Source organism: Streptomyces sp. T028, assembly GCF_048159505.1.
In the GTDB taxonomy this organism is placed as follows: Bacteria; Actinomycetota; Actinomycetes; order Streptomycetales; family Streptomycetaceae; genus Streptomyces.
In genome coordinates this window covers 288,352-377,311 of the sequence record NZ_JBLRVZ010000026.1, presented here as the reverse complement: position 1 = coordinate 377,311, position 88,960 = coordinate 288,352, and the positions used below count along the sequence as shown (strand labels likewise).

At 72.2% G+C, this 88,960-nt stretch carries 82 protein-coding genes and 2 pseudogenes (1 of these 84 cut by a window edge); 46 read left to right on the top strand and 38 right to left on the bottom strand.

All coding sequences use genetic code 11. The features are described from left to right. From ACLZN2_RS25645 to ACLZN2_RS25625, 5 genes are all read right to left on the bottom strand, one after another. Window positions 1-1,570: Tn3 family transposase (locus ACLZN2_RS25645; protein ID WP_416981364.1), on the bottom strand; the 1,570-nt coding region annotated here is incomplete at its 3' end. Between the two features lie 1,037 nt (window positions 1,571-2,607). Continuing rightward, window positions 2,608-3,312: a hypothetical protein gene (locus ACLZN2_RS25640; RefSeq protein ID WP_416981363.1), complete on the bottom strand. Its 705-nt coding sequence runs from the start codon at window positions 3,310-3,312 to the stop codon at window positions 2,608-2,610. Continuing rightward, the gene (locus tag ACLZN2_RS25635) at window positions 3,300-6,167 is read right to left on the bottom strand and encodes an ATP-binding protein (RefSeq protein WP_416981362.1); all 2,868 of its coding nucleotides are present in this window, start codon (window positions 6,165-6,167) and stop codon (window positions 3,300-3,302) included. The genes ACLZN2_RS25640 and ACLZN2_RS25635 overlap by 13 nt, the downstream gene beginning before the upstream one ends. 402 nt (window positions 6,168-6,569) lie before the next feature. Then, window positions 6,570-7,310 (bottom strand): hypothetical protein, encoded by a 741-nt coding sequence (locus ACLZN2_RS25630; protein WP_416981361.1) that lies wholly within the window; start codon window positions 7,308-7,310, stop codon window positions 6,570-6,572. Between the two features lie 141 nt (window positions 7,311-7,451). Beyond that, window positions 7,452-7,667 carry a hypothetical protein gene (locus ACLZN2_RS25625; protein WP_416981360.1) on the bottom strand — a complete coding sequence of 72 codons (216 nt, stop codon included), beginning with the start codon at window positions 7,665-7,667 and terminating at the stop codon, window positions 7,452-7,454. 147 nt (window positions 7,668-7,814) lie between these two features. Here ACLZN2_RS25625 and ACLZN2_RS25620 point away from each other — a divergent pair, with 147 nt between their 5' ends. Together ACLZN2_RS25620 and ACLZN2_RS25615 are read left to right on the top strand one after the other, a co-directional pair. Further along, entirely contained in the window at window positions 7,815-9,902 is a 2,088-nt protein-coding gene (locus ACLZN2_RS25620) for a sensor histidine kinase (protein WP_416981359.1), read from the top strand. Beyond that, window positions 9,899-10,555, top strand: a complete 657-nt coding sequence (locus ACLZN2_RS25615) for a response regulator (RefSeq protein ID WP_416981358.1) — start codon at window positions 9,899-9,901, stop codon at window positions 10,553-10,555. The genes ACLZN2_RS25620 and ACLZN2_RS25615 overlap by 4 nt, the downstream gene beginning before the upstream one ends. A gap of 199 nt (window positions 10,556-10,754) precedes the next feature. On the opposite strand, the gene ACLZN2_RS25610 is transcribed toward ACLZN2_RS25615, so the two are convergent. Then, complete coding sequence (locus tag ACLZN2_RS25610) at window positions 10,755-12,641, bottom strand: sensor histidine kinase (RefSeq protein WP_416981357.1); 1,887 nt, start codon at window positions 12,639-12,641, stop codon at window positions 10,755-10,757. A gap of 68 nt (window positions 12,642-12,709) precedes the next feature. Continuing rightward, on the bottom strand, window positions 12,710-13,372 hold the full coding sequence (locus ACLZN2_RS25605; RefSeq protein ID WP_416981356.1) for a response regulator: 663 nt from the start codon (window positions 13,370-13,372) through the stop codon (window positions 12,710-12,712). A gap of 175 nt (window positions 13,373-13,547) precedes the next feature. Between ACLZN2_RS25605 and ACLZN2_RS25600 the strand changes: the two genes are divergently transcribed. The 3 genes from ACLZN2_RS25600 (at window position 13,548) to ACLZN2_RS25590 (ending at window position 15,049) form a co-directional block, all read left to right on the top strand. Continuing rightward, window positions 13,548-13,949, top strand: a complete 402-nt coding sequence (locus ACLZN2_RS25600) for a hypothetical protein (protein ID WP_416981355.1) — start codon at window positions 13,548-13,550, stop codon at window positions 13,947-13,949. Between the two features lie 153 nt (window positions 13,950-14,102). Continuing rightward, window positions 14,103-14,498 (top strand): hypothetical protein, encoded by a 396-nt coding sequence (locus tag ACLZN2_RS25595; protein WP_416981354.1) that lies wholly within the window; start codon window positions 14,103-14,105, stop codon window positions 14,496-14,498. A gap of 152 nt (window positions 14,499-14,650) precedes the next feature. Beyond that, the gene (locus ACLZN2_RS25590) at window positions 14,651-15,049 is read left to right on the top strand and encodes a hypothetical protein (RefSeq protein ID WP_416981353.1); all 399 of its coding nucleotides are present in this window, start codon (window positions 14,651-14,653) and stop codon (window positions 15,047-15,049) included. A gap of 479 nt (window positions 15,050-15,528) precedes the next feature. Here ACLZN2_RS25590 and ACLZN2_RS25585 read toward each other — a convergent pair whose 3' ends face one another. Continuing rightward, entirely contained in the window at window positions 15,529-15,657 is a 129-nt protein-coding gene (locus ACLZN2_RS25585; RefSeq protein ID WP_416981352.1) for a hypothetical protein, read from the bottom strand. A 291-nt stretch (window positions 15,658-15,948) separates the two neighbouring features. Next, the gene (locus ACLZN2_RS25580) at window positions 15,949-16,170 is read right to left on the bottom strand and encodes a hypothetical protein (RefSeq protein WP_416981351.1); all 222 of its coding nucleotides are present in this window, start codon (window positions 16,168-16,170) and stop codon (window positions 15,949-15,951) included. 347 nt (window positions 16,171-16,517) lie between these two features. Here ACLZN2_RS25580 and ACLZN2_RS25575 point away from each other — a divergent pair, with 347 nt between their 5' ends. From ACLZN2_RS25575 to ACLZN2_RS25495, 17 genes are all read left to right on the top strand, one after another. Further along, window positions 16,518-16,718 (top strand): hypothetical protein, encoded by a 201-nt coding sequence (locus tag ACLZN2_RS25575; RefSeq protein WP_416981350.1) that lies wholly within the window; start codon window positions 16,518-16,520, stop codon window positions 16,716-16,718. 179 nt (window positions 16,719-16,897) lie between these two features. Further along, the gene (locus tag ACLZN2_RS25570; protein ID WP_416981349.1) at window positions 16,898-17,755 is read left to right on the top strand and encodes a universal stress protein; all 858 of its coding nucleotides are present in this window, start codon (window positions 16,898-16,900) and stop codon (window positions 17,753-17,755) included. Between the two features lie 28 nt (window positions 17,756-17,783). Then, window positions 17,784-18,014, top strand: a complete 231-nt coding sequence (locus tag ACLZN2_RS25565) for a hypothetical protein (RefSeq protein ID WP_416981348.1) — start codon at window positions 17,784-17,786, stop codon at window positions 18,012-18,014. Window positions 18,015-18,137: 123 nt separating this feature from the next. Then, the gene (locus tag ACLZN2_RS25560) at window positions 18,138-19,040 is read left to right on the top strand and encodes a universal stress protein (protein ID WP_416981347.1); all 903 of its coding nucleotides are present in this window, start codon (window positions 18,138-18,140) and stop codon (window positions 19,038-19,040) included. A 77-nt stretch (window positions 19,041-19,117) separates the two neighbouring features. After that, entirely contained in the window at window positions 19,118-20,047 is a 930-nt protein-coding gene (locus tag ACLZN2_RS25555) for a universal stress protein (RefSeq protein ID WP_416981346.1), read from the top strand. Window positions 20,048-20,116: 69 nt separating this feature from the next. Then, a complete protein-coding gene (locus tag ACLZN2_RS25550; RefSeq protein WP_416981345.1) occupies window positions 20,117-21,127 on the top strand; it encodes an Acg family FMN-binding oxidoreductase in 1,011 nt (336 codons plus the stop codon). A 637-nt stretch (window positions 21,128-21,764) separates the two neighbouring features. Continuing rightward, window positions 21,765-22,592, top strand: a complete 828-nt coding sequence (locus tag ACLZN2_RS25545; RefSeq protein WP_416981344.1) for a universal stress protein — start codon at window positions 21,765-21,767, stop codon at window positions 22,590-22,592. After that, window positions 22,589-22,732, top strand: a complete 144-nt coding sequence (locus ACLZN2_RS25540) for a hypothetical protein (RefSeq protein WP_416981343.1) — start codon at window positions 22,589-22,591, stop codon at window positions 22,730-22,732. Before ACLZN2_RS25545 ends, ACLZN2_RS25540 begins: the two co-directional genes overlap by 4 nt. Before the next feature lie 33 nt (window positions 22,733-22,765). After that, complete coding sequence (locus ACLZN2_RS25535; RefSeq protein ID WP_416981342.1) at window positions 22,766-24,025, top strand: GAF domain-containing protein; 1,260 nt, start codon at window positions 22,766-22,768, stop codon at window positions 24,023-24,025. A 52-nt stretch (window positions 24,026-24,077) separates the two neighbouring features. Further along, window positions 24,078-25,601, top strand: a complete 1,524-nt coding sequence (locus ACLZN2_RS25530; RefSeq protein ID WP_416981385.1) for an aldehyde dehydrogenase family protein — start codon at window positions 24,078-24,080, stop codon at window positions 25,599-25,601. A gap of 15 nt (window positions 25,602-25,616) precedes the next feature. Further along, window positions 25,617-25,988: a DUF779 domain-containing protein gene (locus ACLZN2_RS25525; RefSeq protein WP_416981341.1), complete on the top strand. Its 372-nt coding sequence runs from the start codon at window positions 25,617-25,619 to the stop codon at window positions 25,986-25,988. 11 nt (window positions 25,989-25,999) lie between these two features. Beyond that, entirely contained in the window at window positions 26,000-27,013 is a 1,014-nt protein-coding gene (locus ACLZN2_RS25520) for a zinc-dependent alcohol dehydrogenase (protein WP_416981340.1), read from the top strand. A 49-nt stretch (window positions 27,014-27,062) separates the two neighbouring features. After that, the gene (locus tag ACLZN2_RS25515; RefSeq protein ID WP_416981339.1) at window positions 27,063-28,178 is read left to right on the top strand and encodes an NAD(P) transhydrogenase subunit alpha; all 1,116 of its coding nucleotides are present in this window, start codon (window positions 27,063-27,065) and stop codon (window positions 28,176-28,178) included. Continuing rightward, a complete protein-coding gene (locus ACLZN2_RS25510) occupies window positions 28,175-28,486 on the top strand; it encodes an NAD(P) transhydrogenase subunit alpha (RefSeq protein WP_416981338.1) in 312 nt (103 codons plus the stop codon). Before ACLZN2_RS25515 ends, ACLZN2_RS25510 begins: the two co-directional genes overlap by 4 nt. Window positions 28,487-28,491: 5 nt before the next feature. Continuing rightward, complete coding sequence (locus ACLZN2_RS25505) at window positions 28,492-29,910, top strand: NAD(P)(+) transhydrogenase (Re/Si-specific) subunit beta (protein ID WP_416981384.1); 1,419 nt, start codon at window positions 28,492-28,494, stop codon at window positions 29,908-29,910. An 11-nt stretch (window positions 29,911-29,921) separates the two neighbouring features. Beyond that, on the top strand, window positions 29,922-30,266 hold the full coding sequence (locus tag ACLZN2_RS25500; protein ID WP_416981337.1) for an HAD family hydrolase: 345 nt from the start codon (window positions 29,922-29,924) through the stop codon (window positions 30,264-30,266). After that, window positions 30,266-30,886, top strand: a complete 621-nt coding sequence (locus ACLZN2_RS25495) for a hypothetical protein (RefSeq protein WP_416981336.1) — start codon at window positions 30,266-30,268, stop codon at window positions 30,884-30,886. Before ACLZN2_RS25500 ends, ACLZN2_RS25495 begins: the two co-directional genes overlap by 1 nt. Here the strand turns inward: ACLZN2_RS25495 and ACLZN2_RS25490 are convergent. From ACLZN2_RS25490 to ACLZN2_RS25470, 5 genes are all read right to left on the bottom strand, one after another. Beyond that, window positions 30,804-31,517, bottom strand: a complete 714-nt coding sequence (locus ACLZN2_RS25490; protein ID WP_416981335.1) for a CBS domain-containing protein — start codon at window positions 31,515-31,517, stop codon at window positions 30,804-30,806. The two genes, ACLZN2_RS25495 and ACLZN2_RS25490, sit on opposite strands and share 83 nt — an antisense overlap. Before the next feature lie 132 nt (window positions 31,518-31,649). Next, window positions 31,650-32,351, bottom strand: a complete 702-nt coding sequence (locus tag ACLZN2_RS25485; RefSeq protein WP_416981334.1) for a CBS domain-containing protein — start codon at window positions 32,349-32,351, stop codon at window positions 31,650-31,652. Window positions 32,352-32,706: 355 nt separating this feature from the next. Continuing rightward, window positions 32,707-34,047, bottom strand: coding sequence for a PP2C family protein-serine/threonine phosphatase (locus ACLZN2_RS25480; RefSeq protein WP_416981333.1), 1,341 nt, complete (start codon window positions 34,045-34,047; stop codon window positions 32,707-32,709). 48 nt (window positions 34,048-34,095) lie between these two features. Further along, window positions 34,096-36,786, bottom strand: coding sequence for a formate dehydrogenase subunit alpha (fdhF, locus tag ACLZN2_RS25475; RefSeq protein ID WP_416981332.1), 2,691 nt, complete (start codon window positions 36,784-36,786; stop codon window positions 34,096-34,098). After that, window positions 36,783-38,468 carry an NAD(P)H-dependent oxidoreductase subunit E gene (locus ACLZN2_RS25470; protein ID WP_416981331.1) on the bottom strand — a complete coding sequence of 562 codons (1,686 nt, stop codon included), beginning with the start codon at window positions 38,466-38,468 and terminating at the stop codon, window positions 36,783-36,785. The genes fdhF and ACLZN2_RS25470 overlap by 4 nt, the downstream gene beginning before the upstream one ends. Before the next feature lie 398 nt (window positions 38,469-38,866). Between ACLZN2_RS25470 and ACLZN2_RS25465 the strand changes: the two genes are divergently transcribed. Continuing rightward, on the top strand, window positions 38,867-39,289 hold the full coding sequence (locus ACLZN2_RS25465) for an Hsp20/alpha crystallin family protein (protein WP_416981330.1): 423 nt from the start codon (window positions 38,867-38,869) through the stop codon (window positions 39,287-39,289). Between the two features lie 83 nt (window positions 39,290-39,372). Here ACLZN2_RS25465 and ACLZN2_RS25460 read toward each other — a convergent pair whose 3' ends face one another. Continuing rightward, window positions 39,373-39,495: a hypothetical protein gene (locus ACLZN2_RS25460; RefSeq protein WP_416981329.1), complete on the bottom strand. Its 123-nt coding sequence runs from the start codon at window positions 39,493-39,495 to the stop codon at window positions 39,373-39,375. A 214-nt stretch (window positions 39,496-39,709) separates the two neighbouring features. Between ACLZN2_RS25460 and ACLZN2_RS25455 the strand changes: the two genes are divergently transcribed. From ACLZN2_RS25455 to ACLZN2_RS25445, 3 genes are all read left to right on the top strand, one after another. Continuing rightward, entirely contained in the window at window positions 39,710-40,129 is a 420-nt protein-coding gene (locus ACLZN2_RS25455) for a DsrE/DsrF/DrsH-like family protein (protein WP_416981383.1), read from the top strand. A gap of 359 nt (window positions 40,130-40,488) precedes the next feature. Then, window positions 40,489-41,454, top strand: coding sequence for a D-2-hydroxyacid dehydrogenase family protein (locus tag ACLZN2_RS25450; protein WP_416981328.1), 966 nt, complete (start codon window positions 40,489-40,491; stop codon window positions 41,452-41,454). Window positions 41,455-41,500: 46 nt separating this feature from the next. Further along, window positions 41,501-42,334: an MOSC domain-containing protein gene (locus ACLZN2_RS25445; protein WP_416981327.1), complete on the top strand. Its 834-nt coding sequence runs from the start codon at window positions 41,501-41,503 to the stop codon at window positions 42,332-42,334. A gap of 60 nt (window positions 42,335-42,394) precedes the next feature. On the opposite strand, the gene ACLZN2_RS25440 is transcribed toward ACLZN2_RS25445, so the two are convergent. From ACLZN2_RS25440 to ACLZN2_RS25430, 3 genes and pseudogenes are all read right to left on the bottom strand, one after another. After that, a complete protein-coding gene (locus ACLZN2_RS25440; RefSeq protein ID WP_416981326.1) occupies window positions 42,395-42,937 on the bottom strand; it encodes a GNAT family N-acetyltransferase in 543 nt (180 codons plus the stop codon). A 116-nt stretch (window positions 42,938-43,053) separates the two neighbouring features. Beyond that, window positions 43,054-43,386 (bottom strand): annotated as a pseudogene (locus ACLZN2_RS25435) (hypothetical protein); the annotation flags it as partial. Between the two features lie 185 nt (window positions 43,387-43,571). After that, window positions 43,572-44,525 carry a LysR family transcriptional regulator gene (locus tag ACLZN2_RS25430; protein ID WP_416981325.1) on the bottom strand — a complete coding sequence of 318 codons (954 nt, stop codon included), beginning with the start codon at window positions 44,523-44,525 and terminating at the stop codon, window positions 43,572-43,574. Window positions 44,526-44,775: 250 nt separating this feature from the next. Here ACLZN2_RS25430 and ACLZN2_RS25425 point away from each other — a divergent pair, with 250 nt between their 5' ends. Next, window positions 44,776-47,076, top strand: a complete 2,301-nt coding sequence (locus tag ACLZN2_RS25425; protein WP_416981324.1) for an FdhF/YdeP family oxidoreductase — start codon at window positions 44,776-44,778, stop codon at window positions 47,074-47,076. Window positions 47,077-47,175: 99 nt separating this feature from the next. Next, window positions 47,176-48,063 carry a universal stress protein gene (locus tag ACLZN2_RS25420; RefSeq protein WP_416981323.1) on the top strand — a complete coding sequence of 296 codons (888 nt, stop codon included), beginning with the start codon at window positions 47,176-47,178 and terminating at the stop codon, window positions 48,061-48,063. 45 nt (window positions 48,064-48,108) lie between these two features. On the opposite strand, the gene ACLZN2_RS25415 is transcribed toward ACLZN2_RS25420, so the two are convergent. The 3 genes from ACLZN2_RS25415 to ACLZN2_RS25405 form a co-directional block, all read right to left on the bottom strand. After that, window positions 48,109-49,134, bottom strand: a complete 1,026-nt coding sequence (locus ACLZN2_RS25415) for a 6-phosphofructokinase (RefSeq protein WP_416981322.1) — start codon at window positions 49,132-49,134, stop codon at window positions 48,109-48,111. Between the two features lie 122 nt (window positions 49,135-49,256). Beyond that, window positions 49,257-49,958: a CBS domain-containing protein gene (locus tag ACLZN2_RS25410; protein ID WP_416981321.1), complete on the bottom strand. Its 702-nt coding sequence runs from the start codon at window positions 49,956-49,958 to the stop codon at window positions 49,257-49,259. A 116-nt stretch (window positions 49,959-50,074) separates the two neighbouring features. Further along, window positions 50,075-50,935: a universal stress protein gene (locus tag ACLZN2_RS25405; protein WP_416981320.1), complete on the bottom strand. Its 861-nt coding sequence runs from the start codon at window positions 50,933-50,935 to the stop codon at window positions 50,075-50,077. A 238-nt stretch (window positions 50,936-51,173) separates the two neighbouring features. Between ACLZN2_RS25405 and ACLZN2_RS25400 the strand changes: the two genes are divergently transcribed. The 6 genes from ACLZN2_RS25400 (at window position 51,174) to ACLZN2_RS25375 (ending at window position 57,574) form a co-directional block, all read left to right on the top strand. Further along, on the top strand, window positions 51,174-51,779 hold the full coding sequence (locus tag ACLZN2_RS25400; protein WP_416981319.1) for a hypothetical protein: 606 nt from the start codon (window positions 51,174-51,176) through the stop codon (window positions 51,777-51,779). A gap of 38 nt (window positions 51,780-51,817) precedes the next feature. Continuing rightward, a complete protein-coding gene (locus tag ACLZN2_RS25395) occupies window positions 51,818-52,105 on the top strand; it encodes a DUF1876 domain-containing protein (RefSeq protein ID WP_416981318.1) in 288 nt (95 codons plus the stop codon). Between the two features lie 107 nt (window positions 52,106-52,212). Further along, window positions 52,213-53,124 carry a DUF1918 domain-containing protein gene (locus ACLZN2_RS25390; protein ID WP_416981317.1) on the top strand — a complete coding sequence of 304 codons (912 nt, stop codon included), beginning with the start codon at window positions 52,213-52,215 and terminating at the stop codon, window positions 53,122-53,124. Window positions 53,125-53,136: 12 nt separating this feature from the next. Continuing rightward, entirely contained in the window at window positions 53,137-54,138 is a 1,002-nt protein-coding gene (locus tag ACLZN2_RS25385; RefSeq protein WP_416981316.1) for an Acg family FMN-binding oxidoreductase, read from the top strand. A gap of 117 nt (window positions 54,139-54,255) precedes the next feature. Then, a complete protein-coding gene (locus tag ACLZN2_RS25380) occupies window positions 54,256-56,667 on the top strand; it encodes a glycoside hydrolase family 65 protein (protein WP_416981315.1) in 2,412 nt (803 codons plus the stop codon). Window positions 56,668-56,677: 10 nt separating this feature from the next. Beyond that, window positions 56,678-57,574 (top strand): potassium channel family protein, encoded by an 897-nt coding sequence (locus ACLZN2_RS25375; protein WP_416981314.1) that lies wholly within the window; start codon window positions 56,678-56,680, stop codon window positions 57,572-57,574. A gap of 19 nt (window positions 57,575-57,593) precedes the next feature. On the opposite strand, the gene ACLZN2_RS25370 is transcribed toward ACLZN2_RS25375, so the two are convergent. Together ACLZN2_RS25370 and ACLZN2_RS25365 are read right to left on the bottom strand one after the other, a co-directional pair. After that, entirely contained in the window at window positions 57,594-58,481 is an 888-nt protein-coding gene (locus ACLZN2_RS25370; protein WP_416981313.1) for an NAD-dependent protein deacetylase, read from the bottom strand. A gap of 86 nt (window positions 58,482-58,567) precedes the next feature. Continuing rightward, entirely contained in the window at window positions 58,568-59,083 is a 516-nt protein-coding gene (locus ACLZN2_RS25365; protein ID WP_416981312.1) for a hypothetical protein, read from the bottom strand. Between ACLZN2_RS25365 and ACLZN2_RS25360 the strand changes: the two genes are divergently transcribed. Continuing rightward, window positions 59,064-59,249: a hypothetical protein gene (locus tag ACLZN2_RS25360; protein ID WP_416981311.1), complete on the top strand. Its 186-nt coding sequence runs from the start codon at window positions 59,064-59,066 to the stop codon at window positions 59,247-59,249. The genes ACLZN2_RS25365 and ACLZN2_RS25360 overlap by 20 nt on opposite strands. A gap of 149 nt (window positions 59,250-59,398) precedes the next feature. Then, on the top strand, window positions 59,399-60,616 hold the full coding sequence (locus ACLZN2_RS25355) for an MFS transporter (protein ID WP_416981310.1): 1,218 nt from the start codon (window positions 59,399-59,401) through the stop codon (window positions 60,614-60,616). Window positions 60,617-60,710: 94 nt separating this feature from the next. On the opposite strand, the gene ACLZN2_RS25350 is transcribed toward ACLZN2_RS25355, so the two are convergent. Next, window positions 60,711-62,129 (bottom strand): DEAD/DEAH box helicase, encoded by a 1,419-nt coding sequence (locus ACLZN2_RS25350; protein WP_416981309.1) that lies wholly within the window; start codon window positions 62,127-62,129, stop codon window positions 60,711-60,713. 253 nt (window positions 62,130-62,382) lie between these two features. Here ACLZN2_RS25350 and ACLZN2_RS25345 point away from each other — a divergent pair, with 253 nt between their 5' ends. The 3 genes from ACLZN2_RS25345 to ACLZN2_RS25335 all read left to right on the top strand — a co-directional run bounded on the left by ACLZN2_RS25345 (window position 62,383) and on the right by ACLZN2_RS25335 (window position 64,918). Further along, on the top strand, window positions 62,383-62,508 hold the full coding sequence (locus ACLZN2_RS25345) for a hypothetical protein (RefSeq protein ID WP_416981308.1): 126 nt from the start codon (window positions 62,383-62,385) through the stop codon (window positions 62,506-62,508). Between the two features lie 71 nt (window positions 62,509-62,579). Then, the gene (locus tag ACLZN2_RS25340; RefSeq protein ID WP_416981307.1) at window positions 62,580-63,374 is read left to right on the top strand and encodes a serine/threonine protein kinase; all 795 of its coding nucleotides are present in this window, start codon (window positions 62,580-62,582) and stop codon (window positions 63,372-63,374) included. Beyond that, a complete protein-coding gene (locus ACLZN2_RS25335) occupies window positions 63,371-64,918 on the top strand; it encodes a serine/threonine-protein kinase (RefSeq protein WP_416981306.1) in 1,548 nt (515 codons plus the stop codon). Before ACLZN2_RS25340 ends, ACLZN2_RS25335 begins: the two co-directional genes overlap by 4 nt. Before the next feature lie 27 nt (window positions 64,919-64,945). Here the strand turns inward: ACLZN2_RS25335 and ACLZN2_RS25330 are convergent, their stop codons facing one another. The 4 genes from ACLZN2_RS25330 to ACLZN2_RS25315 all read right to left on the bottom strand — a co-directional run bounded on the left by ACLZN2_RS25330 (window position 64,946) and on the right by ACLZN2_RS25315 (window position 68,145). Beyond that, complete coding sequence (locus ACLZN2_RS25330) at window positions 64,946-66,091, bottom strand: hypothetical protein (protein WP_416981305.1); 1,146 nt, start codon at window positions 66,089-66,091, stop codon at window positions 64,946-64,948. Next, a complete protein-coding gene (locus tag ACLZN2_RS25325) occupies window positions 66,088-66,465 on the bottom strand; it encodes a hypothetical protein (RefSeq protein ID WP_416981304.1) in 378 nt (125 codons plus the stop codon). The genes ACLZN2_RS25330 and ACLZN2_RS25325 overlap by 4 nt, the downstream gene beginning before the upstream one ends. A gap of 53 nt (window positions 66,466-66,518) precedes the next feature. Further along, a complete protein-coding gene (locus tag ACLZN2_RS25320; RefSeq protein WP_416981303.1) occupies window positions 66,519-67,004 on the bottom strand; it encodes a hypothetical protein in 486 nt (161 codons plus the stop codon). A gap of 157 nt (window positions 67,005-67,161) precedes the next feature. Beyond that, the gene (locus tag ACLZN2_RS25315) at window positions 67,162-68,145 is read right to left on the bottom strand and encodes an ArsR/SmtB family transcription factor (protein WP_416981302.1); all 984 of its coding nucleotides are present in this window, start codon (window positions 68,143-68,145) and stop codon (window positions 67,162-67,164) included. Between the two features lie 274 nt (window positions 68,146-68,419). Between ACLZN2_RS25315 and ACLZN2_RS25310 the strand changes: the two genes are divergently transcribed. The 3 genes from ACLZN2_RS25310 to ACLZN2_RS25300 all read left to right on the top strand — a co-directional run bounded on the left by ACLZN2_RS25310 (window position 68,420) and on the right by ACLZN2_RS25300 (window position 71,293). Next, entirely contained in the window at window positions 68,420-69,685 is a 1,266-nt protein-coding gene (locus tag ACLZN2_RS25310) for a serine hydrolase domain-containing protein (protein ID WP_416981301.1), read from the top strand. Window positions 69,686-69,708: 23 nt separating this feature from the next. Next, window positions 69,709-70,704, top strand: coding sequence for an ArsR/SmtB family transcription factor (locus ACLZN2_RS25305; RefSeq protein WP_416981300.1), 996 nt, complete (start codon window positions 69,709-69,711; stop codon window positions 70,702-70,704). Between the two features lie 82 nt (window positions 70,705-70,786). Further along, complete coding sequence (locus ACLZN2_RS25300; RefSeq protein ID WP_416981299.1) at window positions 70,787-71,293, top strand: hypothetical protein; 507 nt, start codon at window positions 70,787-70,789, stop codon at window positions 71,291-71,293. A gap of 142 nt (window positions 71,294-71,435) precedes the next feature. Here ACLZN2_RS25300 and ACLZN2_RS25295 read toward each other — a convergent pair whose 3' ends face one another. The 6 genes from ACLZN2_RS25295 to ACLZN2_RS25270 form a co-directional block, all read right to left on the bottom strand. Then, on the bottom strand, window positions 71,436-73,358 hold the full coding sequence (locus tag ACLZN2_RS25295; RefSeq protein WP_416981298.1) for an SMI1/KNR4 family protein: 1,923 nt from the start codon (window positions 73,356-73,358) through the stop codon (window positions 71,436-71,438). A gap of 87 nt (window positions 73,359-73,445) precedes the next feature. Continuing rightward, window positions 73,446-76,298: a type 2 lanthipeptide synthetase LanM family protein gene (locus ACLZN2_RS25290; protein ID WP_416981297.1), complete on the bottom strand. Its 2,853-nt coding sequence runs from the start codon at window positions 76,296-76,298 to the stop codon at window positions 73,446-73,448. Between the two features lie 200 nt (window positions 76,299-76,498). Beyond that, window positions 76,499-76,696 carry a DUF6229 family protein gene (locus ACLZN2_RS25285; protein WP_416981296.1) on the bottom strand — a complete coding sequence of 66 codons (198 nt, stop codon included), beginning with the start codon at window positions 76,694-76,696 and terminating at the stop codon, window positions 76,499-76,501. A gap of 178 nt (window positions 76,697-76,874) precedes the next feature. Next, a complete protein-coding gene (locus tag ACLZN2_RS25280) occupies window positions 76,875-77,840 on the bottom strand; it encodes an endonuclease/exonuclease/phosphatase family protein (protein ID WP_416981295.1) in 966 nt (321 codons plus the stop codon). Between the two features lie 84 nt (window positions 77,841-77,924). Continuing rightward, window positions 77,925-78,605, bottom strand: coding sequence for a hypothetical protein (locus ACLZN2_RS25275; protein WP_416981382.1), 681 nt, complete (start codon window positions 78,603-78,605; stop codon window positions 77,925-77,927). Between the two features lie 5 nt (window positions 78,606-78,610). Continuing rightward, a complete protein-coding gene (locus ACLZN2_RS25270; protein ID WP_416981294.1) occupies window positions 78,611-79,204 on the bottom strand; it encodes an RNA polymerase sigma factor in 594 nt (197 codons plus the stop codon). A 163-nt stretch (window positions 79,205-79,367) separates the two neighbouring features. Between ACLZN2_RS25270 and ACLZN2_RS25265 the strand changes: the two genes are divergently transcribed. Next, the gene (locus tag ACLZN2_RS25265) at window positions 79,368-79,838 is read left to right on the top strand and encodes a plastocyanin/azurin family copper-binding protein (RefSeq protein ID WP_416981293.1); all 471 of its coding nucleotides are present in this window, start codon (window positions 79,368-79,370) and stop codon (window positions 79,836-79,838) included. A gap of 33 nt (window positions 79,839-79,871) precedes the next feature. On the opposite strand, the gene ACLZN2_RS25260 is transcribed toward ACLZN2_RS25265, so the two are convergent. Next, window positions 79,872-80,312: a MarR family winged helix-turn-helix transcriptional regulator gene (locus ACLZN2_RS25260; RefSeq protein ID WP_416981292.1), complete on the bottom strand. Its 441-nt coding sequence runs from the start codon at window positions 80,310-80,312 to the stop codon at window positions 79,872-79,874. 152 nt (window positions 80,313-80,464) lie between these two features. Here ACLZN2_RS25260 and ACLZN2_RS25255 point away from each other — a divergent pair, with 152 nt between their 5' ends. Beyond that, a complete protein-coding gene (locus ACLZN2_RS25255) occupies window positions 80,465-81,871 on the top strand; it encodes a DHA2 family efflux MFS transporter permease subunit (protein WP_416981381.1) in 1,407 nt (468 codons plus the stop codon). Window positions 81,872-81,893: 22 nt separating this feature from the next. On the opposite strand, the gene ACLZN2_RS25250 is transcribed toward ACLZN2_RS25255, so the two are convergent. Beyond that, a complete protein-coding gene (locus ACLZN2_RS25250; protein WP_416981291.1) occupies window positions 81,894-82,394 on the bottom strand; it encodes a GNAT family N-acetyltransferase in 501 nt (166 codons plus the stop codon). 40 nt (window positions 82,395-82,434) lie between these two features. After that, window positions 82,435-82,713: pseudogene (locus ACLZN2_RS25245) on the bottom strand (NUDIX domain-containing protein); the annotation flags it as partial. 187 nt (window positions 82,714-82,900) lie between these two features. Here ACLZN2_RS25245 and ACLZN2_RS25240 point away from each other — a divergent pair. Both ACLZN2_RS25240 and ACLZN2_RS25235 read left to right on the top strand, forming a co-directional pair. Next, a complete protein-coding gene (locus tag ACLZN2_RS25240) occupies window positions 82,901-83,320 on the top strand; it encodes a hypothetical protein (protein ID WP_416981290.1) in 420 nt (139 codons plus the stop codon). Beyond that, window positions 83,317-87,036: an NACHT and WD repeat domain-containing protein gene (locus ACLZN2_RS25235; RefSeq protein WP_416981289.1), complete on the top strand. Its 3,720-nt coding sequence runs from the start codon at window positions 83,317-83,319 to the stop codon at window positions 87,034-87,036. Before ACLZN2_RS25240 ends, ACLZN2_RS25235 begins: the two co-directional genes overlap by 4 nt. A gap of 90 nt (window positions 87,037-87,126) precedes the next feature. On the opposite strand, the gene ACLZN2_RS25230 is transcribed toward ACLZN2_RS25235, so the two are convergent. Then, on the bottom strand, window positions 87,127-88,960 hold the 3' portion of the coding sequence (locus tag ACLZN2_RS25230; protein WP_416981288.1) for an acyltransferase family protein. It continues 278 nt past the right edge of the window; only the last 1,834 of its 2,112 coding nucleotides appear in the window; its start codon lies beyond the right edge, outside the window — the gene reads right to left on this strand; it ends in the stop codon at window positions 87,127-87,129.

Sequence of the window (88,960 nt, the reverse complement as noted above, 5' to 3'; positions counted from 1 at the left end):
AGGCGGAGCGGTCCAGGCGGCCGATCTGCATGACCGCGCGGCCGAGCGGGCTGGGGCGGCCCTGGCCTGCGAGGACGGGCAGGATCTGGGAGGCACGGACGGTGCCCTCGCGCAGGGAGCCCGCCAGACGCAGCAGGTCGTCCCAGTTGTCGGTGATGGTCTGCTGGCGGATGCGGCCGGTGGTGAGCGGGTTGAGGGGGCCGTAGTCGGCCGCAGGGTCGGCGCGGTAGAGCAGGGTGTGCCCGGCGTCCGCGAGGCGTGGGGAGAACTGGTAGCCCAGGAGCCGGAACAGGCCGAAGATCATTTCGGAGGCGCCTGCTGTGTCGGTGGCGATCTCGGTGGGGTTCAGCGACGTCGGCTGGTCCAGGATCCCGTCGAGCAGGTAGAGGCTGTCGCGGCGGGTGCCGGGGATGACGATGTGGTTGAAGCCGCTGTACTGGTCGGAGAGGTAGTTGTAGAGCGTGATGCCGCGGGCGGCGAAGTACTTCGGGTTGGGCCCGGAGTTGAGGACCCGCAGCGGGGTGGCGAAGCGCAGGCCGTCGGCGGAGGCGAGTTCGCCGCCGCCCCAGTGCCCGACGATGGGCAGGGTGGCCTGGTAGTCGACGAGGACGGCGTTGGCGAGGTGGAGGGTTTCGGCGCGCAGGTGGTTCTGCTCGACCCAGAACAGCTGGTCGCGGGAGCGGCCGGGCTCGTCCTCGGAGACCATCGCCTGTATCCCGATGTTGCACGCCTCGGCCACGAGTACCGCTGCCAGCGATACGACGAGGTGTTCGGCGCGGCTGCCGGCCTCGGAGACGTGGTGGAAGTGGTTCAGGAACCCGGTCCAGGCGTGGACTTCGAGGAGGAGTTCGGGAAGGTCGACGGTGGGGATGCGGGCGTCGACGGCCTCGCGCAGGTCTTTGAGGCCGGCGGGTTCGGTGAGCTTGTCCAGGCCGGTGAGGACGAGGTGGTCGCGCAGTTTGCCGTTCTCGGTGCGCTGCTCGATACGCACATGCGGGTTGTCGGCGAGGCCGGCGCGCAGGCGCCGGTAGTCGTCGTCGAGTTCGCGGCACCAGCGGCCCAGGTTGACTCCGGGTTTCTCGGACAGGCCGAGGCTGCGGCACACCCGGGTGCGGGCGTTCTCCCAGGCGGCGTCCTGGAGCAGGGCTTTGCGGGGGTCGCCCCACTTGTCCAGGCCGGGCACGAACACGTCGTGGCGGCGCAGGGCGCCGCGCAGGGCGCCGCGCAGGGCTTCGGCGGTGCCGACGATCCAGGCGTGCTTGTCGACGCCGCCGACGTGCTCGCCCTCGGTGGGGAACACCTTCGTCTGCCAGGTGGGTCCGAGGTGGCCTGTGGGCACGGAGGGGAACAGTTCGCTCTGGCGGCTCTTGGCCAGCGTCCGTTCCAGCTTCGGCAGGAATGCCAGGGCCTCCATCAGGGGGCCTGCCTCTTCGAGGCCCTCCAGGCCGAGGTGCTTCGTCAGGCGCCGCAACGGCTGGTTGATGGTGCGGTAGCGGGCGGTCAGCTCGGCGGCGATGGTCTCGGCCTCGGGGCGGGCCAGTTCGCCGACGGTGCGCGCGGCCTGGTGCATGGCGGTGATGTCGAGCAGGTCGAAGCCGGATCGGACGTCGCCCTCGAGAGGTCGCTTGCCCTATCACTGTCAACTACTGCCACTCTTCGCCAGAGCGAGAACAGCCACCAGAAGGCCGACTATGGCGGCGATTTCGGCGATGACCGTCAGGCACGGGCGTCGCTGACGGCTGTTGGTCGGCCCGGGCCCGCTCCGACGTTGATGCTGGGGGACTCTGGACGGCGAATCAACGCGGTACCGGCGCCGAGCTGAACGGATCCGCAAGCCGCGAGTCAGCGCACGAAGTATCCGAAGTATCAAGAGAACAAGACACAAACCGATCACAGCAAGAGCGAGATCTTCCGGTACCACTATCACGAGCCCCCCTGAAGCGCTCGGCAGTTTACGCCGCGCCCGCGCACCGCGCAGTCAAGCGACAGTGCGCCCGTCCATCATCCTCAGGCACCCCGGTAACGGGGCTCCTTCGGCATTGCCCGTACACCACCCCGGAGGACCTCCGCACCCTGCATGCCCCACACCTACCGCCAGGTGCCTGGCAAGTCCGCCCTTGAGACGCTCACATACCGGATCTGCTCCTGTTTTGGCGTCCCCTGCACCCCTGCCACCTGGCCGAACAGCCAGCCAGTTCCGGCGTGAAGGTCCGCGACAGCAGCCCCATCCGCACCCGCTCCGGGAACCCCTCCCCGGCTATGTGATCACGTGTCACAAGCCGGGGACCCTACCGCACCAAGATCACTCAATGGAAGCGACGTTGGACTACGGACAGTCTCGACTCTCTCCAGCAGTTCCTATCCTCAAGCCGTTTTCCGGAGATCCACGTCCCGCCTTCGAAGATCTGCACCACGTCGGACTTCCCCTCCCGATTTGACTTCTGGGTGATCTATACACGCTTGGAGTTGACCACCCAGTCACCCCCGGGTTGTTTGGCCACCAGTTCGGGGGACGTCGGGTAGTAGTGTTCCCGGGAGCGTGGTTCCAGCATCTCGTTGCGGCTCATGCCAGGCGGTATTGCCGGTGCGGTGGGCCCATGCGCGGCATTAATGCAGGCTTCTGTCCGTGACCGCCTGTGTGCGCGTGACGCCCTCGGAGTTTCTTATGATGATGCTGGTATCCGTGTGATCGTTCTTTCCGTTCCTCGTCGTTGTCGAATCCGTATGCTTGGACTCCTGGGGTTTCATCTCGTCGGTGACTGTATGGGTATGTTCCCCCTGGTCGTCCTTCCAGGTCTCTTTCGATGTGGTTGTATTTTCGTTGCCATGCCGTTCCATTTTTACTTCGTGTTGATGCCCCTGCAGATCTTTGCGCTTTTCCTCCTGTTCGAATTTTGTCTCGCGTCCTTTCTTGTCGTAATAGGCGTCAGTGGTAGTCGTGTGCCCGTCTGGCCGCCTTTCCTCCGTGCGCTTATGGATGCTCCCGTCTTTCGATCTGGAAATATCCTCCTTGGTCCAGAGGGTCTCCTTGCCTGACTGGTCTTTGAAGCTTTGTATGACGTGACTCCCCTCCTTGTCCCTCCAGGATTCGATGTCCTTTTGTCCGGTCTTGTTCCCTTTGTCGTCCTTGATGTCCTCATTCCTGCGCTGGTGACCGTCCCTGGGGCTGCTCGACCGGCCTCTGTCGTCACCGCCTCGCGCCTTGCTGCTGTCTCCCTCGCCGACGCTTCCCCGGTCGCCCGCCCCGGCGCGGGGTGAATCCGACCGGCGTCTCTCATCGGCTTCCGGTGCCTTGTCCCTCAGCTCGCCCATTCGTACTGTGCTCCTTCCGTACCGGATGTCTGATCGTGACCGGATTCGACAAGCAGGTCGTTCAACGCGCGGCGCTCGGTGGCCGCGTGGGCCCAGGTCTCGGCTGCCAGCATGTGTTGCGCGAAGCACAGGCCGACACAGCGGGTGACATCCCTCAGGCGTGCCACCAGTTCGGGATCCTGGCCTTCAGCCGGGTACTCGACGAGTTGGTACGCGGCGTCCTGGCATACGTCCCACACCGCGGGCCGCCTGCCCTCACCCAACGCCCGGTCGCTGTTGCGCGCTTCGGCCCAGACGTCCGCGAAGTCGCCCGACGCCGCGAGCCCGGCGACTGGCACATGGCATAGGCAGGCACCGGGCCGACCGGCCCAGATACGCCGGCAGCCCTGAAAGGGGCCATGGTCCGCGCTGCGCAGATCGAGCAGTCGCCGGCGTAGACCGAGCACCTCGCCGTCCGGCTGCCGCGCGTCAAGATGGGCCAGGACCGCGCGGTGGATCCGTTCCGCGACGGAGGCGCTTTCCGTGAACGTCCAGCCGGCGCGGGCGCCAAGGGTTTCGGCGAGCCGGCGGGCTCCGTGGCGCGCCAGGCACGCGAGGAGCGCGCTGCTCTCCACCCATCGGGGCCGGTGCGGTTCCACCGTGGCGGTGACGTCCGGCCAGCAACGCTCCAGACCACCGACGGTCTGCACGGCCGACAGGACGACGCGGGCGAATGTGCGCATCACCGTGCGGTCCTGAACCAGGGCGCGCGCCACCTCGCAGGCCCCCGGTGCGGTCAGGCAGCGCGAATCACAGTCCGTGGAAGGCGTCATGGCCCTCACATCCAGACCGCGCGCCGCCATATGCTCGCGTACCTCGCCGGGGGTAGGCCAGGTGCCCGACCCTCCCTTGGTGGGCGGCACCTGCAGCAGCAGCGGTGCGTCCTCGCCATCGGTGAACACAGCGGCCCTTCCGACCGGCAGGGTGGCGAGGGCCATGTTCTGAGCCGGTGTCATCACCATGGTGGCGCCGAGCACCTCGCGGTCGTCGTCGGCGACGATTCGGTGGGCCAGTTTGAGGTTGGTGTTCTTCAGTACGTCGGGCGCCAGCTTCGTCGGGATCTGATCGACGACGACGACGCCCTGGCCGTATGCCCGGACCTCCGACAGCAGGTTGGTGAACGTCTCGACCGCCTTGCCCCGGACATCCGCCTCGCCCTCCTGACCTCGCTTCCCCTCTGTGTTGGCCAGCAGCCGGTGCGCTTCCTCCATGACGAGCAGATGGGCGAGCCCCTCGGTGTCACCCTGCGCGCGGCGGTGCTCGGCCAGGCGAATCATGAGCAGCCCCATCATGAATGCCTTGTCGTCATCGTCGCCCATGCCATCGAGTTCGAGCACGGTGGGCCGGCCGAGCAGGTGCTCGATCGGCAAGGAGCGGTGCACGTCAAGCATCCGGCCCTTGCCACCCGTGCGCAGGCTGTTGATGCGGGTACGCAGGGCGGCCCGGATATTGCCAGTGACCTCGGCCTCGTAGCCGAGCCGCGGAACGACCTCCTCCACCTTGCGTACGAGGTCGGAGAGGGTGGGGAAGGCAGCCGAGCGATCGCAGCCGACATCGAGCCGCCGGTTGCCGCCACGGGTGAGCTCCCAGCCGCGGTCGGTGTAGACGTCGTGGAGGCAGACTTCGAGGACTTGCGGCAGCGGGGTCCACATACCGAAGCTCGCGTGGAACACGGAGCGCAGCAGGTCCAGGTGGGCTCCCACGGAGACGCCCTCGGGGACTTCGAAGGGGTTGAGCCGGAAAGGGGACACCGTTTCGTCGCCGAGGGTGAACACCTGGAGATCGCCGGCGAGTCCCTCGTCGCGGAGGAGTACTCGATACTCGGTCTTGGTCGGTTCGACGACCAGGAACGGTGCGCCGGTGCGGGCTACCTGGCGCAGCAGGTGGAACACGGTGTTGGTCTTGCCCGAACCGGTGACACCGGCGACGAACGCATGCCGAGTCAGCGAGGACAGCGGCACGCGATACTCGTTGGATCTCTCTTGTCCCTGATGAACGACCCGCCCCACCAACAGGCCCCTGGCAGGGCGCCCGGAACCAGCCACTGTGTCGAAGCGGGCGACCGTCTCGACGGCGAATCCGGGTGTCTCCAGTTCGGGGAGGTGGACATAAGCGGCCAACTGGGCGGTGGTCAGCAGCGTCTGCAGCTCGAAGGGACGCCGGAAATACCCCGGGCCGGGCGTGCCGGGCTGATCGGGCAGCGCCCACGCATCGGCCAGGGCGGCGGCTCCGGGAAGCTCGAACACGCGAACCGGCTCCGGCAGGGACCTCGGTCCCGAGAACACGCTCCGCCAGGCCGCCGCCAGCCGCGGATAGCTCTCGTCGTGGCCGAGCAGGTACACGCCGGTCCGCCAGGCGCCGGTGGCCATCGCCTCCCCGAGCGAGGACAACGAGACCTTGAGCAGTTCGGCGTACTGCTCGGCCAGCGGGCTGGGGGCACCCTCGGCCCGCGCCTGCGTGGCGATCACGCGCAGCTCGTTCAGCACCTGCTGGCGGACCCGGGCCACGGACGACTCGGCCACCGGGTAGGCCAACACCAGCGCGGCCCACTCGGTACCGGCCACGGACGCAAGGATCCGATCGATCGGCGCCGATCCGTCCCCCTCCTGGATACCCGCCGGATCCGGCACTCCCAACGCCACCCCGCCCACGGGCCAGCGCCAGGGCACCCCGGGCGCGTCCTCGGCCTTCACCGAGGCGTACAGGCCTCCCAGCACCGCCTGCAGCACATCGCGGCGGCGGTCCTGCACCGGGGCGGGCTTGTTCCCCGACGACCACGTGCCCAGCTGCACCCGGACCCCGTCCGCGGCGCCCACCACGTGGAAGGCGATGGGAATGCGGTGACCGTACAGCCCGGTGATGAGCTCGGCGGTACGCGGCCGCCACAACTCGCCCGGCCCCCGCAGCGCCCCGTGCGGCGCCCTGTCGGGTACCTGGACCGGCCCGTTCGGCGCCTTGTCCGGCCGCCCCACACCGCGCACCCGCAGCAGCCGACGGCCTTCGGGGTGGCCGGCGGTGCGGGGACTGCCTGGATCGGGGACCAGTGGCACGCACCGCTGCAGGTAATCAACACTCTCCGTCGTCACACCCGTCGACATGGCCGCCCCCTTCGCCCGCCGGACACCGCCGCAGGACCCCGGTTTTCGCTTTCGCTTGCTGACCCTCCGTCGGAATTCCCGATCAGACGGCCTCCTTCGTGCCGTTGCGCAGCACCCGCGTCAGCACGGGGCAGGTGTCATGCCGTTCTTCGCGGCGTCTTGGCACCACTCCCGGTGCTGCTCCTGCCACTCCCGATCCTGCTGATCCACCTGCTCCTGGTATTCCTTCTGGGAAGCCTTCTCGGCGGGAATAGCGATGAAGACGATCCCGGCGACGATCACGGTGACCACGACGGCGAAAACGGCAAGGGCGATCAAGACCCGTTTCTTGATCGACTTTCCCCTGACGGACGCGCCGGTTGTCAGGTTGTGCACCCGGCTGGTGTGCAGCGTGCCGTGCTTCCACCGGCCGGTGACCCTGACCTCGTCTCCCTCATTGAGGGATCCGTCGAACCCGTACGAGCGCAGTTGCACGGGGACCGGACGCAGCCGGTTGCCGGCGCGGTCGTAGCGCTCGAGTCGGAACGTCAGGACACTCTCGGCCCCGTGCTCTCCGTAGCTCTCGCTCCGCTGCTGGATACCGCGCACCTGACCCACCACGGTGGCGTCCCCGTTCCAGGCACCGCTCTGGCCGGCGGGCTGCTGCCCCGCCGGACGAGGCTGCCGAGCTCCGCGTCCCGCCGGAGCAGGAGAGGAACCCGCGCCCGCCCGCCCTCCAGGCGATGCGGCATCACCGGCCAGAAAATCGAACCCGGTTGATGTTGCGGACATGTCCACACGAGGCTGCTGCTGTGCGCGGAAGCGGCCCCGTCCGCGCGGCGGCGGTCCGCCTGTCGGTGACTGATCGGCGCGGTCGGCCATCTGCCTCCCCCTTCTTCACTCGCAGTGGCGCAGGCGGAGAAACCGCCTCTCCGCCGTTGATGCCCGCTAATTTCTTCGAGAAATGCTTGTTCCCTCTGGAATGTGCTACAAAAGCCGATCAAGATTGCGGATGATCAATTTTCAGGCGGCGCGTGCCGTGGACACCCTGAGGAGCAGGACGAGGACATCGGCGGTGAGCGTCGCGTCGACGCGCGCCAGGTACGCTGCGAAGGCGTCGATCCTGGCGCCGTGGGAATCGCCGCTCGACTGCGTCAGCGCCGTCGATGCGACGGCGGCGAGGCCGGTTGCCCCCAGGCAGGCGGCGGACAGTGCGCGGACGGTCCGTGAAGCGCACACAGAGAAACCCCCCTTGGGCCATCCGGTCGTGAACGACAGGGAAAGCGTGCGGACTTCGGGGTCCTGTGGGCATGAGTACGGTTTCCCGCTTCGGCCGGGAATTTCTCCCGGGGTCTGCGGGAGCGGTCGGCGGGCACAATGAAGGGCGTGTCCCGACCAGACAGCGCCTCTCCCGCAGCGAGGCGGCCACGTCGTCGATGGGCCGCCCACGCCGTAGCACTGGCTGCCCTGGCGCTGACCGTCGGCGCGGGCGTGCTGGCCGTCCTCAACCGGCACGCCGTCACGCCGCTCGGCGACAGGGCCGGTGGTGGCCATACCGCCGCCCAGATGGTGATGGCAGTCGCGTTCACCGCCGGGGGCTGGCTGCTGGCGGCACGGCGACCCGAGGTGTTGTTCGGCTGGCTGGCGCTGGCCGGTGGGATCGGTCACGCGCTCGCGGCGGCCGGTACCGGATGGACGGTGTTCGTCCTGGACGCGGGCGGTGGGCTGCCGGGGGCATCGGTGACGCTGTGGGCGGCCTCCTGGGGAGAGGCCCTGGAGCCTGCCGTGATGGTCCTGATCTGGGCCGCCTTCCCGGGCGGCCGGTTTCCGCGCGGCCTGCTGCGGTGGGCGGCCGCCGCCAGCGTCGCGCTGTGCGCCACAGCGTGGCTCTACGCGGTGCTGGGGCCGCTCCAGCCAGCCGAAGCGGCCGACACGGGACTGCGTAACCCCGTGGGCCTCGGTTTCCTTCCGCGCTGGGAGCCCGTCGCGCTGTTCGCAGGCGGTCTGCTGCTGGGGTCGGCCGTGATCATCGTGCGGTGGCTGCGCGCCGAGGGCGGACAGCGCCAGGTGCTGCGCTGGCTGGCCGTCACCAACGCCGCCGCGATCCTGGTCACCCCCTTCGTCGTGGCCCTCCCTGTCGGTGAGCTGATCTCCACCATGGGGACGCTGATCGAACTGCTCGTCATCGCCGCGGTCGTGCTGGCGAACCAGGTCTACGCGATCGACGTGGTCCTCAACCGCACCCTGGTCTACACCCTGCTGACCGCTTTCGTGGCCGGGGTGTACGCGGCCGGTGTCGCGCTGCTCGCCCTGCTCGGCCAGGCGGTGGGTGGACCCTGGACGGCCGTGGCCGCGCTCGGCGCCGCCTTCAGCCTCGCCCCCGCCCGGCTGCGGGTGCAGCGGATCGTCAACCGCTTCCTGTACGGCGAACGCGACGAGCCGTACACCGTGATGGGCCGCATCGCCTCACGGCTGGAGGCCGCCGGCAGCGCCCAGCAGTTACTGCCGAGCCTGGTGGAAGCCGTCGCGGGCGCGCTGCGGCTGCCCTGGACAGCAGTCGAGATGCGCGGCGAGGACGGCACCAGCCGCCGCATCACCCACGGCGGCCCGCCGGAGCCACAGGCTCCCAGCGTCCGGTTCCCGCTGGTCCACCAGGGCCGCGCCATCGGCGACCTGGTGGCCGGACTGCGCTCCGGCCAGGGTGCACTGGACGTCCGCGAGACCCGGCTACTGGAGGACATCGCTCGCCAGGTCGCCGTGGCCGCCAGCAACGTCATGCTCACCGAGGCGCTGATGCGCTCCCGGGAACGCATCGTCGCCGCGGCCGAGGAGGAGCGGCGGCGCCTGCGCCGCGACCTGCACGACGGCCTGGGGCCGGCGCTCACCGCCGCCGCGACCAAGATCGACGCGGCCCGCAACCTCACCGGACGCGACCTGGACCGGGCCCGGGACCTCCTCGGTGACGTCCGCGCCGATCTGACGGCCGCCCTCGACGACCTGCGCCGCCTGGTCTACGCGCTGCGCCCGCCGATCCTCGACGAGCTCGGGCTGCTCGCCGCGCTGCGCGAGCAGCTGCGGCAGGCGGCCGTCCCGGTGACGCTGTCCGCGCCCGAGGAACTGCCGGAGCTTCCCGCCGCCGTGGAGATCGCCGCCTACCGCATCGTGACCGAGGCCGTCACCAACGTCACCCGCCACGCGGGCGCTTCCCGCTGCCGGGTGTCGATCGCCTGCGACGGCCACCTCGTGATCGACATACGCGACAACGGCACCGCCAGCCGGGCCTGGACGCCCGGCATCGGCCTGACCTCCATGAGGGAGCGGGCCACCGCGCTCGGCGGGACCTGGCTCGCCGGGCCCACCGCCCACGGCGGCCGCGTCGCCGTGGAACTCCCCCTCTCGCTGTCCGGAAGCACCCCCGGACAGGCGCCGACGGATGCCGGACCGGCTGGCACCCTGACCGGAGGCATGGCATGAACGAACCGGCGCGGCCCGTACGCGTCGTCATCGCCGACGACCACCGCATCGTCCTCGACGGCCTGGCCGCCCTCCTCCTCTCGGTGGACGGCATCGACCTGGTCGGCGAGGCCGCCTCCGGCGAGGAGGCCGTGGCACTCACCGGAACACTCCTTCCCGACGTCGTCCTCATGGACATCGAGATGCCCGGTATCGGCGGGGTGGAGGCCACCCGCCGGATCACCACCGCCCACCCGGGCGTGGCCGTGGTGATGCTGACGATGTACGGCGAGGACGAGTTCGTCTTCTCCGCCCTGCGCGCCGGCGCCCACGGCTATCTCCTCAAAGGAGCCCAGCAGGAAGACGTCATACGCACCATCGGCGCCGTCGCCCGCGGTGACGCCGTCTTCGGCCCCGACGTCGCCCCCCGCGTCCTTCGCACGTTCACCGACCCGCGCCCGGCCACCGGGCCCTTCCCCCAGCTCACCGACCGGGAGCGGGAGGTGCTCGCCCTGCTCGCCAACGGCTGGCCCAACACCCGCATCGCCCGCCGGCTGGCCCTCACTCCGAAGACTGTCGCCAACCACGTCTCCAACATCCTCACCAAACTCCAGGCCCCCGACCGCACCACCGCGATCCTCAAGGCCCGCCGCGCGGGCCTGGGCGAACCCTGAGCCCTCAAACCCCGGGTCAGACCGTTCCTGGCCTCCCCTGTGTTCGCGGTGTCCTGGGCAGATCGCGCGCGGCGTGCGGCATTCCGGGGCAGCCTTGCCGCCACGGATTGAGCAGATCCTCGCGGCGGGAGCAACAAGTGGGGCAGTGGAACCGTCCGACAACGGCGGCCCGTTCGGGGCGAGCTCTGGCATGTCGCCGTCAGGCCGGGACGGCAAGAGGCAGGTCGGCGGTGATGGTGGCGCCCTCAGACGTGGTGCGGATCGTGAGGACGCCGCCGATCTGCTCGACGCGTTCATGCATGGACTGGATCCCCACACCGTGCGTCCACGGCTCGGTGCAGCGGCCGGTGTCCGCCGCGACCACCCGCAGGGACTCGGTGCCCGAGAGCTCGACGGTGAGGGTGGCGGTGGCGACGTCGGCATGGCGGGCGATGTTGGTCACCGCCTCGACAGCCACCCGGTACGCGGCGACCTCGACGGCCGCGGGGAGCGGCGGCAGCACTCCCGGGGCGGTGATCGTGACGGCCAGCGGCCGGCCGTCGGCGCAGCGCAGGTGGGCGATGCGCTGGCGGACGGCCTCGACGAGGCCGAGTTCGTCGAGGGCCCTGGGGCGCAGGCCGTAGACGATGCGGCGGACTTCCGCGATCGCGTCGCCGACGTCGGCGCGCAGTGCGCGAAGGGTCTCCACGGCGCGCTCCGGGTCGGTGGCGATGAGGTTGACGGCCGCGTCCGCGTTGTAGACGACGCCGGTCAGGGTCGGGCCCAGTCCGTCGTGCAGGTCGCGGCGCATCCGCCGGCGCTCCTCCTCGAGCGCGGTCACCACCCGGCCGCGGGACACGCGCAGTTGCTCGGTCAGCCGGGCGGCGTGCAGCGCCTGCGCGAGCGGCGCAGCCACCAGCTCGACCACCGCCGCCGCGGCCGGTGGCAGCCGCAGGTGACCGGGCGGCAGACCGACCACGAGGTCGCCCACCTGCTCGCTGCCGGCTCGCAGGGAGGTGAGCGTGGTGTGGTGCGCGTCGACGGTGCCCGCGGTGGCGATGGTCGCCCCGTCCTGGCGCAGGGCGATCCCGGGCACGCCGAGCGTGGCGCGCAGGGTGTGCAGCCACAGCGGCGGCGGGGCACCGGCCGTCAGATCCGTGCCGAGCCGGGTCAGCGTCTCGACCGCGTCGGCCGACCTGCCGAAGAGCATCTCGTCCATGCTCGCCTCGACCCGCAGCCGTACCGGGTGGTATCCGGCGGCGATCACGGCTGCCAGCAGCGCCGGCACGCCCTTGCCGGGCCGTGCGCCCGTCACCATCTCCCAGAGGGACGCGGCCCCTTCGTACACCGCCGCGCTCAGCGCCAGCATGACGACGAGCACCACGGCGCCGCGCATCACGACGCGCACGTCGGCCTTGCGCGGCGCGACCAGCGCGACGGCGATCGTCGCAGGAAGGATCAGCGACAGCGCTCCCATGGCGACGACCTCGCCCAGGGGCCCAAGAGGCAGGGAGTTGGCGGCCGCGAACAGCAGCATCCCGGCCAGGGTCGACGCGGTGGCGCCCAGCACCAGCCACAGGACGCGGCGCCGGTCGTCCCCGGAGGTGAGTTCGAAGAGCACCCACACCCCGGCGCACATCGCGGCTCCGGCGGCGATCCCCGTCGTGATCTGTGCGGCAGCCGCACCGGACACCGCGGTCACCGCGCATCCGGTGCCCGTGACGACGACGAGGACGTCCACCGAGCGCGGCAGCCGTGAGGCCGGGCGCACCTCGACGACCCGGAGAGCGGCCAGGGGCACGGTGACCGTCGAGGCGAGCACTGCCAGGACCACCGCGACGGCCGGTAATCCGGCCGCGAATGCGGGCGGAGCGCCCAGCAGCGCGGCGGCGGACACCGCCAGCAGCCGGGTCGCGGCCGAGGCCGGGCGGCGGGCGGCGACCGCTCCGCAGGCCACCGCCAGACCGGCGCCGACGATCAGCGCCCAGACCACCCACAGGTCCCCGGAGCGCGGCGGCGCGAGCCACAGCGACGCGACCGCCGCACCGGCGAGCAGGACGAGACCCGCCCACAACAGGGCCGGGCGGCGCGCGCGCCCGGCGGTCATGCGTGCGCGAAGAGCCGAGATACGCGGGAGACGCGGACGGAGGGCCACCATCCGCGGGCGGCGGGTGTTCATGCGCGTCCGGAGCCGGACGCGCCGCCCAGGCCGCGCTCCCGGGCCGGGAGGATGGCTTCGGTCCGGCCATTCACCCCCAGCTTGGTGAAGATCGCGGACAGGTGGTCGGCGACGGTCTTGGGAGCCGGCGCCAGGTCCGTCGCGGCGCTGGCGTTGCTGTGCCCCCGGGCGACACGGTCGAGGACCTCGCGTTCCCGCAAGGTCAGGTCGGGCAACGGCACGTCCGGTGCGGGCGGCGTGCCGAGATGCCCAAACAGCAGAGCCGCGACACGGGGCGCGATGACGAACTGCCCGGCCGCGACCGACCGGATGGTGGTGAGGATCTCCTCCTGCTGGGCGCCCTTGAGGAGCTGGCCGCGGGCCCCGGCGCGCATCGCGGACACCACCGTCTCGTCGTCCTCGAACATCGTGACCACCAGCACCGCGACGTCCGGCAGGAGCGTGGCCAGGCGCCGGGTGGCCTCGACGCCGTCCATCGCCGGCATCTGAATGTCCATCACGATGACATGGGGCCGGCTCAACTGGGCCTCGCGCAGCGCCTCTTCGCCGGTGGCCACCTCGACGCCGTCCAACGAGGCCAGCAGGGCGCTCATTCCCCGCCGTACGACGGGATGGTCGTCGGCGATGAGCACCCGGATCGGGCGTACGGCGGAGGTCATGTCCCGATGATGGACGACACCGGCTCCCGGCGGGGAGCCCAGCCTCCCGGGACGTACGGGAAATCCTCCCGGCCGTCCGGGACGAGACACCGATGCGCTCCCCGGGGCGCGTGCACGATGCTTGGTTCAGCGGATCGCCGCCCAGACGCCCCAACTCCCGGACAGGTGAACCGATATGAGTGAGCAGACGACACCCGTACGTTCTCTCACCTGCAAAAACAGGGTGGGCCTCGTCCTCGCCGGCACCCTCGGCCTCCTCGACGTGACCTTCGCCTTCACCATCCCGGAAGGGGACGCGGACACCCCGGGGCCGCCCGTGGGCATCGTCGTCGCCGACGCCGTCCTCGGGCTGATCACGGTGATCGCCGTCGTCTACACCTGGCGCACGGCCGACCGCACCGGCTCCCGCGCCGTGGCCGGCTCGCGGGTCCTCTCCGTGATCACCGCACTCCCGGCGTTCTACGTCAACGGCGTCCCGGCCGGAATCGTGACCGGCACCTCCGCCTTCGTGATCGTCAACGTCGTCGCCGTCGCCTTCGTCCTGTCCCGCCCGGCTCCGGAACCCGCCGCGCCGTGACACGACCGCGGGGCTGCTTCAGCCGGGGATCCGCGATCCGCCCCACCCAGAGAACATCCCGAAGCCGATGCGCTGCCCGGGGCGCGGGCCCGATGGGCGGGTGCACCGGACCGCCGCCTCGGCGACCCTCCACACCCGGACAGGTGAACCGACATGAGTCAAACGGCAGCCGTACTCTCCCTCACCCGCAAGAACAAGGTCGGCCTCGTCCTCGCCGGAATCCTGGGCCTCCTCGACCTGAGCAACGTCTTCATGATTCCGGCGGAGGACTCGGACACCCCGGGACCGCCGACGGCTGTCTTCGTCGCCACCGCCGTCCTCGGGCTGATCACGGTGATCGCCGTCGTCTACACCTGGCGCACGGCCGACCGCTCCGGCTCCCGTGCCGTGGCGGGGTCACGGACCCTCTCGGTGATCATTGCCCTCCCCGCCTTCTTCACCGACGGCATCGAGGCCGGAGCCATGCTCTCGGTCTCCGTCTTCGTGATCGTCAGCGTCGTCGTCATCGCCCTCGTCCTGTCCCGCCCGGCTCCGCCCGCCGCGCAGTGACGCGACCGCCGGGCTGGTTCAGCCAGGGATCCGCGATCCACCCCATCCAGAAAGCACCCCGAAGCCGATGCGCCGCCCGGACGCGGGACCGATGGGCGGGTGCACCGGACCGCCGCCTCGGCGACCCTCAACACCCGGACAGGTGAACCGACATGAGTCAAACGGCAGCCGTACACTCCCTCACCCGCAAGAACAAGGTCGGCCTCGTCCTCGCCGGTGCCCTCGGCCTCCTCGACCTGACCAGCCTCATCGGCCCCCCTGCGGACAACGCCGACACCCCGGGACCGCCTTTGGCCATCCTCATCGCCGGCACCGTCCTCGGGCTGATCACGGTGATAGCCGTCGTCTACACCTGGCGCACGGCCGACCGCACCGGCTCCCGTGCCGTGGCGGGGTCACGGACCCTCTCGGTGATCACAGCTCTCCCCGCCTTCTTCGTCGATGGCGTCCCGGCCTGGCTCGTGCTCGTCGTCTCGGCCGTCGTGATCATCAGCGTCGTTGCCGTCGCCCTCGTTCTGTCCAGTCCCGCTCCGGAACCCAGCGCGCCGTGACGAAGTCGCCGACTGGCCGCAGAAACAACGGATATCGCTGACCTGGGGCGACGCGGATCGTGACGCTGTGGTGCAGCGTAGGCGTTGTACTCGTCGTCCTCGGTGACGCGGGCGGCAGTCTCCTCGCCGAGCTTGACGTAGCGACCCGGCGTTCCCAGGAGCTTGTGCCGGGACTTGGCCTGCAGCTCCGGTGCGGAGCGGCCCTTCTCTGCGAGGTGCTTGAGCCCGAGTGCCGCAGCTGGTGAAGGGTGTAGCCCTTGCCTTGCGGGTCGCGCATTTCGGACGCCTGTCTGAACAGGTACTCCGCGCGTGGGTAGGACAGCCGGCCCCGGCCGCTGGCGGGGTCGATGTCCGCCAGGGCGCGCTTGCCCGAGGTGGGGCCCGGCGGCCGACGAAGAACACCAGGCCGGTGGTGCGGCCTGGAGCAGGAGCGGCAGCAAGCGGGCGGTGGGGGGGTCTCCCAGTGCACGTACGCGGTATCACCGCACTTCTTCCCAACCCCGGCCTCGGCGGAACCACAGGTCGACGTCGGGCACGTCGAGCTCCAGCAGCTCGTCCGCCCGGGCGCAGGTCTCGTAGACCCTGCGCCAGAGGACCCGTTCCCGCAAAGGGAGGCGGTCGTTGGTGAACAGTCGTTCCAGCCGGTTCCAGGGGATGGCCTCCGTGCGTAGGCGGAGAACGAGTTGAGCGCCGACAGGTGCTTGTTCCAGGTGTTCGCGGCCTGCTGGTCACAACAGCGGGCGATCACCGCCTGTGGATCTATCGAACGCAGCGGAGGGCCCCGGCAACCACACCGCCGGGGTCCCGCTATCCCTTTCGGCCGTATCTCGGCTGCCCCTCGACCGGCTCAACTCGGGTGTCAAATTATGTGACACCAAACTGCACTCTCTGCTTGGTTCCTACTCGACCCCCACGTACGGCTGCGTCGGCTCAGGCCGGACGAAGGAGCAGGCCGCCCTCGGCCTGCTCGGCCCGGACGGCAGACGACTGTCGCCGAGAAGCGGGGCGGCGGCCCGTCCGTACGAGGAGTCGCGGGTGCGGGCGCGCCGGCTGCGGGCGAACGCCGAGATCACCCACAGCGTGACGGCGGGCGGTGCTCGCGCCGGGGACCGCGTCCTCATCGCCGAGCGGCCGGCGACATCACGGGATCCCCACCGGCGGCGCGCGGAGGGCGCTGGACAAGGGCGGGAAGGACGCCACCCGCTTCTCGCGGATCCTGATCACGCGGTGCACGGCTCCCTGTGGCCCGTTTCTCCGCGTCTTCGCCGGGTCCTTCCCGCCACGTCCAGCACACCACGGGGGCCGCACCGCCGACAGGGCCGACAGGGCGGCCGCCCCGGGGCCGTTCGGCCCCATGTCCAGGAGCCGTTCCGGACCACTGCCCGGTCCCCTCGGCTCATGCGCAGAGAGGGCGCGCGGGAGTTGGCTGAGAGAGAGGAGAAGGACCCGACCAGGGAGGGCGAGGACAGTGGGTACCAGTCTCACACCGGAGTTCTGGGAACGGTTCGCGGTGCTGTTCGTGCTGGCGGCGGGCCTGACGTGCGTCCTCACGGCCGTGTTCGACGATCTGGCCGTCCGGGTGCTGCGCCGTCGGGCTCACAGGCCGACGCTGCCGCGGACGCCGTACCGGCCGCAGCGCAGCGACCACCGCGTGTCGGTCCGCTCCTGACGCGTCGGCATGCGGCAGAGGCTTCAGCGGGCCGGGGAACTGCTCCCCGGCCCGCTCCTGCGGCGGTGGGCGGCTGAGCCGCACGCACCCCACTCAGGGCCGATCAGCCCCTCGTACGGCCCGCCGACCGGTGCGACCGTGTAAGTGGCCCCAGTCCTGCACGGAAGGCGGTGGGGACGATGACATTGCCCCTGGTTCTGGGCATCGACGGCTCCGACGAGAGCCTCCAGGCGGTCGACTGGGCGGTGGACGAGGCCGCCCGGCACGGCCTTCCGCTGCGCCTGGTCTACGCCTCCCTCTGGGAACGCTACGAGCGGGCCGTACCGTCGAGCAGCCTCGGCCGTCCGGCCGAACGCGTCCTCGCGGACAACCTCGTCGCCGCCGCGGCCGAGCGCGCCGCTCAGCGCAGCGCCGACGTGAAGGTCACCTGCGACATCGTTCCCGAGGAGGCCGTGGACGCTCTCCTGCGCGAGGGGAACCACGCCTTCGCCCTGGTGACGGCGTCGCGCGGCCGCGGCGGACTGAAGGGCCTGCTCCTCGGCTCGGTCGGCCTCGCCGTGGCGGCCCGCGCGCAGTGCCCGGTGATCGTGGTCCGGGGCGACAAGGCGGGCCTGGCCGGCTCGCACGGGCGGATCCTGCTGGGCGCGGGAGAACCCGTCACCGGAGCCGACGCCGTGCGCTTCGCCTTCGCCGAGGCCGAGGCACGGGGCTGCGTCCTCGACGTCGTACGCGCCTGGCGCCTGCCCGGACACGGCAGCGCCCACGAACCGGTGCGCCGGTACGAGGAACGTGCCTCGGCCCTCCTGGACGGCGTGCTGCGGGACGCCGTGGCCGACCACCCGGGTGTCCGGGTACGACGGGTCACGGTCGAAGGGCCTGCCCACACCGTCCTCGTACGCCGTTCGGCCGCCGCCGACCTCGTGGTCGTCGGGGCCCGGCGCAGGCACGGCCACCTCGGGCTCCAGCTGGGCCGGGTGAGCCACACCCTGCTCCACCACGCGGACTGCCCGGTGGCGGTCGTCCCCCAACTGGCGTGAGAGCCGTGCTGGACGCGAGGGTACGCCGGTGACGAGCCGGACCTGGGAGTACGACGGCCACGACCCGGCGGACGAGCGCCTGCGGAGTCGCTGTGCACGCCGGGCAACGGGCAACCGGGGCGTCCGCCTGTACGTGAGGCGCGGTCGGCCGGAGATGACGGTGCCGCCCTCCGACCGCTCGCCGATCGCCACCCGGCCGCCGGGCCGCGCGGTCCGTGTGCGGCCGGGGGAGACCCGCGAACTCCCCCTCCCGGACTGACAGTCGCCGCCCCGGAGAGGGCCGGACGGCCCCGGGCGGGGGACCGGGCAGCCTCTCCCACCGTGCGGGCCACGGCGCGACGCTGGTACCGGAAATGACAGACCGAGCGCTGGAGGTGCCGACATGGTTTCGCCGGTCGTCGTCGGAGTCGACGGATCCGCCGAGAGTCTTGCCGCCGCCGCATGGGCGGCCCGCGAGGCCGCGCGGCGGGACCGACCGCTGCAGCTGGTGCACGCGTGGGACTGGCACCCCCGCCAGGGGGAACAGGAGATCGCGAACGCCGCCCAGCGGCATCTGGCCCGCCGCGCGCTGCGGCAGGCGGAGGATCGCGTCCGTGCCGAGTTCCCCCGGCTCCGTCTCACGGACGAGCAGGTGGAGGGCCCGGCCGTCGCCGCGCTGCTGAAGGCGGCCGACGAGGCGGACGTGATGGTCCTCGGGTCGCGCGGGTTGAGCGGGTTCACCGGGTTCCTCGTGGGGTCCGTCGCGCTCGGGGTGGTCGCGAAGGCCACGCACCCCGTCGTCCTCGTCCGGGCGGGCGAGGAGGCGGCGGACGAACACCTGCCGGCCGGTGACGGGGGCGCGTCGACGGACACCGGGTACCGGGACGTGGTGCTCGCCGTCGACGTCCACGACGCCTGTGACGAGGTCATCGAGTTCGCCTTCGAGTCGGCCCGCCTGCGCGGGGCGCGGCTGCGGGCCGTGCACGCCTGGCACACGGCCGGTCCCGTCGGACTCGGGGCCGGCGACATCGGACTGGTACAGGAAACCTGGCAGGGCGAGGAGTGGCTCGGGTTCCTCCAGGCCGTGCTGCAGACGTGGCGTGACAAGTACCCCGACGTGGAGGTCCTGGCCACCGTGGTGGAGGACAAGCCCACGACCGCGCTGGTGCGGGCCGCGACCGGAGCGGGTCTCCTCGTCGTCGGACACCGCCTCGCCGAACGCCCCGTGGGCCCCCGCACCGGGCCCGTCACCCACGCCGCGATCCATCACGTCGGCTGTCCCGTGGCCGTCGTACCCCACGTGTAGCGGAACGCCGGACCGGGCGGGCGGGCGCATCGCCGAAGGCCCGGCGACGATGGGGACGGACGAAGGAGGTGGAGGAGATGAAGGAGGTGGAGGAGGTGAAGGCGGTGACGGTCATGACGCGCCCGGTGGTGGCCGGTCTGGACGGTTCGCGGGAAAGCCTCGCCGCGGCCGACTGGGCGGCCCGGGAAGCCCTTCGCCGAGGGCTGCCGCTCCGGCTGGTACACGCCTGGGAAGGCATGCCCGACGAGGACACCGACGCCGGCCTGCCGGAGATCCGGGCTCCGCAGCACCACGCGCGACGGGTGCTGCGCGACGCCTTCGGACTGCTGCACGAGCGGTATCCGCGGCTGTACATCGCCGCCGAGCAGGTACGCAGGAAGCCCGGTCCCGCACTCGTCGCCGAGGCGGAGAGCGCGGAGCTGCTGGTCATCGGAAGCAAGGGCTTCAGCGGTGTCTCGGGGCTCATGGCGGGATCGGTGGCGCTGGCCACCGTCGCCCACGCCGACCGGCCCGTCGTCCTGGTCCGGGCGGGTGAGACGGCGGCGGACGAACATCTCGCCGACTCGGGAAGGCCGTCGGCCGGCACTCCGTACCGTGACGTCACGGTCGCCGTCGACATCGGCGGGCCCTGCGACGAGGTCCTCGACCTCGCGTTCCGCGAGGCGGAACTGCGCAGGGCACCGCTGTGCGCCGTGCACGCCTGGCACATGCCGCTCACCGGCGCCGCCGCGGGTGCCGAGGAGCGCACGCGGATCCGGGAGGAGGCGGAGCGCGGGCTCACGCGGCTGCTCGAACCGTGGCGGGTGAAGCATCCCGGCGTGGTCGTCCGCGAGAACCTCCGCGAAGGCCGCGCCGCCCACGTCCTCGTACGCGCCGCGGTCGGGTCCGGACTGCTGGTGGTGGGCCGTCGCCGACGGGCCGCCGCGGTCGGCTCGCACACCGGTCCGGTGGCCCACGCGCTGCTTCACCACGTGCTCCGGCCGGTCGTGGTGGTCCCGCACGACTGACGGTGGCTCAGGCACCGAAGAAGTTCTCCGGGGACCGGTCCGTCGAAGCGAGCCGCAGAAAGGGTGTTCATGATGATCTCCGACGTCCGCGCGGAGCCCTGCCACGCATCCGCCTACCTCGTCCGGGCCGCCGTCACCGCTCCGTCCCCGTACAACACGCAGCCCTGGATCTTCGTCGCCGAGGACGAGGACAGAGGCCTGGAGGTGCACGCGGACGCAGCCCGCAGGCTGTTGCTCTCCGACCCGGCCGGCCGGGAAATGGTCATCAGCTGCGGAGCCGCCCTGTTCAACATCCGGCTCGCCATGCGCCACCTGGGCTTCAACCCGGTCGTCGAGCACTTCCCGCGCCCGTCGGACCCGGCGTTCCTGGCCCGTGTCGCGTGGGGCACCCACCGGCGCCCCTCCCCACAGGACGAGCGCCTGTTCGGTGCGCTGCGGCTCCGGCACACGGCGCGCGGACCGTTCCTCGCGGAGCCCCTCCCGGAGTCGCTGACCGACGACCTGCGCGACCACGCCCACCGGGCCGGCGCCACGCTCGACCTCGTCACCGACCGGGCGGGCACACGGCACCTGGCCGAGCTGGTCCGGATCGCCGAGGAGACGAGCAGGTCCCGGCCGGAGTGCACCGCCGAGCAGCGGCGGTGGACCTGGTGGCCCGGCCGGCCACGGTTCGACGGGATCCCCGTCGAGGCCGACGGGACGCACCCGGACATCACGGACTTCGCCGGACGGGACTACACCGGCCTCACCCAGATCTTCCCCAGGCCTCCGCAACGACGACCCTCGCGCACCGGACCGGTCGCGATCCTCAGTACGGACCGCGACGACCCGGCGGCCTGGCTCCGGGCCGGTGAAGCCCTTCAGCGGATCCTGCTCGAAGCGGCGGACCACGGGGTCATGGCGGCCTTCCACACCCAGCCGCTGGAAGTCCCTGCCCTGAGGGTGGAGATCCGGCGGACACTCAGCGGCGGGGCCCACCCTCAGATGATCTTCCGCCTCGGACATCCGCCCTACGTGCCGCCGCTGCCCCGGCGCCCGGTCGCCGAGGTGCTCAAGGTGGCCGGCGCCTGCCCGGCGTGAGCCGCCGCCCGGGACACCAGGAGCAGCGCATCCGCCGTGTGCACCACCGTCATGCCACGCGGCTCCCTGTCGGCCTGCGCCGCAGCACCTGCGAGCCAGGTGCCGGGAGCGTCGCGACAAAAGCGGTCGGCACGGCGAGGTCGCCCAGGATCGAGCCCGGATCGCCGCCCCGGGACAGCGGGGTCGTCCACGCGTCCACGGCCCAGGTCGGCGAAGTCGCATCTCCCGTGACGCGCGGCCGGCCGGGGACGAGGGCCGACGGCCACGTGCAACCGCCGAGCATGCCCAGCGCGATCCCGAGTGCCGGTCGGGATCACCCCACGCGACGTCGAGGACGAGCGCACCGATGCCCAAGATCAGCGGGGACCCCGCAGGAGCCCCGGCAGGAGTGAGGCAGAACCAGACGAGCGGAGGGTCCGCGACCGCGTGAGGTTCCGGCCCCCGCCTCGCCCCTCGGGGCCGGAGCCATCGGCGGGCAGGGCCGGACGGGGCGCCCGGAGGACCCGACCGGCCCCTGCCGGAGCGCTGTGCGTGAGGAGAACGTGGGGGCGGGAGGCAGGACGCGGCTGTCCGGCATTGCGCCGGAGAGCGGCACTGCCCGGTCCTGATGCCGTGCGGGGGGAGAGGAGGAGCCGTGATGAGCGGCCCTGTGATCGTGGGTGTGGACGGTTCGGCGACGAGTATGGCCGCGGTGGAGGCAGCCGCACACGAGGCCGGCCGACTGGGAGTGGAACTCCGGCTGGCCCACGCCTTCGAGTGGCCGGCCGCCCATGTGCCGCCGGGCGTACCACCCTGGGATCCGGCCGTAGCCGGGACGAGCGGCTCGGCGAACAGGGCACTGGTGGAGGCCGAGCGCCGGGCCCATGGCGCCGCGCCCGGCCTGCGTGTCACGCACACGGTCCTCATGGGTGAACCCACGTCGGTGCTGGAGACCGAGTCCCGTGGAGCGTCGCTCACCGTCGTCGGCAGTCGGCCGGCGGGCCGGTCCGGCGGAGCGCGACGCGGTTCGGTCGCCGCCCGGCTGGCCGCGGGCGGAGGCCCTCCCGTGCTGATGGTCCGCGGCGGGCCGGCTCCGGACGGTCCCGTCGTGCTCGCCTGCGACGACGGGCGCGCGGGCCGACGAGCAGCCGAGTTCGCGTTCGCCGAAGCCGCGGCCCGTGGAACGGACCTGGTGGTGCTGACCGCTGGCGGGACGCGGAACGGGCAGCCCCGGGAAGGGGCCGGTGACACGGTGTCCGAGCTGCGGGGGAAGTATCCGGACGTCAGTGTGCGCCGCCCCCGGATCCGGGGTGGAGCGCGCCGCGCGGTCATCGCGGCGAGCACGTACGCCCAGCTCGTCGTGATCGGCACGCACGGCCGGGGCCGGTTGCTCCCGGCCGCCCTGCCGACCCGTGTCAGCCGAGCGGCTCTGCGGCACGCCGGCTGCTCCGTCGCGGTGATACCGGCGGAGGAGACGAACCCGTGACCGGGCAGCCGACGACCCGAGAGGCGACGGATCGTGCCGCCGCCGGACGGTCCGCGGACGTGGCGGACGCGTACCGCCTCGCCCCGGCACAGCAGGCCGCCGCTCTCGACGTCGATCCGGCGGTGGCGGCCTCGGAGTGAGTCTCCGGCTCCGGGAAGAACGCGGGAGGTGCCATGGACGCCGAGCGAGGGGTACGGGGTCTCGTCGCCGACTCCTGGCGACGTTGCGAGGCATGCGACGTACGTCCCGACGGCAGTCGTCCGCCACCGCTGCGCTGGGCGCCCGGGGAACTGGACGCCTATCGCCGCGTCCATCCGCTTGCCGCCGTAGTGCCCCTGTTCCGCGACCTGTTGGGCTCCGGGGCCGCCGACGACGGGCACGTGTTCGCGGTCGGCGACGCCGACGGCACCCTGCTGTGGGTCGAAGGGGACACCGGGGCCCTGGGACGGGCCGAACGCATGCACTTCGTCGAGGGCGCCGTCTGGTCCGAGCGGCAGGCCGGCACCAACGCCCCCGGCACCGCCCTGGAGTTGGGCCGTCCCGTGCAGATCGTGACCGGCGAGCACTACAGCGCCGCCGTGCACGCCTGGTCCTGCGTCGCCGCCCCGGTACGGGACCCCGCCACCGGGCGCGTGCTGGGGGTGGTCGACCTGTCCGGCGGCGCCAGCATCGCCACGCCGCCGGCCCTGGCCGCGGTACGCGCCGCCGCGCTGACGGCCGAGGCGCAGCTCGCCCGGCTGCCGTCCGTACCTCTCCTCGGCGCGGACGGGCACGTGTGCCCGGTCGGGCGGACGTCCCAGGACGAGGTCCGCCTGCGGGCGTTGGGCCGGGACAGCGCCCGGCTGGAGTACGCCGGCCGGGTACGCCACCTCAGTCCGCGCCACAGCGAGATCGTCCTGGCGCTCGCCCTGGCCGGCCGGGGCGTGACCGGGGACCGGCTCGCCGTGGACCTCTCGGAACACGAGATACCCGCCTCCACGCTGCGCGCCGAACTGACGCGGCTGCGCGCCGTCCTGGGACCCGACCTGCTCGGCTCCCGCCCCTACGCCCTGCTGCGCCCCGTACGGACGGACTTCGAGGACGTGTCCCGGCTGCTCGCCGAAGGCCGGGTGGGCGAGGCGCTCGCCCGCTACCGCGGCCCCCTGCTGCCGCGCTCCGAGGCTCCGGCAGTCGTGGCCCAACGCCGCTGTCTGGAACAGCAGTTGCGCGGAGCCGTCCTCGGCAGCGGTGACGCCGTGCTGCTGCGCCGCTGGGCGGAGGCGGCCTGGGGCGCCGAGGACCCCGGAGCCTGGACGGCTCTGGCACGGGCGCTGCCCGCCGGCTCGCCGCAACACGCCGCGGCCGCCGCGCGGGCCCGCGCGCTGCACCTGGAGACGGCCGTGCTCCCGCAGGTCCGGCGGCATGCAGCGGTGTTGCAGCGTTCCCTCTCCTAGCGTGCTGAGCATCACCCCGATCGCCGTGATCGGAGTCCTCCGAGAGGGGACGATCATGAAGTACGAGCCTCCGGGCGCGCCGGGCAGCCCCGTCGACGTCGCGCCCCGCTACGAGAACTTCATCGGCGGCAAGTGGGAGGCCCCCACCACGGGCCAGTACACCCCCAACCTGTGCCCCGCCACCGCCAAGCCCATCTGCGAGATCCCGAAGTCCGGGGCCGAGGACATCGAACTCGCCCTGGACGCCGCACACGCCGCCAAGGACCAGTGGGGCGAGGCCTCCACGACCCAGCGCGCCGCGGTGCTGAACCGGATGGCCGACGCCATCGACGCCCACCGCGAGGAACTCGCCGTCGCCGAGAGCTGGGAGAACGGCAAGCCGGTCCGTGAGACCCTGGCCGCCGACATCCCGCTCGCCGCCGACCACTTCCGGTACTTCGCGGCCGCGATCCGCGCCGAGGAGAGCCGGATCACCGAGATCGACAAGGAGACGATCGCCTACCACTTCCACGAGCCGCTGGGCGTGGTCGGACAGATCATCCCGTTCAACTTCCCGCTGCTGATGGCCGCGTGGAAGCTCGCCCCGGCGCTTGCCGCCGGCAACGCCACGGTCATCAAGCCGGCCTCGCCGACGCCGTGGTCGATCCTGAAGCTGATGGAGGTCGTCGGCGACATCCTGCCGCCGGGCGTCCTCAACGTCGTCAACGGCCCCGGCGCCGAGATCGGCAAGGCACTCGCCACCAACAAGCGCATCGCCAAGGTCGCCTTCACCGGCGAGACCACCACGGGCCGCCTGATCATGCAGTACGCGTCCCAGAACATCATCCCGGTCACGCTGGAGCTGGGCGGCAAGTCGCCGAACATCTTCTTCGACGACGTGGCCGCGGCCGACGACGACTTCCTCAACAAGGCCGTCGAAGGACTCGTGCTGTACGCGTTCAACAAGGGCGAGGTCTGCACCTGCCCCTCCCGCGCCCTCGTCCAGGAGAACATCTACGAGGAGTTCATGGGCCGCTGCCTGGAGCGGATCCGCGCCATCAAGCAGGGCGACCCCCTCGACACCGAGACCATGATCGGCCCCCAGGTGTCGAAGCAGCAGGTCGAGAAGATCGCCTCGTACGTCGAGATCGGCCTGAAGGAAGGCGCCGAACTCCTCGTCGGCGGCCACCGGCCCACCCTGGACGGCGCGTTCGCGGACGGCTACTTCTACGAGCCGACCGTCCTCAAGGGCCACAACAGGATGCGGGTCTTCCAGGAGGAGATCTTCGGACCCGTCCTCGCGGTCACCACCTTCAAGGACGAGGCCGAGGCCCTGGAGATCGCCAACGACACGCTGTACGGCCTCGGTGCCGGAGTGTGGAGCCGTGACGGCGCCCGCGCCTACCGCATGGGCCGCGCCATCAAGGCCGGCCGGGTCTGGACGAACTGCTACCACCAGTACCCCGCCGGTGCCGCGTTCGGCGGCTACAAGGTCTCCGGCATCGGCCGCGAGACGCACCAGATGATGCTCGAGCACTACAGCCAGACCAAGAACCTCCTGGTCAGCTATGGCACCAAGCCGCTCGGGCTGTTCTAGAAGGAGTACGGCGACATGTGCCCGAAGGTGGAGAACGGCACCGCGGGACGCGTCACCGTCACCCCGGCGGCCCGCAGGGCGATCGACGCCCTGCGCGCCGCCCAGGGGCGGCCGGTGATGTTCGTCCAGTCCGGCGGCTGCTGCGACGGCAGTGATCCGATGTGCTTCCCCGGCGGCGAGTTCGCCCTGGGGGAGGGCGACATGCTCGTCGGCGTGGTGCACGGCTGCACTTTCCACATGAACGCCGACCACTACGAGGCGCTCGGCCGCCCGCTCCTCGTCCTGGACGTCGAACCGGGCACCCCGGGCGGCTTCTCCCTCCCCGCCGGAGACGGACTCCACTTCGTCACCCGGATCAAGGCGCCCCGGCGCCACAGCAGTTGTTGAGGAGCAGACTCATGAAGGCAGCAGTGGTCACCGAATTCGGCAAGGCCCTGGAGATCCAGGACCTGCCGACCCCCGAGCCAGGCCCCGGACAGGTACTCGTCCGCATGGAGGCCTCCGGGCTCTGCCACACCGACATCCACGCGGCCCACGGCGACTGGCCGGTGAAGCCGCGGCCCCCGTTCATCCCCGGCCACGAGGGCATCGGCCCCGTCGAGGCCGTCGGCGCCGGCGTCTGTGAGGACCTCCTCGGCAAGCGGGTCGCCGTTCCCTGGCTCGGCTCGTCCTGCGGCACCTGCCGCTACTGCGTCACCGGCTGGGAGACCCTGTGCGAGTCGCAGGTCAACTCCGGCTACTCCGTGGACGGTTGCTACGCCGAGTACACCGTCGCGAACGCGCGCGCGGTCGTCCGGGTCCCCGACGGCGTGTCGTCCTTCGACGCGGCACCGCTGACCTGCGCCGGCGTCACCACGTACAAGGCCGTGAAGGTCGCCCGTGTGGTCCCGGCCGAACGGGTCGCCGTGTTCGGCGTCGGCGGACTCGGCCACCTCGCGGTGCAGTACGCGCACCTCGTCGGCGGCCTGGTCACCGCGGTCGACCTCGAACCCGACAAGCTCGGCCTCGCCCACCGGCTCGGAGCCGACGAACTCGTCAACGCCCGCACTCACGACCCGGTCGAGGAGCTCCGGAAGGCCGGCGGGGCCGACGTGGCGATCGTGCTGGCCGCCGCGCCGCGCGCCTTCGAGCAGGCGTACCGGTCGCTCAACCGCGGGGGACGGCTGGTCATGGTCGCCCTGCCCGCCGACAACGCCGCCATCAGCGTGCCGATCTTCGAGACCGTGCTCGGCGGCATCTCCGTCATCGGCTCCATCGTCGGCACCCGCCAGGACCTCACCGAGGTGTTCCAGCTGCACGCGGTCGGACGCACCCGGGTGATCGCGGAGTCCCGGCGCCTGGACCAGGTCAACGACTCCTTCGACGAAGTGCTCGGCGGACGGGCCGAGGCACGGCTCGTCTTCGAGTTCTGAGCGTTCCGTGGCCCGGCACCGGCCGGGCCACGGGGAGAGGCAGCACACCATGGCCACCGTCACCGTAGGCGCCGTACGGGAGCGGGCACCCGGCGAACGCCGGGTCGCCCTCGTCCCCGAGGCCGTCACCCTCCTGCACCGGGCCGGGCTCGACGTCCTGGTCGAGACCGGCGCCGGCTCCGGCGCCTGGTTCACCGACGCCGACTACACCGCGGCGGGCGCCACCGTCGTACCCCCGGACGAGCTGTACGCCCGGGCCGACGCCGTCCTGTGCGTGGCACCGCCCGACCCCGACACCGCCGGGGCACTGCGCTCCGGACAGGTCCTGATCGGCCTCCTCGAACCACTGCGCCACCCCGCCCTGCTCGCCGACCTGCGCGAGCGCGCGGTGCGCACGGTGAGCCTCGACCTGCTGCCGCGCACCCTCAGCCGCGCCCAGTCCATGGACGCGCTGACCTCCCAGGCCAACATCGCCGGCTACAAGGCGGCCCTGCTCGCCGCCGACTCCTACGACCGCTTCTTCCCGATGCTGACCACCGCGGCGGGCACCATGCGCCCGGCGCAGGTCCTGGTCCTCGGCGCCGGAGTGGCGGGACTGCAGGCCATCGCCACGGCCCGCCGCCTCGGCGCCGTCGTCACGGCCTACGACGTACGGCCGGCCTCACGAGGGGAGGTGGAGTCCCTCGGCGCCCGGTTCCTCGACCTCCAGAGCCCTCAGGACGAGGAACCAGGCGCCGAACGGGGCGGTTACGCAAGGGAGTTGACCGAGGCGGAGCAGCAGGCCCAGCGCGCCGCCCTCGACGCGCACATCGCCCGCTCCGACGTCGTCGTCACGACCGCCCAGGTCCCCGGACGCAGACCACCGCTCCTGGTGACCTCCGCCGTCCTGGAGCGGATGCGCTCCGGCTCGGTCGTCGTCGACCTCGCCGCGAGCGAACTCGGCGGCAACGTCGAGAGCTCCGAACCCGACAAGACCGCCGTCCTCGACAACGGGGTCACCGTCATCGGCGCCGGACGCCTGCCGTCCGCGATGGCCACCGCCGCGTCCACGGCCTACGCCCGCAACCTCGTCGCCCTGCTGCGCCACCTGGTGCGGGACGGCGAACTCGTCCTCGACCCCGCCGACGAGATCACGGGCGCCCTCATGGGAGGTGAAACATCATGAACGACCTCGACCTCCTCACCGCGATCACCGTGTTCGTGCTGAGCGTGCTGGTCGGCATCGAGGTCATCAGCAAGGTCCCCGCGACCCTGCACACCCCGCTGATGTCCGGCTCCAACTCGGTGCACGGCATCGTCGTCGTCGGCGCCATGCTGATCGCGGCCGAGTCGCACACCTGGCTCGGCTACGTCCTGGCCTTCGTGGCCATGGTGTTCGGCGCGATGAACGTCGTCGGCGGCTACGTCGTCACCGACCGGATGCTGGAAATGTTCAAGGCCAGGCCCCAGGCCCGCGACAAGGCGGAGGTGTGAGCGCCATGGACACCGTCTCCAACGCCGTCCACTACGTCTTCCTCGCCGCGGCCGCCTGCTTCGTGCTCGGACTGCACCTGATGAACCACCCGCGCACCGCCCGCCGCGGCAACACCCTCTCCGCAGGCGCGATGGCCGTCGCGATCGCCGCCACCGTGTGGCTGGTGGCCGACGAGGGCGCCATCAGCCGGACAGGCTGGCTCGTTCTCGGCTCGGGCGGAGTCGTCGGCGCCGCGCTCGGCCTGTGGGCCGCGCGCGAGGTGCGCATGACCGCCATGCCCCAACTGGTCAGCCTCTTCAACGCCGTCGGCGGAGGCGCGGCCGCGCTCATCGCCGTGAACGACCTGCTCCAGGCGGACGACCCGGCCGCCCTCGGCGCGCGGGTCTCCCTGCCGGGCGCGCTCGACATCGTCATCGGCGCGGTCACCTTCACCGGATCGCTGATCGCGGCCGGCAAGCTGCAGGGAACGGTGTCGGGCGCGCCCGTCGTCTTCCCCGGGGCCCGGCTGCTGAACGTGCTGCTGCCGGCGTCCTTCGTCGCCGGCACGGTCTGGCTGGTGCTGGCACCGGACTCCCGTACGGCGCTGTACGGGCTGACCGCCGTGGCGCTGCTGTTCGGCGTGACCATGGTGCTGCCCATCGGCGGCGCCGACATGCCGGTCGTCATCGCCCTGCTGAACGCCTTCACCGGGTCCGCGGTCGCGATGGCCGGCTTCGTCCTCGACGAGACCGCCCTCATCATCGCGGGAATGCTGGTCAGCGCCTCGGGCGGCATCCTCACCAAGCTGATGGCCGACGCCATGAACCGCTCCGTCGCGAACATCGTCGTCGGTGGCTTCGGCACCGGTGACAGCGCACCGGCGGCGGCGGGCACAGGCGGGGCCCCGGCCCAGGTGCGGTCGGTCTCCGCGGACGACGTGGCGATCCAGCTGGCGTACGCGAGCAAGGTCGTCTTCGTGCCCGGATACGGTCTCGCCGCCGCCCAGGCCCAGCACGAACTGGGCGCCCTGGCCAAGCTGCTCACCGACCACGGCATCGACGTCAGCTACGCCGTGCACCCGGTCGCCGGGCGCATGCCGGGACACATGAACGTGCTGCTCGCCGAGGCCAACGTGCCGTACACCCAGCTGAAGGAGATGGACGAGGCCAACCCGGAGTTCCCGCAGGCCGACGTCGCGCTCGTCATCGGCGCCAACGACGTCACCAACCCGATCGCCCGCCGCCCCGGCAACGCGATCTCCGGGATGCCGATCCTGGACGTCGACAGGGCGAAGAGCGTCGTCGTCATCAAACGGTCGATGGGCCACGGCTACGCGGGCATCGACAACGAGCTCTACACCGACCCGAAGACCGGGATGTTCTTCACCGACGCGAAGAAGGGTCTGAGCGAACTCAAGACAGCGGTCGGCGAGTTCGTCGGCTGATACCTCCGGCAGTGGTGGGCCCCGTCGCGCGGCGGGGCCCACCGTCCGCGGTCAGCGGGCGGTGTCGGTCAGCCGTCACGTCCGACGCGCGCCCGCTCTGGGCCGGGGTCGTCGACAACCGCGCGCTCCTCGACGGCGCGGCCGTCGCCTGGCTGACCGTCGACGGACAGCCGGCCGGCGCCGTCCTCCTGCGCGACCCCGTCCGGCCGGACGCCCCCCGGATCCTGCGCCACCTACGGGCGGCGGGCATCGAACGGCTGCTGATGCCGACCGGCGACCGCGCCGAACCCGCCCTGGAAGTCGCCGCGGTCCTCGGCCCGGACGACGTGCGCGCCGAGCGCGCGCGGTCACCGTGATGGTCGGCGACGGGGGCAACGATGCCCCCGCGCTCGCGGCGGCCGACATCGTGCTGACCACCGAGCACGTGGACCGGCTGGCCGACGCCGTCGCCATCGCCGTGCGCGCCCGGCGCATCGCCGTGCAGAGCGCGCTGGGCGGCATGCCGATGTCGCCGGCCGCCATGACCGTGGCCGCGTTCGGGCTGCTGCCACCGGCCGCCGGCGCGCTGCTTCAGGAAGGCATCGACGTCGCGGTCATCCTCGACGCGCTGCGGGCGCTGCGCGTCGACCGGACCGCGCGACCGGCCCTGACCCCCACCGCCGAGGCGCTCGTACAGCGCTTCGCGGCCGAACACGACGACCTCCAGGACGTCCTCGACGCGGTACGGGACGCGGCCGACCATGTCTCCGACAGCCCGGGCCCGCACGCTATCGCAGCCGTTGAGGAGGTGCACCGCCTGCTGACCGAGCGGCTGCTGCCGCACGAGAACGCGGAAGAACACCAGCTCTCCCCGGCCCTGGCCGTCACGCTCGGCAGCTCGACGACCTGGAGATCTACTTCTCGCTGGCGTCGTCGCCCGACGGGGGTCGACCGGGCCCGTGACGCGGTCCGCCGGGATCCGTCGACTCGCCGGTGAGCTGCGGTTCGACGTCCACGACGCCTTCCACGGCGCGTACGAGGCGTACGGCGACCGGGATGAGCGAGGTGTCGCGGATGTGTCCGCGCAGGGTGACGACACCCTCGTGCACGGTCACGTGGATGGCGTGACTGAAGCGCGGGAACAGGTACGACACCACTGTGCGGCGGACCTCCTCCTCTATCTCGTCGTCCGGCCGCAGGAACACCTTCAGCAGATCGGCGCGGCTGACGATGCCCTGGAGCATGCCGATGGCGTCGACCACGGGCAGCCGCTTGACACGGCGGACGGCCATGATCCTGGCGGCCTGCGCGAGAGTGGCGTCCGGGTGGACGGTGACGGCGGGGGTGCTCATGAGCTCCTCCGCCCTGGTCGCACCGGCCTTGGCGACATCGACCAGGCGCTGTCGCTGCTGGGAGAGGCTCTGCTCCTCGTCGCGGAACTCCTCCTTGGGCAGCAGGTCGGCCTCGGAGACGACACCGATGACGCGTCCCTCTCCCTCCAGCACCGGCATGGCGCTGACCTTCCACTGCTCCATGGTCCGCACGATCTCCTTGAAGGGCGCGTCGCGGCCGACGGCCACGACCGTCTGGGTCATCACATCGCTCACGATGTGCGGAGTGCCGGTCATGTCCGACCACCTCGTCTCGGGTTCGTCAGGTCACGGTTCGGTGAGGGGTGCGTCGAGCCGCGCGGTGACCCGGACCGGACGGTCGGGCATGGCTGCTGTCACCGAGTTCATGGCGATCGACTCCAGCCCGGCTCACGTGGCCAGTCCGGCGCGGCGTGACGCCTCGGGCTCCGGCGCCGTGGAGGTGTCGTCCACCCGGTGGCGCAGGTCCGCGGAGACGTCGACCACCCCGTCCACGCCCTGGCACAGGCGTACGACGACCGGGATCAGCGACTTGCGCTCGACGGTGCCCTTCAGCGTCACGCGTCCGTCGACGACGCGCACGGTGATCGCGCCCGGAGTGATACCGACGGTGCGTACGAGTACCTCCCCGGAGATCTCCTCCCGGATGGCGCTGTCACCCCGCAGGAATACACGCAGCAGATCGGCCCTGCTGACCAGGCCGACCAGCCGGTCGGCCTCGTCGACCACCGGCAGCCGTTTGACGTGATGGCGCTCCATGACCTGGGCCGCTTCCACCGCCGTCCACTGGGGCCTGGCCGTCACGGCCGGGCTGTTCATCAGTCCTTCGGCGGTCGTGGCCTCGGCCTTCGCACGGTCGGAGGGCTCGGGGCGCAGAACCGGCAGCAGGCCGACCGGATCCAACCGGCCCGCCTCCTTGCGCAGCAGATCCGCCTCGGAGACCACGCCCACGACGCGTTCGTCGTCGTCCACGACGGGCACGGCGGTGATGTCGTGCTCGGCGAGCAGCTTGGCGATCTCCTTGAAGCCGGTGTCCCGGCGCACGCCGACGACCGATGTGGTCATGAGGTCGCTCACCGTCCGGTGCCACATGGCTTCCGCCTCCTCCCGTGTGCGGTTCCTCCTTCCACTCTCCGCCCGGCACGCGGGAGCCGCATGGGCCGGTCGGCCCCAACCCGGCCGGCGTCGGCCTGGGCCGCCGACGAGGCGGCACGGCACGGGTCGGAGGAGGTACTGCCCGACGACGCCGTGTCCGCCCTGGTCGTGGGAGGGCGTGGCCGGGGCGAGGTGGGCTGCTCCTGGGGTCGGTCAGCCTCGCGGTGGCGGCGCGGGCGGTGTGCCCGGTCGCCGTTGTCCCCCGGCGGGTCTGACCGAATCGCCGTGCGTGGCCGGGGAACCGATGCGCGTATGCCGTGCCGACGGAGCGTGGGGCACCTGGCGTACCGGTTCAGGCGTTCGGGGGAGTGCGCAGTGCGAGGAGGGCCATGTCGTCGTGGCCGTCGCTGGGGTGCCGGTCGGCGAGGGAGCGGACGAACTGGTCCAACGGCTGGCGGCAGTGGGCCGCGGCCAGCTGCGCGAGCGCGGCGAGACGGTCGTCGAGCGGCCGCTGGGGGTGCTCGACGAGGCCGTCGGTGAACAGCAGCACAACATCGCCGCCGGCCAGGGGGTGGGTGTGGTCGGGCCGGTCGACGCCGGTGTCGACACACAACGGGACTCCGGATTCGGCGAGCAGGTACTCGGCGCGGCCGTCGGGTGTGACGATCAGGGGCGGGAGGTGGCCCGCGCTGCTCCACCGCAGCGCCCAACCCTTGGCGGTGGGCTCGATGCGGGCCAGGCACACCGTGGTGACGGGCAGGTCGGTGAGGGCGAGCAGGGTCTCGTCGAGCTGGGCCAGGACGGTGCTGGGCGGCGTCCTGCGGTCGTAGAACAGGACCCGGAGCATGTTCCGCACCTGGGCCATGGCGGCGGCCGCGCGCAGGTCGTGTCCGACGACGTCGCCGATCACCGCTGCGCAGGCGTGGTCCGGGAGGAGGAAGGCGTCGTACCAGTCGCCACCGACCGCCGCGGGTTCGGCGGCCGTCCGATAGACGGCGGCGGCGGTGAACGGGCCGAGATCCGGGAGGGTCGGCAGGAGCAGGCGCTGGAACTGTTCGGCCGTGTCGCGCAGGTGTCCGAAGAGGCGGGCGTTGTCGATGGCGATGGCGGCCGCCCCGGCGAGGGCGCGCACGATCTCCTCGTCGTCCCGGTCGAAAGGCCGCCCGTCGAGCCGCTCTGCCAGATAAAGATCGCCGTAGACCTCACCGCGCACGCTGATCGCCACGCCGAGCAGGGTTCGCATGGGCGGGTGGCCGGCCGGGAAGCCGACCGAGGCCGGGTGGGAGGCTATGTCGTCGACCCGTAGCGGCTCCGGATGCCGGATCAGATATCCGAGCAGGCCCCGGCCGCGGGGCATGCCCACGCCGGCCATGGCCGCGCGTTCCTTCTCCGACAGCCCCGAGGGAACCAGTTGGTCCAGGTGCTCTCCCGACTCATGGAGAATTCCCAGGGCGCCGTAGCGGGCGCCCACCAGGTTCATGGCGGTGACGACGATGCGGTGCAGGACCGCGGGCAGGTCCAGATCGCCGCCGATGGCCAGCACGGCGTCCAGCAGTGCCGCCAGCCGGTCCCTCGTGCCGATCGGTTCGTACGGCTGCTCAGTGCCCCGGCCCAGCCGGTCGTCCGGGCCCGGTCGCAGGTCCGGAGGGCTCGCCGCGCCCACCGGCCTTCGCCGGTCCTGCTCGTCCGTCACGGGATCACCCCGCTCATCCACTGTCCACGGTACGAGAAGGACTCCGTGTCACGCCTGCGCTGTCACCCGTACCGCGGTGACCTTGTACTCGGGGCAGGACGTGAGGGCGTCCGCGTGGTCGGAGGTGAGACGGTTCACCCCGCTGGCGGGGAAGTGGAAGGAGCAGAAGACCTGGCCGGGAGCCGTCTCCTCGCCGACCCGGGCGACGAGCAGGGCCCGGCCGTGCCGGCTTTCCACACGGACCCGTGAGCCGTCCCGGACGCCGTGGCGGACGGCGTCGTCGGGATGGAGGTCGAGGAAGTCGAGGGGATCGAGCGCGAGGTTGCCACCGCGGCGGGTCATGCTGCCGGAGTTGTAGTGCGCCCAGCGCCGCCCGGTGACCAGGATCAGGGGGTAGTCGTCGTCGGGTAGCTCACCGGGTGGGAGATACGGGGCCGCCGCGAGGTGGGCGCGCCCGTCCGGTGTGGCGAACCGGTCCCGGTACAGGGTGGCGTCCCCCGGGCGGTCCGGGTCCGGGCAGGGCCACGGTACGGCGCCCTCCTGGTCCAGCCGTTCGTGGGAGATGCCGGCGAAGACGGGTGCGACACGTCCGCACTCGGCCAGGGCGGCCGCCGCAGTGGGGCAGCCCAGGTCCGCGCCCATCGCCGCGGCGACGGCGTGCACGGCGTCGAAGTCGCTGCGCGCCGCGCCCGGCGGGGACACGGCGGCGCGGACCCGCTGGAACCTGCGGTCGAAGTTGACGAAGGTGCCGTCCTTCTCCAGCCAGGACGCGACCGGCAGGACGACGTCGGCACGGCGGGCGGTCTCGGACAGGAACAGTTCGTCGCACACCACGAGCGGGCACGCTTCCAGGGCCTCGGCGACCCGGTCGCTGTCGGGATCGGTGGCACAGACGTCCTCACCGATGATCCACAGTGCCCGCAGGTCCCCGGCCCGGGCGGCGGCGAACATGCCCGGGATGCGCAGTCCGGGGCGCTCGGGAACCGGTACCCCCCACACCGCCTCGGCCCGCGCCCGTGCGGCGGGGTCGGTCACCTTCCCGTATCCGGGCAGGACATCGGGCAGGGCGCCCATGTCGGAGGCACCCTGGACGTTGTTCTGGCCGCGCAGGGGGCTGACGCCATGGCCGCGATCGGTGCCCACGGCGCCGCGCAGGATCGCCAGGTTGGCCAGCGACCGCACGCCGTCCGTGCCGTGCAGGTGCTCGGTGACGCCCAGCCCGTAGACGATCGCGGGCCGCCGGGCACGGCCGTACAGCCGCGCCGCCGCGACCAGGTCGCCGACGGGTACCCCGGTGATGTCCGCCACCCGGCCGGGTGGGTAGTCGTCCAGCAGCGCGGTGAGCTCCGGCAGGCCGGTGGCCCGCCGGAGCAGGAATTCCTCGTCGGTCAGCCCCTCGGCGATCAGGACATGGGCGAGCCCGTGGAAGAGCGCCACGTTGGTGCCGGGGCGGGGACGCAGGTGTACGTCGGCATGGCGGGCGAGGCCCACGGCGCGGGGATCGGCGACGACCAGATCCGCCCCGTGCAGCACCCGTCGTAGCAGGCGCGCTCCGACCACCGGATGGGCTTCGACGGGATTGGCCCCGACCACCAGCAGACAGTCGGACCGCTCGACGTCGTCGAAGCCGTCGGTGCCACCCGGGAGCCCGAAGGAGGCGGTCAGGCCCGCGGCGGACGGGGAGTGGCACAGCCGGGAGCAGTTGTCGACGTTGTTCGTGCCGATGACGACACGCATGAACTTCTGGACGAGGTAGTTCTCCTCGTTGGTGGCGCGCGCCGACGAGATCGCCGCCACGGCGTCCGGGCCCCCGGAGGAGACGGCCGCACGCAGGCCCCGGGCGACGTGGTCCAGCGCTTCGTGCCAGCCGACGGGCTCGAGCCGGCCGCCCAGCCGCAACAGCGGCTGGGTGAGCCGCTCGGGGGAGACCAGGTAGCCGTGTGCGAAGCGGCCCTTGACGCAGGCGTGTCCCTGGTTGACCGGGCCGTCCCGGGCGGGCAGGACCGCCGTGACCTCACCGTCGGCGGCGACGACGTCCAGGGCGCAGCCGACACCGCAGTATCCGCACGTCGTACGGGTCGCGGTCGGCCGGTGGGCGGAGGTGAGTCCACGTCCCGGGCCGGGCTCGGTGATCGCACCCGTGGGACAGGTGTCGACACAGCCGCCGCAGGCCACGCAGTCCGACTCGGCCCAGGGCCCGCCGGTGCCGGGAGCCACCACGGTGTCGGCGCCCCGGCCGACCAGGGTGAGGGCGAAGGTGCCCTGCACCTCGGCGCACATGCGCACGCACCGCCCGCAGGCGATGCACAGATCCCGGTCCAGGTGGACGTAGGGATGGGAGTCGTCCCCGCCCCGGCCTCTGGCACCCTGAGCCGTGCCGGGGCCGATGCCCAACGTGCGGCAGACCTGGGCCAGTTCGCCGGGGTTGTCGTCGGCGAGGGCACGGGGTGGCAGGACGGAGGCGATGACCTCCACCGCTTCCCGGCGCAGCCGCCGCAGGTCGTCCGTGCCGGCTTCGACGTGGGTGCCGGAGGCGGCCGGGGTCACGCAGGCCGCCGCGACCTGCCCGTCCGTCCGCACGAGACACGTGCGGCAGGAACCGGCCGGGCCGATCCGGTCGTCCGAGCAGAGCGCGGGCAGGTCGATCCCGGCGGCCCGCACCGCCGCGAGCAGTGAGGCCCCCTCGGGCACGGCGACGCGCGTGCCGTCGACGTCGACCTCGATCCCCGCTCCCCTCACGGCCCCCACCCCGCCAGGCGGTCTCCGTAGGCGCGGGCGAGGCTGCGCACCGCGGGCGGGACGCGCCGTCCGAAGGCGCACAGGCTCGCCTCGGTCAGTACACGCGCGAGTCGTTCCCATTCCGGCCCGGGCGGACCCCCGGCGGACGCCAGTTCGAGACCGCGCCGCGAGCCGACGCGGCAGGGCGAGCAGGCACCGCAGCTCTCCGCTGCCGCGAACCGCCAGATGTGCCGCAGCACCTCCTCCGGGGCCGGACGCCGGTCGAACGCGACCAGTCCGGCGTGGCCCAGCGCGGCGCCCCGGGCCGCGAGAGCGACGGTGGTCAGCGGTACGTCCAGCGCGTCGGGGCCGAGGAAGCCGCCCAGCGGCCCGCCGACCTGCAGCGCGGCCAGCTCACCGCCGTCCTTCAGGCCGCCGCCCAACTCGGTGACGATCCGCAGCAGCGGGGTGCCCAGCTCGACCTCGTACGCCCCCGGCCGGGCGAACCGCTCCGACAGACAGACCAGTTTCGTCCCGCTCTCGTCGGGCGTGCCGCGCCGGGCGTAGGTGTCGCCTCCCCGGGAGACGATCCATGGGACGGACGCGAGGGTCTCGACGTTGTTCACCACCGTCGGCGCGTCCCACAGCCCCCGCCGGGTCGGATAGGGCGGCCGTGGTCGGGCGCAGCCCCGGTCACCCTCCAGGCTCGCGATCAGGGCGGTCTCCTCGCCGGCGACATAGGATCCGGCTCCCTGCACGACGTCGACGTCCAAGGCGAGGTCGGTGCCGTGCACGGACCGGCCGAAGTGCCCGTCGGCGTACGCCCGCCCGACCGCCTCCCGTAGCCGGGCGAGGGCTCGCGGGTACTCCGAGCGCACCAGAACCACACCCCGGCGTGCCCCGCACGCGAAGCACGCCAGGGCCAAGCCCTCCAGCACCCGTTCGGGATCGGCCTCCATGAGCAGCCGGTCGGCGTAGGAACCGGGGTCGCCCTCGTCTCCGTTGGCCACCACCACGGTGTCGGGACCACGGCCCGCGGCCTCCCACTTCGCGGCCACCCGGAAGCCCGCGCCACCGCGTCCGCGCAGCCCGGAGGCGGCCACCTCCGTCCGGACCTCGTCCGGGGTGCCGACGGTCACGACCCGCGGCCACATCTGCCACGAGGGCTCTGCGGCCAGCACTCCCGCGAGCAGCACGGGGTCGCCCGTGTCGTCGGCGACAGGGATCGGCGGGTCGGGCGAGGGCTCACCGCCGGCGAGTTGACCGGCCAGCGTCGGGCCGGAGCGGGGCGAGGTGCCGTCGAGCGCCGCGGGGCCCGCATAGCAGTACCCCAGACAGCGGACCTCCTGAAGCGATGTCTCCCCGTCCTTGGACACCGCACCCGCGCGGACCCCCAACGCGTGCTCCACCTCGGAGAGGTGCTGTCCGGCCCGTGCGGCGAAACACGCCGTCGCCGCGCAGACCCGGACATGACGGCGGCCGTGCGGCGCGGCCAGGTCCGCGTAGTAGCCGGCCGGTCCGAGCGCCGCGGCCGCGGGCAGCCCCAGACGCGCGGCGACAGCCGGAGCCCAGTCCTCGGGACCGCTCTTCGTTCCCCTCCTGACCCGGGCCAGCGCGTCGACAAGCCGTTCTCCTGGCCGCCCGCGCCGGTCGTCCAGGGCCCGGAACGCGTCGAAACGGTCCGCGGGAGCTGTGGAGGCCATGCCCTCCATCGTGGGGGCAGCCACCCGGTGCCGCAATCGCGGCACTCCCTGAGCGTGGTCGCCCCCATGGCCACGCCGGACCGGAATCGGCACGGCAGACCGTCGCGCGGGCCGTACGGCCCCGTCGGTGCCCGGTCGGCTCATCTCACGAGCGGGCCGATGCCGCGCGCGGTGTGCTACACGGACACCACGGAGTGGTTCCCCCTGGCGGGGAGTCCGGAACTCCGCCGCTTGAGAACGTGTCCGGCCTCGATGCCGCGCAGCCGGCGATCACCTTGTCGGGACTTCAGGGACCCAAGGGGGCGAGGGCAGGGGCTGTTCGGCCCCAGCGCGCGGCGGCCCCACCTGGTTGACTGGAGATGCCGGCTGTCGAGACCAGACCTCGAGGAGGTACGGCGATGACGACACTGACACGTAGACAGAGGTTCCCCTTCCCGGAGATTCCGGAGTGGTTCGAGAGCTTCCCCGCGCGGTTCGCGATGCCCACGATGAGTGACCTCTTCACGGTCCGCATCGAGGACTATGTGGACAACGGCAGGTACGTGATGCGCGCCGAGCTCCCGGGCATGTCCGCAGAGGACATCGACGTGATGATCGACGACGGAGTGCTCACCGTCACGGCCGAGCGCACCGAAAGGGAGGTGGAGAAGAACCGCAGCGAGATCCACTACGGCTCCATGAGCCGCAGCGTGACCCTTCCGCCCGGCGCTGACGAGAACGACGTCACGGCCGAGTACGCCGACGGCATGCTCACCGTGACCGTGGGAATCGGCACCACCCCGGCCGAGGCCAGGCACATCGAGATCAAGCGCGGCGGCTGAGCCGCGTTGGCGTCCGGCCCCCAGGTCGTCCGCGGCCCGGGGGCCGAGTGTCGTCCGGTCGGCGCCGTCCTGACCCTGGCGCGTCACCGGGTCGAGCCGTTGCCTGTGGTGGACGGCAGCGGGAACAGCGCGCCCCAGGAGGCGTTGACGAAGGGGACGAGGGTGACGACGATCGCGTCCTCGATGTCGCCGAGGCCGCAGCTCACTTCCTGCCAACTGCGCGGACCGGCTCGCGTCGATGAGGGCGGGGCGGATCCGGGAGCACACCGGGCGCCGTTCCACGGCGACCTGGCGAAAGCCCTCCCGGAAGGAGGCCATGGTCCCGTGCAGCAGGTTCTGCTCGGCCTCACGCTTCCGCCCTGCGCACCACCGCGACCGGGCAGTGGGCGTGGTGCGGCAGGGCCTGGCTGACCGGGATCCCTGGAGGGGATCTATCCGGCCCTGATCATGGCCAACGGCGCCCGCGCCGAGGGCATCGAGGCCGACCTGTTCTTCACCTTCTTCGGACTGGACGCCATCACGAAGAAGCACTGGGAGCACATCAAGCTCGCCACGGTCGGCAACCCGGGCCTGCACCTGCCCACCCTGCTGGGCGGGCTGCCCGGTGTCCCGGACCTGGTGACCCGGTACATGGAGCGCAAGATGGACAGGCTCGACATCCCGCCGATCCCCGAGTTCATCGAGATGATCGCCGACACCGGCGCGGGCATCTACGCCTGCAAGGCGTCCGTCGATCTCTTCGAACTCGGCAAGGACGACCTCGTCGAACAGGTCCAGGGCATCATCACGGTCGGCGAGTTCTACGAGCGCGCGGCAGGCAGCCAGATCATCTACACCTGAGACGACCGGCACGGGTGGCGATGACGACGGCGACGACCACGGCGATCAGGGTACGTCCCGCAGGGCGGCGGGATCGAGTCGAGGTTTGTCGGCACGGATGGTCATGGGGGTTCCCTGGTGTCTGTGAGGCGGGCGGCGGCTCGGTGCTCCGGTCGCCGCCCGGGGGCGGGGCGGATCAGGCGTCGGCGTCGGAGGAGCGGTGGCCGCCCGCACAGTGCACGACCAGTTGCCTCTTCGATTACCCCGAGGGGTATCTCTCCCGGTGAGAGTACGGCCACCGGGAGGGGAGCGTCAAATACCCCACGGGGTATTTGCGACCCGCACCCGCGGTGCGGACCGACGACGGGCAGAATGTCCGCATGACCCTCCACTGCGCGGTGCTGGACGACTACCAGGGCGCCGCCCTGACCCTGGCGGACTGGAGCGTCCTCGACGGCAAGGTCGACGTACGCACCCTCCGCGAACACCTCACCGACCGGGACAAGCTCGCCGCCGAACTGGCCGACTGCGAGGTCGTCGTGGCCATGCGCGAGCGCACCCCCTTCGACGCCGACCTGCTGCACCGCCTGCCCCGGCTGCGCCTGCTGGTGACGACGGGCATGCGCAACGCCTCCATCGACCTCGCCGCGGCGGCGGCCCAGGCAGTGACGGTCTGCGGTACGGCGAGCAGCCCCACGCCGCCCGTCGAACTGACCTGGGCTCTCCTCCTCGGCCTGGCCCGGCACATCGCGGCGGAGAACCGGGCGCTGCGCGAGGGCGGTCCCTGGCAGTCCACCGTCGGCCAGGACCTCGCCGGCCGGACCCTGGGCCTGCTCGGACTCGGCAGGATCGGCACCCGGGTCGCCCGCGTCGCCACCGCCTTCGGCATGGAGGTCCTCGCGTGGAGCGAGAACCTCACCCCGGAGCGGGCGGCCGACGCCGGGGCCCGACTCGCTGCGAGCAAGGAGGACCTGCTGAGCCGCAGCGACTTCGTGTCCCTCCACCTCGTCCTGTCCGACCGCACCCGCGGCCTGCTCGGTGAGCCGGAACTACGCGCCATGCGCCCGCACGCCTACCTGGTCAACACATCCCGCGCCGCCCTCGTCGACCGACCGGCACTCCTGCACGCCCTGCGCGAGGGCTGGATCGCCGGGGCGGGGCTGGACGTCTTCGACACCGAGCCGCTGCCCGCGGACGATCCCCTGCGCTCACTGCCGAACGTGCTGGCCACACCACACCTCGGTTACGTCAGCGAGCAGAACTACCGCACCTTCTACGCGCAGGCCGTGGAGGACATCGCCGCTTTCCTGGCCGGTACGCCCACACGACAGCTGACGGCCGACTGAGCGAGAGCCCACTGCCGCCGTACCGAACGAACCGAACGGGGAGGACATGGAGAAAGCGCTGGGCACGGTCGGGGGTTTGTGGCGCTACCCCGTCAAGTCGATGCTCGGCGAGACGGTGAGCGCCGCGGAGGTGACCGAGCGTGGACTCGCCGGTGACCGGCGCCTTGCCGTCGTCGACCGGGAGACGGGCAAGGTCGCCAGCGCGAAGAACCCGCGGCTGTGGAAGGCCCTGCTCACCTGCGGCGCGACCCTGGAGGAGGGGTCGGTACGCATCACCCTGCCCGACGGGAAGCCGGTCCGGCGGACGGACACCGATGTCGACGACGTCCTGTCGGCGGTAGTAGGACGTCCCGTCACGCTGACGGACACTCCGCCGGACCGGGCCACGCTGGACCGTTCCCGGCCGGAGCTGGTCCTCCAAGAGGGGCTCGACGCCGAAGTGCAGGCGGACACCGTCCAGTTCGGGTCGGCTGCCCCCGCCGGTACCTTCTTCGACTACGCCCCCTTGCACCTGCTGAGCGCGGCCACCCTGCGCCAGCTGGCCGCGCTCAGCCCCCGAGGGGTCGCCGAGGCCGAGCGCTATCGCCCCAACATCGTCATCGACACCGAAGGCGTCGGCTTCCTCGACCACGCATGGCTGGACAGCGAGCTGCGGATCGGGGACGAACTCGTCCTGCGGGTCGTCGCTTCGACGCCACGCTGCGCCGTACCGACGCTCCCGCACGGAGAACTGCCCCAGGACAGAGCAGCCCTGCGCACGCTCGCCGAGCACAACCGCGTTCCCGCCGGACCCGGATGGAACCCGGAGCCCTGCGCGGGGGTCTACGCCCAGGTGGTCCGCCCGGGGCGGGTCGGCGTCGGCGACCTCGTCAGGCTCTGAGCCGACGGGCCTCGCCGCCGGGACGACGTACGGCCAACCAGCCGTCCGCCCAGCCGTCCGCTACGAGGAGACCTCAAGAGTGATCCAGTAGCGGCGTTTGACCCCGATGTCGGTGCTGCGCGTGTCTTCGAGGACGCCGCCGTTGCTCTCGATGGTGCGCGCCGAGCCGACGTTGCCGTCGTCACAGGTGAGGAGCACCCGGTCCAGACCGAGCGCCGGCGCCTTGAGCAGAACCGCTCCCAGCGCCCACGTGGCCAGCCCGCGTCTCCTGGCGGAAGGGCGGACGCTGTAGCCGATGTGACCGCCGCCTTCCAGCAGAAAGGCGTTCAGATAGTGCCGTAGGTCGATGGCCCCGAGGTACGTCTCGCCGTCGACGATCCACCAGTGGGTGGCGTGGAAGCACCCTTCCCCGACGGGCAGCGACCGGTCCGACTGCTGCCGCAGTCGCCCGACCCACGAGGCGAACCCTTCCGGGCTGTCGAGATCGTCGTCACCGACCAGACGCAGTCCGGTCCCGTCCTGGTGAGCACCGGGCTGCCACTCGTCACGCGCAGCGAGCCACGAGGAGTGCAGGCGTCCCGTGGGAGCGATCAGTTCGGCCATGCCGGGGACGGTAACACCCACAGCCCCCGAGGTCTCCTTGATTCACTACAGGCACACACCCTGGGCGAATCCGCCGTTGCTCACGAGGAGTTGGCCATTGACCCACTGACCCTGGCGTGCGCGGCGGCCAGGGTGATGCGGTCCAGCGCGCCCTTGTCCGCCCCGTAGGGCAGGTTGCGACGGTGTGGTCGCTGGTAAGTGCGACGATGCGGCCGCTGCCCGGGGCACCGGCGAAGCGCCGGCCGTACTCGCGGATCAGCAGCCAGGTCGCTCGGGCACTGACCGCGAAGTGGCGGTCGAAGCTCTCGACGGTCGTGTCGAGCAGGCCGGAGTCGACCGACTCGCAGTGACACCTCAGGTGAAGGCGATGTCCCAGCCCGAGGCCGCCAGTCGTCGGGCGATGCCCGCACCGATGCCGACCGTGCGCCCCACCCGGTGACCAGGACCAGGGGACGGCCCGGGGGATCGGCCTGTCGGGGAGCGGGGTGTCCTTGGTCGCGTGGTCACGGCCCGAGACGGTCCATGAGCCAGGCCTGCCGGGCCACCGCCTTTCGCCGTCGGAGGGGCGGGCGCGGCGAAGCGCACGCACCTCCATCGCGTCACCTGTGGCACCACTCGACGCGCCGGACAGGCACTATCCCGGTATGCCGAACGGGGTGTTGCCGTCCGGTGTCTGGTGAGGCAGTCGTTCGAGGGTGGCGGCGATCTCGGCCCGTCCCACCGCGTCGATCAGGGCCTGGCCGATCACGGAGACCGGCTCGCGGGCCGGGAGGACCAGGCCCATGCGCTCGGTGCGGACCGGGCTGACCAGGGGAACGGCGTGCATGCCGGTGGGCACGCCGAAGACGTGGAGCCAGGCGTGCGGCACGATGCTCGCCCACTGACCGGCCCTGACCTGCGCGAAGAGGGAGGCGATCGAGTCGGTTTCGACCCGCGGCGCCACGGACACGCCGGCGGCTTCGAACACCGCGTCGAGGACCTGGCGGCCCTGCATCAGGGGGTGCAGCAGACACAGGGGGTACTGGGCCGCCTCCGCCCAGGAGATGCTGGCGGGCCCGGAGTCGGGCGCGGACCACTGGGTGAGCAGAACGTAGCGTTCCTGGTAGAGCGGTACGAACTTGAAGTCGTGGGCGGCGACGGAGCTGTGGTAGGTGACGGCGGCGTCGAGTTCGTACGCCCGCAGCCGGTTCACGATCTCCTCGGCCTGGAGGTCGGCGAAGACCTGGACGGTGGCGAGCGGATTGGCGGCGCAGAACGGCTGGGTCAGCAGCGCGACCGCGGTGGAGGCGGTCGGCACGGTGCCGATGCGCAGCCGGCCGCTCAGCCCCGCGCGCAGTGCCTGGATCTCGCCCTGCATGGCGTCGCGGTCGGCGAGGATGCGCTGTGCCCACAGCACGACCCGCTCGCCCTCGGGGGTGAGGCCGTCGAACCGGCGCCCACGCCGGACCAGCGGGATGCCGAGCTCGTCCTCCAGTTTCCGGATGCCCTCGGACAGGGTCGGCTGGGAGACGTAGCAGGTCTGGGCCGCCTTCGCGAAGTGGCGGGCGCGGGCGAGGGCGACGAGGTATTCGAGTTGGCGCAGCAGCACCCTTCAATGATCCCTCAGCCCGGCCGCGCGGCACGGGGCACGCTGCGGTGATCGGTGCCGCCTGTCAGTCGATCGGAACCACCACTTTGACCTGCGCCGGAGCACAGACGGAGAGTGTGGCGCGAACGGTGGGCGGGGTGTGCCGCGCCCGTGCGGGTCCAAGGACGCGCGGGGCCGCCCCGCCGCGCGGCGGACGCGCCGGACGTCGCCAGGACCCGCGCCGCCCTGGACGGAGAGGGTGTGGTGTGCGATGCGGGACTTCGACGAACCGGACGAGGCCGAACTGTCGGTGACGGCCCCCAAGACGTGGGCGACCGGTGCTCCCGCGGTCGTGCACGCGCTGCGGTACGCGCTCGGGCAGACGTCACCGAAGCGCACCGCCCTCACGCTGCTCAACATCAACCAGGCCAAGGGTTTCGACTGTCCGGGCTGCGCCTGGCCGGAGCCCGCGCCGGGCCAGAGGCACCGCAACGAGTACTGCGAGAACGGCGCCAAGCACATCGCCGACGAGGCCACCTCCCGGCGGGTGACGGCCGACTTCTTCCGGCGGCACTCCGTCGACGAGCTGAGCCGCAGGTCCGACTACTGGCTCAACCAGCAGGGCCGGCTGACCGAACCGATGGTGCTGCGCGAGGGCGCGACCCACTACGAGCCCATCGGCTGGGACGAGGCCCTGGACCTGCTCGCCGGTGAGCTGCGTGCCCTGGACCACCCGGACGAGGCGCTCTTCTACACCTCCGGGCGGCTGGCGAACGAGCCGGCCTTCCTGCTCCAGCTCTTCGCACGGGCCTTCGGCACCAACAACCTGCCGGACTGCTCCAACATGTGCCACGAGTCCAGCGGCTCGGCACTGGGGGAGACCCTGGGCATCGGCAAGGGCAGCGTCAGCCTCGACGACCTCTACGACTCCGACCTGGTCTTCGTGGTAGGACAGAACCCCGGCACCAACCACCCGCGCATGCTGTCCGCGCTGGAGGAGACCAAGCGCCGCGGCGGCCATGTCGTCGCCGTCAACCCGCTGCCCGAGGCCGGACTGCTCCGCTTCAAGCACCCGCAGAAGGCACGCGGGATCATCGGCCGCGGCACGGACATCGCCGACCAGTTCCTGCAGATACGGCCCGGAGGCGACCTCGCCCTGTTCCAGGCGCTGAACCTGCTGCTGCTGGAGGCCGAGGACAAGGAGCCGGGCACCGTCCTGGACCGCGACTTCATCGAGGCGCACACCACGGGCTACGACGCCTTCGCCGAGCACATCCGCACCACGTCCTGGGACGCCGTCCTGGAAGCCACCGGCCTGACCAGGGACGAGATCGAGCAGGTGCACGAACGGGTGCTGGCCAGCCGCAGCGTCATCGTCTGCTGGGCCATGGGCCTGACCCAGCACAAGCACGGCGTGCCCACCATCCGCGAGGTCGTCAACTTCCTGCTCCTGCGCGGCAACATCGGCCGGCCCGGGGCGGGCGTGTGCCCGGTGCGCGGGCACAGCAACGTGCAGGGCGACCGCACCATGGGGATCTGGGAGCGCATGCCGCAGCCGTTCCTGGACCGGCTGGGACAGGAGTTCCGGTTCACCGCGCCGGTGAAACACGGCCTGGACTCCGTCGATTCCATCCGGGCCATGCTCGACGGACGGGCCAAGCTGTTCGTCGGCGTCGCGGGCAACTTCGTACGCGCCTCGCCCGACAGCGACGCCACCGAGCGCGCCCTGCGCAACTGCCGTCTGACCGCCCACATCTCGACGAAACTCAACCGCTCCCACGCGGTGTGCGGACGCACCGCCCTGATCCTGCCCACGCTCGGCCGGAGCGACCGCGACGTCCAGGCGGGCGGCGAGCAGTTCATGACGGTCGAGGACTCCATGAGCGAGGTCCACGCGACCCGCGGCCGCCTCGCCCCCGCGTCGCCGCACCTGCTGAGCGAGGTGTCCATCATCAGCCGCCTCGCCCGCAAGGTGCTGGGCGCCGGACCGGACATCCCCTGGACGGACTTCGAAGCCGACTACGACCTTGTGCGCGACCGCATCGCCCGGGTCGTCGAGGGCTTCGAGGACTTCAACGAGCGGGTACGGCGCCCAGGAGGATTCCGCCTGCCCAACCCGGTCAACGAGAAGGTGTTCCGCACCCCCGCCGGGAAGGCCGTCCTCACCGTCAACGACTTCACGCTGCTCCGGGCCCCCGAGGGCCACCTCGTCCTGCAGACACTGCGCTCGCACGACCAGTGGAACACCATCCCGTACGCGATGGACGACCGCTACCGGGGTGTCAAGGGCGGCCGGCGCGTCGTCCTGGTCAACCGCGCCGATCTCACGGACCTCGGCCTCGACGACGGCAGCCTCGTCGACCTCGTCAGCGTCTGGACCGACGGCTCGGAGCGCCGCGCCGACGGCTTCCGGGTCGTCGCCTACCCGACACCCCGGGGCTCCGCGGCCGCCTACTACCCCGAGACGAACGTCCTGGTACCCCTCGACAGCGTGGCGGACATCAGCAACACGCCCACCTCGAAGAGCGTGATCGTCCGCCTGGAACGGGCCGCCGCCCGGACACCCGCCTAGCACGAGCACGTCGCCGGGCCCCGGGGCGGCGTCCGGCCACCGACCGGCATCGGCGGCGTGGCGTGGAACAGTGGGAGGAGGGCGGCGAAGGAGGTCGCGATGAGTCACCCCGTGCTGGCGGCCGTCGACGGATCCGAACCCAGCCTCAGGGCGGCCGACCGGGCCGCGCGGGAAGCGGCGTCGCGGGGTGTGCCGTTGCGTCTCCTGCACGCCTCCCCACCGCTTCCGGGTGACGCCGTTCCGGCCGTGGCCGAGCGGAGGCTGCACGAGGTGGGCGAGGGCGTGCTCGCGCGGGCGGTCGCCGACCTCGGCGCCCGCCACCCCGGCCTCCGGGTGCGGAGCGAGCAGACCGTCGGCCCGCCCGCCACCGCCATCCTGACCGCCGCGCGAGACGCCGGGCTTGTCGTCGTGGGCGCACGCGGCTCGGGAGGCTTCGAGGGCCTCGCGGTCGGCTCGGTGGCTCTCCGTGTGGCGGCGGCCGCCGCCTGCCCCGTCGTCGTGGTGCCCGACCGGCTCTTCGGCGGCTTCGGGGACAGGACGCCGGCGGTCGTAGCGGGTTTTGACGCGCACCGTCCGGTTGACGAGGTGGCGGACTTCGCCTTCGCCACCGCCCGGACCGGGGGTGCGGTTCTGCGGGTGGTGCAGGCGTGGGCGCTTCCCGCCGAGGCCGTCTCTCCCCGGACGCTGTTCGTGACCGAGGAGGACCGCGCCGGCTGGGAGGACCAGGAGGTCCTGCGGTTGTCCGACGCCCTGCGCGGATGGCGGGAGAAGTATCCCGAGGTGTCCGTCCGCCCCGACGTGGTCCTGCTCCACCCCGCGCCGGCGCTGCTGAACGCGTCCCGGGGAGCGGACCTGCTCGTCGTGGGCCGCCGCAGCACCCCGCGCCGCACCACCCCGCAGGCGGCGGAGGGCCGACTGGGGCCGGTCACGCACGCCGTCCTGCACCACACCGGCTGCCCGGTGGCGGTCGTGCCGTACGCCGGCTGACGGCCGTACCGCCCGGATCAGCCGAACCGGATCAGCCGAACCGGATCAGCCGAAGAACACCTCGAACTCGTCGAACAGCGACAGGTCCACCGTCCTGTTCCCCGCCCCGGCCTCCGGCAGAGCGGTGCGGACGATCCGGGTTCCGCGCAGGGCCACCATCGTGCCGAAGTCCCCCTCCTCGACCGCGTCCACGGCGTGCAGCCCGAAGCGGGTGGCCAGCCACCGGTCGAAGGCGCTCGGCGTGCCGCCGCGCTGGACGTGGCCGAGGACCGTGGTACGGGCATCCGTGCCCGTGCGCTGCGAGATCTCCCGCGCCAGCCACTCCCCGACGCCCGAGAGCCGCACATGGCCGTACTCGTCCAGCGACCGGTCCTTGAGGATCGCCTGCCCCTCCTCGGGCACGGCGCCCTCCGCCGCGACCACGATCGGCGCGTAGTTGATCTTGAATCGGCTCCGCACCCACGCGCAGACCTGCTCGATGTCGAACGGCCGCTCCGGGATGAGGATCACGTTCGCGCCGCCCGCGACCCCCGCGTGCAGGGCGATCCATCCGGAATGCCGCCCCATCACCTCCACCACCAGGGTGCGCATGTGCGACTCGGCGGTGGTGTGGAGGCGGTCGATGGCCTCGGTCGCGATGCCGACGGCCGTGTCGAAGCCGAAGGTGTAGTCGGTGCCGGCCACGTCGTTGTCGATCGTCTTCGGTACGCCGACCAGCCGGATCCCCTGACGGCTGAGTTCGGCGGCGACACCGAGCGTGTCCTCGCCGCCGATCACGACGAGCGCGTCGACCTGGTGTGTGGCAAGGGTGTCCTGGATGCGCCGCACCCCGTCCTCGTGCTTGAACGGGTTGGTGCGGGAGGAACCCAGGATGGTTCCGCCACGGGGGAGGATCCCTCGCACGGCGGCGATGTCCAGCGGCACCACCCTGCCCTGGATCGCACCGAGCCAGCCGTCGCGCAGGCCGACGAAATCGAAGGCGTACTGCTGAACGCCCTTGCGCACGACGCTGCGGATGACGGCGTTGAGACCGGGACAGTCCCCACCGCCGGTCAGCACCCCGACCCTCATGGCTTCCTCCCTTCGCCGCGCGCGGTGACGTCAGGACGGTGGGTCGGCCGAGAGCCGTGCGACCCCCTCTCCATCATGGGTGACCGCGCCCCCGTCTGCGACCCGCCCCGGCCCGCCCCCGCTCACGTCGCCAGTCCGGCGCGGCGCGACGTGCCGGGGTCCGGCGCCGTGGAGGTGTCGTCCACCCGGTGGCGCAGGTCCGCGGAGACGTCGACCACCCCGTCCACGCCCTGGCACAGGCGTACGACGACCGGGATCAGCGACTTGCGCTCGACGGTGCCCTTCAGCGACACCCGTCCGTCGACCACCCGCACGGTGATCGCGCCGGGGGTGATGCCGAGGGTGCGCAGGAGTACGTCGCCCGAGATGTCCTCCCGGATGGCGCTGTCGCCCCGCAGGAAGACGCGCAGCAGATCGGCCCTGCTGATCACGCCGATCGGCCGGTCGGCCTCGTCGACCACCGGCAGCCGTTTGACGTGGTGGCGCTCCATGACCTGGGCCGCCTCCACCGCGCTCCACTGTGGCCGCGCGGTCACCGCCGGGCTGTTCATCAGTCCCTCGGCGGTCGTGGCCTCGGCCTTCGCACGGTCGGCGGGCTTCGGACGCAGGACCGGCAGCAGGTCCGCCGGATCCAGCAGGGCGGCCTCCTTGCGCAGCAGGTCCGCCTCGGAGACCACGCCGATCGTGTGTTCGTCGTCGTCCACGACGGGCACGGCGGTGATGTCGTGCTCGGCGAGCAGCTTGGCGATCTCCTTGAAGCCCGTGTCCCGGTGCACCTTGACCACCGAGGTGGTCATGAGGTCGCTCACCATCCGGTGCCACATGGTTCCGCCTCCTCGTGTCGCACGCCTTCCCCCTTCCACTCTCCGCCCGCCCCGCACGGGGCCGCATGGGCCGGTCGGCCCCCGGCTGCCGGGCGCAGGTGCCCGAGCGGCCGCGCTCAGTCGTGCGGGACGACGGCGACGGGGCAGTGTCCGTGATGGAGGGCGGCGTGGGCGATCGGACCCACGTGGGGTGCCGTACCGTGCCGGTGCGCGCGTCGGCCGACGACGAGCAGCGCGGCGCCGTGGGCGGCCTGGACGACGGCCTTGGCCGGGCTCGCCAGACGGATGCTGTCGGCCACCTCCACCTGCGGGTACTTCTCGTGCCAGGGCCGGAGCACCATGTCCAGCTCCTTGCGGGCGTCGCTCGTGATCTCCTCGGTGACGCCATGGTCCACACCCCACGGCATGCGCGCGTGGAGCGGCACGCTGTGGCCGTGGACGGCCAGGAGGGGAAGCCCGCGGGCCGCGGCGGTGTGGAAGGCGAAGTCGAGCAACTCGTCGCTGTGGCCGTGCAGTTTCAACGCCACGACCACATTGGCCGCTTCCGCCGGGGAGGATCCCCGCTCCGCGCGGACCAGGACGACCGGCCGGTGGGCCCGCGCCACGACCGGCATGCTGACATCACCCATGAAGTAGCTCGCGACGGCCTCCAGTCCCCGGGAGCCGAGCACGAGCATCTCCGAGTCCGAGGCGGCTTTGACGAGGGCCTCCTGGGCGTCCTCGGGGACCAGGTTCCCGACGACGGTCAGCCCCGGATGACGTGCCTGGAGCTCCGCCTGCGCGGTGTGGACCAGGCGCTTCGCCCAGTAGTTCTGGTCGACTTCGGACACGACACGGGGCGGTTCCGGCGCCAGCAGCGGCCACGCGTGCAGCAGCCGCAGGGTGAGCCTGCGCCTCTCGGCCTCGTCCGCGGCCCAGCGGGCGGCGGCGAGGCTCTCCGGTGAGCCGTCGAGGCCCACGGTGACGACGGGTTGCATGGCGGCGGCCTCCGTCTCGTACGAAGCTGGACATGACGGTGGATGACGGTGCGCTCTCTCCCTTCGAGGAGAACCCATTCCCCGCCGCCGCGCATGTGGACGCAGGGGGCGAGGGCGGGGGCAGGGGCCGCCCGCCGGTCCGACAGGGACCTTCGGCCCCGTGACCCGAGCCCTTCGGCGTCCCAAGCTGGAGGAAGGAGCGGGGGGAAGTGACCAGCGACCCGCTGGAGGCCGGCCCATGGACGCACAGGGATCACCGTTCACCTCCGGACCGCCCCCGCCGCGCGACGCGCACGTGCCGAAGGGCGCGAACCCCCTGAGGCGCCCGTCCGACCGGTTCGAGTGCTGGTTCCGTCGCGTCCTGCTGGCCGTCCTCGTCCTGGGGCTGCCGGCGGCAGCGGTCGGCGCGGGGCTGGCGGCGTACGACACGTCGATGCGCACCGTCCGGGCCCAGACGGCGGAACGCCACCAGGTCACCGCGCGCCTGACACAGGACGCCGAGCGCGACGACGGCGTGGCGAAGCAGCCGGCGCAGGTTCGCTGGACCGACGGCAACGGCGTCGTACGGACCGGAACCGCCCTGGTGAAGCCGGGAACGTCCGAGGGAGCAGCCGTACGCGTGTGGGTGGACCGCGGCGGAACCCTCACCGCCCCGCCGGCGAGCACCCTCAACGCGCGGACCACCGGCTGGCTGGCCGGCGGCATGACGGCGTTCGGTGTCGCCTTCGGGATCTACGCGGTCTGGACGGGCACCCGCCTGCTGCTGGACCGCGGAAGGTACGCGCGGTGGGACGCCGAGTGGGAGGTGGCGGAGCCGCTGTGGTCCGCGCGCTTCCGAGGATGACGAGCGGGACGATGACGAGCGGGACGAGGAGGAAAACGATGCCCCACACCATGGAATGGACGGTCCGTCTCCACCTCTTCGAGGACGACGAGGGAACGACGAAGGCCCGTCTGGTACTGGACACCGGCAGCACGGAACTCACCGGCCACGGGGCCGCGCACTGCCATCCGGCGGACGTGAACGTGCCGGAGATCGGCGACGAGCTGGCGGCCGGCCGGGCGCTGAACGACCTCGCCCGACAGCTGCTGCGAGCCGCCGAACTCGACATCGAGGGCATGGGCGCGTCCCTGCCGGACACACCCGGGGCCCTGGCATGGCCCCTGTGACGCCCCGGCAGGCCACACGGAGTCCCGTACGGCCCCGCCGGCGGACCCCGGCCCCGGCCCCGACGCCGAGCGCGTCCGCGCGGAACTGAACGGAGAGGGTGGTCACCATGCACGCTCACCTCGGCGACCAACTCGTCATCGAAAGCACGACGTCCGGCGCCACCCGGCGCGACGGCGAGATCGTCGGACTCCACCACGCGGACGGCACACCGCCGTACGACGTGCGCTGGTCGGACACGGACGAGGTGACGCTCGTGTTCCCCGGGCCCGACGCGCACATCCACCCCGTCGAGCACGGCCGGCCCGGGGCCGCGCAGGGGTTTTCCGCGCGGGAGGCGGGCGGTTCCGAAGAGGCTCCGCGGGCCGGCGCGGCCAACCCCGGCGACATCGGCCGGCGGGTGGCCGCCGAACGCCGCCGACAGGGACTGGGCCGGGAGGAGACGGCCCGCCGCGCCCGGATGTCGCCCGGCTACCTGTCGTACCTGGAGGAACACCCCGCCGATCCGAGCGTGGCGGCCCTCATCCGGCTGGCCGACGCCCTGGGCACCACCACCGCCGCTCTGCTCGGAGGCGGCGGCGACCTGCCGCCCGGCCAGGGGCACGCACTGCTGCACCCCCGCCTGCGGGACCTCGGTGAGGCGGAATGCCGCACCCTGCTGTCCACCCACGGCGTGGGGCGTGTCGCGGTGACCTCGTCCGACGGCCGCCCGGCGGTCGTGCCGGTCAACTACGAGATCGTCGACGACACCATCGCCTTCCGGACCGCTCCCGACTCGCTGCCCGCGGCGGCCGTCGGAACGGAGGTCGCCTTCGAGGTCGACCACCTGGACGACGCCCTGAGCAAGGGCTGGAGCGTGCTCGCCGTCGGCCTTGCGAGCGTCGTCACGGAGCCCGAGGCGGTGCGCAGACTCACCGAGCGCGCCCACACCACGCCCTGGGCGGGCGGTGGACGCGAGATGTGGGTGTCGATCCGCCCCACGAGCCTCACCGGCCGCAGGATCACCGCGGAAAAGCAGTAGGGGAGGACCCCCGTGAGCCGACGAGCACTGTCCGACGAGCGGGTGGCGGCCCTGGTCCATGACGCGGCCGCCGCACCGTCCATGCACAACGCGCAGCCCTGGCGCTTCCGTTATCTCCGGCACAGCCACACCTTCGAGCTGCGCGCGGACTTCGAGCGCGGCATGCCGCACGCCGACCCCGACACCCGCGCCCTGCATCTCGGCTGTGCCGCCGCTCTGCTGAACCTGCGGGTCGCGGTCGCCCACGAGGGCCTGCACCCCGAGACCCTGCTGCTGCCCGACCTCGCCGACCGGGCGCTCCTCGCGAGCGTGCGGCTGACCGAGGGGGCCGACGCGGCCGACGGCGAACGGGATCTCGCCGCGCTGCATCCGGCGATCCATCAGCGGCACACCAGCCGCTACCCGTTCGAGGAGAGGGAGATCCCCGAAGCCGTACGGGAGGCGCTCACCGCCGCCGGCCGGGCCGAGGGCGCGACGCTGACGTTCCCCACCTCATGGCATCTGCGGGAGGTGCTGGAACTCTTCCAGGAGGCCGAGGCCCGCAACCGCACCGACCGCGGCAGGGAGCAGGACCTCGCCCGCTGGACCGGTGGCGACGAGGTGTCCGTGGGCACCGCCGGCGAGGGAGTCCCGCCCTCCGCCTACGGGCCGCGCATGCTCGGCGGAAAGGCCCCCATGCGCGACTTCGCGGGAACCCGGCAGCCGGCGGGACGGGAAGCGGCCGACTTCGAACAGACCCCCCAACTGGCCCTCGTCAGCACGGTTTACGACCGCCCCGAGGACTGGCTCCGCGCCGGACAGGCCATGGAACGCGTCCTGCTGCTGGCCACCCTCCACGGCTTGGCCGCCTCCTTCGCCACCCAGCCCCTCGAATGGACGGACCTGCGCTGGCCCCTGCGCGACCCGTCGACCGGGACGGGCTCCACCCAGGTCGTGCTCCGCCTGGGCTACGGCCCGAAGGGGCCCGGCACACCACGTCGTCCCGTGTCGCAGGTACTCGACATCGAGCCCTGACGGGCACCCCGGCCGCCCCGTCCGTGTCGCGGCGGCCCGCGGGCGGTGCGACGGTAGGCACAGGGGATCACCCGGCGGCGCGAGCCCCGGACCGCGAGCCGGGGAAGGGGGGACAGGATGCAGGAGTGGACCTGGGAGTGGGAGGGCTACGACCCCGCCGGCGAACAGTTGCGTGAATCGCTCTGCACCCTCGGCAACGGCTACTTCGCCACGCGCGGAGCGGTACCCGAGTGCCGGGCGGGGCTGGTGCACTGCCCGGGAACCTACGTGGCCGGGTGCTACAACCGCCTGGAGTCGACGGTCGCGGGACGGCAGGTGGTGAACGAGGACCTGGTCAACCTCCCGAACTGGCTCCTCCTGAGGTTCCGGGTACGCCACGCCGGGGGAGCCTGGGGCGCCTGGTTCACCCCGGACACCCACTCGCTCCTGGACCACCGGCACACCCTGGACCTGCGCCGCGCCACTCTCACCCGTACCCTCCGCCTCCGGGTGGACGGGGCCGGCGTGCTCGCCGTCGAGCAGACCCGGCTGGTGCACATGGGGGACCCCCACCTGGCCGCCCTGCGGACCGTCTTCACGGCGGAGGACTGGGCCGAGGACAGGTCGGGCGAGATCGAGATCGAGTCCGGTCTCGACGGCGATGTGATCAACGGCAACGTGCACCGCTACCGCGCCCTCGAACACCGCCAGCTGACCGGCGTACGCACCGGGACCGCCGAGCCCCGCACGGTCTGGCTGACCTGCCGCACCAGCACCTCCGGCATCCGGATCGCCACGGCCGCCCGTACGGCCGTCTCCGGTCCCTCCCCGGTCACGTCCGAACTCCGCCCGGGCCGCCGCCGAGCCGTCCATCGACTGGTGGTCCCGCTCACCGCCGGCCGGCCCGTCGCGGTGGAGAAGACGGTGGCCCTGCACACCTCGCGCGACTCGGCGATCGGTGACCCGCTCGCCGCGTCGGTCGACCGGACGGCCACGGCGGGGGACTTCGCCGGCCTGCTGGACTCCCACGCCGCCGCGTGGGAGCGACTGTGGCGGCGCGCGGAGATCCAGGTCCCGGGCCGGGCCGGTCGCGTCCTGCGCCTCCACCTCTTCCACCTCCTGCAGACGCTGTCCCCGCACACCGCGGACCTGGACGTGGGCGTCCCGGCCCGGGGACTGCACGGCGAGGCGTACCGCGGCCATGTCTTCTGGGACGAGCTGTTCGTCCTGCCGTACCTCAACCTGCACTTCCCGGAGGTCTCCCGGGCGCTCCTCGACTACCGCTACCGGCGGCTGCCGCGGGCCTGCCGGGCCGCCGCCGAGGCCGGCCGGGCGGGGGCGATGTACCCGTGGCAGAGCGGCAGCGACGGCCGCGAGGAGAGCCAGGAGTGGCATCTGAACCCCGCCTCGGGACGCTGGCTGCCCGACCACTCCCGGCTCCAGCACCACGTGGGCTCGGCGATCGCCTACAACGTCTGGCGGTACTGCGAGGCCACCGGCGACACGGAGTACCTGCACACCAAGGGCGCGGAGATGCTTCTGCAGATCGCCCGGTTCTGGGCCGGCCTCGCGGCCCACGACCCCGGCACGGGCCGCTACCGCATCCGGGGCGTGGTCGGCCCCGACGAGTACCACGACGCCTACCCGGGCGCCGCCCGGCCCGGACTGGACGACAACGCCTATACGAACGTCACCGCCGCCTGGGTCCTCGCCCGCGCCCTGGACCTCCTGCACCGCCTCCCCGCCTGGCGCCGGGAGGAACTGTGCGACCGCGTCCGGCTGGACGCCGAGGAACCCCTCAAGTGGGACGAGGTCTCCCGGCGGCTGTGGGTCCCCTTCCACCGGGGCGTCATCAGCCAGTTCGAGGGGTACGGCGATCTCGCCGAGCTGGACTGGGACGCCTACCGGGCCCGGTACGACAGCATCCGGCGGCTGGACCGGATCCTGGAGGCCGAGGGCGACTCGGTCAACCGCTACCAGGCGTCCAAACAGGCCGACGTCCTCATGCTCGGCCATCTGTTCTCGCCCGCCGAGTTGCGGCAGCTGTTCCGGCGCCTCGGCCACGACGTGGACGACGAGGTCTGGCGCAGGACGGTCGACCACTACCTGCGGCGCACCAGCCACGGCTCCACCCTCAGCGGACTCGTCCACGGCCTGGTGCTCGCCCGAGCCAGACGGGCCGAGGCATGGCAGTACGTCAAGGAGGCACTCGAAGCCGACGTCGCCGACATCCAGGGCGGTACGACCGGAGAAGGCATCCACCTCGGGGCGATGGCCGGAACCCTCGACCTGGTCCAGCGCGGCCTCACCGGACTGGAGACCCGCGAGGACGCCCTCCGGTTCGACCCGGTCCCCCTCCCGGCGCTCTCCGCGTACGGGTTCTCGCTGCGCTACCGCGGCCACTGGGGCGTGAGCGTACGGCGCCGCGACGGCGAGCTGCGGATCGGCGTGCCCGACTCCGAGGAGTCACCCCTGCGCGTGCTGCTGCCCGACCGGGCCGTGACCGTCGCGCCGGGGGAGACCTGCACGCTCGCGGTGCCGACGAGCTGAGGAGAAGCGCATGAAATGGCTGGTCTCCGTCGTCGGCGCCGGGCTCGTCATGGTCACCCTGCGGGACCTGTTCCACACCCTGTGGCACCCCACCCGGCACGGCGGTCTGAGCCGCCTCGTGATGACCGCCCTGTGGCGACTCGCCAAGCGCCTCCGCTCACGCGGGCGGGTGGTCGGACTCGTCGGACCGCTCGCCATGGTCACCGTGGTGGGCATGTGGGCCTTCACCGTCGTCCTCGGCTGGGCGATCGTCTACTGGCCCCACATGCCCGGGGCGTTCACCTTCTCGCCCGGTTCCAAGGCGGCGCGGGAGCCGGCGGTGCTCGACTCCCTGTACCTGTCCCTGGTCACGGTGGCCACCCTCGGACTGGGCGACATCGCCCCCGACGAGGGCTGGCTGCGCCTGGTCTCACCGCTCGAGGCCCTCGTCGGCTTCGCCCTCCTGACGGCCACGGTCTCCTGGGTGCTGGAGATCTACCCGGCACTCACCCGCCGAAGAGTCCTGGCCATCCGCCTGGCCCTCCTGCGCGACGCGCGACCGACGGAGCGACAGCTCGACTGCACCGCGGGCGCGTTGCTCCTGGACAGCCTGGCCACCGACGTCGTACGCGTCCGCATCGACTTCACCCAGTACGCCGAGGCCTACTACTTCCACGACGGCGAGGAGCACTCCTCACTGGCGGCCATGATCGGCCATGCCGCAGTCCTCGCCCGACACGGCCGGTCGGCCCGGCTCCCGGAGGTCCGCCTCGCGGCCGACCTCCTCAGCGGCGCCCTCGACGACCTCGCCACCGTCCTCGACGAACGCTTCCTCCACACCGGCGGCACACCGTCGGAGGTCTTCGCCGCCTACGCCGCCGACCACGGCCGCCCCTTCACCCCTCCACGGCCACCCGGACCACGGTGACCGTGCGGCCCGGACGTCCTCAGCCCTCGAACGGGATGTCCAGCCGGGCCGCGACGGTGGTGAGGGCCGCGCCCAACGGGAGCGCGACCCGGGTGAGGGCGTGCCGGTCACCCCGGGTCGGGTCCCGGTTGACGATCAGCACCGGCTTCCCGGCCCGGGCCGCCTCGCGGACGAACCGGAGCCCGGACATCACCGTCAGCGAGGAACCCAGGACCAGTAGCGAGGCCGCCTCACGGACCAGCCCGCGGCAGTGCTCGACCCGCCGCGGCGGAACGGCCTCGCCGAAGAACACCACGTCCGGCTTGAGGACGCCGCCACAGACCGCGCAGGGCACCACACGGAAATCCCCGACCTGTTCGTCGGTGAGGTCGGCGTCACCGTCCGGGTTGATGCCCGCGGCCACCGGCGCGAAGCCCGCGTTGGCCTCCTCCAGCCGCCGGGCGAGGTCCCGGCGCGGGCTGAGGGCGCCGCAGGAGAGACAGACGACCCGCGCCAGGCTCCCGTGGAGTTCCACGACGTCCTCGCTGCCGGCGGCCTGGTGCAGGCCGTCGACGTTCTGGGTGATCACACCCGCGAGCAGACCGTGCCGCCCGAACGCGGCCACGGCCCGGTGCCCGGCGTTGGGGCGGGCACGGCCGAAGGTGCGCCACCCGAGGTGGCTGCGCGCCCAGTACCGGCGCCGCGCCTGTGCGTCGGCGGTGAAGTCCTGGTAGGTCATCGGGGTGTGCCGGCTCAGACTCCCGCCCACGCCCCGGTAGTCGGGGATGCCCGACTCCGTGGAGATGCCCGCCCCGCTGAGCACCAGCAGCTTGCCGGTGCGCAGGGCCTCGGCGACCGGCTCCGGATCCGTGGTGCCTGGGGGCAGGCCCTCGTCGGGGGTCCAGCTCAGGGTGGGGCGCATGCGCATGGCGCCAGGGTACGAAACCACCGGCCCCGGCCGCCCCACCGCTTGAGATGACCGGCGGGCGGGCAGACAGTGGGATGCATGAACCGTCACCGACGTCCACACCGCAGAGCACCGTGGATCGTGGGTGCGGCAGCCGTCCTCGTGGCGGGTGGCCTGGGAGTCTGGGCGCTGACGGCGTCGGACGACGGCACGCCTGGACCGGCGCCGTCGGCGTCGAACGACCTGTCCCTGCCCACACGAACCCCCTCGCCCACACTGACGGCCACCCCGGAAACCTCCAGTACGGCACGTCCCGAACCCACCCGGACGCGGGAAACCCGACCACCGGCGACGGCGGGGCACCCCAGCCGTCCCAGCGGTCGTACGACAGCCGGACGCACGCCCTCCACTTCGCCGTCCTCCGTCGCGCCACCCACGCCATCGACACCATTGACGCCATCGACGCCGGTGTCGTCCACCACACCCGCCCCACCCCACCAGGCGCTCACCGCGACCGCGGTGCCCCGGCCTTCACCGACCGTGTCCACCACGTCTTCGTCCCCGGTCCCGGCGCGGCCGCCGACGGCCGCGAGCAGCCCGGCCGTGACGACGGTCTGGTTCACGTCTCCCGCGGCCGAGGCCGCTGCCCGGCGCATGGCCGCCTCAGGGACGGTCGGTGACCCGGCGTGCACGCTGTCGGCGAAGGGCGACCCCGACCCCCGGCTCGTGCCGCAGGGCGGCCGTATCGGCGTCGGTACCCACGACGGCTACTGGTGCCTGATCTGGTAGCAGCCGCAGCCCCGCCGCCGAGTGTGACGCAGGCCATAATCCCGATGGCCCGATCTTGGAATGCCCAGGCCCCCCACCGCTGCTGCACCCCTTGTCGCCGCCCGCTCCGCCGCATCCGGATCGTCGCCCCTGAAAGGTGTTCCCGCTCCATGCCCCTGGCCCTGCTGTCCCTCGCCGTCGTCGCGTTCGGCATCGGTACGACCGAATTCGCCACGATGGGACTGCTTCCCCAGATCGCCGACGGCATCGGTGTGTCCGTCCCGCAGGCCGGCAACGTCGTCTCCGCCTACGCGCTCGGCGTCGTCGTCGGCGCCCCCATCCTCACGGGCATCGGCGCGCGCATCCCCCACAAGCGGCTGCTGCTGCTCCTGTCCGGGCTCTTCGTCCTCGGCAACGTCGCATCCGCGCTCGCCCCCGGCTTCGGTCTGCTGTTCGCCGCACGTTTTCTGGCCGGCCTGCCCCACGGCGCGCTGTTCGGCGTCGGTGCGGTCGTCGCCTCCCGGCTGGTCGCCCCCGACCGGGCCGCACGCGCGGTGTCGAAGATGTTCCTCGGCCTGACCATCGCGAACATCGTCGGTGTCCCGGCCGGTACGGCCCTGGGACAGCAGCTGGGCTGGCGGTCCGCGTACGTCGCGGTCGCCGTCATCGGCCTCGCCGCCCTCGCCGCGCTGGCCGTCTTCGTCCCCCACCAGCCCCGGGGGCAGCAGTCGGGCGTCGGCCGCGAGTTGCGGGCGATGGGCAACAAGCAGGTGATGATCGGCCTGGCCACGGCCGTCGTGGGATTCGGCGGCTTCTTCGCCGTCTACAGCTACCTGGTGCCCATGCTGACCAACCTGACGGGCCTCTCCGACTCCTCGACCACGCTGGTCCTCGCGCTCTACGGCGTCGGCATGACCCTCGGCACGCTGGTCGCGGGCCCGCTCACGGACCGTGCCCTGCGCCCGACGCTGTACGCGGGGCTCGCCCTGCTGTCCTGCGCGCTCGTGGCGTTCTACTTCACCGTCCACAGCACGGTGCCCGCCCTGGTGACGATCATGTTCATCGGCGCGATGGGCGCCCTGATCACCACGCCCGTCCAGATGCTGCTGATGGCCAAGGCGAAGGACGCCCCGACCATGGCGGCGGCCTCCAACCACTCCGCCTTCAACCTGGCCAACGCGGGCGGCGCCTGGCTCGGCGGCCTCGCCATCTCGGCGGGCTGGGGCTGGGCCTCACCGGCTCTGGTCGGCGCGGCCCTGGGCGTCGCCGGACTGGGGCTGGCGTTCATGGGCGGCCTCATCGACCGAGGCGGCCGTCACTCCGAGGTGATCACGTCGTCCGGCGCCCAGGCCGAGCCGGTCACCTCGGCTCGGTCCCAGAGCGGCTAGGACACGGCCGGCGAGAACCGCTCCGGCCGGTGGTCCGTGTACACGAGGGTGATCCGGGAGCAGTGCGACACCTGAGGCCGTACCTGTGCCGGTGTCAGCGGCCTTTGCGTACTCGGGCCGCCGCGCGGGCTTCCGCGACCTTGCGGGCCTCGGAGGCTTTGCGGGACTCCTTCGCGGGGCGGCCCGCACGGGAGCCGAGGCCGCGGAAGGGGACGTCGCCGCTGTTGGCCTTCGTCGCGGTCGGCGGACGCTTCGCGCCGGTGATGGCGGTCAGCTTCGCCTCGCCGGAGCGCACCTGGGTGACCGTCGGCCGGATCCCGGCGTCGGACATCATCCGGTTCACGTCGCGTCGCTGATGGGGCGTGACCAGGGTGACCACGGTCCCGGACTCCCCGGCCCGTGCGGTGCGCCCGCCACGGTGCAGGTAGTCCTTGGCGTCGGCCGGCGGATCGACGTTGACGACGAGGTCGAGCGTGTCGATGTGAATGCCCCGCGCGGCGACGTTGGTGGCCACCAGCACGGTGATCTCACCGTCCTTGAACCGGCCGAGCGTGTGCGTGCGCTGGGGTTGCGACTTCCCACTGTGCAGGGCTCCGGCGCGTAGGCCGCCGGCCCGCAGGTGACGGGTGAACCGGTCCACGTCGGCCTTGGTGTCCAGGAACATCAGCACCCGGCCGTCCCGTGCGGCGATCTCGGTCGCGGTCGCGTACTTGTCGGCGGCGTGGATGTTCAGCACATGGTGTTCCATCGTGGTGACCGAGCCGGCCACCGGGTCGACCGATGCGAGATACGGGTCCCGAAGGTAGTCACGCACGAGTTGGTCGACGTTGCGGTCGAGCGTGGCCGAGAACAGCAGCCGCTGCCCGTCGGAGCGCACCTGGTCCAGGATCTCCGTGACCTGCGGCAGGAAACCCAGGTCGCACATCTGATCCGCCTCGTCCAGCACCGTGATCCGCACCTGATCGAGGTGGCAGTCCCGGCGTGACACCAGGTCGGCCAGCCGTCCCGGCGTCGCGACGACCACGTCCGCGCCCGTTCGCAGCAGCGCCTGCTGCCGGTTGATCGACAGCCCGCCGACCACGGTCGCCAGTCGCACCCTCAGTGTCCGGGCGTACGGGGTCAGTGCGTCGCTGACCTGCTGTGCGAGCTCCCGGGTCGGCACCAGGACCAGCGCGAGTGGCCGCTTCGACTCCGCCCGCAGCCCTGCGGTCCGGATGAGGAGCGCCAGCCCGAAGGCCAGCGTCTTGCCGGAGCCGGTCCGCGCGCGGCCGAGGACATCACGGCCGGCCAGCGCGCTGGGCAGGGTGGCCGCCTGGATCGGGAAAGGCTCGGTCACGCCGAGGCCGGTCATCGTCTTCATCAGTTCCGGCGGTAGCCCGAGTGCGTCGAAGGACGCGGCCGGAGGCAGGCCCGGGGACACTGTCTGCGGCGTCTCGGGTTCGCCCCGCGATCCCGCCGCTCGATGGGGCGTACCGACATGGGAGCGCCCAGGCGCCGAAGACTTCGCGTTCATGGGGAACCTTCCTGATCCGGCGCCCCGGCGATGTCGACGCGTGGCCTCATTTTATCAGCGGGTTCAGGATGCCCCCTGGCCCGACATCGGGCAGGGGCGCCACATCCCTCTTCGCGTCCCGTTGTGGTCGAGCCCACGCGCGTCGCCGGAGTGCACGACGAGCGGCGCCGGGAACCGAGATGATCGGCCGATCGTCCTAGTGGACGTGCCTCGTGCTCTCACCCCTGGATGCGGCCCGTATGCGGTGCCGGGCATGGACATCGATGTCACCTGTGCGGCTTTTGACCAGAAGCCGGCGCGCTGTGGCGGACGTTCCATCCTCCACGCCTTCCCGGCGCTCACTGCGTGGGGCGAGCCGGACGAGGCGCCGAAGCGGTGACCGTGACCGGGAGACACGCCTTACCCGGCGCGGAGACGCCGGGCCGGCGACCACAGCGGGGGAAAGTCGGTATGGAAACGATCATCGTGCAGCCGCCCGGCCCGGCACGGCCGGGTGAAGTCGACGCGGCCGGGCCCGAGTTGCTGCACATGGGACCGGGCGACGTCGCCGACTTCGGACGCGGGCTGCCCGGCGGCCGGGACGTCTCCATCGTCCTGCGCGACCCCGCGATCTCCCGGCGGGCGGGGCGGCTGGAGGCGGCCGAGGACTACTGGCGGCTGTCGAACTTCAGCCGTGACACCGCGTATGCGGTCGAGAACCTGGAGGGTGCCGGCGAGTACATCACCGTCGCGCCCGGTCGGCTCGGAGCTCCGGTGCCCTTCGAGTTCTCCCGAGTCGTCCTGCCCGCGTTGTCCGGGACCGTCGACTTCAAGGTGTTCGCCCCGCAGCACGCCTATCTGGACGAGCGGTCCTCGCCCGGCGCAGGGGAGTTGACCGTGCATCCCTACGCGCTCGACGCGACCGCGAAGTACTTCCTGGTGCTGGTGGCCCTGTGCGAGCCGAGGCTGCGTGACCCCTCGGACGGCACACTGCCGGGCGCCGGGGACATCGCGGAGCGGCTGCGCCCGCTGGACAGCTGTCGTCGTCTGACCCGCTCCGCGGTGAACTACCACATCGACTACCTGGCCTTCGCCAAGCTGCGCCTGGACCTCGGCGACGAGTCCGGAGCGGACGGCAACGCCCGCACCGGCGCCAAGCGCGCCCGACTGGCCTCCCTCGCCCTGCGCTTCGGTCTGGTCCGCGAGGAGCATCTCGCCCTGTTGCCGTCCCGCAGACGGCCCGTCCCGCAGGAGAGCGGAGCGTGAACACGTCAGGCGCTGAGGAGGGCGCCCTGCAGACACCGCGGCTGCCCGCGGGTTTCCGTATCGACGGCTGGGAGTTGGACGCCGTCATCGGCTCGGGCGGCTGGGGGACCGTGTACGAGGCCCGCGCGGTCGCCGATGGCGTGATCGCGGCGGTCAAGGTACTGCCGACCGGTGCCCTGGCGCCCGGTCAGCGTGCCGCGCTCGGTGAACTGGTCGAGCGTGAGGTGCGGTTCAGCGCCGAGGCGGACCATCCGCACCTCGTGCGGACGCATGCCGTGTGCACCGTGGACGCGCCGGACCTGCCCGCGCTGGACGGGGCGATCGCGCTCGTCATGGACCGTGCCGAGGCGAGTCTGCGGCAGGTGCTGGACGCCGCCGGGACGGGCGGACCGATCCGGGACGCCCTGCGGGTCCTGCGCGGCGTCGCGGCCGGGCTCGCCCATATGCACGGCGCCGGCTGGGTGCACGGCGACCTCAAACCCGCCAACGTGCTGCTGGGCGCGGGCGGCGCGGTCTGGCTCGCCGACTTCGGCCTGGCCACCGAACTCGACGGCACCCACGCCTATGTGCCGCCGCTCGGCACGCTCGACCATGTGCCGCCCGAGTGGTGGTCCCAGCGCACCGGAGCCGGCGGGACGGTGGTGCGGCCGACCGCCGACATCTGGGCCTTCGGCGTACTGGCCCACCAGGTGCTCACCGGCGGCCTGCACCCGTTCCCCGGCGCCACCGCGCGCGCCCGCTCACTCGCCGCACAGGCCTACGCCCGCGGCACGGCGCCCCTGCGCCTGGACGCCGGACTCGACGACGACTGGCGCCGACTCATCGGGGACTGTCTGACACCCGACCACGCCGGCCGCCAACGCCACACCGCCGCGAGCCTCTCCGCCCGGATCGAGCGACTGGCGAGCCCGCGTGGCCGACGCCGGCTGCTGCCGGTCGCCGCCGCGGCGCTCGCCGCGCTGTCGGCCGCCGCGGTCGCCGGGGCCGCGCTGCTCGGGGGCGGCGCAGGCGCAGCCGACGACGAGGACGACCAGGGGCGCGGCACACCAGCCGTCGTCACCGGCGCGCACAGCCCGGCCGCCGGGGAGATCCCGGAGGACTCCGACGTACCCGAAGCGCTGCGACCGGTCATCGTGAAGGCCGCCCACCGCTGCACCGACGCGGAGGTCACGCCCGCGTTCCTCGCCGCCATGCTCAAGGCCGAGAGCGGCTTCGACGTGAACGCGGCCCGCCCGGCGAGCGAGGAGTACGGCATCGCCATGTGGACGCCGTCGGTGTTCCGGGCCTGGGCGGTCGACGGCGACGGCGACGGGGACAAGGACTACCGGTCGCCACCGGACGCGATCTCCACGATGTCGCTGTACGTGTGCTGGCTCGACCAGCAGTTCAAGAAGGCCGACATGCCCGCCGAGGATCTTCCCGCGCTGATGGCGGCCGGATATCGCACGAGCGACCGCACCGTCATCACGGAGGGCGGCGTCCCCGCACGCGTGCGGCCCCATGTCGACAAAGTGCTCCGCTTCCTCGCCGCCTACGAGCGGTGAGGAAGCGGAGCTGTCGCCCGGGGCTGCTCAGCAGTCCCTGACGTCCGGCATCTTGTTGTCGGGCGAGTTGATGTAGATGTTGGAGATCCAGCCGTCGTACTGGGGGAGATAGGCCCACCAGTCGTTGGTGTAGGGCGGTACGTGGACCTCCTCGCCCCTCGCCTGGCAGCCCACCAACACCTCGACTCCAGCGGGTAGCCGGGTGATCGGTGAGGTGCCCGTGGAGGGGTCGGTGCGGACGTTCACACGCTCGCTCCACGTGCCGTACCACCATCCCGCGGGCCGCGCGGCTCCGGGGACGTTCAGGGAACGGGTCAGCCGGCCGATGTCCGTGTACGCCTTCCCGTACGACGTGCCGACGGGATGCAGCGTGAACACGGCCACGATGGACCGGTCATGGGCGCCCACGGTGCCCGTGCTGTGCAGCGCGGGCCGGGTCAGGTCCACGTCCGCGGCGGCGACCGGGCCTGCCGTGCGCGTCGCGGCAGCGGCGCGCGGCGGGCCGCAGGTGCCCTTCTCGTACGACGATCCCGCCCAGCCCTGCTTCACCGCCCACGGTTTCCCGAACGCCCCGGCGACGCCGAAGTGCTGGTCGAAGCCGTCCGAGGCGCAGCGGGTGGACTGGCGCAGGTTCCCCATCACGAAGTCGCGCACGGGGCCGGGCGCCGAGTCCAGGAGGTAGCGGTAGATCGTCACCGTGTCGCGGGCGGAGAGCGCGGTGTAGCCCCAGTAGTCCTCGTATCCGGCGGGCGGTGGTGCCGTGTCCTGGAGGCCGAGGCGGCTCACCATGCGGGTGATGATCGCCGTACCGCCGTTCTCCGACCAGTAGGTGTCGGCCGCGTCGTCGTCGCTGCTGCGCAGCATCGGCTCCAGCCATGCCCGGTCGGCGGTGGGCACGGTGTGGTCGGGGCCCAGGTTCCACAGGTGGTCCAGCGCCAGCAGCAGCTTGACGACCGAGGCGGAGCGGAAGCGGGTGCCCGAGTTGAGCTGCTCGGTGAACGTACCGTTCTCGCGGTCGAAGACGGCGACCCCGGCGCTGACGCCGGAGGGCACTTCGACGGACGCGGCGGCGGGCCGCACCGGCTGCCCGGCCGGGGCATCGGCGGCGGCGGAGCCCGCCGCGCCGCCGGTCAACAGCAGCGCGACGGCGGCAGCGAGAAGCCGGCGCCTCACAGGTAGTGCTCCCTGAGGTTGAGGGAGTTGATCGGAGTGAGGTCGACGTACCAGCCCTCCTGCGGGGGGATGGACTCGTGGCAGTCCGTGTTGACGGACTTGCACAGCTCGACGAGGGCGCCGTCGTACTGGTTGTTGAAGACCCAGTGGTTGCCGTACTGGTTGTAGAGGGGGTGGAACCCGTAGGAGTAGAAGATGTGGCTCGGGTGCGGGTTGTCGACGGGGGTCACGTTCTCCGGGTAGATGCAGACGGCGCCGTAGGGGCAGCCGTCCCACGTGCCGCCTTCGGCCTGGGCCTGGGCGGCGCCGGTCAGAACGGCGGCGACGGTGAGGGCGAGCGCGGCGACGCCGTGCAGGATTCTGCGCATGGTCATGCCTTTCGTGCCTTTTCGTGGTGAGGGCTGGGAAGCGGGAAGTCCGGCGGGCTCTACCACCAGTCGGAGCAGCGGACCACGCCGTTCGACTTCAGCGAGCCACAGACCCGGAACTGGTACTGCGGGTCGGTGCTGGTGCGGCGGAACGGCGTGGTCAGGCTCTGTCCCGCGGAGCGGACGGTGAAGGGTCCGCACTGGAGCCAGGGGGACACGGCCTGATCGTGGTCCCAGCCGCCCGCACGCCAGTCCATCCAGACGTTGTCGCCGGGCTGGGTCCGGCCGCCGATCTTGCCGAAGGCGATCTGCTGGCCGACGTAGACGCCCTTCTCCAGCGTGATGCGGACGCTGCCGAGGCTGAAGTCGGCGGGCTTGTCGGTGTCGCCCTCGGCGCCGTCGGGGTGGTCGCGGAAGCCGCGTGCGCCGCCTTCGCAGTCGGCGGCCGAGGCGTGTGCGGGCTGCGCGGGCTGAGCGACGAAGACGCCGGTGGTGACCGCGCACAAGGCGGCGGCCGTGGCGAGGGTGGAGCGGAACAGGCGCATGAGAGCCGTCTCTTCCTGTGTGTGGAGGGTGCCCCGCTGTGCGGCCGGGGCCTGGAAGACGACTCGAACCCTAGAAAGGGGAGCGGGGTCCGCGGTCCTGACGGATGTCAGGGTGGCGGTCGCTCCCCGTGGGGGCGGCCGGGTACGGTCCGCGGGCTCACCCCGACAACAGGCTGACCAGCGCCCCGCCCGAGGCCGTGCGCCGGGCCACCACGTGTTGTCCCCGTCGCTCCCGGGTGAGAAGCCCGGCCGCCTCCAGCTGACCGCAGTGGTATGTCACGGTCGCCGGCGTGCAGTTGAGCGTGGAAGCCAGGGAGCCCATGGTGCACGGGCGAGCCAGCTCGCGCAGGATCCCCGCCCGCAGGAGGCCCACCACGAGCTTGAGCGGATCCCGTTCGGCGGTGGCTTCCCGAGTGGTCCACAGCGTGTTCAGGCCGGGCACGGGATAGCCGAACCACACGGCGTCGGAACGATCGAAACTGAAGACCGAGGCACCGTTGCCCGACACGATCGGCACCAGCACCACGCGGCGGGAACCCCGCTCGAACGTCTCGGGGTGCGGATCGGGCACGTACAGCGTCTGCCCGGCGAAGCGGATCTTGGGCCCGAGCCCGGCGAGGACGAGCGGCAGGGCGTCGCTGACGACCGCCACGCCCACGCGCTCGGTCTCCCGGGCGAGCAGGGAGCCGGCCCGCGCCCAGATCGGCCCGAAGGCCTCCCACACGGCGCCGAGAATGGCCGCGTACGCGTGGATGAAGGCTTTCGGCCGGTCGACGACCGACTGCCACTGCCGGGGGAGCGTCCCCCCGAAGTCCGTCTCCAGCTCCCGCAGCAGCAGCTGAGGTGGGACCTCCGCCAGACGATCGAGCTGGACGGAGAGATCGGTCTCCCACAGCGGCGCCGTGGGCGTGAGGCAGTCGGGGACCATAGAGTACTCGCGGGTGAACAGCGGCCGCAGCACCGCCTCCGCCCCCTCGGGCACCGCCGAGCGCAGCGCGTGTCGCCAGGTGGGGTGCAGGCCCTGGGAGCGGCCGCCCAGCGCATCCGCGACGAGCGACATCAGGGTGACGCCGGGCTGCGCCACGACAGACACCGGCACTGTTTCCAGCGGCCCCAGACATAACTCGGAGAACCGCGCCATGAACACCCCCCGTTGACGTACGACCACCCCTTGGGACGCACGGGGTTCGGCAAGGGTTTCGAAGAACTGGGGCAAGGACGCCGACCGGGACACGTTTCGAAGCCTCTCGAAATGCTGGGTCGGGCTCCTGCCTTTGAACAGACTGTGTCCGACCACGGGGGACCGGCGGCGGCTGACCACCGCGCATGTCGCTGTGCTCCGCGCCCTGCCCCCTGCCTGATGCGGCGGACTGCTCCCGCCCTCTGTGCCCTGCTCTTCGACCCGAGGAACCGACATGAGGCCGAACAACCGCCGACGCAAGGCCGCCGGCGCCACCCTGATCGCCGCGCTCGCCGCCGGTGTCGTCCCCGCCGCCAACGCCCACGCAGCGCCTGCCGTTCCCGGTGCCACCCGCGCGGTGTACGGCGCCGGGAAGACCACACCCGCTCCCGACATGGAAGGCGTCGTCGCCGCCCTGAACGCCGCCATGGCCGAGGGCGCACCGGGAGCGATGGCCCGGTTCACCGGCCCCGAGGGCGTCCAGGCCCGGACCGTGGGAGTACGCGACCGGGACTCGGGCGCCGCCATGGACATCCGCGCACGCTTCCGGATCGGAAGCGTCAGCAAGACCTTCTCCAGCGTGGTGCTGCTCCAACTGGTGCAGGAGGGAAGACTGGAGCTCGACGCGCCGGTGAACCGCTACCTTCCCGGGCTGCTGCCCGACGACCGGATCACGGTGCGGCACTTGCTGACCCACCGCAGTGGACTCGCGGACTACACCGACGCGATGTTCGAGCACACCGTGCCCGGCTTCGAGGCCGTACGCAACCGGGTCTTCAGCCATCAAGAACTGGTGGACCTCTCGCTGAGCGAGCCCCGCACCACCGAGCCCGGCGTCTCGTACAAGTACTCCAACACCAACTTCGTGGTCCTCGGCATGCTCATCGAGAAGACCACCGGGAAGCCGGTCGCCCAGGAGTACCAGCGCCGCATCATCGGGCCGCTGGGGCTGCGCGACACCTCGTACGTGCACCCCGACGTCCGCATCGCGGGGCTGCGCGTACGCGGCTATCTGCACCCCGACGAGGCCGGCGCGCCGCTGGTGGACTCGACGGAGCAGACGGTCTCCTGGGCGCAGTCGGCCGGTGCGGTCATCTCCAGCCCTGCGGATCTGAACACCTTCGTGACCGCGCTGATGCGGGGCAGGCTGCTGTCGCCGCGGATGCTGGAGGCGATGACCACCGTCACCCCGACCGACACCACCAACACCCGCTTCTACGGGCTCGGTCTGCGCCGCTACGACCTGTCCTGCGGTACGCGGGTCTACGGCCACACCGGCACCGTGCAGGGGTACTACACCTATGCCTTCGCGACCCGCGACGGCCGGCGCAGCCTCTCCGCGATGGCGAACACCTCGAACAAGGGGTCCGCCAACACGGCGCTCGGCGGCACGCTCGAGGCCGCGTTCTGCGGCAAGAAGCCGGCCGCGACGGCGCCGGCGCCCGCGCGGCCCGGGTCCTTCGCGCCCCCGGCCGAGTCGGACCTGCCCGAACAGCGCTGAGTTCCGACCACCATCGGAGAGCCATGCTGCGGGTGCACTTCACCGCCGACGACCTCGCGCGCGTACGCGTCGCCGCCGCCCCCGATCCCCTCTGGGAGATCGCCAACAGTTTCCAGACCCTGATCAGCGGGGAAGCGCCCCTGCTGTTCGGCCAGTGGCGCAAGATGGTGCTGCCCCGGCTGGGGCGGGCGCACGTGCTGCTCGCCGCCCTGCTGCCGCCCCGCGGCTACTCCCCGGACTTCCTCACGCCCGACCTGCGCGGTTCCTTCGACCTGGCGGGCGCGGTCGACACCGTGCTCGCCACGCCCAGGACCCGGCTGCGCGGCGACCTGACCCGGCTCGCCGCCTCGACGCACCGCCGACATCCGCTGCCGCCCGTCACCCGCGCCCTGGCCGAGGGGGAGCCGGCAGCCCTGCGCCGGTTGGGCACCGCCCTGCACGCCCACCACCACAGCGCACTCGCCCCGTTCTGGCCCCGGCTCCGGGCCCACGTGGACGCCGACCGGGCACTGCGCTCCCGGGACGTGCTGGACGGCGGCACCGACGGCCTGCTGGCGGGGTTCCGTCCCGTGCTGCGCTGGCAGCCGCCCGTGCTGGAGGCCGACTATCCGGTCCATCGCGAAGTACACCTGGGCGGGCGGGGACTGCTGCTCCAGCCGTCCTTCTTCTGCCTGCGAAGACCGGTCACGCTCGCCGACGACACGCTGGTGCCCGTCCTGGTGTACCCGATCCAGCACACGCTCGGCTGGGCCGGGGAGGCCGTCGGCACGGAGGGAGGCGCGCCGCTGGGGGCTCTCATCGGCCGTACCCGCGCCGCCATCCTGGAGGACGTCGTCGTGGGCAGGACGACCGGTGAACTCGCCGTGCGCTTCGGCGTATCCGGCGCGGCGGTCAGCCAGCACACCGCGATACTGCGCGGCGCGGGCCTGCTGGTGAGCGTGCGCCGCGGCAGGAACGTCCTGCACACCATCACCCCCACGGGCCTTGCTCTGCTCGACGGCGCACGGGTCGTCGATTAAGCCACGGCTTCAACGTGTGGCACAGGAAAGCGAGTCGGCAACAGCCTTGAGGACAGGCACGAAGAAACAGGAGGTTCAACGAATGCACACAGCGCGTGCCCAGCGTTCCGTCCTCGGCGTCCTCGGCGCCCTGATCCTCGCTCTGGCGGCCGTGTTCGCCGCCGGACCCGCCCAGGCCTCGGCGCCCTCGGCCGGCGCGGCGTCCGGCCACCGGCAGATCGCACCGCCCGCGCCGCAGGGCGCCCAGGCGGCCGATGCCTCCATCGCGGCCGTCTCCCCGGGGATCTCCCCGGCCGTCCGCACCGAGCACGTCGCCTCGGGCGGCTCCTTCAGCTGCGGCGACGGCAACTTCTGCACCGCCGTATGGGACCCCACCACCGGGGACTGGAAGATCTTCTTCCTGTACGAATGCCTGCGCTACTCCGTGTCGAACTGGCTCGGCGAGGGCGCCTACTACAACCAGCAGACCGGCAACCCCACGGCCACCTTCTACGGCCAGAGCGGCAACGTCCTGCACACCAGCCAGCCCGACGGCGGCATCGGGTGGGACTACAACTGGGACGCGGTCTGGTCCATCCGCAACTGCTGACCGGCCCGCCCACCGACCAGGGGCCCGGGGTGACCACCACCCCGGGCCCCTTCACGCAGGCGTGGGGCACGGTGGGGGCAACACCGGCACCCACCCGAACTGTTCGAGAAGTTCTTCTCCGCCCACGAACTGCCCGTGAGGATCACCCCCTCGGCCCCGGCCGACTCGCCCGCAGGGTGATCACCGCATACGTCTCCCCGTTCCTGGGCGGCCGCGTCCAGGAGCGGGTGGCGAACGTGTGCAGACGTCCGTTCACGATGGCGTGACGCGGCAGACGAACCCCGAACTCCCCGGCGACCGCTTCCAGGAGCGACCGTTCCGCGTCGGTTCCGTCCTCCGGGGAACCGAAGAACCGGCTCGGGTCCAGCGCCCGCGGTATCTCCCCGCTCCGCCGGACCTCTCCGTCCGCGTACGTGAAGGCGTACTGCTCGACCCCGTCCCGCGCCACCGACAGGTGGAAGAAGGGCTGTCCGTGCCAGGTCCTCAGGCCGCTCCACACCACCACCGCGCGGGTACCCGCGCCGACGGCCGCCGCCGCGGCCGGGGAGACGAACCGCTGCCGGTGGAACGGGGCGGGATCACCGTCGAAGGCGAAGCTCCAGCCGGGGCCGGCCCGGCCGACCGCGACGAGAGCACTGTCGTCGTAGGACGAGAACTCCCCCTGTTCGTGCAGCGACTTCTGGCGCGCCTCCCAGAAGGTCATGGGTTCGTTCAGCACGGTGCCGTCCCCGTCCGCGAGACATCCGGGCAGCTCCTCCGGCTCCACCCCCTCCACCAGGACGAACCGGTAGGACGTGCGGTTGTTGCCCGGGTCCGGCTCCGCGAGCCACGCAAGGCCGCCCGGGTCGAGCCCGGCCGTCCGCCCCGGTGCCTCCCCCGCCTGCCCGCCCCTCGGAGTGGACAGCACCTCGCGGCCCCGCTCCGGAGTCAGCAGCGGCCCGAGCACGGGGTCGGCCACCCACCCCAGCGGCGCCAGGTGGTCCGGCCCCAGCGGCTCCCACAGGGGCACGGCGTCCCTCAGCGTCCGCCACGCCCCGTCGGTGTCTCCCCACCGCGCCAGCTCCCGCGCCCGCTCGACCGCCTCCCCGAACGGTCCGGCCGCCGTGTACCGGTACGTGCCGCTCCGCACCTGGTCAAGCGTTGTGTACGCCAATGACACCAGGTCCTCGTCGGCACCCGGCAGATGGAACCTCAACGTGGAGTCGTCCCGGTACGAGTGCGCCGCGTGCTCGGCGACCAGCGGCGGCAGCAGGTCGGGCGCGTACCGCGGGTCCGTCACCACGTCCCCGTAGTACACCGTGGAGGTCTGTCCGAGCAGGCGGCGTATCTGGTCGCCCAGCCCGGCGGCCCGCGGTCTGCCGTACTCCCTGGCCTCGTCGAGCGCCTTCCCGGCCCGCTCCCAGCCGCCGCGCAGCGCCTCCAGCCGGGCCTCTTCCACCTGGGCGTCCAGCCTCCGCGTCGTGTCGTTGGCGAACACCGGCTCGCCGTCGCCGCGGTGCGCCCGCAGGCTGTGGAACTCCCGGTGCATCTCCCGCATGAACTCGAGAAAGCTCGCGTGCCGCTCGGGCGGTTCGGCCCGCCAGCTCGCCCACGTGTACACGGCCCACTCACCGTCCTCGTCCACGTCCTCGGGATCCATCAGGACGTGGGTGATGTCGGACTCCACGTCGAGCTGCAGGCCGCGCCGCCAGATGTCCACCTCCCGCCGCTCCTCGGGCCCGGCGTCGTCGTCCAGGTACTCCTCGAACATGTCCGCGAGCCCCGACTCGTCGTTGTGCCAGCGCGCGTCCTCGGTCCCCGCCAGCAGCCACACGAACCCGCCCGCGTGCCGCCACCCGTCACTGACCTGGAGGAACTCCCGGTATGACGGGGGCATCCGCCGGCCGAGGCGCCCCTCCATGGCTGCGATCCGCTCCTCGGACGCGGGCGGGAACCCCAGCCACCGCGCCTGCCGCGCGACCTCGTCGTCCTCGCCCCGCGTCTCGTCGTCCGGGAGGGAATCCGCCCACTCCCCACTCCACTCGAGCAGGAAGGACCGCCAGTCGAACCCCGTGGTATCCGTCATACGTCCGATGCTGCCACCCACCACTGACAGCGCCCCGCCGCCGGCCACGGCCGACGGGACCCGCTCGTAAAGGCAGGTGGTGCGGTGTCACGTGGGTGCGCCGTGGTCCAGGAGGAGAGGGTTCGGCAGATCGGCGGCGGGGTTCATGCGCAGGAGGGTGTGGACGACTCCGGCGAGGCCGGCCATGAGGCTGGGGGAGAAGGCCTCGCGGGCCAGGCCCCCGGTGGGCCCGCGCTGTTCGAGGCTGGTGAGGATCTCCGCGTCCGGTTGGGCGGTGTGGGCGGGGTCGAGCGCGGTGAGGAGTTCCCAGAGGCCGAGGTCGCCGTGGCAGAGGGTGTGGCTCCAGCCGAAGCCCTCGGCGGTACAGGCGCGGGCGGCGCGCTGTGCCAGGTCGAGGTGGGCGGGATCGCCCGTGCGCCGGTGGAGGTCGAGCATGGCGATGCCGATGCCCGCGCTGCCGTGGCACCAGCTGGTGAAGAAGTCCTCCTCGGCGCCGATGCGGGCGTCGAGCCAGTTGCCCTGGCGCGGGTCCCAGAGGGATTCCTGGAAGGCGAAGGCCTGTTCGGCGAGGAGCCGCCAGCCGCCCCGTTCGGCGGCGGTGCCCGCGTCGCTGAGGGAGAGGCGGGCCAGGGCCCAACCGATGCCGGTGGCCCCGTGGGCGAAGCCGCCGATGCCCTGCGGGTTGAGCCGGGTGGTCCAGCGGGCGCCGGCGTCGTCGAGCACGGCCAGCCGGCTCAGCCGACGGCCGATTCGGGCGGCGGCGGCGAGCCAGCGGTCCTGTCCGGTCGCGGCGGCCAGATCGAGCAGTGGGACGACGGCGCCGGCGGCCCCGTTGAGGAGGTCGACCTCGACGTCGTCGGCGATGAGCCGGCCCTGTGCCAGGGGCAGTGCCCGCCCGGCCGCCCTCCGCAGCAGCCAGGCCTCACCGAGGACGCGGTGCAGCGCCAGCCATGTCCACACCTGGGACGCCGCGCCGCTGAAGGCTCCGGCCGAGGGCGGCACGGGGGTCTGGTCCTCGGTGCCGATCAGGACCCGCAGCGCCCCGTTGAAGGTGTCGCCGACGCCGGGCACCTCGTCCGCCCGTCCGGCCCGCACCTCGGCCAGATACTCCGCGAGGGCCAGCGCGACGCCGCCCTGGCCCGTGTAGAGGTCGGCGGGAAGGACCCTGATGGACCATCCGGCGGGCGTGAACACAGGGCTGATCCAGGTGACCGTGCCGTCCGCGCCGCGTACGGCTCCGTCGCACAGCCGCCGTACCATCCGCGCGGCCAGGTCACGGCGGCGCCGTTCCCGGTCCCGGGCGTGCGGGTGGTGGGCGGCGGTCTGCACCCGGCCGGGAAGCGACCGTTCGTTGAGGTAGGCGCCGACCAGGGCGTCCTGGATCACCGACTCCTCCAGCGGCAGGTCGGCGCTCTGCCAGTCCCGTACGGTGGCCTCGACCGCGGCGCTGTCCACGGCGAAGGTGCACATCGGTACGTCGCCGACGAGAAGGTCCGCGATCTCAGCGTCGACGGCCGCACGGTCGGTGGGCGCTCCGGGGAGCACCTCGGCGTTGCGGCGCAGGATGTCCCGGGCCCGTTCGACGGCTCGGGGCTCGTCGTGCAGCGACGCCGGATGCCACAGCATGCGGCCGATGTCGACGTAGGCCTGCGTGGGCCGCAGGATCCGACGGGCCCGCACGCCTTCGAAACGGCGCAGCAGCCGGTGGGGATCCGTGCCGGGGCGTCGCAGGTGCGCGGTCATCTCGCGGAACCCGGCGAGAATCCGGTCCCAGTACGCGCTGAGCACCGGGGTGGGGCTGGGATGGTTGCCCGCGGTGGGCATGGCGACCAGGCCGACCTCGAAGCGGGCGGCCGCGGTGCCGCCGTGAGCGATCACCGGGTGGGGGATCAACGGCTGCTGGCCGGGCAGCGCGCCGACCCCGGAGATGTCGACCCCGCCGAGCGCGAAACCGGTGCCGCGCACCGGCAGCAGTCCGGTGCGCAGCACCGTGCGGCGGATCGCCGCGGCCGCCACGTCCACCGCGTCGCCGCGCCCGCTGGGCGGGAACGGCGCGGGGGAGTCGAAGAGGGTCTCGGCGTCGACGACGACCGGCACCGGGCCGGCGGCGATCATGTTCTCGGCGTGCATGTCGGTGCCGCCCGCCAGGCGCAGGACGGCCAGCCAGTGTCCGATGCCGCGGTAGAAGGATGCGAGTTCGGCGTCGTCGGCGCAGTAGCGGTGGCGGACGAACTCGGCCCAGCCGTAGCCCTCGCGGGCCAGCGTCCGCGGCACCCGGATGCGCTCGTGCGGCGCCGGGGCGTCGGCGAAGTCCGCGAACAACTCCTCCAGCAGGGCGCCCAGCGCCACGTCGATGCGGGACGACCGGGGCTTGTACATGACGCTCGTGTCGTCGAGGTCGACCCGGCTGACGGTCAGTCCGCCCCGGTGGGTGTCGCCCGCCCCGAAGGTGACGGCCCGCAGCCGTCCCGGCGCCGCCGCGCACAGCGGCCGCAACAACTCCCGGTCCGCGGCGAACCGTTCGGCGAAACCGGCCGTCGCGGCCACCGACAGCCGCGCGACCGACGCGACGCGCCGGCCGACGACCGGGTAGCGGCCGGCCAGTCGGTCGAGATAGCCCTCCTCGGCGGCGTGCTCGACGAACGACTCCCAGGTCGCCGTGTCGGACGCTTCGTCTCCCGTCCCCTGGCCGTTCGCCGCGATACGCAGGGCGTGCAGTTCGATCAGGAACAGCCGGGCCAGCTTCGCGTGCAGGGACCTGAGCAGCGCGTCGTGGCCGGCTTCCAGGACCACGTCCCGTTCCTCCGTGCCGAGGGCGTCCACGTCCCTGAGCCGCCGGGCCAGCTCCTCCCGCCACGGCCGGCCCAGAGTGCGTACGGGGGCGGCGAACCATTCCGTCTCGTCCCTGTCCGCCGGCTTCACCGGAGCCGATCCGTTCACCGTCCACCGTCCCTGTTCCGCCCAGTGTGCGTCTGCCGATGCGCCTGCCGATGCGCTCCGAAGAGGCGAGGAGAACCGCGCGGCCGGCCCCGGACCACCCCCTTCCGGGGGCACGGGTGCCGGTGCGGCGCGGTTCCCCCGCTCCCGTCGTTCGACCTCACGGCCCTTGGCCTGCGGGCCGTGGGAGATGACTCAGGAGATCAGCAGCACCAGCTGCCCTGCGACCCGCTCGGGCTGGAACAGAAGCCGTAGAGGGAGTCGCTCGGGTCGGTGAGCGCGGCCTCGGCGGCGGCGCCGCCGACGTAGAGCGGCCCGGCGGGGTTGATCTGCCCGTACGCGCTTTCGGCACCCGACAGCCAGGCATCGAGCACGGCGGTGTGAACACTGATCTGTGGCATCAGCGGCCTCCGGAGACGGATATTCGGGACGGATTGCCCAGCCCTGAGTATCGCGGGGATCGAACATCTGTCAGACGGCTAATCCGGCCACACTCGGACGGGGGCCGGCGTGGCGCGAAGAACGCCTTGACGTAGGCCCCCGCAGGGGATTCCGGTGCCGTTGGCGAGTCCGGCCGCCTCATGCCCCGTCGGCGCCGGAGGCGAGGCGTACCCGGCCCACCACCGGCAGATGGTCGCTCCCCGTCGCGGCCGGCGTCCACACCTCCGTCACCACGATCCCTCTGCCGAGCACCTGGTCGATTCTCGCCATCGGGAGCGAGGCCGGCCAGCTGAAGGCGAACCCCGCGTCCGGGGCGGCGAGCCGCGACGTCAGCGGATCGAGCCCCCGGTCCTGCACGGTGCCGTTGAGGTCGCCCACGACCAGGAGCCGCCGGGCCGGGTCGGCCGCGATCAGCGCCCCGAGCAGCGCCGCGCTCTCGTCGCGTGCCGCCGAGGCGAAGCCCCGCGCACCGAGTCTGACCGACGGCAGATGGACCACGTACACCGCGACCTCTCCCTCCGGAGCGGCGACGGTGGCCCGCAGACCCCGCTGCCAGCTCTCCGGAAAGCCCAGGGGCCGGATGTCGACGGCGCGTACGTCCGAGAGGGGGTACGCGGACCAGAGCCCGACCGTTCCGCGGACCACCCGGTGAGGATGGGAGGCGGCCAGGACGGCCTCGTACTCCGGCCGGGCCGTGGGCGTCAGTTCCTCCACGGCCACGAGGTCGGCGCGGGTGGCGAGGAGCGCCCGCGCCGTGCCGACGGGGTCGGCGTTGTCGTCGCCCACATTGTGCTGGACGACGCTCAGGTCGTAGGAGCCGGGGGAGGGCGCGAACCACAGCCCGCCGAACAGCACGAGCCAGGCGAGCGTGGGCGCCAGACAGGCGAGCAGGCCCACCACCGAGCGCCGGAGCAGCGCGAGACAGCCGAGGAGCAGCACGGTCAGGCCCAGCCACGGCAGGAACGTCTCCAGGGCGCTCCCGAGGCGCCCGACCCCGTTGGGCACCGCCGAGTGGAGGACGAGCAGACCGGTGACGCCGACGGCGCATCCGACGAGCCCGAACTCCCACCTTCGCTCGCTTCGTGCCTCTCCTCGTGCGACCACACGCCTCCCTCGTCCCGACGGAGGACGCGCGCCACCGCCCACCAGTTCCGCGACGAGCCCCGTCGTACGGCGAACGTCACGGGATCAGCCCTCGCGCGACGACTCCCACGGGGTGAAGTGCGCCGTGGCCAGGACGCTCCCGTCCGGGGCCACCAGACGGGCACCGGTCACCGTCCCCGGATCGACCTCGGCCGGTGCCCCCCAATACCCGTAACCGCCGCTGAGCGGGAACGAACCCGCCGGCACCGTCGACCCGTCGGCGTGTACGAGCAGACACCGCACCGGGCCCCTGCCGGCTCCGTCGAGGTCGACGGACATGTACACCCAGCCCTCGCCACCGGCATGAGCGTAGATACGGCCCACCTCACGGCCGTCGGACACCAGGGCCGCCTCCCGCAGGCCGCCGTCCGTCCGCTGTGTGACGGCCGGTGGCGCGCCCACGACCGCCGTACCAACCGCCCACCCGCCGAAACCGCAGGCCAGGGCGGCGGCCACACCGACCGCCAACCGCCCCAGCCGGCGCCGGAGGGGCTTCGGCGCGGGCGCCGCGCCCAGCGCCCGTACGACCCGGCTCTCGAAACCGACCGGCGGCTCGGCGCCCGGCAGCAGCGTGAGCAGACCGTCACCGACCGCCGTCAGCCGCTCGACGTACTCCCGGCAGTGCGGACAGCGGTCCAGATGGGCGACCGCCTCGGCCCGCTCCCGGGCCGGAAGGACCCCGAGCGCCAGCTCGGCGCCCAGCTCCCGCAGCCGCTCGCACTCCATGCCGCTCACCGCTTCTCCTCCGTCTCGTCCGTCTCGTCCGTCTCGAGGAGCGCTCGTACCTTGAGCGTCCCGGTCCGGATCCGGGTCTTCGCCGTGCCCAGCGGAACGTCCTCGGCGTCGGCGACCTCCCGCGCCGTCATCCCGTAGATCCCGGCCATCACGAGGGCCCGCGCCTGCTCCCGGGGCAGCGCCGCCACCGCCCGCCGGACCCGCTCCGCACTGTCGTCGGCGAGCGCCCGCCGCTCGGGCGTCTCGGTCACGACGCCGAGCAGCGCGTCCAGGTCCTCGGGGGCGACCGGGTTCGCCCGCCGGGCCCGTACCGCGTCGATCGCCAGGTTGTGCGCGATGGCCGTCAGCCATGCCCGTACGGAGCCGCGCCGGGGGTCGTACACCTGTGCGTGCCGCCAGGCGCGCTCGAAGGTCTGCTGGGCGACGTCCTCGGCGAGCTGGGGATCGCCGAGGACGGCGAGGGCCACGCCGAACACCATGCGCTGGAAACGGCGCACGAACGCGACGACGAACTCGGGATCGCCCGTCGTCAGACCGGTGAGCAGTGCCTCGTCGGGCACCCGCCCGAGGGAAAGGCCCATGCGCCACATACCAGGGATACGCTCCGCGGACCGGAAGGGATTGCCCGGTTTGCCCCACTGTCGATTCTCCGTCCGAGCGATCCGTCGGGCGGCGCGATCCGTCGGGCGGAGTGCAATCCCTTGGCCCGCCGAAGCCGTACCCCTTGCGGGGGACGATCCGGAGGACCGACTCATGACCATCCCGCACACCCGCCGTCGCCTGCTCCTCGGCGTGGCCGCCTGCGGCCTGACCGCCCTGCTCGCCGCCTGCGGAGGCGGCGGCGACAGCAACGGCGCCGGTGGCACGACGACCACGAACCCGCCCAGGTCCGCCGCCCCGGGGACCAAGGTCACGGCGGAGCTGTCCGACTTCCACATCAAGTTCTCGACGCAGAAGTTCCAGCCCGGCCGGTACACCTTCACCGCGAAGAACGTCGGCAACCACGAGCACGCCCTGGAGGTCGAGGGCCCCGGCGGCGAGAACCGCAGCAGGACACTGGAGCCGGGGGAGTCCACGACCCTCACGGTGACGCTGAAGTCCGGCTCGTACGAGGTCTACTGCCCGATCGACGGACACAAGGACCTCGGCATGAAGACGAACATCACGGTCGGCGCGGCCCCGGCACCGTCCGACGGCGACACATCTCCGGGCAACGGCTACTAAAGGAACGTTCGTCCGCCTCGGCGTGAAGAAGGATCAGTCCTGGCCGGCCGTCGCCTCGCGGACGACCGCCAGCAGGGCCCGGAACCGCGTGCGGTCCTCGGCGCCGAGGCCGGCCGTCGCCTCCGCCAGAGCGAGGCGGTCCACCTCCTCCGCCTCGCGATGACACCGCATGCCGTCGTCGGTCAGGCGCAGCAGAAAGGCGCGACGGTCGTCGGGGTGGCGGACGCGCTCGACCAGACCGTCGCGTTCGAGGCTGTCGACGATGCTGGTCGTGGTGCGTGCCGCGACACCCGTCATCTCGCTCAGGTCCCGCATCCGAAGAGGCCGCTCGCTGCGCGCGAGCATCCGCATGGCCCGCAGGCGGGCGACGGAGGCGCCGCTGGTCCTCAGGCGGGACTCCACGAACCGGCGCAACTGCTGCGTCGTCTCGTAGAGCTCGTCGACCAGGACGTCGCTGCTGCCCTGCACTGCCATGTGCCGCTCCCCGCCGTTGCGCGTTCCGTCGGAAAACCAATTCTAGTGAGCACCGACATAGTGAGTATGCTCAGCATGTGTCGCTGTTCCCACGCCGCTCCCGCCCGTCCCTCCGCTCCCTCCGACTCGACCAGCGCCTGGTCGTCCCCGTGATGTGCGTCAGCGTGACCTTCATCGCGATCGTCGACGGGGCGATCACCACCGTGGCGCTTCCCTCCATCGCCCGACAGTTCCAGCTGACGACGGCGGCCCTCGACGGGGTGGTCGTCGCATACCCGGTGTGTCTGGCCATGACCATCCCCGCCTCCGCCTGGCTCGTCGAACGCTTCGGGGGCAAGCGCGTCCTGCTCACCGCGCTCACCGCCTTCCTCGCCTCGTCCCTGCTGTGCGGCATGGCCACCGACCTCGCCCAGCTCGTCGCCTTCCGCGCGAGCCAGGGGCTGTCCGCCGGAGTGCTCTTCCCGGCCTCGGCCGCCCTTCTCTTCGCCACCTTCAACGCCTCGGAGCAGGTGCGGATCTCCCGCTACATGATCATCCCGCAGCAGCTGGCCCCGGCCGCCGCTCCCATCCTCGGCGGTGTCCTCGTGGACCATCTGTCCTGGCGCTGGGTCTTCTACGTCAACGTGCCGGTGGGCGTGCCGGTCGTCGTGTTCGGCATGCTGTTCCTGACCGAGCACCGCGGCCGGCTGCCCGGCCGGTTCGACCTGACCGGTCTGCTGCTGAGCGCGGCCGGACTGGGCGCCGCGATGTTCGGGATCTCCGAGGGGCCGGGCCGCGGCTGGTCCTCCGTCCCCGTGATCATCTCCCTGGGCCTCGGCGCGATCCTGCTCACCGCCACCGCCGTCCACCAACTGCGTGCCGACGAACCTCTCCTGAAGCTGCGTCTCTTCGCGGACCGCCTCTTCCGCGACACCAACCTGATCAACCTCGTCGGCCTGATACCGATCCTCGGCGCCATGTACCTCGGCCCGCTCTTCCTCCAGCAGGACCAGGGCCGCAGCGCCCTGGAGTCCGGCACCAGCACCTTCCCCGAGGCGTTCGGTGTCCTGCTGACCGTCCAGGTCGCCGGGATCCTCTACGCGCGGGTGGGGCCGCGGATCATCGTGGGCTGCGGGCTGGCCGGCGTCAGTGTGGTGCTCCTGCTCTTCGCCACCTGCGACCAGGACACCGGTCTGTGGACCTTCCGGGCCTACATGTTCCTGCTCGGCATCGCCATGGGCGGGGTCTTCATGCCGACGACGGTGGCCTCTCTCGCGAACATCGCCCGACCGGACCTCGCCCAGGCGTCCACGCTCAACACCGTGGTGCGCCAGACCGGAGGAGCCCTGGCGCCGGCCGCGGTGACCACGGCCCTCGTCCTGTCCACTCCCGCCGCGGCCGTCGCCGATCCGCCCGTCACCGCGTACCAGTACACCTACCTCGCCCTGGCCGCCGTCGCGGCGGTGACCGCGGCCTTCGCCTTCACCCTCCCGGACGCCCACGCCCGCGCTGCGGCCAGGGGCGCCACTGCGACGTCCCGCCCCGCGGCGGCCGTGTCGCACCACGAGAACGCCTCCTGACCTGCCGCGGCACTGCTGTGCCCTACGGCTGGAGCGCGAGGTCGCGCTGATACCAGGTCCCCGGCTTACCGCCGAGGTGGGCCGGGTCGGCCGGGCCGACAGGGACGAACCCGGCCTTGGCCAACACCCTCCGGGACGCGGCGTTCTGGTGGGTGGCGGCCGCCCGCAGGGTGCGCAGCCCGTGCCGGGCCGCGGCCAGCCGGCACAGTTCCAGCACGGTCGCGGTCGCCACGCCCCGGCCGGCAACCTGCTGCGCGACCCGGTAGCCGAGTTCCGCGGTGCGGTCCTCGATGTCGACCAGATTGAACCTGCCGAGGACCGAGCCGTCCTCGGCGACGAGCACGTGGAAGGCGCAGATGCCGGCCTCCTGCTCGGCCAGCAAGGCGTTGTACCGGTCGGTGAACTGGTCGAAGAAGTCGTCGCCGCGGTCGGACACCGAGGCGGCGAAGTAGGCGCGGTTCGCCAGCTCGAAGGCCAGGACCGCCGGGGCGTGACCGGCATGCAGCCGCTTCAGCTCGGGCATCGCCCGACCTTACCCGGGTAGGGCGCGGAGGCCACCTGGTTTATGTCGGCGGCAGACGAACGCTGCCGCGTGGTGAGAGGCGGCCGTCGCCCTGAGCGAGGGACGCGGGGGGCGATGCTCCGAAGCCGTCGCCGGCCAGGAGCGGGCGGGATCCGGTGCGGCGTTCCGACGACCACGACCATCCGCGGCCGTGGTCGTCGACGAGGGTGGGGACAGGACACAGCGCCGGAACGCCGCCGAGTTCCTCGGCGGACTCCCGCCGTGCCCCGTCCCACGGGCTCTCACCGGCTTTCAGCGCGCCGCCGGGGATGCTCCACGTACGGCCGTGGTGGACCCGCCAGGAGCCGCTTGGAGCAGGAACCGAGGACCTTGCCGCAGCAGAAGGCCGGCGGCGCCGTGCGGGCCCGAGCGCCGGACGAGCCGGCTGTTTCGTGTGCCGGGGTGAAGCCTTTTCGCCGGACCGTCGCTACGTTGGAGGTCCAGGTCCGTGCGTAAGGGGGCACGCGATGGATCCGCTCGTGGTGGCAGCCGGGACAGCGCTGGTGGGGGCGATGGCATCGGATGCCTGGCAGGAGGCCCGCAACGGCGTGACCACGTTGTGGAGGCGCTTTCGGCCCGAACAGGCCGAAGTCATCGACGGAGATCTCGTCGAGACGCGCGAGCAGATGACTGCCGGTGAGGCCGAGGACGACGCCGTGCGCACCGCGCGAGCCCTCGCCGTCACCTGGCAGTTGCGGCTGCAGGCGCTGTTGAGGGAGAACCCCTCCATGGCCGGTGATCTGCAACGCTTGTTGGACACGCGATTCGCCGTGACTCCGGCCGACGACGAGCGTCCCGACACCACGGCGGTGACGATGAACGCGGAGGCATCCGGCCACGGGCGGGTGTACCAGGCAGGCCGGGACCAGCACATCACCGAGCGATGAACCCGAACGGACCACACGAGCCGGAAGAGCGGAAGGAGCCGCACCTCGAGGCTCAGGCGTCCGACGAGGCCCGGATCTACCAGGCCGGCAGAGACCAGTACGTCGCCCGACGCGATCTGCACCTGCACTACGAGGACGGAGTGCGCACCGCCCGTCGGACCTCGTCGCACTCGGCGGTCACGGCCGGGTGCCCTTACCCGGGCCTGGCCACGTTCGGTCCGCATCAGGCCCACTGGTTCTTCGGCCGGGACACACTGATCGCGGAACTGCTGCTCCAGCTGGACGAGCGGCGCCACGTCCCCGGCCCGGTCATGGTGGTCGCGCCGTCCGGGGCCGGGAAGTCGTCGCTGCTGCGGGCCGGGCTCCTGCCCGCACTCTCCCGTGGCGCTCTGCCCGGATCGGCGGACTGGCGCCCCGTACTTCTCACTCCCACCGCCCGTCCGGCGACAGCGCTGACCGCTGCCCTGACCGAGGCCGGAGTCGCCCTGCCGGGCGGGCCCGGCCGCGGAGACGCGACGACGCGGATCGTGGTCGTCGTGGACCAGATGGAAGAGCTGTTCACGCTGTGCACCAGTGCACAGGAACGCCACCGCTTCCTGAGCCTGTTGGCGGACCTGACACTTCAAAGCCAGGGCCAGGGCCAGGGCGGAGACCGGGGCCAGGACCAGGGCGTCGGCGAACCGCCGGTACGGGTGGTGTGCGGCCTCAGATCGGACTTCTACACCCCGTGCGCAGACCACCCGTGGCTGCGGGCCGCACTCCAGAGCAGCCAGCTGATGGTGGGTTCCCTGACGGAAGCCGAGCTGAGAGAGGCGATCCTCTTCCCTGCCCGCGCCGTCGGCCTCCGCGTCGAGAGCGGCCTGGTCGAGCTGCTGCTCAGCGACCTCACGAGTGCGGCCGGAAGCCATGAGGCCGGACGCCTGCCCCTGCTCGCCCACGCGCTGCGGGCAACCTGGCAGCACCGCCACGGCGACACCCTCACCGTGGAGAGCTACCGCACCGCCGGCGGAATCCAACACGCCGTCGCCAATACCGCGGAGCGGCTCTTCACCAGCCTCGACCCCACTCTGCAGCCGAGCGCCCGCAGTGTCTTCCTGCGCCTGGTGAAATTCGGCGACCGCGCCGAGGACACACGCAACCGGCTGCCGTACACGGACCTGATGGCGCCCGGCGACCAGGACCGGACCGGGACGGTGATCGACGTGTTCACCGAGGGCCGCATGCTCACCCGGCACCAGGACACCGTCGAGATCACTCACGAAGCCCTGCTGTACGCCTGGCCGCGACTACGCGAATGGATCAAGATCGATCGAGTGGGGCACCTGGTACGCCAGGAACTCGAGCAGGCGGCCACCGACTGGCATCGCGCCGGCCGTGACCCCGCGATGCTCTATCGGGGACAGCGCCTGGGCACGGCCCGCGCCTGGGCCGAACGATCCCGGCACGACGGCCCGAGCCACACCGCGTCCGCCTTCCTGACCGCCTCGGCCCGCCGAGCGCACCGGGCCGCCCGCATGCGCCGTGCCGTCACCGCCGTTCTCGCCCTCCTGACCCTGCTCGCCTCCACGGCGGCCGGCTACGCCTTCCAGCAGCGTGCCGACGCACGCCGGCAACGCGACGCGGCGGTCTTCAACCAATTCACCATCCAGGCGGCACGGTTGCGCGACAGTCAGGCATCCCTGGCCGCGCAGTTCGACGTGGCCGCCTACCGCATGCGGCCCCACGACCCCGACACACGGACCCAGCTGATCGCGGACGCGGCGGGCCCGCTGTCCACCCCTCTCACCGGACACACGTCGGCGGTCGGCTCGGTGGCGTTCAGCCCTGACGGCCGCACCCTGGCCGGCGCAGGCTACGACGGGACCGTACGACTGTGGGACGTCACGGACACAGGCAGACCGAAACCACTCGGCAGACCCCTGACAGGACATTCCGGTCGCGTTTTCGAGGTGGACTTCAGCCCGGACGGCCGTACTCTGGCCAGCGCGGGGGAGGACCGCACCGTGCGCCTGTGGGATCTCACGGACCGGGCGGCACCCCGCCTCGTCAGCCAACCGGTGTCGTCGCACGGCCCCTACGTCACGGCGGTGACCTTCAGCCGACAGCGCCATTTCATGGCCACGGGTGACACGGACGGGGCCGTGACGCTGTGGGACGTGACGGACCCGGCCCGCCCCGAACCTGTGCGTACTCTCGAGACTCAAGGGGAGGTCATGGCGCTGGAGTTCAGCCCCGACGGCCGTACCCTCGTCGCCTCCGGGCTCGACCAGGGTATGCATCTGTGGACCCTGGCCGGTCAACCACGTTCCCTGCCTGTCAAGAACCACACCATGCCGCACGAAGGGGACAACGTCGTCTGCAACTCCGTGAGGTTCAGCCCGGACGGCAGGATCCTGGCCGGAGCATTCAGCGACGGCAGCCTGCGACTGTGGAGGACGACCGACTCGGCTCGGCCCGAGCCGATGGCCGAACCGGTTGTCGGCCACCCCCAGGGAGAAGCGACCTCGGTGGCCTTCAGCCCGGACAGCCGCCTCCTGGTCACTTCGGGCTGGGACCGGAAGGTCCGGCAATGGAGACTCACCGCCGACGGTTTCCCTCTGCTGCTGGTTCAGCCATTGGCCGATCACGACAGCAGGGTCCTGTCGGTGGCGTTCAGCCCTGACGGCCGCAGCGTTGCCAGTGGGGGAGCCGACCGGACCGTACGCCTGGCAACGATTCCCCGACACACCGCGGACGTCACCGAACTGATCGGCAAGACCTTCGCCGCCGACGGCCGCTCCCTCATCACCGTATGGGAAGACGGCAGTCTCAAGCGGGTGCGGGCCTCCGCCCCCTCCACAGCCACCACGTACGCCCGGTTTCGGCGGGGCTCGGCCGGCAGCACGGTCACCTTCAGCCCGACCGGCCGCGTCTTCGCGGACACCACCGAGGACGGCATCACGCAACTGTGGGACCTCAACGCCCCGGGCAGCCCCACACCGCTCGGCCGCATGCGCGCCGACATCCCGCAGTTCTCTCCCGACGGCCGCACCCTTGTCGCCTCCGAGGACGACAACACCCTGCGGATCTGGTCCCTGGCCGACCCCCGGCATCCCCGACATACCGCCGACCTGCACACCGGCCCCATACTCGGGTTCAGCCCCGACAGCCGCACGCTCGCGAGCGTCACAGCCGACACCGGCATCACCCTGTGGGACCTGGCCGACGTCACCCGCCCCGAAAGGCTCAGCACCATACGCACCGGCCACTCTCCCACCGTGGATGCCGCGGTCTTCAGCCCGGACGGGGACACGCTGGCCAGTGTCGGTGAGGACGACAACATACGCCTGTGGGACCTGAGCGATCCCACGCACCCGACGCGCACGGACAGCCTCAACTTCCCCACCGGCGACGTCTCGGCACTGGCCTACAGCCCCGACGGGTCCACCCTGGTCGGGGCGGGAAACGCCGTGCACCTGTGGGCGATCGACGATCAGGCCCACCCCAGGCGTCTCGAACGCGCCCTCACCGCCACTACGGCGACGCAGTTCCTGTCGGTGGTCTTCAGCCCGGACGGAGGCCTCCTCACCGCCGTTGACGACCACGGGATCTGGCTCTGGGACCTGGACATCGACCGAGCGGTGGACCGCATCTGCTCTGCCACCGGCGACACGCTCTCCCCTCGCCAATGGAAACAACACATTGCCGGCGTGGACTATCAGCCGCCCTGCCCATGACCGCCGGGTGCATCCGCCTGGCGACGGATTGTTGCAACGCCAACCCGCTCGACGGCACCTGGAGCAGCGGCAGGGGAGTGATGTCCTCGTTCAGGACGCGCCCACCAGGCGGTCCAGCGACGGCGCCAGCACCGGGGCGAGCGCCTCGGCGTACGCCTCTGAGAGGTGGCTGTCGTCGCGGTAGACGGCGGTGTCGGCGACGACCACGGGGCAGACGCCGGTGCGAGGGGCGCAGAGCCAGGGGGTCGGGTCGATGACTGTCGTGGCCGTCGTGGACGCCGCGGTGCGGAGGGCCGCACCGCGGGTGGCGTCGCGGGTCGCCTCCGGAAGGCGGTTCGCGCAGGCGCGCAGGTGCAGGGAGTTCCTGGCGGCGCAGTCGATCGGATCCCCCTTGGGCCATGGGGTGTCGAGCAGGGCGGCGACCCGGGCGCCGGAAGAGGCCAGGGCGCGGAAGGTGTCCTCGAAGCCGGTGGTCCACTGCTGGAGGGGGGCGGCGGCTGGGCGGGCCGGGTCGCCGGCGTCCGAGGAGGAGACGACGACCAGGGCGGGGCGCAGGGCCCTGATCCTCGCCACGGCGTCGGAGCGCCAGGTGTCGCAGGCGGTGTACGGCTCGTGGCCCCTGACGACAGTCACGTCGGCGACCTTGCAGGAGGCCTTCGTCAACGAGACCAGCTTCCAGCCACGTGCGGTCGCGAGCCGTTGCAGGGCCGGGAACCACTGGGCCGCGTGGGAGTCGCCGAAGAGGACGACCGTACGGGAGGACGACCGGTCGCCATAGACGCAGGGCCGGGTGCGGGTGGCGGCGTAGTCGACGTGGCAGCCATCCCGGTAGACCGCGGAGCGGGAGGACTTCACCTTCTCCAGGGGCGGGGCGAGGTTGCTCGGCAGGGCGGCGGGGGACGACGTCAGAAACTCGGTGAGACGTGCCCGCGGCGCCGGTGCGTCGGAGAGAGCCTGCGCCAGCGCGGGCGCGGGGTCGCCCACCTCGATCGTCGGCGGGACGGCCATCGCCGTCAGGGACAGCGCCGCGGCGCCCGCGGACAGCGCGGCCCCCAGAGCCAGGGCACGGTGGGGACGCCTGCGGAAGGCCCGGTGGAAGCGGACCGGGTTCTCGACGAGACGCAGGGTCAGCCACGCCAGGCCCAGCGCCGTCGCGGACAGCCCGAGCGCGAGCGGCACATCGGCGGTGCCGTCGGCGCGGCCCAGCGCCGCCGGCGCCATGACCAGCAGCGGCCAGTGCCACAGGTACCAGCCGTACGAGAGTCCGCCGAGCCACACCAGCGGTCGCCGCCCCAGCAGCCATCCCGCGCCGTGCGGGGTGGGAGCGCAGCCGCCCGCCAGGACGAGCGCGGTGCCGGCGACCGGCAGGAGGGCGTGGTGGCCGGGGAAGGGCGTCTCGTCGTCGTACCAGACCGCCGCCAGCGTGACGCAGGCCAGGCCGAGCCAGGTCAGCGCGGCCGCGAGGGCGGCGGGCAGCCGTTCCCATCGCTCGGTGGCCAGCGCCAGGAGCCCACCGGCGCCCAACTCCCAAGCCCGGGTGTGGGAGCCGAAGTACGCCCAGGGCGCCGAGGAGTCCGTCACAAGCACACCCGCCACGAACGAAGCCAGGCACAGTGACCCGAGCGGCACCGCGACCAGTCGGCGGCGACCGCGGGCGACCCGCCAGGTGAGCAGCAGGAGCAGCGGCCACACCAGATAGAACTGCTCCTCCACGGCGAGCGACCACAAGTGCTGGAACGGCGACGGCGGGCTGTCCTGGGAGAGATAGTCCGTACCGGCCGCCGCCAGCCGGAAGTTGACCGTGTACAGCGCGCCGGCGAGGGCGTCGCCCGCGTACTCGGCGAGCCGTGCCTTCGACAGGAACAGCCACGCCCCGCCCAGCGTGACGGCGATGACCAGGGACGACGCCGGAAGCAGCCGCAGT

Bases quoted from the DNA above. Each gene is read 5' to 3' on its own strand.
- ACLZN2_RS25640 (WP_416981363.1), bottom strand. From the start codon at position 3,312: ATGGGCGAGCTGAGGGACAAGGCACCGGAAGCCGATGAGAGACGCCGG.
- ACLZN2_RS25630 (WP_416981361.1), bottom strand. From the start codon at position 7,310: ATGGCCGACCGCGCCGATCAGTCACCGACAGGCGGACCGCCGCCGCGC.
- ACLZN2_RS25615 (WP_416981358.1), top strand. From the start codon at position 9,899: ATGAACGAACCGGCGCGGCCCGTACGCGTCGTCATCGCCGACGACCAC.
- ACLZN2_RS25610 (WP_416981357.1), bottom strand. From the start codon at position 12,641: ATGACCGCCGGGCGCGCGCGCCGCCCGGCCCTGTTGTGGGCGGGTCTC.
- ACLZN2_RS25605 (WP_416981356.1), bottom strand. From the start codon at position 13,372: ATGACCTCCGCCGTACGCCCGATCCGGGTGCTCATCGCCGACGACCAT.
- ACLZN2_RS25600 (WP_416981355.1), top strand. From the start codon at position 13,548: ATGAGTGAGCAGACGACACCCGTACGTTCTCTCACCTGCAAAAACAGG.
- ACLZN2_RS25595 (WP_416981354.1), top strand. From the start codon at position 14,103: ATGAGTCAAACGGCAGCCGTACTCTCCCTCACCCGCAAGAACAAGGTC.
- ACLZN2_RS25590 (WP_416981353.1), top strand. From the start codon at position 14,651: ATGAGTCAAACGGCAGCCGTACACTCCCTCACCCGCAAGAACAAGGTC.
- ACLZN2_RS25580 (WP_416981351.1), bottom strand. From the start codon at position 16,170: ATGAGGACGCGGTCCCCGGCGCGAGCACCGCCCGCCGTCACGCTGTGG.
- ACLZN2_RS25570 (WP_416981349.1), top strand. From the start codon at position 16,898: ATGACATTGCCCCTGGTTCTGGGCATCGACGGCTCCGACGAGAGCCTC.
- ACLZN2_RS25560 (WP_416981347.1), top strand. From the start codon at position 18,138: ATGGTTTCGCCGGTCGTCGTCGGAGTCGACGGATCCGCCGAGAGTCTT.
- ACLZN2_RS25555 (WP_416981346.1), top strand. From the start codon at position 19,118: ATGAAGGAGGTGGAGGAGGTGAAGGCGGTGACGGTCATGACGCGCCCG.
- ACLZN2_RS25550 (WP_416981345.1), top strand. From the start codon at position 20,117: ATGATGATCTCCGACGTCCGCGCGGAGCCCTGCCACGCATCCGCCTAC.
- ACLZN2_RS25545 (WP_416981344.1), top strand. From the start codon at position 21,765: ATGAGCGGCCCTGTGATCGTGGGTGTGGACGGTTCGGCGACGAGTATG.
- ACLZN2_RS25535 (WP_416981342.1), top strand. From the start codon at position 22,766: ATGGACGCCGAGCGAGGGGTACGGGGTCTCGTCGCCGACTCCTGGCGA.
- ACLZN2_RS25525 (WP_416981341.1), top strand. From the start codon at position 25,617: ATGTGCCCGAAGGTGGAGAACGGCACCGCGGGACGCGTCACCGTCACC.
- ACLZN2_RS25520 (WP_416981340.1), top strand. From the start codon at position 26,000: ATGAAGGCAGCAGTGGTCACCGAATTCGGCAAGGCCCTGGAGATCCAG.
- ACLZN2_RS25515 (WP_416981339.1), top strand. From the start codon at position 27,063: ATGGCCACCGTCACCGTAGGCGCCGTACGGGAGCGGGCACCCGGCGAA.
- ACLZN2_RS25510 (WP_416981338.1), top strand. From the start codon at position 28,175: ATGAACGACCTCGACCTCCTCACCGCGATCACCGTGTTCGTGCTGAGC.
- ACLZN2_RS25505 (WP_416981384.1), top strand. From the start codon at position 28,492: ATGGACACCGTCTCCAACGCCGTCCACTACGTCTTCCTCGCCGCGGCC.
- ACLZN2_RS25495 (WP_416981336.1), top strand. From the start codon at position 30,266: ATGGTCGGCGACGGGGGCAACGATGCCCCCGCGCTCGCGGCGGCCGAC.
- ACLZN2_RS25490 (WP_416981335.1), bottom strand. From the start codon at position 31,517: ATGACCGGCACTCCGCACATCGTGAGCGATGTGATGACCCAGACGGTC.
- ACLZN2_RS25485 (WP_416981334.1), bottom strand. From the start codon at position 32,351: ATGTGGCACCGGACGGTGAGCGACCTCATGACCACATCGGTCGTCGGC.
- ACLZN2_RS25470 (WP_416981331.1), bottom strand. From the start codon at position 38,468: ATGGCCTCCACAGCTCCCGCGGACCGTTTCGACGCGTTCCGGGCCCTG.
- ACLZN2_RS25465 (WP_416981330.1), top strand. From the start codon at position 38,867: ATGACGACACTGACACGTAGACAGAGGTTCCCCTTCCCGGAGATTCCG.
- ACLZN2_RS25450 (WP_416981328.1), top strand. From the start codon at position 40,489: ATGACCCTCCACTGCGCGGTGCTGGACGACTACCAGGGCGCCGCCCTG.
- ACLZN2_RS25445 (WP_416981327.1), top strand. From the start codon at position 41,501: ATGGAGAAAGCGCTGGGCACGGTCGGGGGTTTGTGGCGCTACCCCGTC.
- ACLZN2_RS25440 (WP_416981326.1), bottom strand. From the start codon at position 42,937: ATGGCCGAACTGATCGCTCCCACGGGACGCCTGCACTCCTCGTGGCTC.
- ACLZN2_RS25425 (WP_416981324.1), top strand. From the start codon at position 44,776: ATGCGGGACTTCGACGAACCGGACGAGGCCGAACTGTCGGTGACGGCC.
- ACLZN2_RS25420 (WP_416981323.1), top strand. From the start codon at position 47,176: ATGAGTCACCCCGTGCTGGCGGCCGTCGACGGATCCGAACCCAGCCTC.
- ACLZN2_RS25415 (WP_416981322.1), bottom strand. From the start codon at position 49,134: ATGAGGGTCGGGGTGCTGACCGGCGGTGGGGACTGTCCCGGTCTCAAC.
- ACLZN2_RS25410 (WP_416981321.1), bottom strand. From the start codon at position 49,958: ATGTGGCACCGGATGGTGAGCGACCTCATGACCACCTCGGTGGTCAAG.
- ACLZN2_RS25405 (WP_416981320.1), bottom strand. From the start codon at position 50,935: ATGCAACCCGTCGTCACCGTGGGCCTCGACGGCTCACCGGAGAGCCTC.
- ACLZN2_RS25400 (WP_416981319.1), top strand. From the start codon at position 51,174: ATGGACGCACAGGGATCACCGTTCACCTCCGGACCGCCCCCGCCGCGC.
- ACLZN2_RS25395 (WP_416981318.1), top strand. From the start codon at position 51,818: ATGCCCCACACCATGGAATGGACGGTCCGTCTCCACCTCTTCGAGGAC.
- ACLZN2_RS25390 (WP_416981317.1), top strand. From the start codon at position 52,213: ATGCACGCTCACCTCGGCGACCAACTCGTCATCGAAAGCACGACGTCC.
- ACLZN2_RS25380 (WP_416981315.1), top strand. From the start codon at position 54,256: ATGCAGGAGTGGACCTGGGAGTGGGAGGGCTACGACCCCGCCGGCGAA.
- ACLZN2_RS25375 (WP_416981314.1), top strand. From the start codon at position 56,678: ATGAAATGGCTGGTCTCCGTCGTCGGCGCCGGGCTCGTCATGGTCACC.
- ACLZN2_RS25370 (WP_416981313.1), bottom strand. From the start codon at position 58,481: ATGCGCATGCGCCCCACCCTGAGCTGGACCCCCGACGAGGGCCTGCCC.
- ACLZN2_RS25355 (WP_416981310.1), top strand. From the start codon at position 59,399: ATGCCCCTGGCCCTGCTGTCCCTCGCCGTCGTCGCGTTCGGCATCGGT.
- ACLZN2_RS25350 (WP_416981309.1), bottom strand. From the start codon at position 62,129: ATGAACGCGAAGTCTTCGGCGCCTGGGCGCTCCCATGTCGGTACGCCC.
- ACLZN2_RS25345 (WP_416981308.1), top strand. From the start codon at position 62,383: ATGGACATCGATGTCACCTGTGCGGCTTTTGACCAGAAGCCGGCGCGC.
- ACLZN2_RS25340 (WP_416981307.1), top strand. From the start codon at position 62,580: ATGGAAACGATCATCGTGCAGCCGCCCGGCCCGGCACGGCCGGGTGAA.
- ACLZN2_RS25325 (WP_416981304.1), bottom strand. From the start codon at position 66,465: ATGACCATGCGCAGAATCCTGCACGGCGTCGCCGCGCTCGCCCTCACC.
- ACLZN2_RS25320 (WP_416981303.1), bottom strand. From the start codon at position 67,004: ATGCGCCTGTTCCGCTCCACCCTCGCCACGGCCGCCGCCTTGTGCGCG.
- ACLZN2_RS25315 (WP_416981302.1), bottom strand. From the start codon at position 68,145: ATGGCGCGGTTCTCCGAGTTATGTCTGGGGCCGCTGGAAACAGTGCCG.
- ACLZN2_RS25310 (WP_416981301.1), top strand. From the start codon at position 68,420: ATGAGGCCGAACAACCGCCGACGCAAGGCCGCCGGCGCCACCCTGATC.
- ACLZN2_RS25305 (WP_416981300.1), top strand. From the start codon at position 69,709: ATGCTGCGGGTGCACTTCACCGCCGACGACCTCGCGCGCGTACGCGTC.
- ACLZN2_RS25300 (WP_416981299.1), top strand. From the start codon at position 70,787: ATGCACACAGCGCGTGCCCAGCGTTCCGTCCTCGGCGTCCTCGGCGCC.
- ACLZN2_RS25295 (WP_416981298.1), bottom strand. From the start codon at position 73,358: ATGACGGATACCACGGGGTTCGACTGGCGGTCCTTCCTGCTCGAGTGG.
- ACLZN2_RS25285 (WP_416981296.1), bottom strand. From the start codon at position 76,696: ATGCCACAGATCAGTGTTCACACCGCCGTGCTCGATGCCTGGCTGTCG.
- ACLZN2_RS25275 (WP_416981382.1), bottom strand. From the start codon at position 78,605: ATGGAGTGCGAGCGGCTGCGGGAGCTGGGCGCCGAGCTGGCGCTCGGG.
- ACLZN2_RS25270 (WP_416981294.1), bottom strand. From the start codon at position 79,204: ATGTGGCGCATGGGCCTTTCCCTCGGGCGGGTGCCCGACGAGGCACTG.
- ACLZN2_RS25265 (WP_416981293.1), top strand. From the start codon at position 79,368: ATGACCATCCCGCACACCCGCCGTCGCCTGCTCCTCGGCGTGGCCGCC.
- ACLZN2_RS25260 (WP_416981292.1), bottom strand. From the start codon at position 80,312: ATGGCAGTGCAGGGCAGCAGCGACGTCCTGGTCGACGAGCTCTACGAG.
- ACLZN2_RS25255 (WP_416981381.1), top strand. From the start codon at position 80,465: ATGTGCGTCAGCGTGACCTTCATCGCGATCGTCGACGGGGCGATCACC.
- ACLZN2_RS25250 (WP_416981291.1), bottom strand. From the start codon at position 82,394: ATGCCCGAGCTGAAGCGGCTGCATGCCGGTCACGCCCCGGCGGTCCTG.
- ACLZN2_RS25240 (WP_416981290.1), top strand. From the start codon at position 82,901: ATGGATCCGCTCGTGGTGGCAGCCGGGACAGCGCTGGTGGGGGCGATG.
- ACLZN2_RS25235 (WP_416981289.1), top strand. From the start codon at position 83,317: ATGAACCCGAACGGACCACACGAGCCGGAAGAGCGGAAGGAGCCGCAC.